General features: G+C 71.3%; 95 protein-coding genes and 1 riboswitch (2 of these 96 running past the window's edge). Of the genes, 37 read left to right on the forward strand and 58 right to left on the reverse strand.

Features of this window, described 5'->3' with window-relative positions:
* On the reverse strand, positions 1–573 hold the 5' portion of the coding sequence (gene hxlB, locus ASG45_RS06190) for a 6-phospho-3-hexuloisomerase (protein ID WP_055834264.1). 3 nt of this gene lie to the left of the window's left edge; only the first 573 of its 576 coding nucleotides appear in the window; the start codon lies at positions 571–573; its stop codon lies beyond the left edge, outside the window.
* A 101-nt stretch (positions 574–674) separates the two neighbouring features.
* Between hxlB and ASG45_RS06195 the strand changes: the two genes are divergently transcribed.
* Positions 675–1,514, forward strand: coding sequence for a helix-turn-helix transcriptional regulator (locus ASG45_RS06195; protein WP_055834267.1), 840 nt, complete (start codon positions 675–677; stop codon positions 1,512–1,514).
* Here ASG45_RS06195 and ASG45_RS06200 read toward each other — a convergent pair.
* The 6 genes from ASG45_RS06200 to ASG45_RS06225 all read right to left on the reverse strand — a co-directional run bounded on the left by ASG45_RS06200 (position 1,508) and on the right by ASG45_RS06225 (position 8,162).
* Positions 1,508–2,308, reverse strand: a complete 801-nt coding sequence (locus tag ASG45_RS06200) for an aldolase/citrate lyase family protein (protein WP_055834270.1) — start codon at positions 2,306–2,308, stop codon at positions 1,508–1,510. The genes ASG45_RS06195 and ASG45_RS06200 overlap by 7 nt on opposite strands.
* Entirely contained in the window at positions 2,293–3,078 is a 786-nt protein-coding gene (locus tag ASG45_RS06205) for a fumarylacetoacetate hydrolase family protein (protein WP_055834273.1), read from the reverse strand. Before ASG45_RS06205 ends, ASG45_RS06200 begins: the two co-directional genes overlap by 16 nt.
* 181 nt (positions 3,079–3,259) lie before the next feature.
* Entirely contained in the window at positions 3,260–4,420 is a 1,161-nt protein-coding gene (gene hpaD / locus ASG45_RS06210; RefSeq protein ID WP_055834276.1) for a 3,4-dihydroxyphenylacetate 2,3-dioxygenase, read from the reverse strand.
* 48 nt (positions 4,421–4,468) lie between these two features.
* Positions 4,469–5,965: a 5-carboxymethyl-2-hydroxymuconate semialdehyde dehydrogenase gene (gene hpaE, locus ASG45_RS06215; RefSeq protein ID WP_055834279.1), complete on the reverse strand. Its 1,497-nt coding sequence runs from the start codon at positions 5,963–5,965 to the stop codon at positions 4,469–4,471.
* 44 nt (positions 5,966–6,009) lie between these two features.
* Entirely contained in the window at positions 6,010–6,702 is a 693-nt protein-coding gene (locus tag ASG45_RS06220) for a GntR family transcriptional regulator (protein ID WP_055834282.1), read from the reverse strand.
* On the reverse strand, positions 6,699–8,162 hold the full coding sequence (locus tag ASG45_RS06225) for a fumarylacetoacetate hydrolase family protein (protein ID WP_055834285.1): 1,464 nt from the start codon (positions 8,160–8,162) through the stop codon (positions 6,699–6,701). The genes ASG45_RS06220 and ASG45_RS06225 overlap by 4 nt, the downstream gene beginning before the upstream one ends.
* Positions 8,163–8,280: 118 nt before the next feature.
* Between ASG45_RS06225 and ASG45_RS06230 the strand changes: the two genes are divergently transcribed.
* Positions 8,281–9,663 (forward strand): MFS transporter, encoded by a 1,383-nt coding sequence (locus ASG45_RS06230; protein WP_055834288.1) that lies wholly within the window; start codon positions 8,281–8,283, stop codon positions 9,661–9,663.
* 95 nt (positions 9,664–9,758) lie between these two features.
* Here the strand turns inward: ASG45_RS06230 and ASG45_RS06235 are convergent, their stop codons facing one another.
* From ASG45_RS06235 to ASG45_RS06260, 6 genes are all read right to left on the reverse strand, one after another.
* A complete protein-coding gene (locus ASG45_RS06235; RefSeq protein WP_156459390.1) occupies positions 9,759–10,274 on the reverse strand; it encodes a hypothetical protein in 516 nt (171 codons plus the stop codon).
* Positions 10,275–10,519: 245 nt separating this feature from the next.
* On the reverse strand, positions 10,520–11,104 hold the full coding sequence (locus ASG45_RS06240) for a hypothetical protein (protein ID WP_055834294.1): 585 nt from the start codon (positions 11,102–11,104) through the stop codon (positions 10,520–10,522).
* A complete protein-coding gene (locus ASG45_RS06245; RefSeq protein WP_055834297.1) occupies positions 11,101–11,334 on the reverse strand; it encodes a hypothetical protein in 234 nt (77 codons plus the stop codon). The genes ASG45_RS06240 and ASG45_RS06245 overlap by 4 nt, the downstream gene beginning before the upstream one ends.
* Positions 11,335–11,413: 79 nt before the next feature.
* Complete coding sequence (locus ASG45_RS06250) at positions 11,414–12,847, reverse strand: FAD-binding oxidoreductase (RefSeq protein WP_235561577.1); 1,434 nt, start codon at positions 12,845–12,847, stop codon at positions 11,414–11,416.
* Positions 12,844–14,496, reverse strand: coding sequence for a thiamine pyrophosphate-binding protein (locus tag ASG45_RS06255; RefSeq protein ID WP_055834300.1), 1,653 nt, complete (start codon positions 14,494–14,496; stop codon positions 12,844–12,846). The genes ASG45_RS06250 and ASG45_RS06255 overlap by 4 nt, the downstream gene beginning before the upstream one ends.
* A 212-nt stretch (positions 14,497–14,708) precedes the next feature.
* Positions 14,709–15,413 carry an IclR family transcriptional regulator gene (locus ASG45_RS06260; RefSeq protein WP_055834303.1) on the reverse strand — a complete coding sequence of 235 codons (705 nt, stop codon included), beginning with the start codon at positions 15,411–15,413 and terminating at the stop codon, positions 14,709–14,711.
* Positions 15,414–15,530: 117 nt separating this feature from the next.
* Between ASG45_RS06260 and ASG45_RS06265 the strand changes: the two genes are divergently transcribed.
* Together ASG45_RS06265 and ASG45_RS06270 are read left to right on the forward strand one after the other, a co-directional pair.
* Positions 15,531–17,390 carry an FAD-dependent monooxygenase gene (locus tag ASG45_RS06265; protein ID WP_055834305.1) on the forward strand — a complete coding sequence of 620 codons (1,860 nt, stop codon included), beginning with the start codon at positions 15,531–15,533 and terminating at the stop codon, positions 17,388–17,390.
* Positions 17,391–17,612: 222 nt separating this feature from the next.
* Positions 17,613–19,085 carry an NAD-dependent succinate-semialdehyde dehydrogenase gene (locus tag ASG45_RS06270; RefSeq protein ID WP_055834308.1) on the forward strand — a complete coding sequence of 491 codons (1,473 nt, stop codon included), beginning with the start codon at positions 17,613–17,615 and terminating at the stop codon, positions 19,083–19,085.
* A gap of 205 nt (positions 19,086–19,290) precedes the next feature.
* Here the strand turns inward: ASG45_RS06270 and ASG45_RS06275 are convergent, their stop codons facing one another.
* Positions 19,291–20,214 carry a helix-turn-helix domain-containing protein gene (locus tag ASG45_RS06275; RefSeq protein WP_082516486.1) on the reverse strand — a complete coding sequence of 308 codons (924 nt, stop codon included), beginning with the start codon at positions 20,212–20,214 and terminating at the stop codon, positions 19,291–19,293.
* Between the two features lie 213 nt (positions 20,215–20,427).
* On the opposite strand from ASG45_RS06275, the gene ASG45_RS06280 reads away from it, so the two are divergent.
* Positions 20,428–21,444 (forward strand): carbon-nitrogen hydrolase family protein, encoded by a 1,017-nt coding sequence (locus ASG45_RS06280; protein WP_082509287.1) that lies wholly within the window; start codon positions 20,428–20,430, stop codon positions 21,442–21,444.
* A 174-nt stretch (positions 21,445–21,618) separates the two neighbouring features.
* Here the strand turns inward: ASG45_RS06280 and ASG45_RS06285 are convergent, their stop codons facing one another.
* Positions 21,619–23,058 carry a helix-turn-helix transcriptional regulator gene (locus ASG45_RS06285; RefSeq protein WP_055834316.1) on the reverse strand — a complete coding sequence of 480 codons (1,440 nt, stop codon included), beginning with the start codon at positions 23,056–23,058 and terminating at the stop codon, positions 21,619–21,621.
* A 117-nt stretch (positions 23,059–23,175) separates the two neighbouring features.
* Between ASG45_RS06285 and ASG45_RS06290 the strand changes: the two genes are divergently transcribed.
* A complete protein-coding gene (locus ASG45_RS06290; RefSeq protein WP_055834318.1) occupies positions 23,176–25,059 on the forward strand; it encodes a phosphoenolpyruvate carboxykinase (GTP) in 1,884 nt (627 codons plus the stop codon).
* 288 nt (positions 25,060–25,347) lie between these two features.
* On the opposite strand, the gene ASG45_RS06300 is transcribed toward ASG45_RS06290, so the two are convergent.
* The 15 genes from ASG45_RS06300 to sdhC form a co-directional block, all read right to left on the reverse strand.
* Positions 25,348–27,228, reverse strand: a complete 1,881-nt coding sequence (locus ASG45_RS06300; RefSeq protein ID WP_055834324.1) for an ABC transporter ATP-binding protein — start codon at positions 27,226–27,228, stop codon at positions 25,348–25,350.
* A 238-nt stretch (positions 27,229–27,466) separates the two neighbouring features.
* The gene (locus tag ASG45_RS06305) at positions 27,467–28,918 is read right to left on the reverse strand and encodes an MFS transporter (protein WP_055834326.1); all 1,452 of its coding nucleotides are present in this window, start codon (positions 28,916–28,918) and stop codon (positions 27,467–27,469) included.
* Between the two features lie 325 nt (positions 28,919–29,243).
* Complete coding sequence (gene ribH, locus ASG45_RS06310) at positions 29,244–29,717, reverse strand: 6,7-dimethyl-8-ribityllumazine synthase (RefSeq protein ID WP_055834329.1); 474 nt, start codon at positions 29,715–29,717, stop codon at positions 29,244–29,246.
* Complete coding sequence (locus ASG45_RS06315) at positions 29,717–30,985, reverse strand: bifunctional 3,4-dihydroxy-2-butanone-4-phosphate synthase/GTP cyclohydrolase II (protein WP_055834333.1); 1,269 nt, start codon at positions 30,983–30,985, stop codon at positions 29,717–29,719. Before ASG45_RS06315 ends, ribH begins: the two co-directional genes overlap by 1 nt.
* Positions 30,982–31,638 (reverse strand): riboflavin synthase, encoded by a 657-nt coding sequence (locus ASG45_RS06320; protein ID WP_055834337.1) that lies wholly within the window; start codon positions 31,636–31,638, stop codon positions 30,982–30,984. Before ASG45_RS06320 ends, ASG45_RS06315 begins: the two co-directional genes overlap by 4 nt.
* Complete coding sequence (ribD, locus tag ASG45_RS06325; RefSeq protein WP_055834339.1) at positions 31,638–32,669, reverse strand: bifunctional diaminohydroxyphosphoribosylaminopyrimidine deaminase/5-amino-6-(5-phosphoribosylamino)uracil reductase RibD; 1,032 nt, start codon at positions 32,667–32,669, stop codon at positions 31,638–31,640. The genes ASG45_RS06320 and ribD overlap by 1 nt, the downstream gene beginning before the upstream one ends.
* A 56-nt stretch (positions 32,670–32,725) precedes the next feature.
* Positions 32,726–32,874, reverse strand: a riboswitch (FMN riboswitch).
* A gap of 85 nt (positions 32,875–32,959) precedes the next feature.
* Positions 32,960–33,823 (reverse strand): Fpg/Nei family DNA glycosylase, encoded by an 864-nt coding sequence (locus tag ASG45_RS06330; protein ID WP_055834342.1) that lies wholly within the window; start codon positions 33,821–33,823, stop codon positions 32,960–32,962.
* An 80-nt stretch (positions 33,824–33,903) separates the two neighbouring features.
* Complete coding sequence (locus ASG45_RS06335) at positions 33,904–34,653, reverse strand: S8 family serine peptidase (RefSeq protein ID WP_055834345.1); 750 nt, start codon at positions 34,651–34,653, stop codon at positions 33,904–33,906.
* Between the two features lie 41 nt (positions 34,654–34,694).
* Complete coding sequence (trpS, locus tag ASG45_RS06340; protein ID WP_082516487.1) at positions 34,695–35,699, reverse strand: tryptophan--tRNA ligase; 1,005 nt, start codon at positions 35,697–35,699, stop codon at positions 34,695–34,697.
* Between the two features lie 126 nt (positions 35,700–35,825).
* Positions 35,826–36,674 carry an exodeoxyribonuclease III gene (locus ASG45_RS06345; protein ID WP_055834352.1) on the reverse strand — a complete coding sequence of 283 codons (849 nt, stop codon included), beginning with the start codon at positions 36,672–36,674 and terminating at the stop codon, positions 35,826–35,828.
* Positions 36,675–36,754: 80 nt separating this feature from the next.
* Entirely contained in the window at positions 36,755–37,954 is a 1,200-nt protein-coding gene (locus ASG45_RS06350; RefSeq protein WP_082509291.1) for a YihY/virulence factor BrkB family protein, read from the reverse strand.
* A gap of 155 nt (positions 37,955–38,109) precedes the next feature.
* Entirely contained in the window at positions 38,110–38,895 is a 786-nt protein-coding gene (locus tag ASG45_RS06355; protein ID WP_055834355.1) for a succinate dehydrogenase iron-sulfur subunit, read from the reverse strand.
* Position 38,896: 1 nt separating this feature from the next.
* The gene (sdhA, locus tag ASG45_RS06360; RefSeq protein WP_055834358.1) at positions 38,897–40,726 is read right to left on the reverse strand and encodes a succinate dehydrogenase flavoprotein subunit; all 1,830 of its coding nucleotides are present in this window, start codon (positions 40,724–40,726) and stop codon (positions 38,897–38,899) included.
* A 46-nt stretch (positions 40,727–40,772) separates the two neighbouring features.
* On the reverse strand, positions 40,773–41,231 hold the full coding sequence (locus tag ASG45_RS06365) for a succinate dehydrogenase hydrophobic membrane anchor subunit (protein WP_055834361.1): 459 nt from the start codon (positions 41,229–41,231) through the stop codon (positions 40,773–40,775).
* A complete protein-coding gene (gene sdhC, locus ASG45_RS06370; RefSeq protein WP_082509292.1) occupies positions 41,231–41,665 on the reverse strand; it encodes a succinate dehydrogenase, cytochrome b556 subunit in 435 nt (144 codons plus the stop codon). Before sdhC ends, ASG45_RS06365 begins: the two co-directional genes overlap by 1 nt.
* A 243-nt stretch (positions 41,666–41,908) precedes the next feature.
* On the opposite strand from sdhC, the gene ASG45_RS06375 reads away from it, so the two are divergent.
* The 8 genes from ASG45_RS06375 (at position 41,909) to ASG45_RS06410 (ending at position 51,522) form a co-directional block, all read left to right on the forward strand.
* Positions 41,909–43,027: a mannose-1-phosphate guanylyltransferase gene (locus tag ASG45_RS06375; RefSeq protein ID WP_055834364.1), complete on the forward strand. Its 1,119-nt coding sequence runs from the start codon at positions 41,909–41,911 to the stop codon at positions 43,025–43,027.
* Between the two features lie 233 nt (positions 43,028–43,260).
* Positions 43,261–44,328 carry a BMP family lipoprotein gene (locus ASG45_RS06380; protein WP_055835885.1) on the forward strand — a complete coding sequence of 356 codons (1,068 nt, stop codon included), beginning with the start codon at positions 43,261–43,263 and terminating at the stop codon, positions 44,326–44,328.
* A 151-nt stretch (positions 44,329–44,479) separates the two neighbouring features.
* Positions 44,480–46,000 (forward strand): ABC transporter ATP-binding protein, encoded by a 1,521-nt coding sequence (locus ASG45_RS06385; RefSeq protein WP_055834367.1) that lies wholly within the window; start codon positions 44,480–44,482, stop codon positions 45,998–46,000.
* The gene (locus ASG45_RS06390; RefSeq protein WP_181015987.1) at positions 45,997–47,361 is read left to right on the forward strand and encodes an ABC transporter permease; all 1,365 of its coding nucleotides are present in this window, start codon (positions 45,997–45,999) and stop codon (positions 47,359–47,361) included. Before ASG45_RS06385 ends, ASG45_RS06390 begins: the two co-directional genes overlap by 4 nt.
* The gene (locus tag ASG45_RS06395; RefSeq protein ID WP_082509293.1) at positions 47,358–48,656 is read left to right on the forward strand and encodes an ABC transporter permease; all 1,299 of its coding nucleotides are present in this window, start codon (positions 47,358–47,360) and stop codon (positions 48,654–48,656) included. The genes ASG45_RS06390 and ASG45_RS06395 overlap by 4 nt, the downstream gene beginning before the upstream one ends.
* Positions 48,657–48,698: 42 nt before the next feature.
* Positions 48,699–49,100 (forward strand): cytidine deaminase, encoded by a 402-nt coding sequence (locus ASG45_RS06400; protein ID WP_055834370.1) that lies wholly within the window; start codon positions 48,699–48,701, stop codon positions 49,098–49,100.
* Positions 49,097–50,389: a thymidine phosphorylase gene (locus ASG45_RS06405; protein ID WP_055834373.1), complete on the forward strand. Its 1,293-nt coding sequence runs from the start codon at positions 49,097–49,099 to the stop codon at positions 50,387–50,389. Before ASG45_RS06400 ends, ASG45_RS06405 begins: the two co-directional genes overlap by 4 nt.
* A gap of 26 nt (positions 50,390–50,415) precedes the next feature.
* Positions 50,416–51,522 carry an adenosine deaminase gene (locus ASG45_RS06410; RefSeq protein ID WP_055834376.1) on the forward strand — a complete coding sequence of 369 codons (1,107 nt, stop codon included), beginning with the start codon at positions 50,416–50,418 and terminating at the stop codon, positions 51,520–51,522.
* On the opposite strand, the gene ASG45_RS06415 is transcribed toward ASG45_RS06410, so the two are convergent.
* The 10 genes from ASG45_RS06415 to ASG45_RS06465 form a co-directional block, all read right to left on the reverse strand.
* Positions 51,497–52,543: a class C sortase gene (locus tag ASG45_RS06415; RefSeq protein ID WP_156459391.1), complete on the reverse strand. Its 1,047-nt coding sequence runs from the start codon at positions 52,541–52,543 to the stop codon at positions 51,497–51,499. The two genes, ASG45_RS06410 and ASG45_RS06415, sit on opposite strands and share 26 nt — an antisense overlap.
* Positions 52,544–52,556: 13 nt before the next feature.
* Positions 52,557–54,152 (reverse strand): SpaH/EbpB family LPXTG-anchored major pilin, encoded by a 1,596-nt coding sequence (locus ASG45_RS06420; protein WP_235561579.1) that lies wholly within the window; start codon positions 54,150–54,152, stop codon positions 52,557–52,559.
* Positions 54,149–58,528 (reverse strand): DUF7933 domain-containing protein, encoded by a 4,380-nt coding sequence (locus ASG45_RS16715; RefSeq protein WP_082516488.1) that lies wholly within the window; start codon positions 58,526–58,528, stop codon positions 54,149–54,151. Before ASG45_RS16715 ends, ASG45_RS06420 begins: the two co-directional genes overlap by 4 nt.
* Positions 58,529–58,896: 368 nt before the next feature.
* Positions 58,897–59,679 carry an alpha/beta hydrolase gene (locus tag ASG45_RS06435; RefSeq protein WP_055834383.1) on the reverse strand — a complete coding sequence of 261 codons (783 nt, stop codon included), beginning with the start codon at positions 59,677–59,679 and terminating at the stop codon, positions 58,897–58,899.
* A gap of 42 nt (positions 59,680–59,721) precedes the next feature.
* Positions 59,722–60,873: a mannitol-1-phosphate 5-dehydrogenase gene (locus ASG45_RS06440; RefSeq protein ID WP_055834386.1), complete on the reverse strand. Its 1,152-nt coding sequence runs from the start codon at positions 60,871–60,873 to the stop codon at positions 59,722–59,724.
* Positions 60,870–61,310, reverse strand: a complete 441-nt coding sequence (locus ASG45_RS06445; protein WP_055834388.1) for a PTS sugar transporter subunit IIA — start codon at positions 61,308–61,310, stop codon at positions 60,870–60,872. Before ASG45_RS06445 ends, ASG45_RS06440 begins: the two co-directional genes overlap by 4 nt.
* Positions 61,311–61,413: 103 nt before the next feature.
* Complete coding sequence (locus ASG45_RS06450) at positions 61,414–63,072, reverse strand: PTS mannitol transporter subunit IICB (RefSeq protein ID WP_055834391.1); 1,659 nt, start codon at positions 63,070–63,072, stop codon at positions 61,414–61,416.
* 100 nt (positions 63,073–63,172) lie between these two features.
* Positions 63,173–64,870, reverse strand: a complete 1,698-nt coding sequence (gene ptsP, locus ASG45_RS06455; protein WP_055834394.1) for a phosphoenolpyruvate--protein phosphotransferase — start codon at positions 64,868–64,870, stop codon at positions 63,173–63,175.
* A 13-nt stretch (positions 64,871–64,883) separates the two neighbouring features.
* Entirely contained in the window at positions 64,884–65,159 is a 276-nt protein-coding gene (locus ASG45_RS06460) for an HPr family phosphocarrier protein (RefSeq protein ID WP_055834397.1), read from the reverse strand.
* Positions 65,160–65,179: 20 nt separating this feature from the next.
* Positions 65,180–65,506 carry a PTS sugar transporter subunit IIB gene (locus ASG45_RS06465; RefSeq protein WP_055834402.1) on the reverse strand — a complete coding sequence of 109 codons (327 nt, stop codon included), beginning with the start codon at positions 65,504–65,506 and terminating at the stop codon, positions 65,180–65,182.
* Between the two features lie 122 nt (positions 65,507–65,628).
* Here ASG45_RS06465 and ASG45_RS06470 point away from each other — a divergent pair, with 122 nt between their 5' ends.
* Positions 65,629–67,602: a BglG family transcription antiterminator gene (locus ASG45_RS06470; protein WP_235560532.1), complete on the forward strand. Its 1,974-nt coding sequence runs from the start codon at positions 65,629–65,631 to the stop codon at positions 67,600–67,602.
* A 92-nt stretch (positions 67,603–67,694) separates the two neighbouring features.
* On the opposite strand, the gene ASG45_RS06475 is transcribed toward ASG45_RS06470, so the two are convergent.
* The 3 genes from ASG45_RS06475 to ASG45_RS06485 form a co-directional block, all read right to left on the reverse strand.
* Positions 67,695–68,684, reverse strand: coding sequence for a hypothetical protein (locus ASG45_RS06475; protein ID WP_055834404.1), 990 nt, complete (start codon positions 68,682–68,684; stop codon positions 67,695–67,697).
* 210 nt (positions 68,685–68,894) lie between these two features.
* Positions 68,895–70,601, reverse strand: coding sequence for a phospho-sugar mutase (locus ASG45_RS06480; RefSeq protein WP_055834408.1), 1,707 nt, complete (start codon positions 70,599–70,601; stop codon positions 68,895–68,897).
* A complete protein-coding gene (locus ASG45_RS06485; protein WP_055834410.1) occupies positions 70,598–71,431 on the reverse strand; it encodes a purine-nucleoside phosphorylase in 834 nt (277 codons plus the stop codon). Before ASG45_RS06485 ends, ASG45_RS06480 begins: the two co-directional genes overlap by 4 nt.
* Positions 71,432–71,521: 90 nt before the next feature.
* Between ASG45_RS06485 and ASG45_RS06490 the strand changes: the two genes are divergently transcribed.
* Positions 71,522–72,982: an NAD(P)H-quinone dehydrogenase gene (locus ASG45_RS06490; RefSeq protein WP_055834414.1), complete on the forward strand. Its 1,461-nt coding sequence runs from the start codon at positions 71,522–71,524 to the stop codon at positions 72,980–72,982.
* A 289-nt stretch (positions 72,983–73,271) separates the two neighbouring features.
* Here ASG45_RS06490 and ASG45_RS06495 read toward each other — a convergent pair whose 3' ends face one another.
* Both ASG45_RS06495 and ASG45_RS06500 read right to left on the reverse strand, forming a co-directional pair.
* Positions 73,272–75,038, reverse strand: coding sequence for an ATP-binding protein (locus ASG45_RS06495; RefSeq protein ID WP_055834416.1), 1,767 nt, complete (start codon positions 75,036–75,038; stop codon positions 73,272–73,274).
* 77 nt (positions 75,039–75,115) lie between these two features.
* Positions 75,116–75,763: a Maf family protein gene (locus ASG45_RS06500; protein WP_055834419.1), complete on the reverse strand. Its 648-nt coding sequence runs from the start codon at positions 75,761–75,763 to the stop codon at positions 75,116–75,118.
* 152 nt (positions 75,764–75,915) lie between these two features.
* Between ASG45_RS06500 and ASG45_RS06505 the strand changes: the two genes are divergently transcribed.
* The 4 genes from ASG45_RS06505 to ASG45_RS06520 all read left to right on the forward strand — a co-directional run bounded on the left by ASG45_RS06505 (position 75,916) and on the right by ASG45_RS06520 (position 80,179).
* Positions 75,916–77,169: a class I SAM-dependent RNA methyltransferase gene (locus ASG45_RS06505; protein WP_055834421.1), complete on the forward strand. Its 1,254-nt coding sequence runs from the start codon at positions 75,916–75,918 to the stop codon at positions 77,167–77,169.
* Between the two features lie 61 nt (positions 77,170–77,230).
* On the forward strand, positions 77,231–77,899 hold the full coding sequence (locus ASG45_RS06510) for a response regulator transcription factor (protein WP_055834424.1): 669 nt from the start codon (positions 77,231–77,233) through the stop codon (positions 77,897–77,899).
* The gene (locus tag ASG45_RS06515; protein WP_055834427.1) at positions 77,892–79,148 is read left to right on the forward strand and encodes a sensor histidine kinase; all 1,257 of its coding nucleotides are present in this window, start codon (positions 77,892–77,894) and stop codon (positions 79,146–79,148) included. Before ASG45_RS06510 ends, ASG45_RS06515 begins: the two co-directional genes overlap by 8 nt.
* Entirely contained in the window at positions 79,145–80,179 is a 1,035-nt protein-coding gene (locus tag ASG45_RS06520) for a hypothetical protein (protein WP_082509295.1), read from the forward strand. Before ASG45_RS06515 ends, ASG45_RS06520 begins: the two co-directional genes overlap by 4 nt.
* A 241-nt stretch (positions 80,180–80,420) precedes the next feature.
* Here the strand turns inward: ASG45_RS06520 and ASG45_RS06525 are convergent, their stop codons facing one another.
* Both ASG45_RS06525 and ASG45_RS06530 read right to left on the reverse strand, forming a co-directional pair.
* Complete coding sequence (locus tag ASG45_RS06525; RefSeq protein WP_055834433.1) at positions 80,421–80,669, reverse strand: acyl-CoA carboxylase epsilon subunit; 249 nt, start codon at positions 80,667–80,669, stop codon at positions 80,421–80,423.
* Positions 80,666–82,255, reverse strand: coding sequence for an acyl-CoA carboxylase subunit beta (locus tag ASG45_RS06530; protein ID WP_191926318.1), 1,590 nt, complete (start codon positions 82,253–82,255; stop codon positions 80,666–80,668). Before ASG45_RS06530 ends, ASG45_RS06525 begins: the two co-directional genes overlap by 4 nt.
* Before the next feature lie 159 nt (positions 82,256–82,414).
* Between ASG45_RS06530 and ASG45_RS06535 the strand changes: the two genes are divergently transcribed.
* From ASG45_RS06535 to ASG45_RS06575, 9 genes are all read left to right on the forward strand, one after another.
* Positions 82,415–83,197, forward strand: coding sequence for a biotin--[acetyl-CoA-carboxylase] ligase (locus ASG45_RS06535; protein ID WP_055834439.1), 783 nt, complete (start codon positions 82,415–82,417; stop codon positions 83,195–83,197).
* 118 nt (positions 83,198–83,315) lie between these two features.
* On the forward strand, positions 83,316–83,870 hold the full coding sequence (locus tag ASG45_RS06540) for a PH domain-containing protein (protein WP_055834442.1): 555 nt from the start codon (positions 83,316–83,318) through the stop codon (positions 83,868–83,870).
* An 87-nt stretch (positions 83,871–83,957) separates the two neighbouring features.
* Positions 83,958–85,091 (forward strand): 5-(carboxyamino)imidazole ribonucleotide synthase, encoded by a 1,134-nt coding sequence (locus tag ASG45_RS06545; RefSeq protein ID WP_055834445.1) that lies wholly within the window; start codon positions 83,958–83,960, stop codon positions 85,089–85,091.
* A 104-nt stretch (positions 85,092–85,195) separates the two neighbouring features.
* Positions 85,196–85,663: a 5-(carboxyamino)imidazole ribonucleotide mutase gene (gene purE / locus ASG45_RS06550; protein ID WP_055835907.1), complete on the forward strand. Its 468-nt coding sequence runs from the start codon at positions 85,196–85,198 to the stop codon at positions 85,661–85,663.
* The gene (locus tag ASG45_RS06555; protein ID WP_055834448.1) at positions 85,660–87,126 is read left to right on the forward strand and encodes an LCP family glycopolymer transferase; all 1,467 of its coding nucleotides are present in this window, start codon (positions 85,660–85,662) and stop codon (positions 87,124–87,126) included. Before purE ends, ASG45_RS06555 begins: the two co-directional genes overlap by 4 nt.
* Entirely contained in the window at positions 87,123–88,226 is a 1,104-nt protein-coding gene (locus ASG45_RS06560) for a hypothetical protein (protein WP_055834450.1), read from the forward strand. Before ASG45_RS06555 ends, ASG45_RS06560 begins: the two co-directional genes overlap by 4 nt.
* Before the next feature lie 42 nt (positions 88,227–88,268).
* Positions 88,269–89,198: a glycosyltransferase family A protein gene (locus ASG45_RS06565; RefSeq protein WP_055834452.1), complete on the forward strand. Its 930-nt coding sequence runs from the start codon at positions 88,269–88,271 to the stop codon at positions 89,196–89,198.
* Positions 89,199–89,260: 62 nt separating this feature from the next.
* Positions 89,261–89,791, forward strand: coding sequence for a hypothetical protein (locus tag ASG45_RS06570; RefSeq protein WP_055834456.1), 531 nt, complete (start codon positions 89,261–89,263; stop codon positions 89,789–89,791).
* Positions 89,788–92,505 carry a hypothetical protein gene (locus ASG45_RS06575; protein ID WP_235561580.1) on the forward strand — a complete coding sequence of 906 codons (2,718 nt, stop codon included), beginning with the start codon at positions 89,788–89,790 and terminating at the stop codon, positions 92,503–92,505. Before ASG45_RS06570 ends, ASG45_RS06575 begins: the two co-directional genes overlap by 4 nt.
* Positions 92,506–92,643: 138 nt before the next feature.
* Here ASG45_RS06575 and ASG45_RS06580 read toward each other — a convergent pair whose 3' ends face one another.
* Positions 92,644–94,164, reverse strand: a complete 1,521-nt coding sequence (locus ASG45_RS06580) for a DUF2142 domain-containing protein (RefSeq protein ID WP_162242839.1) — start codon at positions 94,162–94,164, stop codon at positions 92,644–92,646.
* 130 nt (positions 94,165–94,294) lie between these two features.
* Here ASG45_RS06580 and ASG45_RS06585 point away from each other — a divergent pair, with 130 nt between their 5' ends.
* Both ASG45_RS06585 and ASG45_RS06590 read left to right on the forward strand, forming a co-directional pair.
* Positions 94,295–95,032: a glycosyltransferase family 2 protein gene (locus tag ASG45_RS06585; RefSeq protein WP_055834463.1), complete on the forward strand. Its 738-nt coding sequence runs from the start codon at positions 94,295–94,297 to the stop codon at positions 95,030–95,032.
* Positions 95,029–95,442 carry a DUF2304 domain-containing protein gene (locus ASG45_RS06590; RefSeq protein ID WP_055834466.1) on the forward strand — a complete coding sequence of 138 codons (414 nt, stop codon included), beginning with the start codon at positions 95,029–95,031 and terminating at the stop codon, positions 95,440–95,442. The genes ASG45_RS06585 and ASG45_RS06590 overlap by 4 nt, the downstream gene beginning before the upstream one ends.
* A 24-nt stretch (positions 95,443–95,466) precedes the next feature.
* Here ASG45_RS06590 and ASG45_RS06595 read toward each other — a convergent pair whose 3' ends face one another.
* From ASG45_RS06595 to rfbB, 3 genes are read right to left on the reverse strand one after another with little or no spacing between them, the layout of a single operon-like run.
* The gene (locus ASG45_RS06595) at positions 95,467–95,925 is read right to left on the reverse strand and encodes a GtrA family protein (protein ID WP_055834468.1); all 459 of its coding nucleotides are present in this window, start codon (positions 95,923–95,925) and stop codon (positions 95,467–95,469) included.
* Positions 95,922–97,343, reverse strand: coding sequence for a sugar nucleotide-binding protein (locus tag ASG45_RS06600; protein ID WP_055835912.1), 1,422 nt, complete (start codon positions 97,341–97,343; stop codon positions 95,922–95,924). The genes ASG45_RS06595 and ASG45_RS06600 overlap by 4 nt, the downstream gene beginning before the upstream one ends.
* 5 nt (positions 97,344–97,348) lie before the next feature.
* On the reverse strand, positions 97,349–98,347 hold the full coding sequence (rfbB, locus tag ASG45_RS06605) for a dTDP-glucose 4,6-dehydratase (protein ID WP_055834471.1): 999 nt from the start codon (positions 98,345–98,347) through the stop codon (positions 97,349–97,351).
* An 82-nt stretch (positions 98,348–98,429) separates the two neighbouring features.
* Between rfbB and rfbA the strand changes: the two genes are divergently transcribed.
* The 5 genes from rfbA (at position 98,430) to ASG45_RS06630 (ending at position 105,358) form a co-directional block, all read left to right on the forward strand.
* Positions 98,430–99,305, forward strand: a complete 876-nt coding sequence (gene rfbA, locus ASG45_RS06610; RefSeq protein ID WP_055834474.1) for a glucose-1-phosphate thymidylyltransferase RfbA — start codon at positions 98,430–98,432, stop codon at positions 99,303–99,305.
* A gap of 70 nt (positions 99,306–99,375) precedes the next feature.
* Positions 99,376–101,253 carry a rhamnan synthesis F family protein gene (locus ASG45_RS06615; RefSeq protein ID WP_162242840.1) on the forward strand — a complete coding sequence of 626 codons (1,878 nt, stop codon included), beginning with the start codon at positions 99,376–99,378 and terminating at the stop codon, positions 101,251–101,253.
* Positions 101,250–103,181, forward strand: coding sequence for a rhamnan synthesis F family protein (locus tag ASG45_RS06620; protein WP_055834482.1), 1,932 nt, complete (start codon positions 101,250–101,252; stop codon positions 103,179–103,181). The genes ASG45_RS06615 and ASG45_RS06620 overlap by 4 nt, the downstream gene beginning before the upstream one ends.
* A gap of 42 nt (positions 103,182–103,223) precedes the next feature.
* On the forward strand, positions 103,224–104,144 hold the full coding sequence (locus tag ASG45_RS06625; protein ID WP_055834485.1) for an ABC transporter permease: 921 nt from the start codon (positions 103,224–103,226) through the stop codon (positions 104,142–104,144).
* Between the two features lie 5 nt (positions 104,145–104,149).
* A complete protein-coding gene (locus ASG45_RS06630; protein ID WP_055835915.1) occupies positions 104,150–105,358 on the forward strand; it encodes an ABC transporter ATP-binding protein in 1,209 nt (402 codons plus the stop codon).
* A 25-nt stretch (positions 105,359–105,383) separates the two neighbouring features.
* Here the strand turns inward: ASG45_RS06630 and ASG45_RS06635 are convergent, their stop codons facing one another.
* Together ASG45_RS06635 and ASG45_RS06640 are read right to left on the reverse strand one after the other, a co-directional pair.
* Positions 105,384–107,672: a glycosyltransferase gene (locus ASG45_RS06635; protein ID WP_055834488.1), complete on the reverse strand. Its 2,289-nt coding sequence runs from the start codon at positions 107,670–107,672 to the stop codon at positions 105,384–105,386.
* A 42-nt stretch (positions 107,673–107,714) separates the two neighbouring features.
* A complete protein-coding gene (locus ASG45_RS06640; RefSeq protein WP_055834491.1) occupies positions 107,715–108,677 on the reverse strand; it encodes a glycosyltransferase family 2 protein in 963 nt (320 codons plus the stop codon).
* A 129-nt stretch (positions 108,678–108,806) separates the two neighbouring features.
* On the opposite strand from ASG45_RS06640, the gene ASG45_RS06645 reads away from it, so the two are divergent.
* A complete protein-coding gene (locus ASG45_RS06645) occupies positions 108,807–109,814 on the forward strand; it encodes a glycosyltransferase (protein WP_055834493.1) in 1,008 nt (335 codons plus the stop codon).
* Positions 109,815–109,850: 36 nt separating this feature from the next.
* Here the strand turns inward: ASG45_RS06645 and ASG45_RS06650 are convergent, their stop codons facing one another.
* The 5 genes in view from ASG45_RS06650 to ASG45_RS16150 are tightly spaced (at most 1 nt apart) and all read right to left on the reverse strand, a layout consistent with a single transcriptional unit that may run on beyond the window.
* Positions 109,851–111,083: a lipopolysaccharide biosynthesis protein gene (locus ASG45_RS06650; RefSeq protein WP_055834496.1), complete on the reverse strand. Its 1,233-nt coding sequence runs from the start codon at positions 111,081–111,083 to the stop codon at positions 109,851–109,853.
* Positions 111,080–112,207: a glycosyltransferase family 4 protein gene (locus ASG45_RS06655; RefSeq protein WP_055834499.1), complete on the reverse strand. Its 1,128-nt coding sequence runs from the start codon at positions 112,205–112,207 to the stop codon at positions 111,080–111,082. Before ASG45_RS06655 ends, ASG45_RS06650 begins: the two co-directional genes overlap by 4 nt.
* Entirely contained in the window at positions 112,207–113,403 is a 1,197-nt protein-coding gene (locus tag ASG45_RS06660) for a glycosyltransferase family 2 protein (protein ID WP_082516491.1), read from the reverse strand. Before ASG45_RS06660 ends, ASG45_RS06655 begins: the two co-directional genes overlap by 1 nt.
* Positions 113,400–114,596, reverse strand: a complete 1,197-nt coding sequence (locus ASG45_RS06665; RefSeq protein WP_055834502.1) for a glycosyltransferase family 4 protein — start codon at positions 114,594–114,596, stop codon at positions 113,400–113,402. The genes ASG45_RS06660 and ASG45_RS06665 overlap by 4 nt, the downstream gene beginning before the upstream one ends.
* Position 114,597: 1 nt before the next feature.
* On the reverse strand, positions 114,598–115,343 hold the final stretch of the coding sequence (locus ASG45_RS16150) for a DUF6541 family protein (protein ID WP_055834505.1). Its footprint extends 1,180 nt past the window's final position; only the last 746 of its 1,926 coding nucleotides appear in the window; its start codon lies off the right edge, out of view — the gene reads right to left on this strand; its stop codon occupies positions 114,598–114,600.

Below are 115,343 nucleotides of genomic sequence, written 5' to 3' on the forward strand. Positions count from 1 at the left end.
TTCGAGGTTCGCGTGGCGCGGCCAGAGGTCGTCGGCCGAGAGTCCCGAGCGCTGCCACAGCGCGTCGAAGATCGCATCGCCGATGAGCACGACGGCCTGCTCGAAGAGACCGCCCGCGTACTGCGTCGAGGCGGCTCCCGAGCGGTCGAGCTTGTCCGCGGCGGGAACCACGACGAGCGCGTCGGCGGCGCGGCCGAGCGGCGAATCGGCGGCCGTGGTGATCGCGACGATGCGCGCGCCGACCTCGGTCGCGGTGTCGGCCGCGCGGACGATCCCCGCCGTCGTGCCCGAGCCGCTCGCGGTCAGGAGCGCGTCGCCGGGGCCGATGGCCGGGGTGGTGGTCTCGCCGACGACGTGCACGTCGAGGCCGAGGTGCATGAGGCGCATCGCGGTCATGCGCAGCGCCAGGCCCGAGCGACCGGCGCCGAAGACGAAGACGCGGTCGGCGTCGGTCAGCACGTCGAGGACGCCGTCGAGACCGGCGGGCTCGGTGACGAGACGGTCGACGACCGCGGTCAGCTCGCCGGAGATCCGGGCGAGGGAGTCCGCGATGCGGGCGTCGGAAGAGGTCATGCCTCCATGCTCCGCCTCGCCGGGCGTGACCGTCGCCGGTCGATGGCACGGGTCTACCTACCCGAACGGGTAGGTGCCTGCCGGTGGGCTAGGTTAGGCGCGTGAGTGAGTCACCCGAACTGTCGTCGACCGCGTCGCGCGCGCTCGTCATCGAACACGAACGCATCGTCGCCGAACAGGCCGACCGTCACGCGGTGACCCTCGAGTCGATCCTGGCGATCCTGCGGTCGGCGCGGCTCGACGATCGCGCCGCCCGTGCCCTGGCCGTCGAGACCGCGGCCGCCGCCCTCGTCGTTCTGCGCACCTCGACCGACCAGCAGCGCAGCGCCCTGCTCGAACCCGTGACCGGCGCGTTCGCGCGGCTGCGCACCGACCTGCGCCCGCTCGTGCGACACGGCGACCTCGACGTGCAGTTCGTCGCGCCGCCCGCAACCGGACGCGCCCTGCCCGGCGAGGTCGCCCACGAGGCGCGGGCCATCGTGCGCAGCGCCGTGCTGGCCCTGCTCGACCGGGGGACGCCCCACCGCGTGCGCATCCAGTGGGACTGCGACGGACTCAACCTGCTGATCGGCATCCGCGACGACGGGGCGGGCACGCTCACCGCCCACGACGATTCGCTCGGACCGATCGTCGAGCGGGTGAGTGCCCTCAACGGGGCGTTCGACGTCGCGTCGACGCCCGGGTGGGGCTCCGAGCTGTCGGTCGTGCTGCCGCTGGATCCGCCGCCGCGGCCCGACTTCCTCGACGAGGCCGTCGACCTCAGCCCCCGCGAGAGCGAGGTGCTCAGCCTGGTCGTCGCGGGTTCGCGCAACCGCGCGATCGCCGAACGTCTGGGGATCAGCGAGAACACGGCGAAGTTCCACGTGTCGAACCTGCTGCGGAAGGCCGGCGTCTCCACGCGCGCGGAGCTGGCGGCGCTGGGGACGGCGCGCGCTCAGTAGCTCTCGCGCAGACCCCCGCGCGGGCTGACGAAGCGCGCGGCCAGGGCTTCCGACGCCCGCGCCAGCAGCGCCACGTCGGCCCCCACCGCGACGAAGTCGGCGCCCGCGTCGAGATAGGCCTCGGCCACCGCCGGGTCGAAGGCGTTCACGCCGACCGGGGTGCCGGCATCCCGCGCCGCGGCGAACACCGCGTGCACCGCCGCCACGACCTCGGGGTGCGACTGCTGCCCCAGGAGCCCCATCGACGCCGACAGGTCGGAGGGGCCGACGAAGACGGCATCCACCCCCTCGACGGCGGCGATCTCGGCCGCGGCGGCGACACCCGCGGTGGTCTCGATCTGCACCGTCAGCGACGCGTGCTCGGCGGCCTCGGCGAGGTAGCCGTCGATGCGGTTCCAGCGGGCGCTGCGGGCCAGGGCGCTGCCCACTCCGCGCACGCCCTGCGGCGGATACCGGGTCGCCGCAACGGCGGCCCGGGCCTCGTCGGCCGACGAGACCATCGGCACGATGAGGTTCTGCGCGCCCACGTCGAGGACGCGCTTGATGGTGACGACGTCGTTCGCGGGCACGCGCACCACGGGGGTGATCGGGTAGGCGGCGACGACCTGCAGTTGAACGAGCACCTGCTCGATCGAGGTCGCCGAGTGCTCCATGTCGATGAGCAGCCAGTCGAGGCCGGAGCCGGCGGCCACCTCGGCGACGACGGGATTGCCCGTGCAGAGCCACATGCCGGCGAGCGGACGATCGGATGCCGCCAACGCGGCCCGGAAGGTGGGGGTCAGACGAAGCGGCACGAGATCGTTCCCATCGGTCCGTAATCGCACAGCACGTCGTCGCCGCGCGACACCCACATCGGGCGCGTGAACGATCCTGCCAGGATGATCTCGCCGGCCTCCAGGCGCGCGCCGTGCTGGTGGAACTTGTTGGCGAGCCACGCGACGCCGGTCGCCGGGTGGCCGAGGACGCCGGCGGCGACCCCCGTCTCTTCGATCTCGCCGTTCCGGCTCAGCACGCCGGGGACCCAGCGCAGGTCGATCTCGTCGGGGCGTTTGTGCACGTCGCCGAGCACCATCGCGCCGTACGCGGCGTTGTCGCTGATCGTGTCGACGATCGTGCGGCCCTCGAGCTCGATGTGCGAGTTCAGCACCTCGAGCGCGGGCACGGCGTAGTCGATCGCGGCGAGGGCGTCCTCGAGCGTGCAGCCGGGGCCTTCGAGCGGCGCCTTCAGCACGAAGGCGAGCTCGACCTCGATGCGCACGTTCGAGAAGTGGTCGACGGGGATCTGCGCGCCGGAGTGGTGGACGGTGTCGTCGAACATCACGCCGTAGTCGGGCTCGGTGATGCCCGTCGCCTGCTGCATCGCTTTAGAGGTCAGGCCGATCTTGCGCCCCACGAGCGTGCGACCCGCGGCGATCTGCGTATCGCGCCAGCGGCCCTGGATCCGATACGAGTCGTCGACCGTGGCATCCGGGTACCTCGCCGTGATGCGCGGGATGACCGCGTGGGCGCGGTCGGCCTCGGCGAGCTCGGCCGCGATGGCGTCGATCTGTGCGTCGGTGAGCATGCTGTCTCCTGTCGATGGGGCACGGTCGGACGGTGCGTGTCCCATTTCGTGCGAGCTTCTGCCGCGATTTCCGCACGAAGTGGGACATGCCTGGCGGGGAGGCGTGGGGCGGGCGGTGCGTGTCCCACTTGGTGCAACGTTCGGCGGTGATTTCTGCACGAAGTGGGACATGCCCGGCGGGCTACAGCTGATTGCCGAGCTTGAACTCGGCGGAGGGGGTGGCGGATGCCGTGTCCTCGGGCGCGCGGGTGTAGCTGAAGCCGTCGGCGCCGATCGTCACGGCCATCTCGGACGAGTCCTCGCGGGCGCGGACCGGCTGCGGATGGCCGTCGAGGTCGAGCACGAGCGAGCCCTCGGTGTACCACGACGGCACGACGGGGTTCCCCCACCAGTCGCGGCGCTGGTTGTCGTGCACGTCCCACGTGATGACGGGGTTGTCGGGGTCGCCGGTGTAGTAGTCCTGCGTGTAGATCTCGACGCGGTGGCCGTCGGGGTCGCGCAGGTACAGGTAGAACGCGTTCGAGACGCCGTGGCGGCCGGGGCCGCGCTCGATGGCATCCGATCGGCGGAGGGCCCCGAGCTTGTCGCAGATGGCGAGGATGTTGTGCTTCTCGTGCGTCGCGAAGCACACGTGGTGCATGCGGGGGCCGTCGCCGCCGGTCATGGCGGTGTCGTGCACGGTGGGCTTGCGGCGCATCCAGGCGGCGTAGACGACACCCTCTTCGTCTTGGATGTCCTCGGTCACGCGGAAGCCGAGCGACTGCATGAAGTTCACCGCGCGGGGCACGTCGGGGGTGATCTGGTTGAAGTGGTCGAGGCGCACGAGCTCGCCGGGGGAGTGCAGGTCGTAGCGCCACGAGAGGCGTTCCTGGTGCTCGGTGTCGAAGAAGAACTCGTAGGGGAAGCCGAGCGGGTCGACGACCCGCACCGAGTCGCCGATGCCCTTCGTGAAGCCGCCGGGCTCCCGGCGCACGTCGCAGCCGAGCTCTTCGTAGAAGGCGACCGCCGCGTCGAGGTCGTCGGCCGAGCGCACGCGGTACGAGAACGCGGCGACCGCGGCGACCTCGCCCCGGCGCAGCACCAGGTTGTGGTGGATGAACTCCTCGGTCGAGCGCAGGTAGATCGCCTCGTCGTCTTCTTCGGTGACGTGCAGGCCCAGCACGTCGACGTAGAAGACCCGGGATGCCGCGAGGTCGGTCACCACGAGCTCCATGTAGGCGCACCGCAGGATGTCGGGCGCGGGGGAGGAGGGCGTGGGGATGGGGTTCTCGGAGACGATGGGGGCTTCCTGGGTCACCCAGAACCCCGAGGAGGTCTTCTGTTCTTCGGTGTGCTTTGCCATGGTGCGCGTCCTTGCGTATGACGAGTGGGGGATGGGGCGGGGGCGGGGTCAGTGCGCCTTGCCGAAGGTGGGGTTGTGGGCACCGCCGAGCGTGATGTGCACGGCCTGCTGGTCGGTGTAGAAGTCGATCGAGCGGTAGCCGCCCTCGTGTCCGAGGCCCGAGGCCTTCACCCCGCCGAAGGGGGTGCGGAGGTCGCGCACGTTGTTGCTGTTGAGCCACACCATGCCCGCCTCGACGTTCTGCGCGAACAGGTGCGCGCGCTTCAGGTCGTTCGTCCACACGTAGGCGGCCAGTCCGTAGCGGGTGTCGTTCGCGAGCGCGAGAGCTTCGGCATCGGTGTCGAAGGGCGTGATCGCCACGACCGGGCCGAAGATCTCCTCCTGGAAGATCCGCGCATCGGGGGCGACGTCGGCGAACACCGTGGGTCGCACGAAGTTGCCCTCGTCGAACCCCTCGGGGCGGCCGCCGCCGGCGACCAGACGCCCCTCGGTCTTGCCGAGCTCGACGTACGACATGACCTTGGCGTAGTGCTCGGGGTGCACCAGCGCCCCGACCTCGGTCGCGGGATCGTCGGGGTAGCCGACGCTCACCCGGTCGGCCTGCGCGGCGTAGCGCTCGACGAACTCGTCGTACACGGAGCGCTCGACGAGGATGCGGCTGCCCGCGGTGCAGCGCTCGCCGTTGAGCGAGAAGACGCCGAAGATCGTGGCGTCGATGGCGGCGTCGAGGTCGGCGTCGGCGAACACGATCGCCGGGCTCTTGCCGCCGAGCTCCATCGACAGGCCCTTGAGGGAGGGTGCGGCGTTGGCGAAGATCAGCTGCCCGGTGCTGCTCTCGCCGGTGAACGAGATGAGCGGCACGTCGGGGTGCTTCACGAGCGCGTCGCCGGCGTCTTCGCCGAGCCCGTTGACCAGGTTGAACACGCCCTCGGGAAGGCCCGCCTCCTCGAAGATCCCGGCCCACAGCGACGCCGACAGGGGCGTGAACTCCGCGGGCTTGAGCACCACGGTGTTGCCGGTCGCAAGCGCCGGTCCCAGCTTCCATGACTCGAGCATGAACGGGGTGTTCCACGGGGTGATGAGCCCCGCGACGCCGATCGGCTTGCGGTTGACGTAGTTGAGCTGGCGACCGGGCACCTTGAACGCGTCATCGGTCTGCGCCACGATCAGGTCGGCGAAGAAGCGGAAGTTCTCGGCCGCCCGCCGCGCCTGGCCGAGGGCCTGGGTGATGGGAAGGCCCGAGTCGAAGCTCTCGAGCTCGGCGAGGCGCTCGTCGCGCGACTCGACGAGGTCGGCGATGCGGTGCAGCACGCGCGAACGCTCGCGGGGCAGCATGCGCGGCCACGGGCCCTCGGTGAAGGCCGTGCGGGCGGCGGCGACGGCGAGGTCGATGTCGGCCTTCTTGCCGGCGGCGGCCGAGACGTAGGTCTGGTTCGTCACCGGGTCGAGCACGTCGAAGGTGTCGCCGTCGACCGAGTCGACGAAGGCGCCCCCGATGTAGTGCTGGATGCGCTCGGGCAGGTCGGCCGGGATGCGGCGGGTCATGGATGCTCCTTCGTTGGAGGGGCGGATGCCGGTGGCATCCGGAATCAGAAAGCGGGAAGGCCGAGCACCTGGTCGGGGTGCTCGTGGATCATGTACGCGTCGAGGGTGGCCGAGCGATGGCGCCGCGACGCCTTCTCGATCTCGGCGAGCGGGGCGCCGGTCTCGATGAGAACGAGGATGTTCTCGTGCTCGCGCACCGACTCGGCGGCGCGTCCGGGCACGAAACTGAACGTCGAGTCGCGCAGGTGCCCGAGCCGTGCCCACTCGGCCTGGACCAGCTCGAGCATGCGCGGGTTGGCGCACTTCTCGAACAGGATGGCGTGGAATTCCTGGTTCAACGCGGTGAAGGCGCGGGGATCGAAGTGCTCGAGCGTCTCGACCATGAGCTCGTTCACCTGCCGCGCGCGACGCACGTCGTCGGTGGTGAGCGCCCGGGCCGACAGGGCGGTCGCCGCCCCCTCGAGCAGGCTCAGCGCCTGCATGCTGAAGCGGTACGCGGTGTCGTCGACCATCGAGACGCGGGCGCCGACGTTGCGCTCGAACATCACCAGTCCCTCGGCCTCGAGCTGACGGATCGCCTCGCGCACCGGCACGACGCTCATGTCGAGCTCGCCGGCGATCGAGCCGAGGACCAGGCGGTAGCCGGGGGTGAACTCCTGCGACGCGATGCGCTGCTTGATCCACTGGTAGGCCTGCTGCGACTTGCTCTTCGTCGCCGGGGTCGTGACGTCTCTCATGAGCGCCCCTCGCTCTCGTAGCGCGCGCGCCATTCGGCGTTCATCGGGAAGAGCCCGTTCACGGGGTGACCGGATGCCACCTGCCGAGCGACCCACGCGTCTTCGGCCTCTTGCGCGAGGGCGGCGTCGACCACCTCTTCGGCGAGGGCGGGGGGCACGACGATGACGCCGTCGCCGTCGCCGACGAGGATGTCGCCGGGTTCGACGGTGGTGCCGCCGCAGCCGACGGCGACATCGGTCTCCCACGGCACGTGCCTCCGGCCGAGGACCGCGGGGTGGGTGCCGGCGGTGAACACGGGGATGCCGACCGCGGCCACGGCCTCGGCGTCGCGGACGCCGCCGTCGGTGACGATCGCGGCGGCCTTGCGGGCGTGCGCGCGGATCGCGAGGATGTCGCCGAGGGTGCCGGATCCGGTCTCTCCGCGCGCCTCGATGACGATGACCTCGCCCTCTTCCACCGCGTCGAACGCGCGCTTCTGGGCGTTCTGGCCGCCGCCGTGCGAGGCGAAGAGGTCTTCGCGGTGGGGGACGAAGCGCAGGGTGCGGGCCGTGCCCACGAACCGGCTGCCCGGGGTCAGCGCGTGGACGCCGTCGATCGTGACGTCGTTGAGGCCGCGCTTGCGCAGCTGTCCGCTGAGGGCCGCGACGGGAACGCGCGAGAGCTTGTCGCGGAGGGCCGCGGTGAGGACGGGGGCGGCGGGGACGAGCCCGGCGGCCTCGGCCGACCCCCACGCCTCGGTGCGCTGGGTGTCGTCCACCGCCGGCAGTGAGCCGAGGGCGGCGTCGAAGGCGCGGTCGCCCTGGACCACCGCGGTGCGGAGTCGGCCGCTCGACAGGGAGCCGGCATCCACCTGCACCTCGACGACCTGGCCCGGCGTGACCACCGACGAGCCCGCGGGGGTGCCGGTGAGGATGACGTCGCCCGTTTCGAGGGTGAAGTGCTGAGACAGGTCGGCGACGATCTGGGTGAGGGGGAAGAGCAGCCCCGCGGTCGAGTCGTCTTGCACGAGCTCGCCGTCGACCCAGGTGCGCAGGCGCAGGGCGGCGGGATCGACGTCGCGGGCGTCGATCAGCGCGGGGCCGAGGGGGGTGTAGCCGTCGCCGCCCTTGGAGCGGACATTCGACCCCTTGTCGTTCGCGCGCAGGTCGTACAGACCGAAGTCGTTCGCGGCGGTGACGGATGCCACGTGCGCCCACGCGGCATCCGGAGTCACCCATCGGGCGGGCTCGCCGATTACGAGCGCGATCTCGCCCTCGAAGGCGAGGAGTTCGGTGCCGGCGGGGCGCACCATCTCGGATCCGGAGGCCGCGAGCGAGCTCGACGGCTTGAAGAAGTACGACGGGGCGGCCGGGCGGCGGCCGCGCTGGTCAGCGCGGGAGACGTAGGAGAGGTGGACGGCCACGATCTTTCCCGGGCGGCCGCCGAGGGCGGTGAACCGGGGGTCAGCGGTGTCGTTCATGGAGCTCCCTTGCGTCGTATCCGAAATCGTATACGATGACGAACGCCCCAGCAACACCACGCCTCGTCACCGACGACGACGTCCCGGGGCCCGACGATGACGTCTCGAAGGAGTCCCCATGTCCCGCTCTCAGCCGCAGGGCTTCACGCCCACCGGTACGATCTCCACCACGAAGGACCGCCGCCGCGTGGTCTTCGCCACCGTTGTCGGCACCACCGTCGAGTGGTACGACTTCTTCCTCTACGCCTCGGCCGCGGGCCTGGTCTTCGGCCAGCTGTTCTTCGCGCCCGCCGGCCCCGGCATCGCGCAGATCCTGGCGTTCCTCACCGTGGGTCTGAGCTTCCTGTTCCGACCCCTCGGCGCCTTCCTCGCCGGTCACCTCGGCGACAAGTACGGCCGCCGCGTCGTGCTGATGCTGACCCTGATCATGATGGGCGCCTCGACCACGCTCATCGGCGTGCTGCCCACCTACGAGGTGATCGGCGTCGCCGCCCCCGTGCTGCTGATCCTGCTGCGCGTGCTGCAGGGCATCTCGGCCGGTGGCGAGTGGGGTGGCGCGGTGCTCATGGCCGTCGAGCACGCCCCCAAGACCAAGCGCAGCCTGTTCGGCGCCTCGCCGCAGCTCGGCGTGCCCCTCGGCCTGCTGCTCGCGAGCGGCATGCTCGGGCTGATGGCCCTGATCGCCCCCGGCGACGCCTTCTTCGCGTGGGGATGGCGCGTGCCGTTCCTGCTGTCGTTCGTGCTGATCCTCGTCGGCTACTACGTGCGCCGGAAGGTCGAGGAGAGCCCGGTGTTCGTCGAACTCGCCGAGCGCAAGGAGCAGACCCGCATGCCGATCGTGCAGCTGTTCCGCAAGCACTCGCTGCTCGTGCTCATCGCCGCGTTCGTCTTCGCCGGCAACAACGCCGTGGGCTACATGACCACCGGTGGGTACATTCAGCGCTACGCGACCAACCCCGACGGTCCCCTCGGTCTCGCGACCGCCGACGTGCTCGGCGCCGTGACCCTGTCGGCGGTGACCTGGCTCATCTTCACGTGGCTCGGCGGGTGGCTGGGCGACAAGATCGGCCGCCGCAACACGTACATCATCGGATGGATCTCGATGCTCGTGGCGATCGTGGCGCTGTTCCCGCTCGTCAACTCCGGCAGCATCGTGCTGCTGACGGTCGGCCTCATGCTGCTCACGGTCGGCCTCGGCCTGACCTACGGCCCCCAGGCCGCGCTGTACGCCGAGCTGTTCCCGGCATCCATCCGCTTCTCGGGCGTCTCGATCGCCTACGCTCTCGGCGCCATCCTCGGCGGAGCGTTCGCCCCGACCATCGCGACGGCACTCGTGGAGCAGACCGGAACGACCGTGTCGGTGACGGTGTACCTGGCGATCATGGCGGTGCTGGGCCTCGTCGCGACGCTGCTGCTGCGCGACCGCAGCGGCATCCCCCTCGGCCCCGACCACGAGGCCGAGCAGGAGGTCAGCCCGATCCGCGGGCTCTCGCGCGTCTGACCCGGTGAGAGAACGGCCCCGTCGCGCGCAGCCGCGGCGGGGCCGTTCGTCGTGCGGGTGCGAGGGAGCGGTCGCCGGATCGCGCGGGGTGCGGCTCACAGCAGCACCGCCAGGGCCATCAGCGCGGTCGATCCACCCATCGCGGCATGGTGCGCGCGATCCGCGCGTGATCCGCTCAGCGCCCGGTGCGCCGAAGCGACGACGTGCGCGACGGCGAGGGCCACGCAGAGCCAGGCCAGGGTCGCGGAGCCGACCGCCATCCCGCCGTGGGCATGGGCGGCGGCGGGGGCGGCGCCCGGGTCGCCGTGCGTGGTCGACGCGATCAGGGCGGCCATGACGACGAGCCCCGCGGGGGTGTGGATGCCGTGACCGCCGCGCCCCGCGCGCAGCCGGCGCCCCGCGCTCACGACGATCGCGACCCCGAGGAGGACGGCCGCCCAGAGGATGGGAGGGGCCGCGTGCAGGACGGCGGAATCGATCATCGCCGCGGTCATGAGCGCCGACGTGGCGACCCGCTCTCGACGCTCCGCCGGGGGACCCGACCGCGCGCAGCACGCAGCAATCCCCGAGCAGAGGAGGGCGGCGCCGTGCGTCAGGAGCTCCATCGTCATCGCGCGCCCTCGACCCGTGCGACCTCGACCTGTGCGCCCTCGACCCGTGCGACCCCGACCCGCGCGCCCGACGGCAGGACCGGGGTCCCGTGCCGTCGGATTCTGCGCATGACGCGAGCGTAGGAAGAGGGGCGCCCCCGCGACAGGGATGAGGATCGATCGTGCGCGCACAGCACATTCGCGTGCACGGGTGGGCGAGGGGTCGCGGCGTCAGCGACCGTCGACGCGTCGAGAGGGCATCTGCCTCACCCGGAAAAGGTCGAGGGAACCATGTACACCGAGTCGGATGGCATCCGTGAGACCAGGAGGCTCGGACACGCGCGCTCGTCGGCTCTGACGACGGAGGGTGGGGAGGAACCCGTGAAGGTCACGGTCACTCCGTAACAGGTGAAGTACGCCGAGGACTCCCACGGCAGCCGGGCTCGCCGGCCGGGGGGACCGGGGCGCTCTCCCGACGAGAGGAAGACCCGGAAGGCGACCGCGTTCGTGTGCTCCTCGATGTCATGGATGACCAGAGTGGGTCGGGAGAAGTCCAGGGCGTCCGCCCCCTCCGGGCTGCCATCCCATCGGTCGCCGTCGAGCGCGTCGAGAAGGGCCGTGACTGAGCCGGCCGTCGGTGAGTACAGAGCCCTGTCGAAGGGGTCCTCGACCGATGCCACCTGGCGCCAGAGGACGCCGTCCACGTCGGGGCCGTTCTCGTACTGGTGCCGAGCCCAGAGGTATGAGCCGGCCAAGACGACGGGGCCCATGATCAGGACACCGCACACCACCGTGATCCACCAGACGCGAGGCAACCTTCCCCTCGTCTCGAGGGTGCGCGGTTCGATCACGTGGGCACCCGGCGAATCAGCAGGCCCGCCGCGAGAACGACGATCCCCACGACGAAGACCAACGCCGCCACACCCATCGCGGCGGCGTCGTTCGGGAGCATCGAGCAGCCCCCGGAGGTGTCTTCGTAATCGCAACTCCGCCACGGCTGGAAGAAGTACAGCACCACCACGGCGCCGCTGATCATCGCGATCGCGGTGCCCGAGGCGATCAGGCGCGTTCTGGTCCCCATGCGTCACCACCGTACCGGCGGCCCGCGACGCCGGCGGGCCGGTCCGCCACGGGCGGTCGGCTCCGCGGGCGTCCGGTCGCTAGATCGCCCGCCCCGGTGTCAGGATGCCACGGGGATCCAGCGCGGCCTTGATCGCGCGCTGCACGTCGAGGGCCACGGCATCCTGCTGCCAGGGGAGCTCGTGACGCTTGACCGAGCCGATGCCGTGCTCGCCCGAGATGGTGCCGCCGAGCGAGAGCGCCAGGTGCGTGATGTCGTCGATCACCAGCTCCGCGGCGGCGTATTCGGCGGGGCTGTCTCCCGCCTCGACGGTCGGGTGCAGGTTGCCGTCGCCCGCGTGCGCGACGATCGCGATGCGCCGACCGTGCCGCTGTGCCAGTTCGCCGATTCCGCGGAACACCGTCGCCAGCTGCGAGACCGGCACGCCGACGTCGCACGACACCCGCAGCCCCTGCGCGGTGAGCGCCGGGTTGGCGAGGCGCCGGGCCTCGAGCAGGCTGTCGGAGTCGGAGACCTCGGTCTCGACGGCGCCGTGCGCGCGACAGATCGCGGTGATCGCCTCGGCGGTGTCGGGGGCGGTGAGCCCGACGGTCTGACCGACCAGCATGGCCGCGCCGGGGGAGGGGAGGCCGCTCGGGTGGAACGCCTCGATGATCTCGACGCTGCGCGCATCGATCAGCTCGAGCACCTCGGGGGCGGCGGGGCCCGACACGATCGCCGTGACCGCTCGGCCGGCGTCCTCGATGTCGTCGAAGCTCGCGCGGAAGGTGCGGGGCTGCCCCGGCGGCACGGGCTTGAGGCGCACGGTCGCCGCCGTGATCACGCCGAGCGTGCCCTCCGAGCCGCAGAACAGGCTCGTGAGGTCGTAGCCGGTGGTGTTCTTGCGGGTGCGGGCGCCGGTGCGCATGATCCGCCCGTCGGCGAGCACCACCTCGAGGGCGGCCACGACGTCGGTGGTCACGCCGTGGGCGACGCAGCGCAGGCCTCCGGCGTTGGTTGCGATGTTGCCGCCGATCGTCGACCACTGCGCGCTCGCCGGATCGGGCGGGAAGAAGAGGCCGTGCGCGTGGGTGGCGGCATCCAGGTCGGCCGTCACGACGCCCGCCTCGACGTCGGCGAGACGGTTGTCGGCGTCGATCGAGACGATCCGATCCATCGCCTCCAACGACACCACGAGCCCGCCCGCGTAGGCCACGGCCCCGCCGGAGAGCCCGGTGCCCGCGCCGCGGACGGAGACCCGGATGCCGCGGGCGTGCGCCCACGCCAGGGCGGTCGAGACGTCGCCGGTCGAAGTCGCCCGGACCACGGCGATCGGCAGGCCCTCGGGCTGTGCGCGCGAGCTGTCGACGGCGTACGCGGCGAGACTCGCGGGGTCGTCGAGCAGGCGCTCGCCGAGGTTGGCGCGCAGCTCGTCGAGGACGTCCCCCGATTCACCCGTGCCGCCGCTCGGCGCGTCGAGGCCGTCGCCGGGGTCGCCGGAGCCTCCCGGAGCGGCGAGCCCGACGATGCTCACGAGTTCACCCGGATGATCTCGCGCTGGTACGGCGCGATCACGGTGCCGCTGATGCGCAGGTCGAGCAGCAGGAACGGCCGCTCGGCGGGGTCGCGCCGGGTCCACTCCGCCAGCGCCTCGAGGTCGGCGACCTCGCGCACCACCACTCCCTCGGCGCCGAAGCCGCGCGCGACGGCCGCGAAGTCGACCTCGGGGATGAGCATCGGCTCGCGGGCGAGGCCCTTGAGGCCGTACAGGTTGATCTCGGCGCCGTAGGCGGCGTCGTTCCACACGACGGCGATGCCGTGGCCGGCGGCCGTGCGTACCGCGCTCTCGAGGTCGGCGATGGCCATGAGTCCGCCGCCGTCGCCGGTCGTCAGCACGACGGTGGTGTCGGGGCGGGCCGCGATCGCCCCGGCGACCGAGGGGAAGCCGAGGCCGATCGACTGGTACGCGGTGCCGATCATCATGACGCGGTCGGGTGAGGAGACGGGCCAGTACATGTTCGACCAGCCCAGGAAGTGCCCACCGTCCGACACCACGACGCGGTCCTCGGGGAGCAGCTCGCCGATCCGTGCGGCGGCGGAGCGCGGGTCGAGCCGGCCGTCGGGGGCCAGACCCTCGCCGCTCTCCTGCTCGCGCAGCGGCGCCACATCGATGCGGTCGCGCCACCCCGACGACACCGCGCCGCGGGAGCGCAGGCGGTTCCCGATCTCATCGGCCGCCAGCGCGGCATCCGCCCGCACGAACCCGCCCACCTGCGCGTGCGTCGCCGTCGGCGCCACGTCGACCTGGAACACCCGCGTGCCGGGGGCGAAGAGCTCGCCGAAGCGCATCGTGAACTGGTTCAGCCCCGCGCCGAAGACGACGGCCACGTCGGCCTCGCGCACGAGCTCCATCGCGCCCTCGGCGCCGAAGCCCCCCGTGACGCCGAGGTCGTGGGTGGTGTCGGGGAAGATGCCGCGGCCGAGGGCGGTGGATGCCGTGATCGCCCCGGTCAGCGCGGCGAGCCGACCGAGCGCGGGGCCGGCGTCGGCGAGCCAGGCTCCCCGTCCGGCCAGCAGGAAGGGGCGCGCGGCGCCGGCGAGGGCGTCGGCGATGCGGTCGAGCGCGGCGGAGGCCGCGGGTCCCTGCGGGGGCAGGGGGGCGGGGATCGTCACGGTGCCGGCATCCGTCAGCGGCCCCGCTTCGCGCATGACCACGTCGTACGGGATCGCCAGCACGACGGGGACGCGGTACGTCAGGGCGTGCTCGAGGGCGATGAGCACGGTGGCCGAGGCGTCGCGATCGCCGACGGTGTACGTGCGGACCCCGACCGCCGACGCGAGCGCGACCTGGTCGACACCCCAGGGGCGCGGGCCCGACGTGGGCTCGTCGCCGACGACGAGGAGCAGGGGGATGCGCGCCTGGGCCGACTCGGCCAGAGCGGTGAGGGTGTTGGTGAAGCCGGCGCCGTAGGTGGCGGTGGCGGCGGCGATGCGCCCCGAGGCGCGATAGTGCGCGTCGGCGGCGACCACTCCGCCGGCCTCGTGCCGCATCGCGGTGAAGGCCGCGTCGGTGTGGCGATGCAGGGCGTCGAGGAAGTACGCGTTGCCGTTGCCCATCACGCCGAAGACGTGGTCGAGGTGGCGGCCGAGGGTGTGGGCGACGTGCGCGGAGACGATGGGCATGACGAGCCTTTCGCGAAACAGGAACGGGAATGAGCCGTATGTGTCTCGCGCGGTTCTCGCGCTACGTGCCCTTTTTTCGAGCAGCGACGCACGACCTCGTGCGCCTGACGGGAGTGATCATATACGATCCGCGGGCGCGGGGCGACGGGACGGCCGCACCCGCCGCCCGGCCCGCTCGCTCGGCCACGCGCCGCCTTGGGTGTCGGGCCGGACTACAGCGCCGAGCGGATCGCGTCGGCCGCAGCCTCGAGTCGCCCCGCGATCGCCGCGTCGTCGAGGTCGGTCGCCACGTGCACGGCGGCGACGGCGGCGGGCTCGCGCCCCTGCACGGCGAGGGGCACCGCCACGGCGCGGAACGTGGGGATCACCTCGTCGTGACTCGTCGCCCAGCCGCGCTCCGCGGCGTCGGCGACCTCCGACGCGAGCCGCGCGTCGACGTCGTCGGGCCACCGGCGCGGGGAAAGCTGCGCGAGGATTGCCCGACCGGGGGCGCCCCGGGTGACCGGATGCCGCGACCCGGGCCGCTGCGCCACGGCGGTGACCGTGTGCCGGGGCTCGACGCTGACGAGGGTCACGCATTCGTCGTGGTCGAGCACGACGAGGAAGCACGTCATGCCCAGGTCGTTCGCCGCGGCGGTGAGTTCGGGCAGGGCCTCGGCCTGCAGGTCGGCGGCGACGCCCGCGGCGAGGGCCGCCAGGCCCGTTCCCAGGCGCACCGCGCCCGCGGCATCCCGAGAGACCAGCCCGTGGTCTTCGAGCGTGCGCAGCAGTCGGTACGTCACCGAGCGGTGCAGATCGACGCGTTCCGCGAGCTCGTCGATGGTGAGGGGTCGGCGAGCATCGGCGAGCTCTTCGAGCAGGCGGATGCCGCGACTCAGCGTCTGCGAGGCGGGGGAGGAGTCTTGCCGTGGGGGCATGGAGCGGCTAGCCTTTCGTTCGATAGCAGAACGCTGCGTTCGAATATAGAACACAGATGGATCTGCCCGCAAGCATCGCGAGGTCGCGGTGCCCCCGACACCGACGTCAGGAGTCTCATGCAGTTCCACCACCACGGTTACGTCTCGGGCGACCCGCGCGTGCAGAACGCCACCGGCACGGGCCTCGACCGCCCGGCGGAGCTCCCCGACGAGGTCGACGTGCTCATCGTCGGCTCGGGTCCCGCCGGCATGCTGCTCGCGGCCCAGATGTCGCAGTTCCCTCAGATCACGACGCGCCTCATCGAGAAGCGCGAGGGGCGCCTGCCGCTCGGCCAGGCCGACGGCATCCAACCCCGCAGCGTCGAGACGTTCCAGGCGTTCGGCTTCGCCGACCGCATCACCGCCGAGGCGTACAACATCGGCTGGATGAACTTCTGGGCCCCCGACCCCGAGAATCCCGACCAGATCGTGCGCACGACCCGCACCGAGGACTACGGCCTCAAGATCAGCGAGTTCCCCCACCTCATCGTCAACCAGGCGCGCGTGCTCGACTACTTCGCCGAGGCCGCCGCCCAGGGCCCCGCGCGCATCGCGCCCGACTACGGCGTGGAGTTCGTCGGCCTCACGGTCGGCGAGGGCGCGTACCCGGTCGAGGTCACGGTGCGAGACGCCACGGGGGAGCGCACCATCCACGCCAAGTACGTCGCCGGGTGCGACGGTGCCCGCAGTGGCGTGCGCCAGGCCATCGGCCGCCCGCACGTGGGCGCGGCGGCGAAGCACGCCTGGGGCGTCATGGACGTGCTGGTCGAGACCGACTTCCCCGACTGGCGCATCAAGTGCGCGATCAACGCCGCCGCGGGCAACATCCTGCACATCCCGCGCGAGGGCGGGTACCTCAGCCGCATGTACATCGACCTCGGCGAGGTCGCCGAAGACGACGACCACCGGGTGCGCCAGACGCCGATCGACGAGGTGATCGCGCGGGCGAACGCCATCCTGCACCCGTACACGATCGACGTGAAACAGGTCGCGTGGAGCAGTGTCTACGAGGTGGGGCACCGGGTGACCGACCGCTTCGTCGACGACGCCGAGAGCCCCCGCGTCTTCCTCACCGGCGACGCCTGTCACACGCACAGCGCCAAGGCCGGCCAGGGCATGAACGTCTCGATGCAGGACGGCTTCAACCTCGGATGGAAGCTCGGGCACGTGCTCACCGGCCTCGCCCCGGTGGAGCTGCTGCGCACCTACAACGACGAGCGGCACCCCGTCGCCCAGCAGCTGATCGACTTCGACCGGGAGTGGTCCTCGCTCATGGCGCGCAAGCCCGGCGAGATCACCGACCCCGACGAGCTCGCGACCTACTACCTGGCGACGGCGGAGTTCCCCTCCGGTTTCGGCACGCGCTACGCCCCCTCGCGGATCGTCGCGTCCGAGGCGGCCGCGCAGCTGGCATCCGGGTTCCCCGTCGGTCGGCGCTTCCACAGCGTCGAGGTCGTGCGGGTGTGCGACGGCAACGCCGTGCACCTCGGCCATCACGCGAAGGCCGACGGGCGCTGGCGGATCTACGCCTTCGCGGATGCCGACGGCTCGGCGCTGCGCGACTGGGCCGAGGCCGCGCGCCCGATCGTGGAGCGGTTCACGCCCGACGGCGCCGACCTCGACGCGGTGTTCGACGTGAAGGTCGTCTACCCCGGCCGCTGGGAGGACGTGACCGAGGTGCCCTCGCTGTTCCGCCCGCAGTCCGGGCCGCTGGGCCTGACCGACCTCGAGAAGGTGTTCGCCGCCGCGCCCTCGGCGTGGACGAGCGCCGACATCTTCGCCGAGCGGGGAATCGGGGCCGAGGGAGCCGTGGTGCTCGTGCGCCCCGACCAGTACGTGGCGCACGTACTGCCGCTGTCGGCGCCCGAGAGCCTGGAGCGGTTCCTCGAGCGGGCGCTCCTGTCGTCGGGCCCCGCGTCTGCACCCCCTCTCGCATAAACGCTGTTCCTGCGCGGAAACGCGTCGGCTGAGCGTTTCTGCGCACGAACGGCGTTTATGCGTGGCGGCCGACGCCCCGGCGGTGGTCGGCGGCCCACCGCCCGACGGCACCGAGCCTCCACCGCGGCCATGGCAACACCCCGTTTGTACACGACGTATATCGGCACCGCCCCGCGGGCTGAGCAGAATGGCGGGGAACCCCGCCCCGATCCAGGAGGACCCATGACCGATTCACGCGAGAGCGAGCTGCTGGCATCCGTACCCACCGGTCTGCTGATCGGCGGCGAATGGCGCGCGGCCACCGGCGGCGAGACCGTCGCCGTGAACGACCCCGCCACGGGCGAGGTCATCCGCGAGATCGCCGACGCCACCGTCGACGACGGGATCGCGGCGATGGATGCCGCGGCCGACGCCTTCCCGTCCTGGGCGGCGACCCCCGCGCGAGAGCGGGCCGAGATCCTGCGCCGCGCCTTCGACCTGCTGCAGGAGCGCAAGGAGGACATCGCGCTGCTGATGACGCTCGAGATGGGCAAGCCCCTCGCCGAGGCGCGCGGCGAGGTCGCCTACGGCGGGGAGTTCCTGCGCTGGTTCAGCGAGGTCACCGCGCACACGCAGGGCCGCTACGGCGCCAACCCCGAGGGCACCGGCCGCATGATCGTGTCGCAGCACCCCGTGGGCCCCTGCTACCTGATCACCCCCTGGAACTTCCCCCTCGCGATGGCGACCCGCAAGATCGCGCCCGCGCTCGCCGCCGGCTGCACGGTCGTCATCAAGCCGGCGACCCTCACGCCGCTCACGACGCTCTTCTTCGCGCAGATCCTGCAGGATGCCGGGCTGCCGGCGGGCGTGGTCAACGTGATCACCACGACGAACACCGGCCCGGTCTCGGAGCGCATCATCTCGGACCCGCGCCTGCGCAAGCTCTCGTTCACCGGCTCCACGCCCGTCGGAGTGAAGCTGCTGCAGCAGGCTGCTCCCGGTGTACTCCGCACCTCGATGGAACTCGGCGGCAACGCGCCCTTCGTCGTCTTCGACGACGCCGACCTCGACAAGGCGGTCGAGGGGGCGATGCTCGCGAAGTTCCGCAACATCGGTCAGGCGTGCACGGCCGCCAACCGCTTCATCGTGCAGCGCAGCGTGGTCGAGGAGTTCTCGCGCCGCGTGACCGAGCGCGTGCAGGGCCTCACGATCGGCCGCGGCACCGAGGAGGGCGTGCAGATCGGACCCCTGATCGACGACCGCGCCGTCGACAAGGCGCGCACCCTGGTGGGCGATGCCGTCGAGCGCGGCGCCACGGTCACCACGGGTGGGTCGCCCATCGACGGCCCCGGCACGTTCTTCGAGCCCACCGTGGTCACCGACGTAAAGCCGGGCAGCGACATCCTGCGCGAGGAGATCTTCGGCCCCGTGCTCGCGATCGTCCCCTTCGACGACGAGGACGACGCGGTGCGCATCGCCAACGACACCGAGTACGGCCTCGTCTCGTACGTCTTCACCGAGTCGCTCGCGCGCGGCCAGCGCATGATCGACCGCCTCGAGACCGGGATGATGGGCCTCAACGTCGGCGTCGTCTCCAACGCCGCCGCCCCCTTCGGCGGGTGGAAGCAGTCGGGCCTCGGCCGCGAGGGCGGCGACGAGGGCATCCACGAGTACCTGCAGACGAAGTACACGCTCACGGCGAACCCCTACGCCTGATCGGCCGAGCCGAGAACATCGGATGCCACGCCCCGGCGCCCCGCGAGGGCCGGGGTCGTGGCATCCGTCGTCCTGCCCCTCTCCGACGCGGGCCGAACTCCTGAGTTTCTGCCGGCGTCGGCCGGGCGGGCCAGTCGTGGGCGCGTTGTGAGGCGGGCGGGCGTCGATTTCTCAGGAGTTCGGCCCGGACCGCCGGGCGCGCGCGTCAGGCGCCGGCGGCGCGGACACCGGCGGCGCGGACGCCGTCGGCGCGGACGGAAGACGGCGTCTGTGCGAACTCGCGCTTGAATGCGCGGGTGAAGCTGTCGATGTCGAGGAAGCCGCTGCGACGCGCGGCCTCGCTCACGCTCGCGCCACCGGCCAACAGCGACCGGCTGCGTCGCAGGCGGCAGCTGCGGATGAACGCCGCCGGGGACTCGCCCTCGGTGGCGAACAGTTTCTGCAACGTGCGCACGGCGATGTGGAAGTTGGCGGCCACCCGTTCGGGCGTGAGATCGGGATCGGCCGAGTTCTCGTCGATCCAGAGTCGGATCCCCTCGGCCAGGAGCCGGGGGTCGGTTGCGGGCGTGCGGGTGTCGCGCCCGCGGACGACCGCGCGGAGGAGCCCGACGAGCGCCTCGCCGATCTCCTCCGCCTCATCGTCTCCGGGCTGCTCGATGGACGCGGCGAGCATCGTGAGGGAGCGCAGCTGCGCCGAGTCCGGCAGCTCCACGGCGGTCAGCCCCGCGAAGGTGTGCCCGGTGCGGGTGAGCGTGCGACGGGGGAGCTGCAGCACCACTTCGCTCATCGCCCCGGGGAACGACAGGGCATAGGGCGAAGCCGCGTCGTACATGACCGCCGATCCGCATCCGAGCTCGGCGGTGCGCTCGTGCTGACGGATCGATCCCCGCCCGCGGCGGTGCAACGAGATGAGGACGTCGTCGCGAGGCTGGCTGCGGATGAGGTCCTGATCGCGGAACACCGTCGATGCCTCGCTGACCACCCGGGTCACCCGCACGGCGGGTCCGAGCCTGACCTGCGAGAGGCTGGCGCGGAAGGCCGGTGCAGCCGTGTGCACCCGCAGGGGGACGAAGGCCCCGCTGCATGCGCGCGTCCACTCCGCGACGGAGGAGACGGCCACAGGCGACATGCGGGGATGATACGCCCGGGGCCGCCTCGCCCGCGCGCCGTCGGGTGCGGGCGCCGGGAATCGTGCGCGGATCGCCGGATGCCGCGACGCGCCCCGGCACCGGGGCGTGCAACGCCGGGCGGTGTGCGCGCGAAGCCGGGTGCGCGCGGGGCACCCGCTCCTAACGTGTGGGCACCGCGGGGTATCCGACCCCGCTCACCCGAAGGAGTCGTCATGCCCGACTACCGAAAGAGCTTCCGCGCCGCCGCCGTCCAGGCCGAACCCGTCTGGAACGACGTCGACGGGGGCATCGACAAACTGGAGTCCTACGCCCGCGACGCCCGGGCCGGCGGAGCCGACATCGTCGCGTTCCCCGAGGTGTGGATCCCCGGCTACCCGTGGTTCCTGTGGTTGGACTCCGTGGCGTGGCAGTCGCAGTTCGTCGTGCCGTACGCCGCCAACTCGATCGAGATCGGCAGTCCCGAGTGGCAGCGGCTCGAGGGCATCGCCCGTTCGGTGGGCATCTCGCTCGCGTTCGGCTTCAGCGAGCGCGCGGGCGGTTCGCTGTACATGGGGCAGGCGGTGATCGGCGCCGACGGCCGCACCCTCAACACCCGGCGCAAGCTCAAGCCGACGCACGTCGAGCGCACGCAGTTCGGCGACGGCGACGGCTCCGACGTCGTGGTGGTCGACACCCCCGTCGGCCGCGTCGGTTCGCTCAACTGCTGGGAGCACCTGCAGCCCCTGACCAAGTACGCGATGTTCTCGCAGGACGAGCAGTTGCACGTCGCCGCGTGGCCGAGCTTCTCGATCTTCGGCGGTGCCGTCAACGCCCTCGGACCCGAGGTGAACATCGGCGCATCGCGGCAGTACGCCGTCGAGGGGCAGACGTTCGTCCTCGCCCCCTGTGCCACGGTCGGTCCCGCGGCTCAGGAGCTGTTCGCCGACACCGACGCCAAGCGCGCCATGCTCCCGCTCGGCGGCGGCTACGCCCGCATCTTCGGTCCCGACGGCAGCTCGCTCGCCGACCCGCTCGCGCCCGACGAGGAGGGCATCCTCTTCGCCGACATCGACTACGCCGCCATCCTCGCCGCCAAGAACGCCGCCGACCCGGTGGGGCACTACTCCCGGCCCGACGTCTTCACCCTCCACCACCGCGACACGGGCCGGCTGCCCAAGGTCTCGGCATCCGGTCGCGACATCCCGCCCGCGGCGTCGGTCGAGGCCGACGACCTCGTCGGCGTGGAGTGAACACCTGAGCACCGGATGCCACGACCCCGGCGCCCCGTGAGGGCCCGAGGTCGTGGCATCCGCCGTCGGCCGGCGCCGATGCACGACTCCGGCAGAACCGACGACCCGGTCCTCGCGCGCACCGATCGCGCGCCGTTGCCGGAGTCGTGCCGACGGCCCGCGTGAAGACCCGCCTCAGCCGTCGGCGTGACGGTCCAGGAACGCGAAGACCTCGGCATCGTCGACGCCCGGGAACATGCCGCGGGGCAGCGGCGAGAACATGTACTGGTGCACCCGGGCGCTCGGCCAGGCCTTGCCCTGCCACCGCTCGGCGGCCTCGGCGTCGGGGCGACGGCAGCACGACTCGTCGGGGCAGCGTGAGACGCCGCGCGTGCTGGTCTCGCGTCCGCGGAACCATCGGGCGTCGTCGAACGGCACGCCCACGGTGATCGAGAAGTCGCCGGCCGAGGTGCTGCCGGTCTGGGTCGAGCACCAGAAGGTTCCGGCCGGGGTGTCGGTGTACTGGTAGTGCTCGGTGGTGCGGTTGTGCTCGTCGAAGGCCGAGCGCGCAGAGAACTTCTTGCACACGATCTGCCCCTCGACCGACCCGGTGACATCGGTGGGCAGGGGGAGGCCGTCGTTCTCGTACACGCGCGAGATCGCCCCGTCGCCGTCGACGCGCATGAAGTGCAGCCGAATGCCGAGGTGCGCCGTCATGAGGTTCGTCATGCGCATGGCCGCCGCCTCGTGGGTCACCCCGAACGCGTCGCGGAAGTCCTCGACGGCGAGGTTGCGGTCGCGCTTCGCCTGCGAGAGGAAGGCGACCGCGCTCGTCTCGGGCATCAGACAGCAAGCGGCGTAGTAGTTGATCTCGAGACGCTGCTGCAGGAAGTCGGCGTAATCGGTGGGGGGACGGTGCCCCAGCAGGCGGTGCGCCATCGCCTGCAGAGCCATCGAGCGCAGGCCGTGGCCGCCGGGGATCGAGGCCGGCGGCAGGTACACGCGGCCGTTCTCGAGGTCGGTGACCGAACGGGCCGAGTGCGGCAGGTCGCTGACGTAGATGAGCTCGAAGCCCAGCTGCTCGGCCATGATGCTGACCGTGCGGTGCGTGAGGGCGCCCGTGGTGTGTCCGGCGGCCTTGAGCTGCTTCTCGGCGAGGCGCTCGATCTCGGGCAGGTGGTTGTCGGTGGAGCGCATGCGCAGGCGCAGCTCGGTGTTGGCGCGCCGGGCCTCTTCGGGGCTCGCGATCGTCTCGCGCTCGCGGCGCTGGAGTTCCCGGTGCAGGCCGAGCACGGCCTCGATCGTGTCGTCGCTGGTGCCCTTGGTGACCTTCATCGGGGGGATGCCGAGCTGTCGGAAGAACGGACTGGTCTGCGCCCGGTCGAGCTCGATCTCGAGGGCGGCCCGCCGGTTCGGCGGCTCGTTCGACAGCAGCTCGGCGACGTCGGTCTCGGTCGCGCCCGCGATCTGCTGCAGCAGAGAGAGCTTGGGTTCGCGTTTGCCGTTCTCGATGAGACTCAGCTGGCTGCCGGCGACTCCGACCATCGCGCCGAGCTCGTCGAGCGTGTACCCCCGGGCGAGGCGGTGGTGCCGGATGCGATGCCCCAGGGTGGTGAGTTCGAACGACGATGCCATTCCTTGACCATATCGAAAGAATGCCGATTCTTGTTGCCGTTTTCGCCGGAAAGAACCCGCACGCACCCGCACCATGGAGGAAGACCACCGATTTCGCTCTCAACCGAGGAGAACGACATGGCACTCGCCGACATCTTCAGCTCCACCCCGCGCAACGCCGCGTCCCCCACCCGCGCCCCTCGTGCCGGTCACGGCGTGCGTCCGGCCGTCGAGGGCCCGGGTCTCGCCGCGCTGACCGCGTGGGTCGACCAGGTCGCCGCCCTCACGCAGCCCGACCGCATCCACTGGGTCGACGGCTCGGCCGCCGAGAACGACGCCCTGCTGCGCGAGATGGTCGACGAGGGCAAGCTCATCAAGCTCAACCCCGAGTGGCGTCCGGGTTCGTACCTGGCCCGCTCGCACCCCGGCGACGTCGCCCGTCTCGAGTCGCGCACCTACATCGCCTCCGAGAGTGAAGAGGATGCCGGGCCCACCAACAACTGGATCGCCCCGGCCGAGATCCGCGAGACGTTGAACGGCGTCTTCGAGGGTTCGATGCGCGGGCGCACGATGTACGTCGTGCCCTTCTCGATGGGCGCGGTCGGCGGCCCCCTCAGCCACATCGGCGTGCAGATCACCGACAGCGCCTACGCCGTGGCATCCATCGGTGTGATGACGCGCGTCGGCACGGCCGTCACCGAGCAGATCGCCGCCGGGGCACCGTGGGTCAAGACCGTGCACTCGGTCGGAGCGCCGCTCACCGCCGGTCAGGACGATGTCGCGTGGCCCTGCAACGACGAGAAGTACATCGTGCACTTCCCCGACACCCTCGAGGTGTGGTCGTTCGGCTCGGGCTACGGCGGGAACGCGATCCTGGCGAAGAAGTGCTTCGCCCTGCGCATCGCGTCGGTCATCGGCCGCGACGAGGGCTGGCTCGCCGAGCACATGCTGCTCATCCGCGTGATCGACCCGAAGGGCAAGGCGTACCACGTGGCCGCCGCTTTCCCCTCGGCCTGCGGCAAGACCAACCTCGCCATGCTCCGCCCCACCATCCCGGGCTGGCGCGTCGAGACCCTCGGCGACGACATCACCTGGATCCGTCCGGGAGAAGACGGGCGCCTCTGGGCCATCAACCCCGAGGCCGGCTTCTTCGGCGTCGCACCGGGCACGGGCGAGTCGACCAACGTCACCGCCATCGAGACGCTCTGGGGCAACACGATCTTCACCAACGTCGCGCTCCGCCCCGACGGCGACGTCTGGTGGGAGGGACTGACCGACGAGGCGCCCCCGCACCTCACCGACTGGGAGGGCAACCCCTGGACGCCCGCGTCGGGCCGACCCGCCGCGCACCCCAACTCGCGCTTCACCGTCGGCGCCGCGCAGTGCCCGCAGATCGCCGAGGACTGGGAGGCCCCCCAGGGCGTGCCGCTCGACGTCATCCTGTTCGGCGGCCGACGCGCCACGAACGTGCCGCTCGTGGTCGAGGCCACCGACTGGTCGCACGGTGTCTTCATCGGCTCGACGGTGTCGTCCGAGAAGACGGCCGCGCAGGAGGGCACGGTCGGCGAGCTGCGTCGCGACCCCTTCGCCATGCTCCCGTTCTGCGGCTACAACATGGGCGACTACTTCGGCCACTGGCTCTCCGTCGGCCAGAAGCTGCGTTTCGACCGCGCACCGCGCATCTTCCAGGTCAACTGGTTCCGCAAGGGCGACGACGGACGCTTCCTCTGGCCCGGCTTCGGAGACAACGCCCGCGTGATCGACTGGATCATCCGCCGCGTCGACGGTCAGGTCGATGCCGTCGAGAGCCCCATCGGTCGCCTTCCGCGCATCGAGGATCTGCAGCTGTCGGGTCTCGACCTGCCGGCCGCCGACCTCGACGAGCTGTTCTCGATCGACCGCGCTTCGTGGCTCGCCGAGGCCGACCTCACCGAGGAGTTCTACGACACGTTCGGCAGTCACCTTCCGGCCGCCCTGCGCGCCGAGCTCGCCGCACTCCGCTACCGCTTGCAGCGCGCCTGAACCTCTGCTCGTCCCGCGCCGCGAGACGAGCCCCGACTCCGATGCCCCTCCCGCTCTTGGCGCGCGCGAGGGGCACCGGCATGGGCGCATGCCACGTGCCGGGCATGCGGGTAGAGGCCCGGGTGTCGGCGCCGGCGGAGCGCTCGCGCACCGCGCACACCCGGGTAGAGGCCGGGTTCTCGGCACCGACGGAGAGCGCGCGCATCGCGCTGGCGTGCGGACGATAGTGATTCCTCCGGCCGCGCCACGGCGCGGAGGGCGACTCCGCTTCCGGCCGAGCCGCCGCCCTCACACGAGCAGCTGGTGCTTCGCCAGATCGCGGTAGAGCGGGGTGGATGCCACCAGCTCGCTGTGCGTGCCCTGTCCGACGACGCGGCCGTTCTCGAGCACCACGATCACGTCGCTGTCGACGACCGTCGACAGGCGGTGCGCGATGACCAGCAGCGTGCGGTCGGTGGCGACGGCGTCGATGGCCTCGCGCATGCGCTGCTCGTTGACGCCGTCGAGCGACGAGGTCGATTCGTCGAGCAGCAGCACCGGGGGAGCGGCCAGCAGCGCTCGCGCGATCGCGAGGCGCTGACGCTCGCCGCCCGAGAGCATGACGCCGTCTTCGCCGACGGGCGCGTCGACGCCCAGCGGGTTGCGCTCGAGCACGTCGCCGAGGTTCACGGCGTGCAGCACGCGCTCGCAGTCGGCGTCGGAGGCCGACGGCGAGGCGAGGCGCAGGTTGTCGGCGATGGTGCCGGCGAGCGTCGGGGCGTCCTGCTCGACGTAGCCGAAGCGGGCGCGCAGGGCGTCGCGTCCCAGGTCGCGGGCGTCCACGCCGTCGACGAGGATCGCTCCGCCGGTGGGGTCGTAGAAGCGCTCGACGAGCGAGAGGATCGTGCTCTTGCCGGCGCCCGACGGGCCCACCAGGGCGACGCGCGCCCCGCGGGGCACGGTGAACGACACGCCTCGCAGCACCTCGCGGTCGGTGTCCTCGACCTCGGTGCCGGCGTCGGCGGTGGCGGAGTCGAGGTGCACCTCGGCGAGCACCGAGCGCGCTTCTCTCGCCGCGGCCTCGCGGGCCTCGACGACGTGGTCGGGGTAGCGGAACCGCACGTCGCGGAACTCGATCGCCGCGGCATCCGTCACCGGCGACGCCCCGGCGGCGCGGTCGCCGTCGTCCTCCAGGGGCAGGTCGAGCACCTCTTGGATACGCCCGAGCGCCCCGAGCGCCTGATTGACCGACGTGATGGCCCCGATCGCCGAGGCGAGAGGTTGTACGAGCAGGAACAGGAAGATCACGAACGTCACGAGGGCTGCCACGTCGATGGCTCCGGATGCCACGCGGAACCCGCCGACGCCGAGCACGACGAGCAGCGACACCTGCAGGGCGATCCCCGCGACGGGCACGATGAGGGCCGACACCTTCGCGATGCGCACGCCCGCGGTGTAAGCCTCGGTGGCCGTCTCGGTGACGGTGGCGGTCTCGCGCTCGGTCGCGCCCGCCGCGCGGATGGTGCGGATCGACCCGACCGCGCGCTCGACGCCCGACGACAGCTCGCCGACCTTCTCTTGCTGCACCGCCGATGCCGCGCGGATGCGCGTGCTCAGCCCGACGACCACCGCGATCGAGGCGCCGATCACGACGACGATGAGTCCGAGCAGCAGCGGGTCGATGAAGGCCATGGCGATGACGGCGCCGACCAGGATGAGGGCGTTGCCCACGGCATCCGCGAGTCCCTGCGTGAGCACCGCGTACAGCAGCGTGGTGTCGGTACCCACGCGCGAGACGAGGTCGCCCGTGCGGCGCGCGTCGAACTCGCTGATCGGAAGGCGCAGGATGCGGGCGATCAGGCGCCGACGGCTCGAGTAGACCACGGCGGTGCCGGTGCGCTGCAGCAGGTAGTGCTGGTAGCCCGAGATGAGCGACGACAGCACCACGAAGCCGATGAGCAGCCAGACCAGCGCCCCGAGGGGCACGGTGTTCTGCACGCGTTGGATGACCTCGCCCACCAGCAGCGGCTGCACCAGGGTGGTAGCGGCGCCGAGCACGCTCAAGACGGCGACGACCACGAGGGTGCGCTTGTGCTCGAGAAGGAAGGGCAGCAGCTGCCGGAACGACGCGCGCGGGCCCTGGGGCACGCGGCGGCCGCGCCGACCGCGCGCGGGAGCGGGAACGGACATGCTCACCTCGGGAAGAAGAAAGGGATGCTTCGACCGTACCTCGCGCCACCGACACCGCTCGGCACCTGGTCTCGCCGGTGTACCAAACTCCTGAGATATCGGCCGCTCCCCCCGCGCACGGGTGCCTCCAGGTCCTGAGGAGTCAGGAACTCAGGAGTACGGCCCGCCCGGCCGCCCCGCAACGACGGATGCCACGAGGCCCAGGCCCCGTGGCATCCGTCGTACGAAGAACCGGCGATTACGGCGCGGTCGCTCCGGCGGCGATGTTGTCGTCGTAGTCGACGTCCTTGGTCTCGGGCGAGAGCACGAGCGCGATGAGCGTCAGCACACCCATGGCCGAGAGGTAGACGCCGACGAGCCACGGGTTTCCGTCGCCGGCCGCCCACAGGGCGACGGCCACGATCGGTGCCAGGGCCGCGCCGAGGATCGACGAGACGTTGTACGAGATCGCCGAGCCCGTGTACCGCACGTTCGTCGGGAACAGCTCGGGGAGCACGGCGCCCATCGGACCGAAGGTCGCGCCCATGAGCAGGAATCCGACGATGAGGAACGACTGCACGAGCACGCGGGTGAACGCGGGGTCGGCGTGCGGCACGAGGAAGAACGAGAACGTCAGGCCGAACACGATGATCGCGAGCGTGACGCCGATCAGCAGGCGCTTGCGTCCGATGCGGTCGGCGATCGGGCCCGACAGCATCGTGAAGATGCCGAAGAACACCACGCCGATGATCTGCATGATCACGAAGTCGGTGTAGCCGAAGCCCAACCCGGGAACGTAGGCGGCGGCATCGAACGGCGTGCCGGCCTTCTCGGCCGCGGCCTGCGCGCCCTCGAGGGTCGCCTTGGTGCCGTACGACAGCGTGAAGCTCGTCATCAGGTAGAACAGCACGTAGGTCGCCAGCATGATGAACGTGCCGAGGATGAGCTGCTTCCAGTTGCGGCGCAGCGCTTCGCCGAGCGGGAACTTCTTGATCGCGCCGGTCTTCTCGGCCTTGGCGAACGACTCGCTCTCGACGAGGCGCAGACGCACCCACAGGCCCACGATCACCATGACGGCCGAGAAGAGGAACGGCACGCGCCAGCCCCACGCGAGGAACTCGGCCGAGCGCTGCGCGGTGCCGTCGGGGTGCGGCAGGGCGAAGTTGATGAAGAGGAACACGCCGTTGGCGATGATGAAGCCGATCGGGGCGCCCAGCTGCGGGAAGGTGCCGAACAGCGCGCGCTTGCCCTTCGGGGCGTTCTCGGTCGCGACCAGCGCCGCACCCGACCACTCGCCGCCGAGGGCGAAGCCCTGCGCGAGGCGCATCACCAGCAGCAGGATGGCCGCCCACACGCCGATGTCGTTGAACGTGGGGAGCAGGCCGATGAGGAAGGTCGCGACACCCATCGTCAGCAGGGATGCCACGAGGGTGGCCTTGCGGCCGAACCGGTCGCCGAAGTGGCCGAACACCACCGCGCCGAGGGGACGCGCGACCATGGCCGCGCCGAAGACGCTGAACGACAGCAGGAGCGACGTGGTCTCGTTGCCGGTGGGGAAGAAGAGGATCGGGAAGACGAGCACCGCCGCGGTGGCATACGCGTAGAAGTCGTAGAACTCGATCGTCGTTCCGATGAGGCTCGCGGTGATGACGCGCGAGCGCGGGTTCGCCGGAGCCGAGGAGGAACGGGTGGAGGGGGAAGAGGTGGTCATGACAGCCTGACGGGAGGGTCGATCGTTCGCGTCCGAGGTGGGGCGCAGCGGTGGCGCGGAACGATCGCGGGGGTGTGCGAGATCGAGCGCGCGGCGGGGGCACCGGGAACGTCCCCGTGTGAGGGGCGTGAGGCGAACCAGTCTATGCGTGCGCTGAGCGTTCGTCGGGTTTCGCCTGGCAATGCGTGCCGCCTGTCGCGCGCTCCGAGCCAGATGACACCGTCACCGGCTCACACCGGGGCGCGGAATGTTCACCGGGGCGTCCGTCGACCGCCCCGGTGCACGTTTCGCGCCCCGAACCCGCGCCCGCCCGCCGCGCCGTGCGTCAGCCGCGCAGCTCCCGCAGAACCAGGGCGGTGCGGATCGCCGCGTCGGCGGCCTCCTCGCCCTTGTCCTCCTTCGAACCTTCGAGCCCGGCCCGATCCAGACCCTGCTGCTCGTCGTCGAGGGTCAGCACGCCGAATCCCACGGGCTTGCCCGCGTCGAGGGCGACGCGGGTGAGGCCGTCGGTCGCCGCCGACGACACGAACTCGAAGTGCGGCGTGCCGCCCCGGATGATCACGCCGAGGGCGACGACGGCGTCCGCGCCCCCCTCGAAGGCGGCCCGGGCGGCGACCGGCAGCTCGAAGGAGCCCGGAACCCGCACGACGCGGTACGTCGCACCGGTGGCATCCAGAACGCGCTTCGCGCCCGCGATCAGGCCGTTCGTGATGACCTCGTGCCAGGTGCCCGCGATGACGACGACGTTCAGGTCCGACGCGTCGATGCCGCCGGTCTCGGGTGCTCCACTGCCGGCCATCAGGCGCTCTCTTCCTTCATGTGCGCGAGGGCGTCGCGCAGGTCGTCCTCGGCGATGATGTGACCCATGCGATCCCGCTTGGTCTCGAGGTACTGGTGGTTGTTGGGACCGACGCCCACGAGCAGGGGGACCTGCTCGACGACGTCGAGGCCGAGGGCGCGCAACTGCGACACCTTGTCGGTGTTGTTCGTCAGCAGGCGCACCTTGTCGACACCGAGGTCGGTGAGGATGCCGGCGGCGGCGGCGTAATCGCGGGCGTCGGCGGGCAGGCCGAGCGCGAGGTTGGCGTCGACGGTGTCGAGGCCGCGCTCCTGCAGGTTGTACGCGCGCAGCTTGTTGATGAGGCCGATCCCGCGCCCCTCGTGGCCGCGCATGTAGATGACGATGCCGCCGTCGCGGTCGATCGTGTCGAGGGCGGCGTCGAGCTGCGGGCCGCACTCGCACTTCAGCGAACCGAAGGCTTCACCGGTCAGGCACTCGGAGTGCACCCGCACCAGCGGGGCCTGCTCGGTCAGGTCGCCCGAGACGACCGCGAGGTGGTCGGTCCCGGTGACGCGGTCCTTGTAGGCGAGGAAGCGGAACGTGCCGTGCGAGGTGGGCACGTTGGACTCCGCCCGCAAGCTCACCCGGCGCCGCGCGGGAGCCGTGACCGGCAGCGGGTCGGTCTCGTTCAGGTAGCCGATGAGCTGCTCGATGGTGATGACCGGGATGCCGTCGCGCTCGCCGAGCTCGAAGAGTCCGGGCAGGCGCATCATGCTGCCGTCTTCGGCGACGACCTCGGCGATCGCGCCGACCGGCTCGAGGCCCGCGAGGCGCATGAGGTCGACGGCGGCCTCGGTGTGACCGGCGCGCTCGCGCACACCGCCGTCGACGGCCCGCAGTGGCAGCACGTGCCCCGGGCGGATGACGCTGGTCGGCACCGACGCGGGGTCGGCGAGCACGTTGAGCGTGCGCGCGCGGTCCGAGGCGCTGATGCCGGTGGTCACGCCGGAGGCGGCGTCGACGCTCACGGTGTACGCGGTTCCCCGGGCGTCTTCGTTCACCGCCACCATGGGCGGCAGATCGAGGCGGTCGGCCCACTCGCCCGGCATGGGGGCGCAGACGTAGCCGCTCGACCAGCGGACGGTCCAGGCGAGGGCCTCGGGGGTCGCGAGCTGGGCCGACAGGATGACGTCGCCCTCGTTCTCGCGGTCCTCATCGTCGGCGACCAGGATCGGTCGGCCCTGACGCAGGGCCTCCAGGGCCTCGGGGATGGTGGACAGGCTCATGCGGAGCCCCTCTCGGTCGATGCGGCGGCAGCCGCGGGATTCTCGGTCGTACGGAAGGCGAGCATGCGCTGCACGTGGCGCGCGAGGATGTCGGTCTCGAGGTTGACGGGAGTGCCGGCCTCGGCGCGGCCCAGCGTCGTCGCCTCGAGCGTCTCGGGGATGAGCGAGACCTCGAGCCACGGGTCGGACTCCGCGGCGTCGCTGACCGCGCTCACGGTGAGCGAGACGCCGTCGATCGCGATGGAGCCCTTGTCGACGACCAGGGGGGCGAGGTGAGCCGGGATGCCGACCCGCACGACGCTCCACTGCGCACCCGGACGCACCTCGCGCACCACGCCGGTGCCGTCGATGTGGCCCTGCACGATGTGACCGCCCAGGCGCCCGTGTGCGGCGGTGGCGCGCTCGAGGTTGACGGCGAGACCGGGGGCGACGCCGGCCAGCGTCGACATGTCGAGCGTCTGCTTCATGACGTCGGCGGTGAACCAGTCGTCGCCCTGGTCGACGACGGTGAGGCACACGCCGCTGACCGAGATCGAGTCGCCGTGGCCGGCATCCGATACCGACAGCGGCGCGCGCAGCGTCAGCCGCACCCCGTCGCCCGAGGGCTCCACGGCGGTGACGGCGCCGATCTCTTCCACGATTCCGGTGAACATCAGGATTGTCCCTCTCGATCAGAGCTGGGGTGGGCGACGATCAGCAGGTCGTCGCCGAGGTTCTGGATGGATGCCACGCTCAGCCGACGGGCGTCGGCGATGGTCGGCACGCCCACGTCGCCGAGCGCGAGGCGCGATCCGCCGAGCAGCACGGGGGCGACGTAGACGAGCAGCTCGTCGGCGAGGCCCGCGCCGACGACCGCGCTCGCGAGCGTCGGACCGCCCTCGACGAACACCCGCTGAACGCCTCGCGCTCCGAGGTCGGCCATCACGGCGGTCACATCGTGGGTGGCGTAGAACAGGGGCTCCCGCGGGTGGCGGCGCACCGCGGCATCCGGGGCCGTGTCGCGTCGTCCGACGATCACGGGCGTGGGCTGCGCGTCGAGCAGCGAGCCGTCGTCGGCGCGGGCGGTGAGGGCGGGATCGTCGGCGTGCACGGTGCCGGTTCCGGCGACGATCGCGTCGGCGGCCGCGCGTCGCGCGTGCACGTCTCGCCGGGCGGCGGGGCCGGTGATCCACTGGCTCGTGCCGTCGTCGGCGGCGGCACGACCGTCGAGGCTCTGCGCCCACTTCACCGTGACGTGCGGGCGGCCGGTGCGCACGAGGGCGGTCCAGTCGTGCACGACGGACTCGGCGGCATCGCGCTCGATCCCGGACTCGACGTCGACGCCCGCCCGGCGCAGGCGATCGGCTCCGCCCGAGGCCGCGTCGGTGGGGTCGTCGAGGGCGTAGACGACACGGGTCACACCGGCCTCGATGAGGGCGAGCGCGCACGGACCGGTGCGACCGGTGTGATTGCACGGCTCGAGGGTCACCACGGCGGTCGCGCCGCGGGCCGCGCCCGGGGCGAGCTGCGAGAGCGCGTCGACCTCGGCGTGCGCGGTTCCCGCGCCACGGTGGAAGCCCTCCGCCAGCACCTCGCCGGCGGGGGAGAGGATCACGGCACCCACCTGGGGGTTCAGCCCGCGCGGGCCGCGCCGGGCGAGCTGCAGCGCTCGCCTCATGGCGTCGATCTCGACGGCGGATGCCATTCCCTTGTCCTTCCCGCGAAGTCGGGGCAGGGCCAGCGGGAAGGCGTGTCACGCCGTCCGTGCTGCCTCCTATCCGGACTAGCGACGGATACCCGTCGCATCACCGTCGGTCCCGGAATTCCACCGGATCGGCCCCACCACCGAGGTGGAGGGGTTCGCGGACTGTCACCGCCGGTTCGGATTCTCACCGACCCCGGAGCACGTTGTTGCTCTTCGAAGTCTAGTCAACGCATCGTTTCGAGGTTCATTCCCGAAACGCAGTGACACGCGACGGGGGCTCGTCCGCGCGTCTACTTGAGCAGCCGCGACAGGCGCCGGTCGGCGAGGAGCTTGCCGCCGGTCTGGCACGTGGCGCAGTACTCGAGCGAGTTGTCGGCGAAGAACACGCTGCGCACCTCGTCGCCGCAGACCGGGCATTCTTCGCCGCGTCGGCCGTGCACGCGCATGCCGCGTCGCTTCGCATCCTTCAGCTGGGCGGGCGGTTTGCCCCGAGCTTCGTAGATCGCCTCGGCCAGGGTCTCGGTCATCGCGGTGAAGAGGCGGTCGACCTCGTCGTCGGTGAGCGTCGCCGCCAGAGCATAAGGAGACATTCTCGCGGCGTGGAGGATCTCGTCGGAGTACGCGTTGCCGACGCCGGCGATGATCGACTGGTCGCGCAGCACGCCCTTGATCTGCGTGCGTCGCCCGGCGATCAGCGCGCCGAAGGCTGCGCGGTCGAAGCCCGCGCCGAGGGGGTCGGGGCCGAGCCGTGCGATGCCCGGAACCTCGTCGGGCGTGCGCACCGCGTACACGGCCAGTGACTTCTTGGTGCCGGCCTCGGTGAGATCGAACCCCGAGCCGTCGTCCAAGCCCAGGCGCAGCGCGATCGGCGTCTTGCCGGGCTTGATGATCGTCGTCGGCAGCGCGTCGTACCACCGCAGCCATCCGGCTTTGGCGAGATGGAACACGAGATGGAGCCCGGCATCGGTCGTGACGTCGAGGAACTTGCCGTGACGATCGACGGCGGTGACCGTGGACCCCACCAGCGCGGTGAGCGGGGGGTCGTAGGTCTTCAGCGCGTTGATCGCCGACACGGTGGCTTTGTCGACGCGCAGCCCCGTGATGCGTCCGCGCAGGAACTCGACGAGCCCTTCGACCTCTGGCATCTCCGGCATGGGGCCATCGTGTCACGCACCCCCGACATCGCGGGCGGGTCTTGCGCGCGGGCAGGACGCCGTGCGGCCGCTCCCCGCGGTCACCGGCGTCCGGTGACCGCCGCGTCGCTGCCGTCTCGCCGACGCGTGCGGGCGCGCACGACGACGAGTCCCGCGATCAGGCTCAGCACGCCGGTGCCGAGGGCGACGCCGTCGATCGACGTCCCGCTCTCGGCGAGCCGGCCCGGGGGAGACGCCGCGGCCGGCGCGGCGGTCGGGTCGGGTGCGGGCACGGCCGTCGGTGTGGGAACGGACGTCGGCACGGGCGTGGGCGTCGGCGTCGGCGCGGGCGGCAGGACGGCGGCGACCGTCGCGACCGCGTCGGTCAAGCCGGCCCCCGAGAAGCGCGACGCGTCGAGCGTCGACGGCCACGGCGAGGCGAACGCATCGGCGCGGGCACCGTCGACGAGCGCGGCGCGCAAGGCAGCCGGCGTCGTGCCGGGTGCCGCCTGCACAGCGAGAGCGGCGACGGCGGCGACCGTGGGAGCGGCGGCAGACGTGCCGAAGAAGAGGTTCTGCTCACCGTCCATCGGCAGACTCACGGGCAGGCCGTCGACTCCCGCGAGCGCGGGACCGGGCACCGTCGTCGCCGTCGGCACGCCGAACAGGGTGGTGGCCGGGCCGGCCGACGAATAGGTGCCGAGCGTGAGGTCGGAGGCGTTGACCGCGGCCACGGCCAACGTCGCGGGGTCGGCCTCGTGGCCGATCAGGCTCGCCCCGATGTCGTCGGTCTCGGTGGAGTGGAAATACTCCAGAGCGGCGACCGCGAGGAACCTCACGACGTTCGGCATCACGATGCTGACCGCCGGCGTGGCGGCTCGAACGGCCCGGCTCAGCCGCGGCGCAGCAGCCCGATCTTGTCGTACACGTCGGTGAGGGTCTTCTCGGCGACGGATGCCGCCCGCTCGGCGTTCGTGGCCAGCACGCGGTCGAGCTCGGCGGGGTCGGACAGCAGCTCGAGGGCGCGCTCACGCACCGGCTCGAACTCGTTCACCACGACCTCGGCGAGCCCCTTCTTGAAGTCGCCGTAGCCGCGACCGGAGTACTCGTCCTCGATCGAGGTGATCTCGCGACCGGTGAGGGCCGAGTAGATCACGAGGAGGTTCGAGACGCCGGGCTTCTCGTCACGGTCGAAGCGCACGGCTCCCTCGGAGTCGGTGACCGCGCGCATGATCTTCTTGGCGCTCACCTTCGGCTCGTCGAGCATCCACAGCACGCCCGCGTCGGACTCGGCCGACTTCGACATCTTCGAGGTCGGGTTCTGCAGGTCGAAGATGCGGGCGGTTTCGCGCTGGATCATCGGCTTCGGCATGGTGAACGTCTGGCCGAAGCGCTGGTTGAAGCGCTCAGCCAGATCGCGGGTGAGCTCGATGTGCTGCTTCTGGTCGTCGCCGACGGGAACGACGTCGGTCTGGTACAGCAGGATGTCGGCGGCCATGAGCACCGGGTAGGTGAAGAGGCCGACGTTCGTGGCATCCGTGCCGTAGCGGGCCGACTTGTCCTTGAACTGCGTCATGCGCCCGGCCTCGCCGAAACCGGTGAGGGTCGACAGCACCCACTGCAGCTCGGCGTGGGCGGGGACGTGCGACTGCACGTAGAGAGTCGAGCGCGAGGGCTCGATGCCGGCGGCGATGTACTGGGCCGCGGTGCGGCGGGTCTTCTCGCGGCGCTCGGCGGGGTCGCCGGGCTGCGTGAGCGCGTGCAGGTCGACGACCGAGAAGAACGCGTCGTATTCGTCCTGCAGTTCGCGCCACTGCAGCAGCGCACCGATGTAGTTGCCGATCTGGAGGCTGTCGGCGGAGGGCTGCATTCCGGAATAGAGGCGCTGCTGAGTCACCCCTCGATCCTAGGCGTCGGTGCGGGGAGCACCGTTCTCGGGACGGCGTCGGCGGCGGTCGATGCCCCGAGCGCCACGCGGCGACGACGCGACGGCATCCGGATGCCGGTGAGACCGGCGCCGGGCTCAGGCGCCGAGCGTGTAGTCGACGATCACCGGAGCGTGGTCGCTCCAGCGGGTGTCGTACGAGGCGGCGCGCTCCACGTGATAGCTCGTGACGCGCTCCGCGAGGGCCGGAGTGGCGACGTGGTAGTCGATGCGCCAGCCGCTGTCGGTGTCGAACGCCTTTCCGCGCATCGACCAGAACGTGTACGGGCCGTCGACCTCGCCGACGGCGCGTCGACCCACGTCGACCCAGCCGAGGCCCGCGCCGGTGGAACCGTCGACGCCCTCGACCTGCTCGCCGGCCGGTCCGAAGAACCGGTCGAAGTACGCGCGCTCACGCGGGAGGAAGCCGGCGTTCTTGCGGTTGCCGCGCCAGTTCTTGATGTCGAGCTCGCGATGGCCGACGTTGAGGTCACCCGTGACGAGAGCCAGCTCGCGCTCCGAAGCCAGATCGGCCAACCGCTGCTCCATGGCATCGAGGAACACCCACTTCGCGTCTTGCTTGGGGGTGTCGACCTCGCCGCTGTGCACGTACGCGCTGACGATGGTGACGGTTTCGCCGTCGATGTCGAAGTCGGTCTCGATCCAGCGGCCCGAGGCGTCGAGCGGCTCGGGCCCGAGGTGGGTGCGCGTCGCGATACCGGGCAGCCGACTGATGATCGCGACACCGGCGCGGCCCTTCTGCAGGGCCTCGTCGTTGACGATCTGCCAGCCGGGCAGCGCCTCGGCCAGCTGTTCGGCGGTCGCCCGCACCTCTTGAAGGGTGACGATGTCGGCGCCGGAGGCGTCGAGCCATTCGGTCATGCCCTTGCGGACGGCGGCACGGATGCCATTGACGTTGACGGAGACGATACGTACGGAACGAGCCACCCGTCGAGCCTAGCCGCGGGGTCCGACATCGCCGCGGGTCTCGACGCCGCGCCGGAAGGCCGCCACCTCGCCGCTCTGCGTCAGTCGGGGATCAGCGACATGCGGCGGGGCGCGGGAACGTCCGCCTCGGCCCGGGCGAGGGTCTTCTCGGCCGCGGACAGCGCCCGCTTCGCGCGCCAGCGCCACGGCCACCGGGTGAGTGCCAGGGTCTTCTCGGCCTCGCGCACGCCCACCTGCGCCGCGATCACGAGGGCCGCCTGCTCCATGGCGCGACGGTCCTCGGGCGAGCGCAACGGAACGTCGCGGTCGCCCGCCGCCACCGCGATCCACGCCGCCGAGACCAGGATGACGATCCCGATGAGGCGGAACCACAGAAGGAAGCCGATCAGGACCGCGAACGTGCCGAGCAGCGGGTTCGTGGGGGAGTACACGACGAGGAATCCCGCACCGACCTGCAGCAGCACCATGCCGGTCGCCCCGACCAGGGCTCCGGGCCAGGCGCGGCGCCACGTGAGGGTCGTGCCGGTGAGGAACCGGAACAGCGCGGCGAGGGCGACGGTGTTCACGGCGAACGCGACGAGCAGCGAGACGACCCGCGCGCCGACGGACCATCCGAGTGTCTCCCGGTCCCACCCGATGAACCCGAACACCAGGTCGACGGCACCGGTCGTGACTGAGCCGAGCAGGGCGCCCACGAGCAGCGCGAGCCCGAAGAGGATCGAGGCGACGAAGTCGCGGGCCTTGAGCAGCACGTAGTTGCGCATGTCGAAGGGAAGGCCGAACGTGTCGCGCACCGCGCGGCGCGTGAACGTGACGAAGCCGATGGCCGTCCAGACGACGACGACCACGGCGACGATGCCGGTGATCGTGAGAAGCCGTCCGCTCTCCTGGGCGACGGATTCGACCTGCTCGCGATCGACGAGGCCGTTCTTGCTGATGATGCCGGGGATGTAGCTGTTGATGATCCCGATGAGCCCGTCGATGGCGCTCTTGCTGCCGCCGAGCCAGATGCCCACCCCGGCGAAGGCGAGGTACAGCGCCGAGAAGACGGCGAAGATCCCCTGGTAGCTCATACCCGCGGCGAGCAGGAAGCCGTTGTGCTGCAGGAAGTGCCGCCACACCCGGATCGGGAACCAGCGCGCGATTCGGGCGGCGCGGGCGATGGGCTGATCGAGGCGGCTGCGCACGGCGCTCTGCGCGGCCTCGAGCCGATCGCGCAGCGACGTGTCATCCTCACGGACCGCGGGCAGCGGCCGCGGATCGGAGTGGGTCTCGGTCACCCGTCGAGCCTAATGAATGGATGCCGTGGCCTCGCCGCGCGCGGCGACGCACACCCACGACGGCCGCCTCCGACGACGCCCGGCCGCGTAACGGCCCGGGGGACGAACGCCGAACGGCGGGGCGCCGAAGCGCACCCGCCGTTCGAGGGGAGGGGTCAGCGACCGCCGCGGAGGACGGCCTGCTTGACCTCGGCGATGGCCTTGGTGACCTCGATGCCGCGGGGGCACGCCTCGGTGCAGTTGAAGGTGGTGCGGCAACGCCACACGCCCTCTTTGTCGTTCAGGATGTCGAGACGCACGTCGCCGGCGTCGTCGCGCGAGTCGAAGATGAAGCGGTGCGCGTTGACGATCGCGGCGGGGCCGAAGTACTGCCCGTCGGTCCAGAACACGGGGCACGACGAGGTGCACGCGGCGCACAGGATGCACTTGGTGGTGTCGTCGAAGACCTCGCGGTCGACGATCGACTGCACGCGCTCCTTGCCGGCCTCGGGCTTCGAGCTCGAGATCAGGAAGGGCTGCACCTCGCGGTAGGAGGCGAAGAACGGCTCCATGTCGACGATGAGGTCCTTCTCGAGGGGCAGGCCCTTGATCGCCTCGACGTAGATGGGCTGCGAGATGTCGAGATCCTTGATCAGCGTCTTGCAGGCCAGGCGGTTGCGGCCGTTGATGCGCATGGCATCCGATCCGCAGATGCCGTGCGCGCACGAACGGCGGAACGACAGCGAGCCGTCGGTCTCCCACTTGATCTTGTGCAGCGCGTCGAGCACGCGGTCGGTGGAGTAGAGCTCCACGTCGTAGTCGACCCAACGCGGCTCGTCGTCGACCTCGGGGTCGAAGCGACGGATGTTGAAGGTGACGAGGAACGACTGGATCCCGGTGTCCTCCGGGGTCTGCTCGACCTTGTCGGAGGTGTCGACGCTCTCGATGACGGTGGATGCCATCTCAGTACTTCCTCTCAAGCGGCGGGTAACGCAACTCGCCCGCCTCGTTCTTGGTGAACACCACGGGCTTCCAGCCCAGCTCGATGTGATCGGCCGGGTGCGACGAGTGGGGGTCGCCCGACAGGTACGCCATGGTGTGCTGCATGTACTTCTCGTCGTCGCGCGTGGGGAAGTCGTCGCGCATGTGACCGCCACGGCTCTCTTCGCGGTTCTGCGCCGAGTAGACGACGACCTCGGCAAGGTCGAGCAGGAAGCCCAGCTCGACCGCTTCGAGCAGGTCGGTGTTGAAGCGCTTGCCCTTGTCGTCGACGTGGATGTTCTTGTAGCGCTCGCGCAGGTCGGCGATCACGTCGAGCACCTTCGAGAGCGAGTCGTGGGTGCGGAACACCTGCGCGCCCTTGTCCATCTCGTCCTGCAGCGTCTTGCGCAAGACGGCGATGCGCTCGGTCCCGCTGTTGTTGCGAAGGCCCTCGATGAGTCCGCGCACCTCGGCGGCGGGGTCTTCGGGCAGGGGCACGAAGTCGGCCGTTTTGACGTACTCGACCGCGTTGCGTCCGGCGCGCTTGCCGAACACGTTGATGTCGAGCAGCGAGTTGGTGCCGAGGCGGTTCGAGCCGTGCACCGAGACGCAGGCGCACTCGCCGGCGGCGTAGAGGCCGGGCACGACGGTGTCGTTGTCGGCGAGCACCTCGGCCTTGATGTTGGTCGGGATGCCGCCCATCGCGTAGTGCGCGGTCGGCATGACGGGGACCGGCTCGACGACCGGGTCGACGCCCAGGTACGTGCGGGCGAACTCGGTGATGTCGGGGAGCTTGGTCTCGAGCACCTCGGCACCCAGGTGGGTGCAGTCCAGCAGCACGTAGTCGCGGTGGGGACCGGCGCCTCGGCCCTCCGAGACCTCCTGCACCATGCAGCGCGCGACGATGTCGCGGGGCGCGAGGTCCTTGATGGTCGGGGCGTAGCGCTCCATGAAGCGCTCACCGCTGGCGTTGCGCAGGATCGCTCCCTCGCCGCGGGCGCCCTCGGTGAGAAGGATGCCGAGACCGGCGAGGCCGGTCGGGTGGAACTGGAAGAACTCCATGTCCTCGAGCGGCAGGCCCTTGCGCCAGACGATGCCGACGCCGTCACCGGTGAGGGTGTGCGCGTTGGACGTGGTCTTGAAGATCTTGCCGAAACCGCCGGTGGCGAAGACGACGGCCTTGGACTGGAAGACGTGCAGCTCGCCGGTGGCCAGGTCGTAGGCGACGACGCCGGCGACCTGGGTCGCGCCCGCCGCGTCCTTGACCGTGATCAGGTCGAGCACGTAGAACTCGTTGAAGAAGTTGATGCCGAGCTTGACGCAGTTCTGGAACAGCGTCTGAAGGATCATGTGGCCGGTGCGGTCGGCGGCGTAGCAGGCGCGGCGCACGGGCGTCTTGCCGTGGTCGGCGGTGTGACCGCCGAAGCGCCGCTGGTCGATCTTGCCCTCGGGCGTGCGGTTGAACGGCAGGCCCATGTTCTCGAGGTCGATGACGGCGTCGATGGCCTCTTTGGCGAGGATCTCGGCGGCATCCTGGTCGACCAGGTAGTCGCCGCCCTTGATGGTGTCGAAGGTGTGCCACTCCCAGGAGTCCTCTTCGACGTTCGCCAGCGCCGCGGCCATGCCGCCCTGCGCTGCGCCCGTGTGGGAGCGGGTGGGGTAGAGCTTCGAGATGACCGCGGTCTTCGCACCGGGTCCGGCCTCGATCGCCGCGCGCATGCCTGCGCCGCCGGCGCCGACGATGATGACGTCGAACTGGTGGTAGTGGACACCGTCTTTGACTGTGGAGTCCGCGGTGGTCTGAGTGCTCACGTGTGCAATACCTCTGCTGTCGGTCGAAAGAAGGGATGCCGTCGGCTCACGCCGCCTGGCACACGTCCCACAGGGAGCTGCTCTCGGTCACGCCGAGGCAGGGGTCGAAGGTGAAGACCACGAGCGTGCCGAGCACGATCAGGAAGCCCGCTGACAGCCACAGCGACCACACGAGGATCTTGCGGACCGTGGCGTGGGTGACGTAGTCGTTGACGATCGTGCGCATGCCGTTGGCGCCGTGGATGAGGGCCAGCCACAGCATCAGGACGTCCCACCACTGCCAGAACGGCGAGGCGAGCTTGCCCGCGACGAACGCGAAGTCGATCTGGTGGATGCCGTCGCCCGTCATGAGGTTGACGAACAGGTGGCCGAAGATCAGGACGATCAGCAGCACGCCGGAGGCGCGCATGTAGAGCCAGCCCCACTTCTCGAGGTTGGCGCCCTTCTTGCGCACACTGGGGGTGCGCGGAGCGGGGATCGTGGCGGCTTCTTGGGCGACGGACATCAGTGGCTCCCGGTGACGGCGCTGAAGACGTTGATCAGGTGGCGCGGCGTGAAGCCGAGCATCGTGACGACCCAGAGGCCGAGCACGCCCCACCACAGCTGACGCTGGTGGCGCGTGGCCCAGGGCCAGAAGTCGACCAGGATGATGCGCAGGCCGTTGAAGGCGTGGTAGGCGATCGCACCGACGAGGGCGACCTCGCCGAGACCCATGATGGGGTTCTTGTACGTGCCGATCACCGCGTCGTACGCCTCGGGGGACACGCGGATGAGCGCCGTGTCGAGGATGTGCACGAGCAGGAAGAAGAAGATCGCCACACCGGTGATGCGGTGCAGAACCCACGACCACATGCCTTCGCGGCCGCGGTACAGCGTTCCGCGCGGCCTCTTCGAGGTGGTCGCTTTCACTGACGGCGTGGCACGTGCTGGTGCTGACACGGTCGTCCTCCCTGATCGAACACGAGGTGAGGCCGACACAGGCCTCGAGCGTCACACGGGCGCCATTGAATACTACGTCCGGGCTATGAACGGCGGGGATTAGGGGCGCCTAACACTCTCTCGATGTCGAGATATCTCCGGTGCTGCGCCGCGCGCCCGGGCGAGACGTGCGCCCACCTCACCCGGGTGGCGCTGCGCCCCGCTTCTCGGGAGCGCGGGCCCGCGACCGCTAGGGTCGGGGCCATGGCTGACCCCGCTATCGAAGACTTCTACGCCGTGATCCCCGCCGGAGGCATCGGCAGTCGCCTCTGGCCGCTCTCGCGCGCCGACGCACCCAAGTTCCTGCACGACCTCACCGGGTCGGGGCAGACGTTGCTGCGCGACACGTGGGACCGGCTCGCGCCGCTCGCCGGCGAGGACCGCATCGCCGTGGTGACGGGCCGCGCCCACCGCGCCGCCGTCGAGCGGGAGCTCCCGGGCGTGCCCGACCACAACGTGTTCCTCGAGTCGGAGCCCCGCGACTCGTCGGCCGCCATCGGCCTGGCCGCGGCGATCCTCGTGCGCCGCGAACCCGACGTCATCATCGGATCGTTCGCCGCCGACCACGTCATCCGCCAGACCCGGCAGTTCGAGTTCGCCGTGCGCCAGGCCGTCGCCGTCGCGCGCGAGGGGTACATCTGCACCATCGGCATCCAGCCCAGCGAGGCCTCGGTGGGCTTCGGCTACATCAAGCAGGCCGGTGAGCTCATCGTCGACGGCGCCCCCGAGGCCTACATGGTGGAGCGCTTCGTCGAGAAGCCCGACCTCGACACGGCGAAGCAGTACTTCGAAGACCGCGCGTACCTCTGGAACGCCGGCATGTTCATCACCCGCGCCGACGTGCTGCTGGCGGAGCTCGCCGTCAACGAGCCCGAACTGCACGCGTCGTTGATCGAACTCGCCGACGCCTGGGACGACCGCGATCGCCGGGGTCCCGCGGTCGACCGCCTGTGGCCGAGCCTGAAGAAGATCGCCATCGACTACTCGGTCGCCGAGCCGGCCGCCGAGAAGGGCCGCCTCGCCGTGATCCCCGGCCACTTCGACTGGGACGACGTGGGCGACTTCGCCAGCCTGTCCAAGCTCAACTCGCACGGTGGCCGCAACGAGCTCGCCATCCTCGGAGAAGACGCCCGCGTGCTCTCCGACGCCTCGAGCGGCATCGTCGTCTCGCAGACCAAGCGCGTGATCAGCCTCATCGGCGTGCGCGACATCGTCGTCGTCGACACCCCCGACGCCCTCCTGGTCACCACCAGCGAGAACGCGCAGCGGGTCAAGGGCGTCGTCGACGCCCTCAAGCTCACGGGCCGCGGTGACGTGCTCTGAAACCGGATGCCACTGCTCGTGGCATCCGGTTCCGGTCCCCGTTGCTCGTGTGGCGGTCGCGTGACGCGAGATTGCGTCTTTGTAACCATTGGCGCGCACGGCGGCTCCCGGTGCGTGGGCACGACGACACAGTAGGTAACGTGACGGGATCGTCCCCCGAACCCGTTGGGGGCATCCGTCTTGGAGGACCATTCGTGAAGACCACGAAGAAGGCCGTCGTCAGCGGTCTCGCCATGATCGGCGCTGCCGTGCTGCTCGCCGGTTGCGGCGCAGCGCCCGAGAGCAACGGCGCGTCGGGCGGTGCCGGTTCCGGCGCCAGCGACTACCTGCCCTGCATGGTGTCGGACGCCGGCGGCTTCGACGACAAGTCGTTCAACCAGCTCGGTAAAGAGGGCGTCGACGCGGCCGCCACCGAGCTCGGCTCGAAGACCCCCATCGAGGTCGAGTCGCAGGCCGAGACCGACTACGCGTCCAACCTGCAGAACCTGGTCGACCAGGGCTGCAACACGATCGTCACGGTCGGCTTCCTCCTCGCCCCCGCGGCGCTCGAGTCGGCGAAGGCCAACCCCGACCTGCAGTACGTCTCGATCGACGACACCGTCGACAGCGACTTCGACGGCCAGACCGACGCGCCCAACATCAAGCCCATCATCTTCGACACCGCGCAGGCGGCCTACCTCGCCGGTTACCTCGCGGCGGGCACCTCGAAGACCGGCGTCGTCGGCACCTTCGGTGGCCTCAACATCCCGACCGTGAGCATCTTCATGGACGGCTTCGCCCAGGGCGTCGACAAGTACAACACCGACAACGGCACCAGCGTCCGCGTCGTCGGCTGGGACCGCGCCGCCCAGGACGGCTCGTTCACCGGTGGCTTCGAGGCGAACGACACCGCTCGCCAGACCGCGCAGGCGATCATCGACCAGAACGTCGACGTGCTCCTGCCCGTCGGCGGCCCGATCTACCAGTCGGCTGCCGTCGCCATCCGCGACGCCGGTCGCGAGATCGCCCTGGTCGGCGTCGACGCCGACGTGTACGAGACCGACCCCACCGTCGGCGACCTGCTGCTGACCTCGATCCTCAAGGGCATCGACGTCGGTACGAAGGACGCCATCGTCGCCGCCGGCAACGGCTCGTTCGACGCGGCTCCGTTCGTCGGCACGCTCGAGAACGAGGGCGTGGGCATCGCGGACTACCACGACTGGTCCGACCGGGTCCCCGCTGACCTCACGACCAAGATCGACGACCTCAAGGCCCAGATCGTCGACGGTTCGATCACCGTCGAGTCGTACCTCGCCGGCTGAGATCACGTACTGTCTCGGGGAGGCCGGCGCATGCCGGCCTCCCCTCCCTTTATGGCCGCAGTGACGGCCGCCCCCTGCTCGGGTCGCGCGCGACGCGGCCCTCCTGTCGAACGCCTGCGTCGCGCGGCGTCGAGAACTTAGGATCGGGAACATGAAGCTCGAACTCCGCGGGATCACGAAAACCTTCGGGTCCCTCGTGGCGAACGACCACATCGACCTCACTGTCGAGGCCGGAGAGATCCACTGCCTGCTCGGTGAGAACGGTGCCGGCAAGTCCACCCTGATGAACGTCCTCTACGGCCTCTACCAGGCCGACGGCGGAGAGATCCTGCTCGACGACGCCGTCCAGCACTTCTCCGGCCCCGGCGACGCGATGCGCGCCGGCATCGGCATGGTGCACCAGCACTTCATGCTCGTCCCCGTCTTCACCGTGGCCGAGAACGTCATGCTCGGGCACGAGCCGACGAAAGCCGGCGGTCGCCTCGACATCGCGGCCGCGCGCGCCAAGGTGAAGGAGATCTCCGACCGCTTCGGGTTCGACGTCGATCCCGATGCTCTCGTCGACGACCTGCCGGTCGGCGTGCAGCAGCGCGTCGAGATCGTCAAGGCGCTCTCGCGCGACGCGAAGGTGCTCGTGTTCGATGAGCCCACCGCCGTGCTCACGCCGCAAGAGACCGACGAACTCATGTCGATCATGCGGCAGCTCAAGGCCGCGGGCACCTCGATCGTCTTCATCACCCACAAGCTGCGTGAGGTCCGCGAGGTCGCGGATCGCATCACCGTCATCCGCCTGGGCAAGGTGGTCGGCGAGGCCGAACCCACCGCCTCCAACGCCGAACTCGCCTCGCTCATGGTCGGCCGCGCGGTCGAGCTCACCGTGCAGAAGGACGCGCCCACCCTCGGCGAGGTCGGGCTGTCGGTGAAGGGCCTGACCGTGGTCGACGCGATCGGACAGGTCGTCGTGAACGACGTGAGCTTCGAGGTGCGCCGCGGCGAGGTCCTCGCCATCGCGGGCGTGCAGGGCAACGGCCAGACCGAGCTCACCGAGGCCCTCGTCGGGCTGCAGGACCGGGTCGAAGGCTCCATCACGCTCGACGGCAAAGACCTCGCCGGTTCGACCGTCCGCGCGGTGCTCGATGCCGGTGTCGGCTTCGTCCCCGAGGACCGCAAAGAAGACGGCCTCGTGGGCGAGTTCTCGATCGCCGAGAACCTCATGCTCGATCGTGCCGACGGAGCCCCCTTCGTCAAGGGGGGAGCGCTGCAGCTGTCGACGCTGGCGGGCTTCGCCCGCGAGAAGGTGGCGGAGTTCGATGTGCGCACGCCCTCGATCGAGACGCCCGTCGGAAAGCTGTCCGGCGGAAACCAGCAGAAGGTCGTCCTCGCCCGCGAGCTCAGCCGCGAACTGCGGCTGTTCGTGGCGGCACAGCCCACCCGCGGCGTCGACGTGGGCTCGATCGAGTTCATCCACAAGCGCATCATCGAGACGCGCGACACGGGCGTGCCGGTGATCGTCGTCTCCACCGAGCTCGACGAGGTGACCGCGCTCGCTGATCGGATCATGGTCATGTACCGCGGCCGCGTGGTCGGCATCGTGCCCGGCGACACCACCCGCGACGTGCTGGGCCTGATGATGGCCGGCGAAACACCCCAGAACGAAGGAGTCGCGGCGTGAGCGATCCGCATAGCCCGCACGACCCGAGTGCCACGCGCGCGGACCGCGCCGCCGAGGTCGCCGATCAGACCTCCGCCGGTGCTGCCCTCGAGGGCGCTGCCGAGGTCGACCCGGCCGCCGGCGCACGCGTGGTCGCCCCCGAGCCCGCCACCGAAGAGAACCGTTGGCGCCGCGCGTTGCGCGAGGTCGCCACCGGCAACGCCATCATCTCGGTCCTCGCCGTCATCCTCGCCCTCCTCGTCGGAGCGGTGATGATCGCGGCGACCGACGAGAACGTCCAGGCGTCCGCGGTCTACTTCTTCGCGCGCCCGGGCGACACCCTCGTCGCGATCTGGCAGTCCGTGTCGGGTGCCTACGCGTCGTTCTTCCAGGGTGCGATCTACAACTTCCGCCGCCCCGAGTTCGCGACCGGGATCCGTCCTCTGACCGAGACCCTGACCTTCGCGACGCCGCTCATCGCTGCGGGCCTCGGAGTGGCGCTTGCGTTCCGCGTCGGCATGTTCAACATCGGTGGTCGCGGACAGATGCTCGTCGCCGCGGCGGCCGGCGGCTACGTCGCGTTCGCCTTCGACCTCCCCTGGGGCCTGCACGCCCTCGTCGCGCTCGTCGCGGGCGTCGTGGCGGGTGCCCTGTGGGCAGGAATCGCGGGGCTCCTGAAGGCCCGCACCGGAGCGCACGAGGTGATCGTCACGATCATGCTCAATTACGTCGCGTTCTACCTCGTCTACTACCTGCTGCGCACCCCCGGCCTGCTGCAGGCTCCGGGATCGAGCAACCCCACCACGCCGGCGATGAAAGAGACCGCGGTCTTCCCCGACCTGTTCGGCCCCGCGTACAACCTGCACTTCGGGTTCCTCCTCTCCCTCGCCGCCGTCGTCCTGGTGTGGTGGATCCTCGAGCGCTCGTCGCTGGGCTTCCGTTTCCGCGCGGTCGGGCTCAACCCGAACGCCGCGCGCGTGGCCGGCATCAACGTCAAGTCGATGTACGTGGTCGCGATGCTGATCTCCGGCGGCCTCATCGGCCTCGCCGGCGTTGACCAGGTGCTCGGCACCGTGACGACGGGCTTCTCGAGCGGTATCGACGCCGGCATCGGGTTCGACGCCATCACGGTGGCCCTGCTGGGACGATCCACTCCGGTCGGCGTGCTGGTCGCCGGCATCCTGTTCGGCGCGTTCAAGGCCGGCGGCTTCGCCATGCAGGCCGCGAACGGTGTGCCGATCGACATCGTGCTCGTCGTGCAGTCCCTCATCGTGCTGTTCATCGCCGCACCCCCGCTCGTGCGCGCCATCTTCCGTCTGCCCGCGCCCGGTGCGCGCGCGTCGAAGACCCGCGCCGCCAAGAAGAAGGAGGCGGTCAAGTGAGCACCACCGCACAGCACCACGGGGTGTCACCACAGCCGGAGGCGCTCGACACGGCCGTCGTCCTCAGCTGGAAGGCGCCGATCGTCTACGGCGTCATCACCGTGCTCGCCGCGGTGCTCTTCGTCGTGGCCCGCCAGGACGGCGACGCGGTGTTCCGCATCTCGAGCCCGGGGGAGTTCCTGCAACTGCCCGAGGTGGTGCTCGGAGGGGTCGTCACCGGCGCCGTCTGCACCGTCCTGCTCGCGCTCGTCACCGTCGCCAGCGTCCTGCTGGTGCGCGCGCACCGCCGGCCGCCGCTGTGGCTGGCCGTCATCTTCGCGCTGGTCTTCATGGTCGGCTTCCTCACCTGGGCCGCCGCCGGAGCCACCACCTCGGTGATCCCGTTGACCGGCCTGCTCGCCGGTGGCCTCAGCCTGTCGGTCCCGCTGATCTTCGGGGCGATGGCCGGTGTCCTGAGCGAGCGCGTGGGCGTGGTGAACATCGCGATCGAGGGCCAGCTCCTCGCGGGGGCGTTCACCTCGGCGATCGTCGCCACCGCGACCGGAAACCCGTTCATCGGGCTGCTCGCGGCCGGCGTCTCGGGCGTGCTCGTGTCGTTCGTGCTCGCGGCGTTCGCGATCAAGTACTTCGTCGACCAGGTGATCGTCGGTGTCGTCTTGAACGTGCTCGTGGTGGGGCTGACGAGCTTCCTCTTCTCCCAGCTGCTCGCCCCGAACGCCGCGACGCTGAACGCGCCGCCCCGCTTCCCGCGCCTGCCGATCCCGTTCCTCGCCGACATCCCCCTTATCGGGCCCATGCTGTTCAACCAGACGATCATCGTGTACCTGATGTACGTCACGGTGGCGCTGGTGTACGTGGGCCTCTTCCACACGCGCTGGGGTCTGCGTCTGCGCGCGGTCGGCGAGCACCCGCAAGCCGCCGACACGGTGGGCATCAACATCGCCAAGACCCGCTTCTGGAACGTGGCGCTGGGCGGCGCGATCGCGGGCGTCGGTGGCGCGTTCTTCACGCTCGGTTCGGTCGGAGCCTTCAACAAAGAGATGACGGCCGGTGCCGGTTACATCGCTCTGGCGGCGGTCATCTTCGGCCAGTGGGACCCGATCCGCGCGACGCTCGCAGCCCTGCTGTTCGGCTTCGCCTCGAACCTGCAGAACACCCTCGGCGTCATCGGGTCGCCCGTGCCGAGCGAGTTCATGCTGATGCTGCCGTACGTCGTGACGATCTTCGCCGTCGCCGGTCTCGTCGGGAAGGTCCGCGGCCCCGCGGCCGCCGGCAAACCATATATCAAGGGCTGAACCCGCCCACTTCGCCTTCACGAGAGGACCCTGCACTTCACGATGACCGACATCGACTGGGATGAGTTGCGCTCCGCCGCGACCGACGCCATGCACCGCGCCTACGCGCCCTACTCCCGCTTCAAGGTGGGCGCCGCGGCGCTCGTCGCCGACGGCCGCATCGTCTCGGGATGCAACGTCGAGAACGCCTCGTACGGGGTGACGCTGTGCGCCGAGTGCGGGCTCGTCTCCGAACTGCACATGAGCGGTGGCGGCCAGCTCGTCGCGTTCGTGTGCGTCGACGGCGAGGGGCGCACGCTCATGCCGTGCGGTCGCTGCCGCCAGCTGCTGTTCGAGCACGCCATCCCCGGGATGCTGCTCGAGACCGTCAGCGGCATCCGCACGATCGACGAAGTGCTGCCCGACGCCTTCGGGCCCCGCGAGCTCGAGGAGGCGGCACGATGACCACCGTTCACCCGCACGACGCGGTCGAAGTCATCCGCACCAAGCGCGACGGCGGCACGATCTCGGAGTCGGCCCTGCGCTGGCTCATCGAGCACTACACCAAGGGTTACGTCTCCGACGCGCAGATGGCCTCGTTCGCCATGGCCGTGCTGCTGCGGGGGATGGAACGCGACGAGATCCGCGTGATGACCGATGCCATGATCGCCTCGGGCGAGCGCATGGACTTCTCGTCGCTCGGCAAGCCGACGGTCGACAAGCACTCCACCGGCGGGGTCGGCGACAAGATCACGCTCCCGCTGGCGCCCCTCGTGGCCGCGTTCGGCGTCGCCGTGCCGCAGCTCTCGGGTCGCGGCCTCGGGCACACCGGCGGCACGCTCGACAAGCTCGAGTCGATCCCCGGCTGGCGCGCAGCGCTGTCGAACGACGAGATCATGGCGCAGCTCGCCGACGTCGGCGCGGTCATCTGCGCCGCGGGCACCGGGCTCGCCCCGGCCGACAAGAAGCTCTACGCCCTCCGCGACGTCACCGGAACGGTCGAGGCGATCCCGCTGATCGCGTCGAGCATCATGTCGAAGAAGATCGCCGAGGGCACCGACTCGCTCGTGCTCGACGTGAAGTTCGGCTCCGGCGCCTTCATGCAGGACATCGACCGCGCACGCGAGCTGGCCCGCACCATGGTGGCCCTGGGCACCGATTCCGGCGTCAACACCACCGCGCTCCTCACCGACATGAACACCCCGCTCGGCCTCGCCATCGGCAACGCCAACGAGGTGCGCGAATCGGTCGAGGTGCTCGCCGGCGGTGGCCCCGCCGACGTCGTGGAGCTCACGGTCTCGCTCGCCCGCGAGATGCTGACGCTCGCCGGTCAGCCCGACGCCGACGTCGAGGCGGCGTTGAACGACGGCCGCGCGATGGACGTCTGGAAGCGCATGATCCGCGCGCAGGACGGTGATCCGGATGCCGCCCTGCCCACGCCGCGCGAGACCCACACGGTCGTCGCCGACCGCTCGGGCATCGTCACGCGCATCGAGGCGTTGCCGTTCGGAATCGGCGCCTGGCGCCTGGGCGCCGGTCGCGCCCGTGCCGAAGACGCGGTCGTGCACGCCGCGGGCATCGACCTGCACGTCGCCGTCGGCCAGCCGATCACGGCCGGTCAGCCCCTGTTCACGCTGTCGGCCGACGACGGGGCACGCTTCGAGCGGGCACTCGCCTCGGTCGATGGAGCGTGGGAGATCGGCGACACGACGCCTGCGGCATCCCCGCTCGTGCGCGAGCGCATCACCGCGTGATGGCATCCGACCGAAGGAGCAGCACCATGGCCACCGACGACGTCCGCATCGAGGGTGTGAAGGTGCAGAGCCTGCCCAAGGTGTCGCTGCACGATCACCTCGACGGGGGACTGCGCCCGCAGACCGTCCTCGAGCTGGCCGATGAGATCGACCTCGACCTCCCCGCCGACGACGCGAAGGGCCTCGAGGCCTGGTTCTCGGACCACATCGACGGCGGATCGCTCGAGGACTACCTCGAGAAGTTCTCGGCGACGGTCGGGGTGATGCAGACCCGCGAGGGTCTCGTGCGCACCGCGAAGGAGTTCGTCGAGGATCTCGCCGCCGACGGCGTCGTCTACGGCGAGGTGCGGTGGGCGCCGGAACAGCACCTCACCCGCGGTCTCAGCCTCGACGACGTCGTGGATGCGGTGCAGGAGGGCATCGAAGCGGGGGAAGACGCCGCCGACGCCCGCGGACAGGACATCCGCGTGGGTCAGCTGCTCACGGCGCTGCGCCACAACGACAATTCCCGCGACATCGCCGAACTCGCCGTCTCGTGGCGCGGTCGCGGCGTCGTCGGCTTCGACATCGCCGGCCCGGAAGACGGCTTCCTGCCGTCGCGTCACCGCGAGGCGTTCGACTATCTGGCCGAGCAGTTCTTCCCCACCACGGTGCACGCCGGTGAGGGGGCGGGTCTGGCATCCATTCGTTCCGCACTCATCGACGGACGCGCCCTGCGCCTCGGCCACGGTGTGCGCATCGCCAACGACCTCGACGTCGTCTCGCGCGAGGGCGAAGAGGTGCAGGTCACCTTCGGCGACCTGGCGCGCTGGGTGCGCGACCGCGAGATCACGCTCGAACTGTCGCCGACCTCGAACCTGCAGAGCGGCGCCGTGACGGCCTGGGGCGACACGATGGACGCCCACCCGTTCGACCTGCTGTACCAGCTCGACTTCTCGGTGACGGTGAATGTCGACAACCGCCTCATGAGCGCGACGACGCTCACCCGTGAGCTGGGGCTGCTGGCCCAGGCGTTCGACTACGACCTGGGTGACCTCGAGGCGTTCCAGCTCAACGCCGCCGCCGGCGCATTCCTGCCGGTGGAGGAACGCGAGGAGCTCATCGAGATCATCTCGGAGGGCTTCCAGCCCTGACCCGACCTCGGGCGCGCGTCGATGCCGGCGTGCGCCCGTCGTGGTTCCCAGGCTCGTTCCGAGGCGCCCGCGGGGGACGACCGGCCCCCCACACGTACGCGGCGGCGGCGAGCACGGACCCCGCGAGCACGAGGATCCACCACGGGAACGTGGGGATCTCGGGGCGGATTCCTGCGCCGTCGAGGGCGCCCTGCGGGGTCGGGATGACACGTTCACCCGTGACGAGGATGCGGTGGCTGTTCACGCCCAGCGGGGTGCACGTCACGAGGGTGACGAGATCGCGCCCCACCACGGGGACCAGCGACTCGGTGTCTTCGGGTTCGACCACGAGGGTCTGCACGACGCGGTACACCAGGACCTCGCCGAACACCTCGATCGTGACGGTGTCGTCGAGGGCGACCCGATCCAAGTGCGTGAACAGTTCCGCGGTGGCGAGCCCGCGATGCGCGGTGAGCACCGAATGGGTGGTCTCGCCGCCCACCGGCAGAGCGGTGCCCTCGAGGTGCCCCACGCCCTCGTAGAGGACCTGCTCGCTGGTGCCGTGGTACACCGGGAGGTCGACGTCGATCGAGGGGATCTTCACCCGTGCCATGAGCCCCGATTGATCGGAGCGAAGTTGCTCGGCGTAGTCGGTCTGCTGATCGGCGGAGTTCGCCAGCGGGAGCCGCTCGTTCGCGGCGATCTCGGCGCCGCCGTCGACGAGCCGCGTGTTGTACTCCCGTGCCGCGTCGAGTCGGTCGGCGAGCGTGTCGGCGCCGAGGTCGCGGATCTGATCCGAGTAGCCGTCGATGATCTGCGATTGGGCGTACTGGGCGAACCAGCCGGCGACGGTGGGGTACATCAGCAGGCAGACGCCCGCCAGCGCCCCCACCGCCAGAAGCAGCGAGACGATCGAGAGCCGCCAGCGCGGGCGTCGGCGGTCACGTCGCGCGGGTGGAGGGGAGTCCCGTGCATCGGGGCTCCCCTCCGGCGAGGGAGACGAGGCCGCGGCGCCCGGCCGCTGCGTCGTCCCCCCGCTCACCGATCGACCGTCCTCAGGCCGGAGCCTGGGCCGCGCGGGCACGCCGGCGAGCGACGACCAACGCCGAGCCCACCATGACCGTCAGCAGGGCCGCCCCGCCGACGCCGAACCAGAGGCCGCCGTCGCCACCCGTGATGGGCAGGGCGAACGCGGGCACCTGGTTGTGGGCGAACTCGAGGTAGTTGCGCACGGGAGCGGTGGTCGAGGTCGGGCCGGGCACCACGGCGGTCAGGATGCGGTCGGGCGACGGCAGCTGGTAGCCGGTGGGAGCCGTGATCTCGCGCACCCAGTAGTTGCCCGGTGTGATGATCGGGATGAGCACGTTGCCGTTGGCCAGGGTCAGCCAGTTCGTCTCGCCGTTGATCACGATCGGATTGGCGCCGTTGATGGCATCCTGCTCCGTGAGGAACACCTGGTACGTCGCGCCGGCGAGCGGGACGCGCGCGCCGTTCGAGGTCGTGTATGCCGACACCGTGAGCTGGCCGATCGGCGTGCTGCCGGTGACCGACTCGGTGCTGCCGTTGATGTTCGCCGTCGCGGTGTTGACGATGACGCCGCTGGCCGGGATGGAGGTGGCCCTGGTCAGCACGTTGAACGTCACGGTGCCGCCGGGGAGTCCGGCGAGGCGGGTGCGTCCGGCGGGCGTGAAGGTCATCGTGAGAGCACCGGCGGTGTTGGCGACGGTGTAGTCGGTGGTCTCGGTGAAGGTCTGCGCGACACCGGCGGCGTTGGTGACCACGACGTTCGACGGGGTGACCCCGGCCGGGACGGTGGCCGCCGTCAGGTAGGTCAGCTCGGACGGCAGGTTGTCGGTGAGCGTGAACACGTCGATGGCGTCACCGGCGGCGAGCGTCGGGATCGACGAGGCGACGGCCCAGCGGATCAGGTCGGGGTTGCGCTGCTCGACCGACCCGGCGGGTGCCGGAACGCGCGTCTTCGTCAGCTGCGTGACGGCGTTCTTGGGGTAGACGTGGACGTCGTAGATCCACTGGTTGGCCGGGGATCCGGCCGCGCCGGTCGGCGTGGGCAGCGTCACCAGGAACGGGGCGGCCGGGTTGGTGGCGGTGGCCGGCAGTTGCGTCTCGGTGATGAGGTAGACGCCGATGGGCAGTCCGTCCGGGTACAGCGCGGGGTCGGGGGCGAACGTCGCGAGACCGGCGGTGTTCGACAACGACGAGACGAAGCTGACCGTGTTGGGGCGCTGAGCGGCCTGCGCCGGCGTCAGCGTGGCGGCCTGGGACCACCCCGCGGAGGTGGTCAGGTCGACGCCCGACACGAGGGTGGCGGTGAACTGCGCGCCGGAGAGGGGGTCGGCGGGCGGGTTCGCCAGCTCCTGACCCGTCGACGTCGGGTTCAGCGGCGTCGACGGCCCCAGCGCGTGCTTGTGCAGCGTCAGGGTTCGGGTGACGGTGGAGTCGATGTTGCCCGGGAGTGTCACGGCCGATGCCGGTGCGACGGCACCGACGACGGTGAGGGCTCCGAGCGCGAGGACGATCAGAACGGCGCCTGCTCTCTTTCGGATGGACATGTGCGTGCCTTTCGGAAGGTGGTGAAGGGTGGGAATCGAGAAGTCGTGCAGTCGGCGGTGTCGCGCGACGGGAGAGGTCATAGCGGGAGGCTTCCTCCCTTGCGTCTGCGGTGGATCACGGCGCCCCCGACGGCCAGGGCGAGCAGGAGACCTCCGGAGAGGAGGAAGGTGTCGGCGCCGAGACCGCCCGTCATCGGCAGGGCGGGACCGGTCACGGGCGCGTTGACGAACCGGTACACGGCGCTCTGCCCCGCGGCGGGCGCGGTGATGCTCCGGCTCGCCACCGTGGTCCAGGTCGCTCCGTCGAGGCGCTCGAGGCGCAGCGTCTGGTACGCCAGGCGGGTTCCCGCGACCGTCGGCGCCTCCGACAGCGTGTAGCCGTGGCCCGGGCGCACCTCGAAGGTGCTCGCGGCGTTCCCGCCGACGGCGTCGTACGCCGCACCCACGCGACTCTGCGTCGGCAGGGACGCCCCGGCCAGCACCGCGGGGGTCGCTGTCACCGTCCACGTGGCCGGGACGAAGCCGGTGCTGGGGGCGAGCACGTCCTTCAGCACCGTCAGGGTCGCCGTCGCGTTGGTGACCGTGCAGGTGACCGCGGCTCCCGTTCGCAGAGTGACGTCCCCGGCCGTCGACACCGCGACGACGGTTCCCGTCGATTCGATGCAACGCCAGGCCCCCACCTGCAGATAGGTGGCGGTGGTCCCGGCTTCCGAGAGGCGGTACGCGCGGCCGGGGCTGACGGGCACGTTCGTCGTGGCGGCCGTTCCGGTGCGTCCGGTGGGGCCGGGCAGCGAACCGGTCGATGCGGCGGCGGTGAGCGTCCAGTCCGTCGCCGCGGCCGCGCCGAACGACACGGACTTCACCAGGGTGAGAGAGGTGACCGGCTGCGTGATGAGCGTGCACGCGACGATCGCGGACGGAGCGACGTTGGGCAGGGTGCCGCTGACCACGCCGCCCGCGGTGGTGAACGTGACGGCGACCGCCGTGCCGTTGACGGTGCACGCTCCGCTGACGAAAGTGAACCGGGTCTGCAACACCTCGGAGATCGTCAGCGTGGCGCGGGACGCCGCCGAGCCGAAGAGGACGCTCCACACGGCGTTGCCGGAGGGATCCGAGTTCTGGCGCGGTGCTTCGCTGGGGAGCGCGGTGGCGGTTCCTGCGGTGGCCGCGGCCGCGGTGCCCAGGCTCCACCCGGCGACCGGGGTGGTCTGCCCCGTGGCCGGATCGAGCACGCGTGCGGTGAGAGTCACCGTCGCGACGGGGCTGGGGGAGTTGAAGAACGTGCACACGACGCTCGCGCCGAAGCGCTCGGGCATGGTGACGTCGGCGCTCGCGGAGCTCGCGCTCGTGATCCGGATGCCGTCGCTCCAGCACTCCACGCGGATGGTATACGCCCCGATGGTCGAGGTCGAGCCCGCCGCCATGGTCTCGGAGACCGTCAGGGTCGTGCCCACCTGCACGGGGAACGGGCCGACCTGGGCCGATTGACGCCCGGTGGCGGCGCCCGTGGTGACGGCGGTGCCCACCGCGCCGCTGGCGTCGGACAGCGAGAGCTGGAACTGATCGGCGGCCGCGGCGCGTCCCACGACGTTCTTCTGCACGGTGACGCTTCCGGGACCGGTGCAGCTGGCCAGGTCGCTGGCGGCGATGTCGAGGCGCGGCGACCCGGCGATGCGCGTCCACGACGTGGGGTCGAACTCGTAGGCGCTGGTGCTGCTGGCGAGGTAGACGGTGCCGCGCGGCGAGAAGGCGAGTCCCGTGACGCTGCCGAAGGCCGGTGCCGGGGTGGGGTCGATGCCGACGAGCGCGCGGGTGTTGGAGGTGTTCACGGCGAGCGTGCCGCCGCTGGCCGCGGCCAGGGTCTCGGTCGTGACCGTGAAGATGGCGGCGCTGCTGGCGTTGTTGACGGTCGCCGCGCCCAGCACGTAGAGGTTGCCGCGGGAGTCGAAGGCCATGTCGCCGTTGCCGTTGGGGGCGGTGCCCGCCGAGAAGGAGCCGAGGTAGGCGAACCGCGACGCGGTCGGCGCCGACTCGGTGAAGCTCCACAGGTGGAACGCGCCGTTGGTGAACTTGCCGAAGAGGTACCGGCCGGTGGAGAGGTCGACGGCGCCGGTGACGATGCTGCCGGCGACGGCGGTGCCCCCGGGCCCGGCGGTCGTGTACGCGGTGCCCGCGAGGGTTTCGAAGCCTCCGCTCGGCGTCCACTTGAGGATCGACAGCACGTTCGCGCCGTCGGTGGAGCGGTTCAGGGCGTACGCGGTGGTTCCGCCCGCGGAGATGCCGAGCGAGTTCGCGGCCGCGACGTTCGGCCAGGTGCCGACGGTCGTCTGGCCTCCGCCGACGATGTCGCCCTGCACGAGTGCGCCCGTGACGGTCAGGCCGTAGAACAACCCGCTGTCGCAGGCCAGGCGCGTCTGCTGCAGGGTGTTCGTGAAGGTGCAGACGATCTCGGCGCCCGCGTCATCCGGCATCCTGATGGTCCCCGAGCGGGACGTGCCGGTGGCCACGACCGTGCCGTCGCGGGTGCAGTCGTACGAGGCGGCGTAGCCGAGTCCCGTTCCCGAGGTGGGCGATTCACTGATCGTGTAGGTGCCGCCGGGGTTCACGATCAGGCGCGAGATCTGCGCCGACTGCACGCCGGAGCTGTTGCCGGTCGTCGTCGTCGTGGCCAGTGTGGCCGCGGAGGTGCGGATCGAGAGGGTGAACTGATCGGTCGAGGCGCCGCGCGCGGGCAGGTTCTTGCGCAGGGTGAGGCGAGTGGCGGGGGTGACGGCGAGCGTCGTCGCCTCGGTGGCGATGAGCGGGGTGACGACGTTGCCGGGGCCGTTCGTGTACGTGCCCTCGACGGATGCCACGACGTTCACCGTGATCGTGCACGAGGTGTTCGCGCTTCCCGCGGGGAGGTCGCCGCCGACGGCGGCGATGCTCGAGCCCCCTGCGAGGGCGGTGACGACGAAGGCCGTACCGGTGACCTGCGTGCACGTGCCGCCGATCGCCGGTGTCGGGGCGACGGTGAGTCCGGCGGGAAGGGTGTTGGTGAACGACCAGTCGTTCTTCGCCGCGCCCTCGGAGGTGTTGGTGACGGTGTAGGTGAGCGTCGAGGTCGAGCCGACGGCGACGCTGGCGGGCGAGAACGACAGGTCGAGACGGGGGGTGGCATCGAGCACGCGCAGATTGTCGATGCCGAAAGCGCTGCCGGCGCCGGTCGTCGTGTTCGTCAGGCGCACCTGGGCGGCGGAGATCTGTGCGGGCGTGAGCAGCGCCGCCGCCGTGCCCGTGTAGGTCGTGGCGCGGGCGGAGGTGCTGATGGTGGGATCGAGGATGCCGCCGATCGAGCCGCCCGGGGCGAGCACGGGCGTCGAGGTGTAGAACACGGGGCCGGTCGCCGCGCACGGGTTCACGGCGGTGGGGAAGGCGCTGAGCAGCGTCGTCGTTCCCGAGAAGAGTCCCGCCGACAGCGCGGGCGTGTTCGCCGAGCACGCGGCGGCGGCGGCGTCGAACCGCACGGTGTAGTAGCGGGATGCGGTCGCGCTCACGCCGATGCCGGCGGTGCTCTGGGCGAGCGTCGTGCCCCCGGCGACGGTGGTGTAGGGGAGGGCCACCACGGCGTGGTTGCCGCGGGTCGCGTCGGTGGAGCCGCTGGCCGGGGTTCCGGCGGCGGTCGATCCGGCGACGCCCGCGCCGAGCTGGCCGAGGACGTCGGCCAGGCGACGGACTTCGCGGGCGGAGAGCGACGAGTTCGAGACGATGCCCTGGTTGGGGCAGACCTGCGCGTTCGGGTAGGGGGCGGCGTACGCCAGCACCACGCCGGTGCAGGTGGAGCCACTCGCCCAGCCGGTCGAGGCGGTGAAGCGACCGGTGGCGTAGCCGGTGATGGAGGTGAGCGTGGTCGGAGTCAGGCCCTGTTCGAAGCTCTCGGTCCACACCGTGGCGGGTGCCTCGGGGACCCCCGCCGCGAGGGCGTCGATGCGTGCGCTCGGCGGAGCGCGCTCCAGGGGCATGCCGGTGTCGGCGCCGTCGCTCCCCTCGGGGCCGGGGGTCGAGTCGGCGTCGCCGGGCGGGTCGGCCTCGTCGCCGGGTGAGGATTCGGCGGGCGGGTCGGGAGTTTCGCCGCCGTCCGGGGAGGGCGTCGACGGGACGTCGACGGTGTCGTCGTCGTCGTAGGGGACCGGTGAGGGAAGGGGGCGGTCGGCGCCGGGCGTGGGGGCTGCGATCGTCGCCGACGCGCTCGGGCTCGCCGCGGGCGACGGCGTGCGGGGGGCGTCGCTCGGGCTCGGCATCGGTGATGGGGCGACGGTCGACTCACTCGGGTTGCCCGTGGGGGACGGCGGAAGGGGGAGCGCGCTCGCCGGAGCGACACCCGACCCCACCAGCACCGCCATGACCGCCAGCGTCGCCGCCGCGGAAGCGACGAGGGCGCGCGGGCGGCGCGCGCCGGGGGGACGCGAGTGATGCATGGGCCTCTTGCGCGACGCTCAGCGCCGCGGGGTCGCGAATCACCGACCGGGGGTCGCGGCGATCCGGGGGGACGGGACGATCGGGGTCTCGTCCGCCTCATCTGCCTCGCGAGGACCCGTACGACCGATGCTACGAATCCGCTGAGCGGTCGGGAACAGACCGACTACGGGGTTACTACCGAGGCGACTACGGGGGTCGGTGAGGGGACGCGTCACCCGGCTGAGCCCGTGCGCGAGACGTCTTGCGCACGGGCTCAGCTCACGACGGGGTGATCGCGGGCCGGGGCACCGGACCGCCGCCCCGCCGAGGTCGGCCGTCGTCGCCCCGCGGGCCGCGCCCGTCCTGCGCCAAGCGGCGCGAGGTCAGCTCAGGGCCGAGGAAGGAAGCCGGCCAGCTGCTCGGCGATCACCCGATCGACGTCGGCGGGATCAGCCGTGGGCGTGCCATCGCCCGGCTGGGGGCCGTACGCGCCGAACGAGGCGTGCGATGCGCCGGGGATCTCGACGAACGTGGCGTTCGCGGGGAGCTCCTTCTCGGCATCCGCGATCTTCTGCGGGGTGCTCAGACCGTCTTCCGATCCCGAGAGGCTGAGGACCGGGAGTCCGGATGCCGTGAGATCGTTCGCGCAGTACGAGGCGAAGAGCACGAGTGCGTCGGCGTCGGGTGCCAGCTGACAGGCGCGGACACCGCCGAGGGAATGGCCGCCGACCGCCCAGGTCGACACCCCCGGGGCGAGGTCGGTGAAGATCGACAGCGGCCGCGGGTCGAAGAACGCGAGGTTCAGCCACGGCCGGGTGATGACGACGGTGATGCCGTCGTCGACGACGGTGTCGGCGAACGTGGCGATGTATCCCTCGGCCTCGACCTTGGCGCCCGGGATGAAGACCAGCCCCTGGCCCGTGCCGCCGGCGGTGGGCGAGAGCACGATCCCCGCGCCGTCGTCGGTGATCGTCAGCGCGGGGTCCGCCTCGGCCTCGGCGAGGGGGCCGGGCTCGGCGCCCATGACGCCGACCTGGGTGTAGATCAGGATCCCGGCGATCAGCAGCACCACGAGAGCACCGATGCCGCCGAGGATCCAGCGCAGGACACGACGACGCCGGCGGGGCGCTCGGGGCGCTCCGCCGGCGTCGGACGGGGTGGTGTCGGTCACCTCACGAGCGTAACGCTGCGTGTCGTGAGGAGACCGGGGTTGTCACGCGGCCAGGGCTGCCTGCCGTGCGGCGACGATCTCGACGATCCGGGCGTGCAGCGGGTGCTCGGGAGTGAGCCCCGTCACCTCTGCCGTGAAGGCCTCGGCGTCGAGCTCGCGCAGCAGACGCTGCAGGTCGACGGCCTGGGTGTCCTCGGTATCCGAGAAGTCGAGGGCGGCGGCCATGGCCGCGACCAGCGCGTCGACCGGGAGACCCCGCTCGATCGCCTCGGCGGCGGGCCCGACGAAGCGCTCGTGCCGCGAGAGCTTGCGCAGCGGCTGGCGACCCACCCGCCAGACGGTGTCGGGAAGCGCCGCGTTGCGGAAGCGGCGCAGGATCGTCGCGCGGTACTCGCCCTGCACGTCGGGGTCGAGCTCGTGCTTCTGGACCAGCAGGGCGCTGGTCTCTTCCAGCGCGTCCTCGACCCGTGCCGAGATCGCGGGGTCCGCCAGCGCGTCGGAGATGCGGTCGATGCCGGCGCGCGCCCCGAAGTAGGCCGTCGTGGCGTGGCCCGTGTTCACCGTGAAGAGCTTGCGCTCGATGTAGGGCTCGAGGTCGTCGACGAAGTGCGCACCGGGGATGTGCGGAGGGGTGTCGCCGAAGGGCCCGCGCTCGATCGCCCACTCGTAGAACGGCTCGACGGTGACGTCGACACCGCCCTGCGCCTGGGCGGGAACGATGCGGTCGACCGCCGTGTTGGCGAACACCGCGCGGGCGGCCAGGGCGTCCCACGACTCGCCGGCCAGCTCGACGATGTGCTCGCGCAGCTGGTCGGTCGCGCCGATCGCGTTCTCGCACGCCATGATCTGCAGCGGGGCGAGCGAGGGGTCGCGCAGCGCCAGCCCCGCGACGATGTGCGGGGCCACGAACTTCAGGATGGTGGGACCGACGGCGGTGGTGACCACGTCGGCCGTGGCGATCTCGTCGACGAGGGACTCGGCATCCACCGAGCTGTCGATGGCGCGGAAACCGGTGACCGTCTTGTCGACGCCGCCGTCTCCCACCTCGTGGACGGTGTACGACGAGGCGTCGTTGATGGCCGCGACCAGAGCCGCCGAGACGTCGGAGAAGACGAGCTCGTAGCCGCCCTCGTGCAGCAGCAGTCCGACGAAGCCGCGACCGATGTTGCCCGCGCCGAAGTGGACGGCCTTCATGCGTTGACGGACCCGGACAGGGCCTGGAAGAGCTCCTCGGGCGAGGAAGCCGCCTTCAGACGCGCGACGTCATCGTCCTCGGAGAAGAGGATGGCGATCTGCGACAGGATCTCGAGGTGCTCGTCGCCCTTGCCGGCGATGCCGATGACGAAGCTGACGGGCTCTCCGCCCCAGTCGACGCCGCCGTCGTAGCGCACGACCGACAGACCCGACTCGAGGATGGCCTGCTTGGTCTCGTTGGTGCCGTGGGGGATGGCGAGCTCGTTGCCCATGTAGGTCGAGACGGTCTCTTCGCGCTGCTGCATGGCGGCGAAGTACTCGCCCGTGACCGAGCCCGTGGCCTGCAGCAGGTCGGCCGCCTCTTTCATCGCCTCCTCGCGGGTGGCGCTCCCGGGGTGGATGCGGACGGATTCGATGCGGAGGACGTCGTGTGACATGGTTCTCGCCTTTCTCGTCGTGCTGTCCAGCCTCGCAAAGATCGGGCCGGACGGGAAGGCGGAGGGGCCGGCGCATGTGCTCCGGCCCCTCCGTGGTAGTGGATTACTTCGCGTCGTGCTGGGCGCGCACCATCTCCACGACCTCGTCGTACTTCGGCGAGTTCATGAAGTTGTCGACCGAGACGTGGATCGAGTCGGGCGACTGCGACTTGGCGCGGTCGGTGAGCTGGTTCTGCGTGATGACCAGGTCGGCCGAGCCGTCGAGGTTCGCGATCGCCTGGTTGGTGACCGTGATGCCGTCGATGCCCGCCTTCTTGATCTTGTTGCGCAGGACGCTCGCGCCCATCGCCGAGGAGCCCATACCCGCGTCGCAGGCGAACACGATGTTGTTCAGCTGCTTGGTCGCGAGGGCGCCGCCCTCGAGGCCGCCCAGGGCGCCCTCGACGTCGCGGTCCGCCGAGGCGTTGACGTCGTTCGAGGTGCGGGTGCGCAGGGCCCCGAGCGTCGAGGACTCCTTGCCCTTGTTGGCCTGGGTCTGGTCGATGGCGGCGGCGAACTTGTCGTCGCCCCCCTCGGCGGCCAGGTCGCGCTTGCGCGAGGCCCGCAGGATGACGCCCGCGACCAGGAAGGTCACGGCGGCGGCGATGATCACCGAGAGGTAGACCACGAGCACGTTCGCGATGCCGCCACCGGCGGCAGCGGCGGTCACGGCGATGATGCTGCCGGGAGCGGCCGGGAAGAGCAGGCCACCGCCGAAGATCATGTTCGTGGCGACACCGGCAGCGCCACCGGCGATCAGGGCGAGGATCGTCATCGGCTTCGCGAGGGCGTACGGGAAGTAGATCTCGTGGATGCCGCCGAAGAACTGGATGATGATCGCACCGGGAGCCGAAGCCTTCGCCGCGCCGACACCGAAGAAGGTGAACGCGAGCAGCAGGCCGAGGCCGGGGCCGGGGTTCGCCTCGATGAGGAACAGGATCGACTTGCCCGACTCCGCCGCCTGCTCGATGCCGAGCGGGGTGAAGACGCCGTGGTTGATGGCGTTGTTGAGGAACAGCACCTTCGCGGGCTCGACGATGATCGACAGCACCGGCAGCAGGTTGAACTGCACGAGGAAGGCGACGATGCCGCCGAGGAAGGCGCTGATGCCGAGGAACACCGGACCGAAGGCGAAGAAGCCGACGATCGCGAGGATCATGCCGAGGATGCCGGCCGAGAAGTTGTTCACGAGCATCTCGAAGCCGGGGCGGATCTTGCCGTCCCACAGCTTGTCCATCTGCTTGGTGACGTAGGCCGCGAGCGGGCCCATGATCATCGCGCCGAGGAACATCGGGATGTTGGTGCCGGCGATGACACCCATGACCGCGATCGTGGCGACCACGCCACCGCGCGCACCGTAGACGATGCGTCCACCGGTGTTGGCGATGAGCAGGGGCAGCAGGTAGGTGATCATGACGCTGACCAGGCCGACGTAGCCCTGGTAGGTGCCGGCGTCGCCCTCGGTGAGGGCGGTCATGGCGCCGGGCCAGCCGATCGTGGCGGCGTCACCGCCGCCGCCGAGGATCTCGGCGACCGGCTCCCAGTGCCAGCCGAACGGGCTGCGCGCCCCGAAGAAGCCGTCGGGGATGAAGAGCATGGTGATGAAGCCCCATGCGATGAAGGCCGCGATGTTCGGCATGATCATGCCGGAGAGGAACGTGCCGAATCGCTGTACCGCGACCCGTGCCCCTCCCGGCTTCTTGGTGGGTGACGTCGTCGTCATTGCTGTGTCTCCTTGGTGTGGTGCGCAGCGGGGGCCACGCAGTGGGGAAGCGGCTGGTGCCGCCGGTGTTCGAGGAAGCGACCGGGGTCGTTTCACGTGGTCAGGACGAGGCGGGAGCCGCTTCCCGGGCTGCCGAGACGGCCTGGGCCGCCTCTCGGGCGGAGGCCGCGTCATCGGCGGCCAGGGCGGCCTCGGCGATGCGGAGCGCATCGTCGAGAGTGTGGGTGAGCAGGGTGGCGCGCACGTCGGCGAGGGCGGTGGGGGCCATCGACAGCGTGGTGGCGCCGAGACCGACGAGCACGACGGCGAGCAGCGGGTCGGCCGCGGCCTCGCCGCAGATGCCCACGGGCTTGTCGTAGGTGCGTCCGGCGGCGCCGACCTCGCGGATGAGGCGCAGGACGGCCGGATGCCACGGGTCCTGGAACGACGCGACCGAGCCCAGCAGCCGGTCGGCGGCGAGGGTGTACTGCGTCAGGTCGTTGGTGCCGATCGAGGCGAAGTCGGCGATCTGCAGGATGCGGTCGGCCAGCAGCGCCGAGGAGGGGACCTCGACCATGACGCCGGTGGTCTTCAGGCCGTAGTCCTTGGCGAGCGCGGTGAAGTACCGGGTCTCTTCGACCGTGGAGACCATGGGGGCCATGACCCACAGGTCGGCGGGGCCCGCCTCGGTCTTGCGGGTCGCGGCATCCGCTTCGGCCAGGGCCGTGAGCTGCTCGCGCAGGATGTCCTCGCTCGCGCGCAGGGCGCGCAGGCCCCGAAGGCCCAGCGCCGGGTTCTCCTCGTGGGCGTCGTTGAGGAAGGGCAGGGGCTTGTCGGCGCCGGCGTCGAGCACGCGCACGACGACCTTCTTGCCGGGGAACGCCCCGAGCAGCTCGGTGTACGCGGCGCGCTGCTCCTCGACGGTGGGGGCGGAGCTGGAGCTCAGGAAGAGGAACTCGGTGCGGAACAGGCCCACGCCCTCGGCGCCCAGCTCGACGGCTTCGGCGGCTCCGCCGGGCTTTCCGAGGTTGGCCAGCAGGGGCACCTTGGTGCCGTCGGCGAGCGCGCCGTCGGTGATGGGGGCGGATGCCGCGGCGGCACGGGAGGCTGCGCGGGTGAGCGCGCGCGCCTTCTCGTCGTCGGTCGGGTCGAGGGTCACGACACCGGCGGCGGCGTCGACGATCACGGACTGGCCGTCGACGAGGTCTTTGGCGCCGGCCGCGCCGACGACGGCGACGATCGACTTCTCACGGGCGAGGATCGCCGTGTGCGAGGTGGGCCCGCCCTCGGTGGTGACCAGGGCCAGCACCTTGTCGAGGTCGAGCAGCGCGGTGTCGGCGGGGGCGAGGTCCTTGGCGACGAGCACGAACGGGTGGCCGGGGTCGGGGATGCCGGGGGCGGCGACGCCGCGGAGGCGGGCGATGACCCGCTGGGCGACGTCGTCGAGGTCGGCGGCGCGCTCGCCGAGGTAGCCGCCGAGGGCGACGAGCTGCTCGCGGAACGAGGCGAAAGCGTCGTGCACGGCGAACTCGCCGGTCTTGCCGGTCGCGAGACGGCTGTCGACCTCGGCCTCGAGGGTGGGGTCTTCGGCGATCATCGCCTGCGCTTCGAGCACGTCGCGGGCGGCGCCGCCGGCCTGCGCTCCTCGGGCTTCGAGCTCGCGGGCGACGGCCGCGATGGCCTCGCGCACGCGGGTGGTCTCGGCCTCGACCGACTGCGCGCTCTTCTCGTCCTTCGGGGCGGGCAGGGGCTCGGCCATGCGCGCCACGGGTCCCTGGGCGACGCCCAGTCCGATTCCGACTCCACGGAGTTCCGTCATGGTGCTGTTTCCTTTACTCGGTGTCGTGGTCGGTGGTCAGCAGTTCGCTGAGGCGGTCGATGACGGCCTCGGCGCTGTCGCCGTCGGCGGTGAGCGTGACGTAGTCGCCGTATTCGAGGCCCAGCGCGATGATGCCGAGGATGCTGGCGGCGTTGACCGCGGCGCCCGCGTCCTTGGCGATCGTCACGGGGATGCCGGAGTCCTTCGCGGCCTGGGCGAAGAGCTTCGCGGGGCGCGCGTGCAGCCCGTGCGTCGATCCGATGCGGACGGTGCGGGTGAGGTGGGGCATGGGGATCCTTTCCGTCGGTCTCAGATCGTGTCCGCGCCCGGGCGGGCGCGCAGGGCCTCTTCGACGAGCGCGAGCGTGCGGATGCCGCTGCGGTCGGTGAAGACGTCGTCGGGGAGCAGGGCGACCAGGACGTCCCGTGCGGCGGCGTCCTGTCGGATGCGCTCCAGGTCTGCGGCCAGGTGGGGTCCGACGAGCACGATGTCGGCCTGATCGAGGTCGATCGGCAACGAGCGGACGGTTCCCGCCGAGGCGGAGTAGGCGAGGCCCTTGTCTTGCGCAGCATGACGAACGCGTTGCGCGACGAACGTGCTCGACGCACCCGCTCCGCACACCACGAGGATCCTCATCGACCGGCCTTTCTTCCTCTCGATTGTCCGCACCGCGCTCCCAGCAGACAACCAGGTTCGTTTCCCACCCCCCGGAACATGGATGCCGCCCACCCGCGCCGGGGGAGGGGGTGCGTGGTTGGATGGAGGGAGCGCTGCCACACTCGGTGCGGCGCGGAGGACGGATCGTGACGACGAAAGCTCGCCAAGACCGCCTGCTGGCCCTGTTGCTGCGGGACGGGGAATGGTCGACCGCAGCGTCCTTGGCCGATGCGTTGGGTGTCACCCCGCGCAGCGTCCGGTCGTACGTGACGGCCGTCAACGCGCGCGTGGCGGGAGGCGCCGCCATCGAATCGGGCCCGCTCGGGTACCGCGCGGGAGCCGATGCGGCCGCCGCGCTGCGGGCGATCTCGGGATCGGATGCCGGAACCCCCCGCGACCGCCTCCACACCCTCGTGCGGCGCCTGCTCGACTCCGCCGACGGCATCGACGTCTACGCGACCGCCGACGCGCTGCACGTGAGCGCCGCGACCCTCGAAGCCGATCTGTCGCGCGTGCGCGGACTGCTCGGCGGCACCGAACTGACCCTGGAGCGCTCGGCATCCACCGCCCGCCTCCGCGGGACCGAGGTCGCCCAGCGCCGACTGCTCTCGAAGCTCGCGCACGACGAGATGGATGCCGGGCACTTCGACCTCGACGCCCTGCGGCGCACGCTCGGGGAGCGTTCGGTGGGTGCGCGCGCCTTCGGACCGTTCAAGGCCGAGCTGGTGTCGGAACTCGGATCCCTCGGGTACTACGTCAACGAGATCGGCATCGGCGACGTCGTCATGCACATCGCCATCGCCGCCGACCGCACCACCCGCGACCGCGCGCTGGGATCTCCCGGCGGCGATTCGTCGGACGCCGCCGCCGCCGTGGCGGCGCTGCTCGACCGGTTGACGCTCAAGCACATCGGCGTGCAACTGGGCTCCGGCGACCTGCGCCATCTCGCGACCCTCGTGCTCACGCGCATCGTCGCCCCCGGCTCGCCGGCCGTCGACGACGTGCGCTCGCGCCTCGACCCCGCGGTGGAGGTGGCCGTGCGGCGGGTCGTCGAGAACGCGGCATCCGAGTTCCTCGTCGACATCGCGCACGACGACTTCATCCTGCGCCTCGCGCTGCACGTGCAGAACCTGCTGCACCGCTCGCGCGAGCAGGCCTGGTCGCGCAACCCCCTGACCCGTTCGCTGAAGTCGACGTACCCGATGATCTTCGAGGTCGCCGTCTACATCGCCAAGGGACTGCAGGACGGCCTCGGCATTCCGATCCTCGACGACGAGATCGCCTACATCGCGATGCACGTGGGCGGGCGCCTCGAGCGCAGCCGTCGCGCCGACCAACTGCTGACGGCGACGATCGTGTGCCCCGGGTACTACGAGCTGCACGAGCTGCTGCGCTCCAGCGTCGACCGCTCGCTCGGTCAAGCCATCGAGGTCGTCGGTGTCGAGACGCGCATCGACCCGGCCTGGGACGCGATCGACACCGACCTGGTGCTCACCACGATCGACCCGCCGCGCCCCGGTGACCGCTTCGTGCGGATCCAGCCCTTCCTCACCGACGCCGACGTCGAGCGCGTGCAGGCCGCGGCAGGTCGCATCCGCCGCGGGCGTCGCCTGGCGCGGCTGCGCGCCGAGCTCGAGCGGTACTTCGCGCCCGGGGCGTTCGTGCGGGGCCTGGATGCCACCGACGGCGAGGCCGGCGTCATCCGGCGCCTCGGCGGGCTGCTGGTGGAGCAGGGGGTGATCGACGACGCCTACGTCGTGCGGGCCGTGGAGCGCGAGGCGATCTCGTCGACCGCGTTCACCGACGCCCTCGCCGTGCCGCACGCGATGGGCATGACCGCGACGCAGACGCGCATCGCGATCGGCATCGCCGACCCCTCGATCACCTGGGGAGAGGGCCGCGTGCAGGTCGTGGCGTTGGTGGCGTTCAGCGAGACCGACCGTGAGGCGTTCCAGACGGTGTTCGAGCAGTTCGTCGAGGTCTTCAGCGAGCGCGACAGTGTGCAGCGGATCGTGCGCAAGGCGACGAGCTTCCCCGCGTTCCTCGACGAGCTGGTCGCGGTGATCGACGGCTGACACATCGGCCCCTTCGGCCGCGCCGTGCCGCGCCGCCGTGCCGTGCCGCGCGGCGTCGCCTGGTGTGGGGCGGGTTCGGTGCAACGGGGCGGTCATTGCGCGCCCCGGTGCACCGATTGCGCCCCGCCGCGCGGAGGAGTGATGCCGAAGGCCGCGAGGCGGAGGCCGAGCGTGGCCGCGTCGCCGAGATCCTCCCAGCCCCACCGGACGACGTGGCGCCGCGTGGTCCCGCGGATCCAGTCCTCTCGGCGCTTCTCTTCTTCGATGACGCGCTGAGGGGTCTTGCCTTCGGCCGCCGCGATACCCCGGTACTTCACGCGACCGTCGAACTCGCCCCATGCGGCGACATCGTCGAGGCCGAAGTCGACCCAATACGTGTTGCCGTGCGGTCCGGGAACCCCGACTTGGAGGGACGGCGGTGCGAAGCCGAGGTCGTGCAGCCGCAGACGGCTCACGCTTTCACCGGGCAGCTGGGCGCGCCCGTCGGCGAACAGCAGCACCTTCTCGGCGGCGCGACGACCCCGGGGCGACGTGCGCGCCCAGCTCAACGCCTCTTCGCGGAGGCGCTCCGCGTCCTCGACGTCGTACCGGCCGGGTGAAGAGAACGCCCGAGCTCGCAGTGCCGCATCGGCGATGCTGACCGAGACCTCCCGCGTCTCCGCGCGCGCGACATCCGCCATCGTGCGTGCGAGAGGCGTGCAGTGCAGCCCCGCCACCTCCACCAGCTCCGTCCCCTCGGTGAGGGATCGATGGCGCACCACCCCCGCGCCGGAGCTCGGGCGCGATTCGGCCGTGAGGACGTGCAGACCACCGTCGTCTCGCAGGCAGGGCAGCCCCAGCAGAGCCGCGGCGGTGAGTCCGCAGAACACCGGCGGGGACCCGCTCGTGCGGGCCAGCGCACGAGCCTTCACGACGATCTTCTGTTCGCGGCTGAGCCCATCCACGTCGGCCGCCCGGGCGTACATCCCCGGGCGGATGGCGCGCAGGAACCCGACGTCGAGTTCACGCCGGACGCGGCGGGAGTGCCATCCGCGCTCGACAAGATCGGCACGTCGAAGAAGCGGCACGGCGTGGGGGTCCATCGACCCACTGTGTCTTCTTCGTGGGGCGGCTCTCGCACAGATCGGGCCGTCTGGGGACGGCGCCGCGAACCTGCCCGCGGGGGAGGAACCGTGCGGAGCTCGGGATAGGGGCGGGATCGGTGCAACGGGGCGATCATCGACCGCCCCGTTGCCCCGATCGCGCCCCGTTCGCGCCGCGCCGCCGCGCCGCCCGGCCCCGCGCCGCGCCGCTCAGCGCATCGACACCAACAACGCCTCCGCCCCCGCGCGCAGCGCGGCGAGGCGACGGGTCGCCTTCTTGGCCGACGTGCCGCGCACGTCGAGGTACAGCTTGAGCTTGGGCTCGGTGCCGCTGGGACGCACGATCAGGCGCGAGCCGTCGTCGAGCCACAGGCGCAGCACGTCGCCCGGCGGGAAGCCGTCGACGCCGTCGAGCAGGTCGTCGATGCGCGTCACCGCGGTCTCGCCGATCGCGGACGGCGGCTGGGCGCGGAGGGATGCCATGATCCCGCCGATCTCGCTCACGTCGCTGACGCGGATCGAGATCTGATCGCTCGCGAACGCGCCGAACGTGTCGCGGAACTCCTGCAGCAGGTCGGCGACGGTGCGGCCCTGGCCGCGGGCATCGGCCGCCATCTCGAGCAGCGCGACGGCGGCGGAGATGCCGTCCTTGTCGCGCACGGTGACGGGGTTCACGAGGTACCCCAGGGCCTCTTCGAAGCCGAACACGATGCCCGGTGCCCGCGAGATCCACTTGAAGCCGGTGAGCGTGGAGTGGAAGTCGAGTCCGTAGTGCTCGGCGACCGCCTGCAGGCCCGGCGACGACACGAGCGAACAGGCGAGGGATGCCGGGGCCCCCGCGTCCGCGTCCCGGGCGTCGTGCGCAGAGTCGTCGCGCGCGGACGCCGCGGCCCGCGCTGCGCGCCAGCCCAGCAGCAGCCCGATCTCGTTGCCGGTCAGGCGGCGCCAGCCGGCCTCGGCGTCGGAGTCGGGGATCGCGACGGCGAGGCGGTCGGCATCGGGGTCGTTCGCGATGACGAGCTCGGCGTCCGCCTCGCGCGCGGTCTCGAACGCGAGGTCCATCGCGCCCGGCTCCTCGGGGTTGGGGAACGCCACGGTCGGGAACCGCCCGTCGGGGTGGATCTGCGCCTCGACGACCGTGGGCTGCGGGTACCCCGCCTCGGCGAGCACGCGTGAGACGGTCTCCCACCCGACGCCGTGCATCGCGGTGTAGACCCACCGCAGTCCCGCGGCTCCCACGGGGGCGGGGGCGACGGTCGCGGTGGCCGCGACGTAGGCGTCGACGACCGACTCGGGGGCGTTGGCGTAGCCCACCGACCGGGGGAGCACCGTGACGTTGCCCTCGTCGGCGATCCGCTGGATGTGGGCGGCGATCTCGGCGTCGGCGGGCGACACGATCTGCGCCCCCTGGTCGACGCCGCCGAGGTACACCTTGTACCCGTTGTCGTCGGGCGGGTTGTGGCTGGCGGTCACCATGACGCCGGCGTCGGCGCCCAGGTGGCGCACCGCGAACGCGAGCACGGGGGTGGGCAGCATGCGGGGGAGCAGGATGGCGTTCAGCCCCGCTCCCGTGAAGATCTCGACCGAGTCGCGCGCGAAGACGTCGGAGTTGCGACGCCCGTCGTAGCCGACCACGACGGTCGGCGTTCCGGGGCGATGCTCGAGCAGGTACGCGGCGAATCCGGCCGCGGCCTGCGCGACGAGCACCCGGTTCATGCGGTTGGAGCCGGCGCCGAGGGTTCCGCGCAGGCCCGCCGTGCCGAACGCCAGGCGGGTCGAGAAGCGGTCGTCCAGATCGGCCTCGGCCTCGGCATCCCCCGTCTCCACCCGGGCGATGAGCTCCGACAGCTCGTCGCGGGTCACGGCATCCGGATCCTGCGCGAGCCACGCGCGGGCCGCGTCGAGGTACGCGCTCACAGCGCGCCGATCACGCGCGCGAGCAGCGCCGAGATCACGGGCTCGGCCTCGCGGCCGGCCTCGAGCACCTCGGCGTGGCTCAGCGGCGTCTGCTGGATGCCGGCGGCCAGGTTCGTGATGAGCGAGAAGCCCAGGATCTCCATCCCGGCCTGGCGCGCGGCGATCGCTTCGAGGGCCGTCGACATGCCGACGATGTGTCCGCCGATGGTCTTCGCCATCTGCACCTCGGCCGGGGTCTCGTAGTGCGGACCGCGGAACTGCGTGTAGACGCCCTCGTCGAGCGTGGGGTCGATCTCGCGCGCGATGGCGCGCAGCCGCGCCGAGTACAGGTCGGTGAGGTCGATGAAGGTCGCGCCCTCGAGCGGGGAGTCGGCGGTGAGGTTGATGTGGTCGCTGATGAGCACGGGCTGCCCGGGCGTCCACGTCTCGCGGATGCCGCCCGCGCCGTTGGTGAGGATCATCGTGGTCGCCCCCGTGGCGGCGGCCGTGCGCACGCTGTGGACGACCCGGCGTACGCCGTGACCCTCGTAGTAGTGCGTCCGCGCGCCGATGACCAGGACGTTCTTGCCGCCGGGGGTGCGGACGCTGCGGAGCGTGCCGACGTGCCCCTCGAGGGCGGGCTTCGAGAAACCGACGACCTCGGTGGCGGGGAACGACGCCGTCTCCTCGCCGATGAGCTCGGCGGCGCGTCCCCACCCCGACCCGAGGGTCACGGCGATGTCGTGGTGCTCGACCCCGGAGAGGCGGGCGATGTCGGCCGCTGCGGCCGTGGCGACCTCGAACGGGTCGACCGCCGGGTCATCGAGCGGGTGAGAAGTGCTGTTGGACATGCCTCCACTCTAGAAAGCGCGGAGCCCCGGGGGCCAGACGCGGGCACAACGGGTCGTTCGCGTGTCGCCGACGCAGACGACGCTGACACAATGGATGCCATGGTGCAGAGCTTCGAGCGCAAGCAGTCCGTCGCGATCGTCGGGGGCGGCCCCGGCGGCTACGAGGCGGCCCTGTCCGCCGCGCAGTTGGGCGCCGACGTGACCCTGGTGGAGCGCGCGGGCGTGGGCGGTTCGGCCGTCATCACCGACGTCGTCCCCTCGAAGACCCTCATCGCCACCGCCGATGCGGCCGTCGCGATCCGCGGGGCGAGCGACCTCGGCGTGCAGCTGTTCGCCCGCGACGACCGCGGCAAGCCCCTCACCCCCGAGGTGGCCATCAACCTCGCCGCCGTCAACCAGCGCCTGCTCTCGCTGGCCCGTCAGCAGTCCGATGACATGCGCAGCTCGCTCCTCGAGGCGGGCGTGCGCATCATCTCGGGTCACGGCCGGCTCGACGGCGGTTCCGCGGTGGTGGTCTCGACCGAGGCCGGCGGCACCGACTTCGACCGCATCGAGGCCGAGACGCTCGTCGTCTCGGTGGGCGCCTCGCCGCGCGAGCTCCCCTCGGCGCAGCCCGACGGTGAGCGCATCCTGACGTGGACGCAGCTGTACAACATGAAGTCCGTGCCCGCGCACCTCATCGTGGTGGGCTCGGGCGTCACGGGCGCCGAGTTCGCGTCGGCGTACATGAACCTCGGTGCCAAGGTCACGCTCGTCTCGAGCCGCGATCAGGTGCTGCCCGGTGAGGACCAGGATGCCGCGGCCGTGCTGGAGCGCGTGTTCCAGCGCGGCGGCATGACGCTGTTGGCGAAGGCGCGGGCCGAGTCGGTCGTCAACACCGGCGACGGCGTGCTCGTCACCCTCGCCGACGGACGCACGATCGAGGGCAGCCACTGTCTGATGGCGGTCGGCTCGATCCCCAACACCGCCGGCATCGGTCTCGAGCAGGCCGGTGTGCAGATGACTCCCGGGGGCAACATCCGCGTCAACCGCGTCGCGCGCACCTCGGTGCCGAACATCTACGCGGCCGGCGACTGCACGAACTTCGTGCCCCTGGCATCCGTCGCGTCGATGCAGGGGCGTCAGGCGATCTTCCACGCGCTCGGCGACATCGTCATCCCGCTCGAGACCCGCCGCATCACGGCCAACATCTTCACCGCCCCCGAGATCGCCACCGTCGGCTTCAGCGAGCAGGACGTGACCGAGGGACGCTTCAAGGGCGTCGTGAAGAAGCTTCCCCTCTCGGCCAACCCGCGCGCGAAGATGCAGGGCATCACCGACGGCTTCGTCAAGATCATCGCCCGGCAGGGCAGTGGAACGGTCATGGGCGGCGTCATCGTCGGGCCCAAGGCGTCGGAGCTGATCTACCCGCTGGCGATCGCCGTGGAGCGCCGCCTCACCGTCGACCAGGTCGCCCGCGTCTTCGCGGTGTACCCGTCCCTGACCTCGAGCATCACCGACGCCGCGCGCGCGATGCACATCGTCGACCGCGACGACCCCGGCGAGGACTGAGCCTTCCGGATGCCGCGCTCCGCGGCATCCGTCCCCCGCTGCGCGCCGCGCGCCCCGCCCGAGCCCGCGCTCGTGCCGCGCGCAGACACGCATAAACGCCGTTCCTGCGCATAAACGGGGTGCGTGAGCGTTTCTCCGCAGGATCAGCGTTCATGCGGGTGGGGGACCCTCGCGTCACTCGCTCGGCGTACGTCGCGGCGGGGCGCACCCCCGCGCACCAACCGACCCCGCGAGGAACGACGACGCCGCACCCCGAGAGGGATGCGGCGTCGAACGGATGCGGTGCGCGTCAGCTGATCAGCAGCAGCTGATGCCCGGCCGACACCGTGGTGCCGGCGGTGGCGTCGATGCCGGTGACGGTTCCGTCTTTGTGGGCCTGCAGGGGCTGCTCCATCTTCATCGCCTCGAGCACGACGACCAGGTCGCCCTTGACGACCTGCTGTCCCTCTTCGACGGCGACCTTGACGATCGTGGCCTGCATGGGCGACTTCACCGCGTCGCCCGTGGCGCCGGCGGCGGGCGAGGCGGCGTGCGAGCGTCGGGACGGCGGGGCCGCGGCCGGGCGGCCCACCTGCGGGGCGGCGGCCGAGATGCGGTCGGGCAGGCTCACCTCGAGGCGCTTGCCCGCGACCTCGACGACGACGGTGTGCCGGCCGGCGGCGGTGGCGGGGGCCTCGAGCTCGCCGTCCCACGCGGGGATGTCATTGTCGAACTCGGTCTCGATCCACCGCGTGAAGACGCCGAACGTGCCGTCCTCGGCGGTGAAGGCGGGGTCGCGGACCACCTTGCGGTGGAAGGGGAGCACGGTGGGCATGCCGGCGACCTCGAACTCGTCGAGCGCGCGGCGCGAACGCTCGAGCGCCTCGGCGCGGTCGCGGCCGGTCACGATGATCTTCGCCAGCAGCGAGTCGAACGCGCCCGAGACGCTGTCGCCCGCGGTCACGCCCGAGTCGAGGCGGATGCCGGGGCCGCCGAACGTCTTGAAGACGTGGATCGGACCGGGCTGGGGCAGGAACCCGCGGCCCGGGTCTTCTCCGTTGATGCGGAACTCGATCGAGTGGCCGACCGGGGCGGGGTCGTCGTAGCCGAGCTCCTCGCCCTCGGCGAGGCGGAACTGCTCGCGCACGAGGTCGAGGCCGGTGACCTCTTCCGAGACGGGGTGCTCGACCTGCAGGCGCGTGTTGACCTCGAGGAACGAGATGGTGCCGTCGGCGCCGATCAGGAACTCGCAGGTTCCGGCACCGACGTAGCCGACCTCGCGCAGGATCGCCTTGGATGCCGTGTAGAGGATCTCGTTCTGCGCGTCGGTGAGGAACGGCGCCGGCGCCTCTTCGACGAGCTTCTGGTGGCGACGCTGCAGCGAGCAGTCGCGCGTCGACACGACGACGACGTTGCCGCTCGCATCGGCCAGGCACTGGGTCTCGACGTGGCGCGGCTTGTCGAGGTACTTCTCGACGAAGCACTCGCCGCGGCCGAAGGCGGCGACGGCCTCGCGCGTGGCCGACTCGAACATCTCGGCCACTTCGTCGAGTTCGCGCGCCACCTTGAGCCCGCGTCCGCCGCCGCCGTACGCCGCCTTGATGGCGATGGGGAGCCCCACCTGCTCGGCGAAGGCGATGACCTCGTCGGCGCCCGAGACGGGACCGGGCGTGCCGGGGGCGAGCGGGGCGCCCACCTTCTCGGCGACGTGGCGGGCGGTGACCTTGTCGCCCAGGGCCTCGATGGCATCCGGCGACGGACCGATCCACACGAGCCCCGCCGCGATCACGGCGCGGGCGAAGTCGGCGTTCTCGGCGAGGAAGCCGTAGCCGGGGTGCACGGCGTCGGCGCCGGAGCGCCGGGCGATCGAGAGGATCTTGTCGATGGAGAGGTAGGTGTCGGCGCTGGTGGCGCCGTCGAGGGCGTAGGCCTCATCGGCGAGGCGGGTGTGCAGGGCGTCGCGGTCCTGGTCGGCGTAGACGGCGACGGACGCCTTGCCCGAATCCCGGGCGGCACGGATGATTCGGACGGCGATCTCGCCGCGGTTGGCGACAAGGACCTTGGCGATCTTCGGCATCCTCCCAGCCTAGCGAGGGGTCCCCCCTCCCTTTTGACCCTCCTCGACAAGAAACGCCGAAAAACGTGTGCGGGAGTCTACGAACGGTTCCACAGGTCCGTCCACGAGCCGCCGAGTTCGCGTACCAGTCGGCGCACGGTCGACAGTGACATCCCGACGACGGTCGACGGGTCGCCCTGCACCTCCCGGATGAACGCGCCCCCCAGGCTGTCGACGGTGAACGCCCCGGCCACCAACAGGGGTTCGCCGCTGGCGACGTAGGCCGCGATCTCGTCGTCGTCGATGTCGTCGGCGAAGGTGACCGAGGCCTCGGCGACGGCGGACGCCTCGGTGGGCGCGGCACCGGGGGAGAGGCGGAACACGCTGTGCCCCGAGTGCAGCACCCCGGTGCGTCCGCGCATCGCGCGCCAGCGCGCGGTCGCCGCCTCCGGCGTGTAGGGCTTGCCGAGGATCTCGTCGCCGAGCTCGAACATCGAGTCGCCCCCGATGACGAAGCCCTCGAAGTCCGGGTCGTCGGCCCACAGGCGCTGAGCGACGTCGGCGGCCTTGCGCCGCGCGAGCAGCAGCACGTGCTCGGCGGCGGGCAGGCGTCGCCCCTCGGCGGCTTCCACCTCGGCGATCACGGCCTCTTCGTCGACCTGCGGCGCGCGCGCCTCGGGTTCGATCCCCGCTTGGCGCAGCAGCATCAGTCGGGCGGGGGAAGTGGATGCCAGGCACACGCGCATGCGTCCACGCTACCCACGTGCGGGCGCACCGCCGGGCGGCACCCGACCCGTCGGGGCCGTCGCAACCGCCCCGCCGTTCGACAGGCTCCCGGTGCTCCGTCCGCGGCGCCGGCCCCGCGCGGTGTCCCGGCGGCATGTGACAGGCTCGGAGGATGCACGACGGCGACCTCATCGATCTCGACATCACCGGTATCGCGCACGGCGGCGTCTTCGTCGGGCGGCACGAGGGGCGCGTGGTGTTCGTCTCCGACACCCTGCCCGGCGAGCGCGTGCGCGCGCGCGTCACCGACACGCGCAAGAAGGCGTTCTGGCGTGCCGAGGCCGTCGAGGTGCTCGACGCCGCAGCCGACCGGCGACCGCACGTGTGGGCGGCGGCCGACATCGACGTCGATCCGGCAGAGCGTCCCGGCGGTGCGGAGTTCGGGCACATCGCCCTCGAGCACCAGCGCGCGCTGAAGGAGCGGGTCATCCGCGAGTCCCTGGAGCGCGTGGGTCGCCTCGACCTCCCGGTCGAGGTGCGTTCCGCCGGCGATGACGCCGACCCCGAGTCCGCCGACGGCACGGGATGGCGCACCCGCGTGAGCCTGCACGTCGACGAGAGCGGCCGCGTCGGCGCGTACGCCGCCCGTTCGCATCGCGTGATCGAGACGCCCGACCTGCCCCTCGCCACCGCCGAGGTCGCCCGCGCCGCCGCCGCCCTGCGGGGGAGTGAGCCGGGTCGCATCGATCTCGTCCAGCCGGCCGACGGCCGCGTCCGGGTGCTCGTGCGACCCGACGGCGTGAAATCGCGTCCCGCGCCCGAGGTCGTCGAGGAGCGCGTGGGGGATCGCGTGTTCCGCGTCGACGCCGGCGGCTTCTGGCAGGTGCATCGCCTCGCGGCGCGCACCCTCACCTCGCTGGTCTCCGAAGAGATCGCGGCCATCGGCGGCCTCGACCCCGAGGCGCTGCACCTCGACCTGTACGGCGGGGTCGGCCTGTTCGCCGCCACCCTCGGCGATCTCGGTGGCCCCTCGACGCGTGTCGTCAGCGTGGAGTCCGACCCGCGCGCCACCGAGCACGCGGGCGAGAACCTGGCCGAGTGGATCGGTGCGCGCGCCGAGACGGCTCGCGCCGACCGCTTCGTCGCCAAGCTCGCCGCCGACGCCTCGGAGCGCGAACGCGAGCGCCTCGGGCGCGGCGTGGTGCTGCTCGACCCGCCGCGCGCGGGGGCGGGCCGCGAGGTCGTCGAGGGCATCGCCGCCCTGGCCCCCTCGACGGTGGTCTACGTCGCGTGCGACCCGGTGGCCCTGGCCCGCGATCTGTCGACATTCGCCGACCTGGGGTATCGCGCCGATCGCGGAATCCGCGGCGTCGACCTGTTCCCCCACTCGCATCACGTCGAAGCGGTGGCCGTTCTTCGCCGATGACCCGCCGATCGGCGGGTCTGCAAGCCCTCGCACGGCACCTCCGCATGGATACGATGAACCAATGACGCGCGTCGCCCTCATCGATGATCACGAGTCGGTCCGGCTCGGACTCGAAGCCGCACTGACGCGCACCGAAGCCACCGATGTGGTCTTCTCCGGCGCGAACGTCTCGTCCTACCTCGCCTGGCGTCGCGCGTCGGCCACGTCGCCGGCCGATGTCGTCGTCCTCGACCTCACCCTCGGCGATGGCACGACGGTGTCCGAGAACGTCGACCGCGTCGTGCGCGACGGATCCAGCGTCATCATCCACAGCGTCGCCGATCGCGCCGCCGCGGTGCGCGAGGCGCTCGCCGCGGGAGCGGCCGGCATCGTGAGCAAGTCGTCTCCGACGCACGAGGTCCTGGGCGCCATCGCGGTGGTCGCCCGCGGCGAACTGCTCGACAACGTCGAGTGGGCCAGCGCGGTCGAGGGCGACCGCGAGTTCGCCGACGCTCAGCTGTCGGCGCGTGAGCGCGAGGTCCTGCGGCTGTACGCGGCCGGATTGCCGCTCAAAGCCGTCGCAGAGCGGCTCGGAGTGGCGTACTCGACCGCGAAAGAGAACATCACGCGCGTGCGGGTGAAGTACGTCGAGGTCGGACGCCCGGCGCCGACCAAGGTCGACCTGCTGCGGCGGGCCATGGAAGACGGCATCCTGCACGACGCGCCCGACGCCCCCGCGGGCCATGGGTGAGAACGACCGGTCGGTCCTGGACGAAGCGTGGGGACGCATCCCCCACACTCGTGAGGTCCAAGCCGACACGGGTTCCTTCACGCAGACCCGCATCGAGCGGGTCCTCACGATCATCGTGGGGCCGGCGTCCCTCGTCCTGGGGGCTCAGGCGTTCGTCGCCGCGTTCGTCCCGGGCGACGAGGCCGCGGGATGGCATCTGCCCCTCGTCATCGGCGTGTTCGTCCCGCTCGTCGCCATGATCGTGGCGTGCGCGGTGGGGCGTTTCGCCCGCACGTTCTCGGGGATCTTCGCCGTTCTCTTCCTGGTCGCGCTCGCGCTCTGGCCGGTGGCCACGGCCGGCGGCCCGACCCCCGTGCCCACCGAGAACCCGTGGATCTTCTACCTCGTCAACGTCGCCACGGTCGCCGCGGTCGTGGCCTTCCCGCTGCCGTTCCAGATCGCGTGGACGCTCGCCGCACCCCTGCTGTTCGGCGTCGTGCGGCTGGTGCAGGCCGGCGGGCGGCCCGAGTTCATCGTGCCGATCCTGCTCGACGTGTCGTTCGCGCTGATCCTCGGCAGCGTGCTGCTCACCCTGGCGTGGATGTACCGCTCGATCGCGGCCAACGTCGACCAGGCGCGCACGCTCGCGGTGTCGAGCTACGCGACCGCGGCGGCCACCGCCGCCAGCGAGCACGAGCGCATCGCGGTGGCGGCCCTGATGCACGACAGCGTGCTGGGGGCTCTGCTGGCCGCGGAGCGCGCCGGCACCCCGCGGGAGCGGACCCTCGCGGTCAGCATGGCGCGTGAGGCTCTCACGCGTCTGGCCAACGCCGAGAAGGACGCCCTCGAGGGCAGCGACGAGCCGGTCCCCGCCTCGAGGCTCGCCGACGACATCGAGATCGCCGCGCGCGACCTGGGTGTGGAGATCGAGGTGGCGCGCCGCGTCGAGGAGGGCACTCCCCGCGTGCCCGGACGCGTGGCCCGTGCGCTCGTGCTCGCGGCGATGCAGGCCGTCGCGAACGCCGTGCAGCACGCCGACGCGCAGGGGCTGACCGTCCAGCTCACCGGTGATGCCGCGCCCGGAGGCGTCGCCGTGCGCGTGCGCGACTCCGGAGGCGGATTCGTGCTCGACTCGATCCAGCCCGATCGTCTCGGCATCCGGGGCTCGATCATCGCCCGCCTGACGGCGGTCGGGGGACGCAGTGACATTGAGTCGGGTCCGACGGGCACCACCGTCACGCTCGAGTGGGAGAGCGGTGACCGCTGGTGACCGTCCGTTCCATCCTCTCGGGGATCGCCCTCGCATTCACCGCCTATCTCGCGGCGCGCGGTCTGCTGTGGACCGAGCCCGACACCGTCGAACGCGGGTGGCTGATCGTGGCCGCGCTCGTGTTGTACCTGCCGGTGACGTGGCTGTGGGTCTTCGCGATCGGCACGGGCACCCCCGAGCAGTCCGCCGAACCCCGGGTGGCGCGGCGCGTGCCCAACTGGGGCGTGGCGCTGGCGATGCTGGCGGCCGTCGTCGTCCCCAACGCGACCTTCTTCGCGGTGACCGAGGCGGGCCGGACGCAACCGTTCGTGACCTGGGTGATCGGCGCCATCGGCGCGTTGATGACCATCATCATGATCCGTCGGCGTCCGATCGTCGCGTGGGTCGGCATGGCGGTGCTCACCCTGTCGGCGTCGTTCTGGCTCGGACCCCTCGCCGCCTTCAGCCTGGGTCTCGTCGGCTCGCTGGTCTGGGTCGCCGCCGCCCAGCTCGTGATGATCGCTCTGGATCGCACGGCCCGCGACGCCGACCATCTCGCGGAGCTGCAGCAGGCCGCGTCGGCCTGGCAGGCTTCGCAGAGCGGCCGGCAGCGGGAACGTCGTATCCACGTGCAGCGGGCGTTGCAGGCGGCCGGCCCCGTGCTGGCCCGCACCATCGAGTCGGGGGGCAACCTCCGGCCGTCCGACAAGGCCGCCGCGCGCCGCGCCGAGGCCAGCCTCCGCGACGAGCTGCGCGGCACACGCCTGCTCGACGACGGCGTCCGCGCCGAGATCGACGCTGCGCGCCGGCGCGGGGCCGTGGTGAACCTCTTCGACGAGGGTGGGCTCGCGGGGCTCGGCGCGGCCGACCTCGACGACATCCGCACGGAACTGGCATCCGTCCTCAGCGATGCCGTCTCGGAGCGCCTGATCATCCGCACGTCGCCGCACCACGAGGTGGCGGTGACGGTCGTCGGGCGCTCCCGCGGCGAGGGCGGCTCCGGCGACGACGATGAGGTCGACCTCTGGCGGGAGATCCGCCGACCCCGCTGACAGCCGGGGCCGGGGGCTGAGGGGGGAACCGCCGACGCACGTGCACCGAGAAGACCGAGGGGTGAGGGGCGGCGTGATCGCCGACCCCTCACCCGGGCGGACAGTTACCCGAAAACTGCCCGCAAAGCCGGAACCGGCTCTCAGAGCGGTCCGACCGAACGCATGATGCGTTCCAGCTCCTCCAGTATTCGACAGTTGTCCCACCGTCGTCTGTAGGCATTTCGGGGGACACTTCCGAGGTTCAGGCGGTGAATCCGTTCCAGCCGGCGATGCGGTCGAGCGGCCGGCGCAGCCCGCGCGCCGAGAGCTCCCACCGCGAGCGCGTCGCGGTCTCGGGCACCGTGGCGTCGGCCACCTCGCGCAGGTAGGCCTCGCTGACCACGACGACCGCCGCAGCCAGCTCCTCTTCGGTGGGGGTGCCGCGGACGACCTCGGCAACGGCGCGCGGTGCGCCGGGGTCGATCCCGGCGTCGGTGCTCGGCCGGCTCACAGCGGGATGTTCCCGTGCTTCTTGGCGGGCAGGCTCGCGCGCTTGTTGCGCAGGGCCCGCAGGGCCTTGGCGATCGACACGCGCGTCTGCGCCGGTTCGATGATCCCGTCGAGCTCGCCGCGTTCGGCGGCGAGGAACGGCGATGCCACGTTGTACGTGTATTCGTTGGCCAGGCGCGTGCGCACGGCGGCGACGTCTTCGCCGGCCTCTTCGGCGCGCTTGATCTCGCCGCGGTACAGGATGTTGACCGCGCCCTGACCGCCCATGACGGCGATCTCGGCGGTGGGCCAGGCGAGGTTGATGTCGGCGCCGAGCTGCTTCGAGCCCATGACGATGTAGGCCCCGCCGTAGGCCTTGCGCAGGATCACCGTCACCAGCGGCACGGTGGCCTCGGCGTAGGCGTACAGCAGCTTCGCACCGCGGCGGATGACGCCGGTCCACTCCTGGTCGGTGCCGGGGAGGTAGCCGGGGACGTCGACGAGGGTGACGATGGGGATCGAGAACGCGTCGCAGAAGCGCACGAACCGGCTGGCCTTCTCGCCGGCGTCGATGTTGAGGGTGCCCGCCATCTGCGACGGCTGGTTGGCGATGATGCCGACCGTGCGTCCCTCGATGCGGCCGAAGCCGATCACGATGTTCGGGGCGAACAGCGGCTGCACCTCGAGGAAGTCGGCGCCGTCGACGAGCCCGGAGATGACCGTGTGGATGTCGTACGGCTGGTTGGGGGAGTCGGGGATGACCGTGTTGAGCGAGCGATCGGCATCGGTCGTCTCGAACTCGAACGGGGTGTCGTACACCGGGATCTCGGCGAGGTTGTTGTCGGGGAGGTAGCCGATGAGGCTCCGCGCGTAGTCGATCGCGTCGTCCTCGTCGTCGGCGAGGTAGTGCGCGACGCCCGAGCGGGTGTTGTGCGTGTGCGCGCCGCCGAGCTCTTCCATCCCGACGTCCTCGCCGGTGACGGTCTTGATCACGTCGGGACCGGTGACGAACATCTGGCTGGTCTTGTCGACCATGATGACGAAGTCGGTGAGGGCGGGGGAGTACACGGCCCCTCCGGCGGCGGGGCCCATGATGAGCGAGATCTGCGGGATGACGCCCGAGGCCGCGGTGTTCAGGCGGAAGATCTCGCCGTACTTGCCGAGGGCCACGACGCCCTCCTGGATGCGCGCTCCGCCGGAGTCCAGGATGCCGATGATCGGGATGCCGCTGCGCAGGGCCAGCTCCATCACCTTGATGATCTTGTCGCCGGCGACCTCGCCGAGCGACCCGCCGAAGGTCGAGAAGTCCTGCGCGTACACCGCGACGGTGCGGCCGTGGATGGTGCCGGTGCCGGTGACGACCGAGTCGCCGTAGGGGCGGGACTTGTCCATGCCGAAGGCGGTGGTGCGGTGGCGGACGTACTCGTCGAGTTCGACGAACGAGCCGGGGTCGACCAGCATCTCGAGGCGCTCGCGCGCGGTGAGCTTGCCCTTCGCGTGCTGCTTGTCGCGGGCGGCGGCTTCGGCGTCGACGACCGCCTCCTGGAACCTGGTGCGCAGGTCCGCGATCTTGCCGGCGGTGGTGAAGAGATCGGGCTGGTCGGTCACGCTTTCCACCCTAGCGACCGCGACGGCACCGGCGTTGGAGGGTACGCACAAGCGAAACCGCGGGGTGCTGTGGCATCCGTCCACCGCCGTCCCTGCCCGGTGACGCGCCGAGGCGCAAGACGGGTGCCCCGATCCGGCGGGATCCCTAGGGTGTGGTGCATGGCGATTCCCTCAGACGGTTACCCGCGCACCGCGGCCCGGAGCCCCCGTGTCCAGGTGGTCGAGACCACCGACTCCACGAACGCCGACGTCGTCGCCGCGGTCACGCACGATCCGGCCGGATGGCCCCATCTGTCGCTGCTGGTGACGGACGACCAGCGCGCGGGGCGCGGGCGGCTGGACCGGTCGTGGACGGCGCCGGCGGGGACCGCGCTCGCGGTGTCGCTGGTGGTCGACGCCTCGACGATCCCCCTCGCGCTGCGCGGCTGGGTGCCGCTCGCGGCGGGCGCCGCGATGACGCGGGCGATCCGTACCCAGCTGACCGGTCACGGGGGCACCGCCGAGCTCAAGTGGCCGAACGACGTCCTCGTCGACGGCGGCAAGATCTGCGGCATCCTGGCCGAGGCCGTGCCGGGGACCTTCGACACGGTCGTGGTCGGCGCGGGGATCAACACGCGCATGAGCCGTGCCGATCTGCCGGTGACCACGGCCACCTCGTTCGCCGCGATCGGTGCCGAGTGCGACGACGACCGGCTGCTCTCCGATTATGTCGAGCACTTCGACGAGCTGCTGTCGCACCTGTCGTCGGGAGGAGCCGAGCGCGTGCACCGCGACATCGAGAAGCTGTGCACGACGATCGGGCGCGAGGTCACGGTCTCGCTTCCCGACGGAACGAGCGTGCGGGGGCGCGCGTCGCGCCTCGACGGGGATGGTCGCCTGGTCGTCGAATCCGGAACGATCGAGACGATCGTCTCGGCCGGCGACGTCGTCCACGTGCGCTGACGGGCACGTGCGCCGACGGGCACGCGCGCCGACGGACGTGAGGGCGCACGGGCGATGACCCCGCCGCCGTTCCGCGTGTGCGACGGGTCTGACGCGGCTCACGCCGCACAATGAGAACGTGACCCAGCCGACCAGCTCGATCGGGCGCCCGCGCACGCCGGCGCCGGGCACCGCCGCGCCGGAACTGCGCATCGCGCGACTGCGGGCCCACGCGCGGCGTCTGACGTGGTCGGGCCTCGTCCTGATCGCGGTCGCGGGGGCGACGGCCTACTTCTACGACAACCTCCCGGCGCCGTACGAGAACTGGATGCTGCTGACGACGGCCGGGGCGCTCGTTCTGCTGCTCGTGGTCATCCCGTTCCTCGTCTGGCTCTCGCACACCTGGACCATCACGACGCGCCGGGTGATCGAACGCTCGGGACCGTTCGGGGCGAACCACCGCGAGATCTCGCACGTGCGGGGCTACGCGATCCAGATGCGGCGCGGCATCCTGCAGCGCCTGTGGGGCGCGGGCACCCTGTCGCTGTCGAACGGCGTGGAGCCGGCGCTGCGCATGAAGAACATCCCGAACGCGGTGCTCGTGCACGAGACCCTCGTCGACCAGGTCGAGGTCAACCAGATCCTGGCGCACCGCGATTCGCAGACGTTCGGCTCGGGCTCGGTCGACGTCTGACCCGAGCGGCGCCTCCCGGAGTGGGCGGCATCCGGCTCGCGCCCCCGTGACGGGCCCGACAGAATGGATGCCGACGGAAGGAGCGGCATGGTGCTGCGAGTCGGAGTGGTCGGTGGCGGACAGCTGGCGCGGATGATGATCGCGCCCGCCGTGGAGCTGGGGCTCGAGATCCGCGTTCTCGCCGAAGACGAGGGGATGTCCGCGGCGCTGGCGGCGACCGCCGTGGGCGACTACCGCGACGTCGACACCGTGCTGGCGTTCGCGCGCGACGTCGACGTGATCACCTTCGACCACGAGCACGTGCCGCAGGACGTCCTGGCCGCCCTCGTCGATGCCGGTGTCGCCGTGCACCCGGGTCCCGCCCCCCTGGGGGTGGCGCAGGACAAGCTCGTCATGCGTCGACGCATGGCCGAGCTCGGCCTCCCGCAGCCCGAGTGGGCGGCCGTCTCCGACGCCGCCGACCTGCAGTCCTTCCTCGACGACCACGGCGGTCGCGCGGTGGTGAAGACCCCGCGCGGCGGGTACGACGGCAAGGGCGTACGCGTCGTGTCGGCCGCGACCGAGGCCGACGACTGGTTCGCCGCCCTGGCCGAGGACGGCAACGGGGGCTCGCTCCTGGTCGAGGAACTCGTCGACTTCACCCGCGAGCTCGCGCAGCAGGTGGCGCGGCGTCCGTCGGGCGAGGTGCGCGCCTACCCGATCGTCGAGACCGTGCAGCGCGGCGGCGTCTGCGCCGAGGTGCTCGCCCCGGCCCCCCGCGCGGCCGACCGGGTGCAGCGCGTCGCCGCCGAGATCGGCGTCGCCGTGGCCGAAGGGCTGGGGGTCACGGGCATGCTCGCGGTCGAGCTGTTCGAGACCACCGACGAGCGCATCCTCATCAACGAGCTCGCGATGCGCCCGCACAACAGCGGGCACTGGACGCAGGACGGGGCGGTCACCAGCCAGTTCGAGCAGCACCTGCGCGCGGTTCTCGACCTGCCGCTGGGGTCCACGGATGCCATCGCCCCGTGGTCCGTCATGATCAACGTGCTCGGCGGTCCCGTGGACGGCACCCTCGAGGAGCGCTTCGCGCCGGCCATGGCCGCCCACCCGTCGGCGAAGATCCACACCTACGGCAAGGCTCCCCGGCCGGGTCGCAAGGTGGGGCACGTCACCGTCATCGGCGACGACCTCGACGATGTGGTCTACGAGGCGCGCGGCGCCGCGGCGTTCTTCGACTGAGCCCGCGCTCGCGCGCCGTTCCGGCTTCTTCCAGCGAGCCGCCCTACCCTGGACCGGTGACCCGGCCGCTGCATTCCTCCGAGACGCCCGTGGTCGGCGTCGTCATGGGCTCCGACTCCGACTGGCGCGTGATGAGCGACGCCTCTCAGATGCTCACCGAGTTCGGCATCCCCCACGAGGTGGAGGTCGTCTCGGCGCACCGCACCCCCGACAAGCTCATGCGCTACGGCCGCGAGGCCCGCGGCCGGGGGCTGCGCGCGATCATCGCGGGCGCCGGAGGCGCCGCGCACCTGCCGGGGATGCTCGCCTCGGTCACCGCCCTGCCGGTCATCGGCGTCCCGGTGCAGCTGGCGACCCTCGACGGCCTCGACTCCCTGCTGAGCATCGTGCAGATGCCCGCCGGCATCCCGGTGGCGACGGTCTCGATCAACGGGGCGAAGAACGCGGGGCTGCTCGCCGCGCGCATCCTGGGCACCTCCGACGACGCGGTGGCCGATCGGATCGAGTCGTACGCCCGCGACCTCGAGGCCCAGGTCGAAGAGAAGAACCGCCGCTTGAAGGACTCCCTGTGAGCGTGGCGGCCCCGCCGCGCCCCCGCCGGCAGGCGCCGCTCATCGAGTCGCGCCCGCTGCGCAACCCCGATGCCTCCGATCTCTCCGTGATGACCCGCCGCGGCTGGTGGCTCGTCGTGATGAACTTCCTCGTGCCGGGGTCGGCCCAAGTGCTCGCCGGTAACCGCCGCCTGGGGCGCATCGGCCTCGGCGCGACCCTCGCGATGTGGGCGATCCTCGTGCTCACCGCCGTCGGTGCGGCGCTCTGGCCGAGCGGATTCTTCGCCCTGGCGACGGGCTCGTTCATCCCCGAGTTCCTGTCGTGGTTTCGCCCGCTGCCGCTCACCCTCGTGCAGATCGCCCTGATGGCCTACGTCGTGCTGTGGGTCGTGCTCACGATCGACACCCTGCGTCTGGTGCGCCTGGTCAAGGTCGGGCCCGTGGCGAGGATCGGCATGACGATCGTCTCGGTCGGCCTGCTCGTGCTCTCGGGCTCGGGGGCGGCGTGGGCCGCGCAGACTGCGGGCGCCACGCGCGACGCGTTCGCCGACATCTTCTCGCAGTCGGCGCCCGTCGTGCCGCCGTCCGACGGGTACTACAACATCCTCCTCCTCGGCGCCGACTCCGGCGAGGGGCGCGACTCCATGCGCTTCGACAGCATCTCGGTGGTCTCGGTCAACGCCACCACCGGCGCGACGACCATCACCGGCATCCCGCGCGACATGCCGGGCTTCCCCTTCGCTCCGGGCCCGATGCAGGACGAGTACCCCAACGGCCACGAGGGCAAGTTCGACCCGACCTGCGGGTGGGGGAGCGGCATCAATCAGCTGCGCACCGAGGTCGAGGTGTGCCAGGACGGCAACGCGCTGTACCCGAACGCCGTGTCGCAGGGCTCCGAGCCCGGCATCGAGGCCACGAAAGACGCGGCGGAGGGCATCCTCGGCATCCAGATCCCGTACTACGTGCTCATCGACATGAAGGGCTTCGCCGACGTCATCGACGCGCTCGGCGGAATCGACATCACCGTCAACGAGCGCCTGCCCAAGGGCGGCCCCGCCTACGACGGGCAGCCCGTCGACGACTGGGCGTTCGGCTGGGTCGAAGCGGGCGCGCAGCACATGGACGGCGACACCGCCCAGTGGTTCGCCCGTTCGCGCTACACGACCAGCGACTTCGACCGCATGGGTCGCCAGCGGCAGCTGCAAGAGGCGATCCTCGCCCAGTTCACGCCGCAGAACGTGCTCTCGCACTTCCAGGAGGTCGCGAAGGCGGGAACGAACGTCGTCGAGACCGACCTTCCGCAGGGCCTCATCGCCCCCACGCTCGTCGACCTCGCGCTGAAGGCCAAGGGACAGCCCGTCGGCACGCTGGAGCTGACCCCCGAGGGCGGCGTCGACGAGTTCGACCCCGACTACGCCCAGGTGCAGCAGATGGTGCGCGACAGACTGCACCCGCCGACCGAGACGGAAAGCCCCACCCCATGACCGTCACCCTGCGCGTCGTCCTCGACCAACTCGTCTCGCCGACCTCGCGCGACCTCGCGGAGGCCTCGGCGTCTCTCACCCAGGCGCTCGTCGACACCGCCCCGCGCGGCTGCGACGTGGCGTCGATCGTCCCCGCGCCCGGGCTGCCCGACGACGTCGGCGTGACCGGGCTCACCTCCGAGACGCGCCTGGCCGTGCGCCGTCGCGAGCTCGCGACCTCGTGGCAGCTCGGGGTCGCCCCCGGGATCGGCAAGGGTCTCATCCACTCGCCGACCGCCCTCGCCCCCCTCGTGCGCCACGACCGCGTCAACGAGACGCACCAGATCGTGGTGACCCTGTGGGATCTGCGCGCCTGGGAGACGCCCGACGAGCTGCCCAAGGCCGAGATCCTCGCGAGCCGCGCCCTGCTCTCGCGCGTCGCCAAGCACGCCGACGCCGTCGTGGTTCCCACCCACGCGATGGCCGAGCGTCTCGCCGAGGTCGCCAAATCCAAGCTCGTGCAGAAGGTGCGCGTCATCGGCGGCGCCCCCGCCGCGGGCCTGCGCGTTCCCTCGGATGCCGTGGGACGCCTGCGCGCGCTCGATCTGCCCCTGTCGTTCCTCGCCGCCGCCGGAGGTGCCGCCGCCTCGGACGGACTCGCCGAGGTGTTCTCGGCCGTCGTCGCCTCGGGCTGGGAGGGCGACGTCGTGGTGTTGGACGTCCCCGAGGGGGAGGAACCGGCGATCGCCGACATCGCGGCGGCGGCGGGTCTCGCCGAGGCCCGCGTGCACGCGCGCGGCTCCCTCGACCGCTGGGACCGCGCGGCGGTGCTCTCGCACGCCGCGGCCTTCGTCACCGCGTGCGGACGCACCGATTGGCCGTGGCGCACGGTCGACGCGCTCGCCGTGGGCGTGCCGATCGTCGCCCTCGACACCCCGGTGCACCGCGAGGTGCTCGCCGACGCCGCGGTCTTCGCGGCCGCCGACGAGCTGGGCGCGGCCGTGGCACGGGCCATCGCAGAAGACGCCGACCGACTGCGGGTCCTCGCCGGCGACCGGGCGAAGGGCTTCGCCTGGGAGGCCTGCGCCGACCGGGTCTGGGCCCTGCACGCCGAGTTGTGACCGCAGCGGACGACAGCGCGACGGCCCCCTAAGCTCGGACGCATGCCTGCACCCGTCGGGATCGTCGTCCGCACCCGTCAGCGTCCCGGATTCCTCCGGCGGGCGTTGACCGACATCGCCGCCCAGACCGAGACCGAGTGGCGTCTCGTCGTCGTCAACGACGGGGGAGACCCCGCCGAGGTCGACGCGATCGTCGCCGCCGCGGAGCTCGGCGATCGCGTCGACGTCATCCACATCGCCCCGGGAGACGGAGGGCGGTGCGCGGCGGCGAACGCCGGCATCCGCTCCCTGCGCACCGACTACGTCGTGCTGCACGACGACGACGACCGGTGGCATCCGGAGTTCCTCGCCCGCACCGGTGCCTGGCTCGACGCGCACCCCGACCAGGCGGCCGTCTCGGCGGCGACCGAGATCGTCTACGAAGAGAACCGCGGCGGCGCGTGGGTCGAGGTCGGCCGGGCCCCCTTCTGGGCGGGCATGACGCGGATCTCACTCGGCGAGATGATGTCGGTCAACCGCGCGGTGCCCATCTCGTTCGTCTACCGCCGTGCGCTGCACGACGAGGTGGGTGGGTACGACGAGACCCTCGACGCCGTCGAGGACTGGGACTTCTACCTGCGCATCCTGCGCGGGCACGACATCGGCTTCCTCGGCGGGGAGCCCCTGGCCTTCTGGACGCAGCGCCCCGACTCCGTCGGGCTCGACGCCAACAGCATGTTCGGCCTGGCCGCCGAGCACGCCCGCGACGACGCCGTCGTGCGCGACCGCGCCCTCGCCGAGTGGGTGCAGCGGGAGGGGGCCGGTCTGCCGCTGTACATGTCGGCCCTGCAGGCCCAGTTGAGCGCTCAGCTCGACGGCGTCGCGGAGCGTCTGCGGGCCGAGATCCGCGACGATCTGCGGCGCGAGATCGACGCGCACCAGCCGGTTCTCTCGCGCCTGCGGGGGTGGCGCCGCCGCCTCGGGCGTCGGTAACGGCCGCTTACCGATTCCACGCAATATTCCCATCCGTCACTCAAGCCACGCATAATGAACGCGTGAAGCACGCTTTCGACGCCGCCCGCCCGTCTCGCTCGAGGCGCGCGCGTGTCGCGCTGCCCGGCCTCCTGCTCGTGGCGGGTGTGCTGACGCTTTCGGCCTGCGCCACCCCGGTGGCGGGGGCCAGCCCGTCGCCGACCGCGTCGGCCACGGCGTCTGCCTCGCCGACGCCGACGGCGTCGCCGTCCGAGACCGCGGCTCCCGAGCCGACCCCCACCGAGAGCGCCACCGCCGACGCCCCGTACAACGGTGAGGTGCTCGTCATCACGTCCGAGGTGCGCGACGGCAACCTCGAGGTCACCGCGATGGTCCCCGGGGTGTCGGAATCGGGGGGAACCTGCACGCTGACGCTCGACGACACGCAGGCGTCCGTATCGGTCTCCGCCAACGAGGGCAAAGACGTCACCTACTGCGGCGTGATGTCGATCGCCGTCGACACGACCTCCGCCGACGTCGCGTTCCACGTCGGCTACTCCTCGTCGAACCTGCGCGCGCAGTCCGAGACGGCCACGATCGAGCTCGCGCCGTGAGGCAGCGGTCGCGCCGCCGCAGCGTTGCGGCGGTCATCGCCACGTGGGCCTGCGCCATCGCGCTGCTGGCCGCGGTGCCCGTCACCCTCCCCGCGACGATCGCCCCGGTCGCGTCGGCCGCCGCGGCCGACGCCCGCGACTTCAACCCGGGCAACATCATCGACGACGCGGTCTTCTACGACGGCTCGGCGATGGGTGCCGGCGAGATCCAGAGCTTCCTCAACGGCAAGGTCACCACCTGCCGGTCGGGCTACACCTGCCTCAAGGACTACCGGCAGAACACCGACGACCGCCCCGCCGACAAGTACTGCAACGGGTACGCCGGCGCGGCCAACGAGAGCGCCGCGACCATCATCGACAAGGTCGCGCGCTCGTGCGGGATCAGCCAGAAGGCGCTGCTCGTCCTGCTGCAGAAGGAGCAGGGCCTGGTCACCTCGACCGCCCCATCGGCCTGGAACTACTCCGCGGCCACCGGCCAGGGCTGCCCCGACACCGCGCCGTGCGACGCGTCGACCCAGGGCTTCTTCTACCAGGTCTACTACGGCGCCCGGCAGTTCGAGGTGTACCGCATGAACCCCAGCTGGTGGGGCTACCAGGCGGGCCGCTGGAACAACATCCTCTACAACCCCAGCGCGAGCTGCGGCACGCAGCGGGTCTTCATCGAGAACCAGGCCACCGCGGGGCTCTACATCTACACCCCGTACGTGCCCAACCAGGCGGCGTTGAACAATCTCTACGGCGAGGGCGACGGCTGCTCGGCCTACGGAAACCGCAACTTCTGGCGTACCTACTCCGACTGGTTCGGCTCGACGCAGGCCGGCGGCCGCCCCTTCGGCAACCTCGACGCCATCGAGGCGTACCCCGGCGGCATCCGTGTGCGGGGGTGGGCGATCGATCCCGACACCTCCGACCCGATCCAGGTGCACGCGTACCTCGCGGGCGACGCCACCGCGCTCACCGCCGACGGCGACCGACCCGATGTGGGCTCGGCCTATCCCGGCAGCGGCAGTAGGCACGGCTTCGATTCGCGCATCCCCGTGACCCAGGGGGGCAGTGGGCAGGTGTGCGTCTACGCCATCAACACCGCCCGCGGGTCGAACGTGACCCTCGGATGCCGCGACATGCCGTTCTACACCGGGTCACCGGTGGGCGCGGTCGACGCGGTCAAGGTCTCGTCGGGCTCGGTCACGGTCTCGGGATGGGCCATCGACCCCGACACGGCCTCGTCGATCGACGTGCACGCGTACGTCGACGGAGTCGGGACGGCGCTCCGCGCCTCCGGCTCGCGCACCGACCTCGCCACGCACTACCCCGTGCACGGCACGAAGCACGGCTACAGCGCGACGCTGAAGGTCCCGCTCGACGCGAAGCAGATCTGTCTGTACGGGATCAACACGGGTCGCGGCGACAACACGACCCTCGGCTGTCGCAGCATCATGACGCCCGCCTCGCGCGACATCGGTCGCGCGCCGATCGGCAGCCTCGACGCCGTCGACGTGGCGGGCACGTCGGCCCGCGTGTCGGGCTGGGCGATCGACCCCGACACCAAGAAGTCCATCCCGGTGCACATCTACGTCGCCGGAGCCGGTCGGGCCATCACCGCCGACGACTCCCGTCGCGACGTCGGTGGGGCCTACCCCGCGTACGGCAACGCCCACGGCTTCTCCGAGGTCGTCGACCTGGTGCCCGGCAAGAGCACTGTCTGCGTCTACGCCATCAACACCTCGGGCGCCAACACCACCCTCGGATGCCGCGACGTCACCGCGGCCGATCAGGGGCGCGCGCCCATCGGGAACTTCGAGTCGGTCTCGGTCTCGGGGCGCAGCGCCACCGTGACCGGCTGGGCACTCGACCCCGACACCGTGCGTCCCATCGCGGTGCGCATCTCGGTCGACGGCAAGGTGACCCGCCTCACCGCCCAGGCCAACCGCCCCGACGTGGCCGGCGCCTATCCCGTGTACGGAGCGGCCCACGGGTTCTCGCGCGCGGTGGACATCCCCATCGGCCCCTCGAAGATCTGCGTCACCGCCGTCAACACGAGTGGGCCCGACACCGACCTCGGATGCCGTTCGATCACCACGCGCGACGAGGGGCGCACCCCGATCGGCAGCGTCGACGAGGTGAGCGTCTCGGGCACGACCGCCACGGTACGCGGGTGGGCGATCGATCCCGACACCGCGCGTCCCATCGCCGTCCACGTGTACGTCGGGGGTTCCGCCACGGCGCTCACCGCCGACCGGAGCCGGCCCGACGTGGGCGCGGCGTATCCGCCCTACGGTTCGGCGCACGGGTATCAGACGAACGTGCCGATCCCGGTCGGCACCTCGCGCGTGTGCATCTACGCGATCAACACCGCCGGTGCCAACCCCCTGCTGGGCTGCCGCACCGTGACCGGCATGGCCGGTGCCCCGGTGGGCCGTCTCGATGCGGCCAGCGGAGGGACCGGCACGGTGTCGGTGCGGGGCTGGGCGTTCGACCCCGACGTGAAGGGTCCCGTGACCGTGCGGGTCGCCATCGACGGCACGACGCGCGAGGTCCGGGCAGACAAGAACCGGCCCGACGTGGGGGCGGCCTTCCCGGCCGCCGGCTCGGCGCACGGTTTCGAACAGCGGCTGACGGCCTCGAAGGGCAATCGGCGGGTGTGCGCGAGCGTCGTCGACGACAAGGGCGGCACCCCCGTGTCGCTGGGATGCACCTCGGTCACGGTCCGCTGAGGCAGGGCGAGCCGAACCGCTGAACGGGCCCGTCGATCGTCGCTGCGATCGACGAGCCCGTTCAGCGTTTCGCCGGCTCGGTCGGCGTGTGTCCGGCATCGCCTCGTCGGCGTATCGCCGACCCCGCGGGGTCGAGCGTCAGCCTCGAGTGCCGCTCACCGCGTCGGGGAGTGCGGACACGTGCTCGCTCTCGTCGGCGCCGCGGACGATGAGCGCGCGGGTGAGCACGGCCAGCCCGCCGAAGAAGGCGATGCCGAGCAGGGGTACGGCCAGCGGGGGCGACCACTGCCACGCGGCGAGGAAGTCCGCGGTCTCACCGGCGAGGTAGCGGTGGGCCGTGCGGACGGTCGTGACGGTCACCCCGAGCACGAGGAACGCGGGGAGCAGCCACCGCAGCATCGCCACGAGCCGGTTCACGCCCGCGTCGAACGGAACGCGGTCGGGCCCGGAATCGACGGCGAGGGCCGCGATGACCAGCAGGGCGGCGACCAGCGGCATCGTGTAACGCCCCTGCCAGCCGTATCCCGACCACTGCAGGCCCGACAGGACGCCCGGGATGAGGGTCGCCGAGGCGAAGGCGAGCAGGATCGCCCACCGCGCCCGCCGGGAGGCGAGACCGAAGCAGAGCACGACGACACCGCCGAGCAGCAGGATCCACGACGTGGACAGGATGTTCGGGCTGCGCAGATCGAGCCAGCCGAGGTTGCCGTACATCTGGGTGACCTGCTCGTGGTAGTTCGAGTAGAACACCGAGATCCCCGCGAGCCCGTCGCCGAGGGTCGCCGGTTTCTGCACGCCCACGTAGTTCGTTCCGTGCAGGACGACCCACGCGACGCTGAACCCGGTGACCACGGCGATGCCGCCCGCCACGATCCAGGCCCGTCGATCGGTCAGCAGTCGGCGTGTGCGAGCCACCCCGGCCAACAGCAGCAGAGCCACGGCGGTGACGGCGAGGAACAGCGGCGAGAGTCCGCGCGAGACCACGAGCACGCACGAAGCGGCGAGCAGAAGGGTGTGCTCCTCGCGCCAGCGGGTGGTTCTCGGACCGCAGGCCACGGCGAAGCCGGCGACCGTGGCGGCGAAGAGCGTGGCGATCTCCCAGGCGCTGGGGTTCAGCACCATGCCGACGTAGAGCGTCATCGGGGTGAGCAGCAGCGAGGCCGCGAGCAACGGCAGAGGGGTGCGCGCGGTGCGTCCGAGCAGCGACAGCCCCCACGCGAGGAAGAGGGCCGTGACGAGCGCCGCGAGACCGCGGGCCAGGTACAGGCCGTATTCGGTGGGGACGAGCAGGGTGCCCAGGCCCGTCCAGAGGTAGAAGACCGGGTTGTAGAGCCCGGCGTTGGTCTGTGCCAGCACCTCGGCGGTCGAGGTGATGCGCAGCGGGCCCTGGCAGGCCGCGGTCACGTCGGGCTGGAAGGCGATGCAGCCGGCGAGCAGATCCATGTTCGCGAACCGCGCCGGCAGGGTGGGCTCGAGCATTCCCGCCTGTCCCCGCACGACGGCTGCGGCGTACACGTAGTGCGCCGCCTCATCGGCCCCCGAGGCGATCGGCAGGAAGACCGCGCCGGACAGCAGCATCGCCAGCAGGGCGACGAAGATGACCGCGATGTGGGGCACACGGTGCCGGGGGAGTGACAGACGGAGGGGGAACGAAGGCATCGGGTGGATCTCTCTGGGGCCGACGTTCACCGGCATGGTGAAGGCGGCGACGGCCGGTGCGATCTTACAAGCCGTCTCCTCCACACCCCCTCGGCGTCCGTCAGGCGACGGCGGACCCGCTGGTACGATGATGCCGATGTCTGCGGCACGATCGAGCACTCTGGTCATCGTTCCCGCCTGGAACGAGGGCGAGAGCGTCGGTCCCACCGTGCGGGAGATCCGCGCTCAGCCCGAGGGGTGGGACATCCTCGTCGTCGACGACGGGTCCCACGACGACACGGCGCAGCGAGCCCGCGAGGCGGGGGCGACGATCCTCTCGCTGCCCTTCAACCTCGGTGTGGGCGGAGCCATGCGTGCCGGCTTCCGCTACGCGCAGCGCCACGGGTACACGCGGGCCATCCAGGTCGACGCCGACGGCCAGCACAACCCGCGCGACATCGCCGCGGTGCTCGACGGTCTCGAGTCCGCCGACATCTCGATCGGGGCGCGGTTCGCCGACGTCGGCGACTACGCCGCCCGAGGACCGCGCTGGTGGGCCATGCGCATGCTCGCAACGGTGCTCTCGCGCATCGCCGGCACGCGCCTCACCGACGTCACGAGCGGCTTCCGCGCCGCCAACGTCCGCGCGATCGACCAGTACGTCGTCTACTACCCGGCCGAGTACCTCGGCGACACGGTGGACTCCCTCGTCAACGCGCTGCACGCCGGTCTCACCGTCGTGCAGGTGCCCGTGGCGATGCGTCCGCGTGCCGCGGGGCGACCGAGCCAGAACCCGTTCGGCGCCGCCGTGTACCTGCTGCGATCGGTGTTCGCCCTGTCGCTCGCGATGATGCGGGGTTCCGCCACCAAGACCGGAGTGAGCGCATGATCGTCATCGCGGGAATCGCGTTCGCCGTCGTGGTGCTGACGATCATCGTCGTCCTGCTGCTGCGTAGACAGCTCCGCGAGAAGTACGCCACGCTGTGGCTGCTGATCGGTTTGGCCCTGCTGGTGATCTCGATCTTCCCGGGGCTCCTGGTTCAGCTCACCCACCTTCTGGGCGTGGAGGTTCCCGCCAATCTGATCTTCGCGATCTCGATCGTTCTGTTGGTGGGCGTGGCGCTGCACCTGTCGTGGGAGCTGTCGCAGGCCGAAGAAGAGATCCGTGTGCTCGCCGAAGATGCCGCGATCAACCGGGCCGACATCGAGGCCCTGACACGGCGCCTCGACGCGCTCGAGGGCGCCGGGTCCGTTCCGGGCCCCGCTCAGCCGTCCACCGAGGGTCCCGACCGCCCCTGACGCGGTGCGCGGGCCAGCCGCGACTCACGGCGTGGGCGACTCCGACGGGCGCGCCGGAAAGATCCAGTACCGGTAGGCGAAGTAGTTCCAGACGGTGGTCGAGCCCACCGCCACGATCTTGCCGACCACCCAGGGCAAGCCCAGGGCCGCGATGCCCGCGACGATGCCGGTCGTGGCGACGGTGTTGAAGGCGACGAGCGAGGTGTATTTCAGGGCGCTGGATGCCATGCCGGCGTCGGACGAGAAGGTGAAGGTCCGCTGCAGTACGAAGGTGACGGCGAAGCTGAGCAGGAAGGCCGTGGGGGTCGCGATGACCAGGGCCACCCCGAACACGTCGTGCAGCAGCGCCAGCAGGCCCACGTCGATGAGGAACGCCCCTCCTCCCACGACGAGGTAACGCACCGCGCTGTGCGACCAGACGCGGCGCACGGCGCGGGCGAGGGGACCGGAGTGGACCGGTCCCCGGCGCCCGCGGTCGCTCACGGGCGTTCGAGGTACTCGCGCAGTCGCACGCCGGCGTCGCCGAGCGGGACACCGGCGGCCTCGGTCGCTCGCGCGTCGAGCACGCTGTTCAGCGGACGGGGCGCCACCGGCCCCTGAGCGCCGGCGAAGTACTCGTCGGTGCTCACACCGCTGACGCGCGCGGGGTCGTGACCGGTCAGCTCGAACACCCGGCGGGCGATGTCGAACCAGGTGGTCGGTTCGCCCTGGCCCGTGACGTTGTAGACGCCGGCGGGGGCGCGCGTGTCGAGCAGGGCGCGGATCGCGGCGGCGATGTCGACGGTGAACGTCAGGCGTCCCACCTGGTCGTCGACCACGCGCGGATCGATACCGCGTTCGGCGAGGGAGGCCATGGTGCGCACGAAGTTGTTGCCCTCGCCGATCACCCAGCTGGTGCGCAGGATGTAGTGGCGGGGGACCGCCGACACGAGGGCGTCGCCCGCGGCCTTCGTCTGGCCGTAGACGCCGAGCGGTGAGACGACGTCGTCGGTCGCGTAGGCGCCTTCCTTCGTCCCGTCGAAGACGTAGTCGCTCGAGACGTGCACGAGGGTGATGTCGTTGGCGGTGGCGATCCGGGCGAGCGCGGCCACCGCGGTGACGTTCGCGGCCCACGCCTCGGTGCGCCCCTCCGGCGTCTCGGCCACGTCGACCTTGGTGTACGCGGCCGCGTTGATGATCGTGCCGTAGTCGCGCCAGCGGCGCGCGGTGTCGAGCTCGGGCGAGGTGAGGTCGAGCTCGGCGCGCGAGGCGTACTCGATCCACGGGTGGTCGCCGAACTCCGCGCGCAGAGCGAGTCCGAGCTGACCGTTCGCCCCGGTCACGAGGATCTTCTGCGGGGGCATGGGCACCACGTCGGCGAGGCGCGGGTGCCGGATGTCCTTGGCGCTGATCTCGACCTCGTCGAGGGGGATGGGCCACGCGATCGCCGCGGTCTCGTCGGCGAGGTTGAGGAAGGTGTACGTGGCGTCGGGCGACCAGTGGTCGTTGACGAGGTACGTGTACGCGGTGTCGGGTTCGAGCGTCTGGTACGAGTTGCCGACGCCGCGCGGCACGAAGATCGCCGTCGACGGGTCGAGCTCGGTGGTGAACACGGCGCCGAAGCTGTCGCCCTCGCGCAGATCGACCCAGGCGCCGAAGATCCGGCCGGTGGCGACCGAGACATACTTGTCCCACGGCTCGGCGTGGATGCCACGGGTCGTGCCGACGGCATCGTTGAACGAGATGTTGTTCTGCACCGGGCCGAAGTCCGGCAGCTCGATCCCGGCGGCCGTCATCTTCTCGCGCTGCCAGTTCTCTTTGAACCAGCCGCGGGCGTCGCCGTGGACCGGCAGATCGAGCACGACGAGCCCCGGGATGGGGGTCTCGCGCACCGACAGGGACTTGCCGAACTCGATGGACACCGTGGTCACTGTCCCTTGCTGGCGTAGAAGGCTTCGACGCCGTCCTTGGTGGGCGCCCACCAGGCTTCGTTGTCGCGGTACCAGTCGACCGTGGCGGCGAGCCCCGACTCGAAGTCGCCGTAGGTGGGCTTCCAGCCGAGCTCGGTGCGAAGCTTGGTCGAGTCGATCGCGTAGCGCAGGTCGTGTCCGGGCCGGTCGGTGACGAGGTCGTAGGCGTCGGTGGGCTGGCCCGCGAGCTGCAGGATCAGTTCGACGACGCTCTTGTTGTCCTTCTCGCCGTCGGCGCCGATGAGGTACGTCTCGCCGAGCTCGCCCTTGTCGAGGATCGTCAGCACGGCGGACGAGTGGTCGTCGGCGTGGATCCAGTCGCGCACGTTCTCGCCCGTGCCGTACAGCTTCGGGCGAATTCCGCGGAGCACGTTGGTGATCTGACGGGGGATGAACTTCTCGACGTGCTGGTACGGGCCGTAGTTGTTCGAGCAGTTGCTGATGGTCGCGCGCACGCCGAACGAGCGCACCCAGGCGCGCACGAGCAGGTCGGAACCGGCCTTCGTCGAGGAGTACGGCGACGACGGGTTGTACGGCGTGTTCTCGGTGAAGCGCGCGGGGTCGTCGAGCTCGAGGTCGCCGTACACCTCGTCGGTCGAGATGTGGTGGAAGCGCACGTCGTGACGACGCGCCGCCTCGAGCAGCGTGTAGGTGCCGATGATGTTGGTGTCGAGGAAGGGGCGCGGGTCGTGCAGCGAGTTGTCGTTGTGCGACTCCGCGGCGTAGTGCACCACGGCGTCGGCCTCGGCGACGAGCGGGTCGACCACGGCGGCGTCGGCGATGTCGCCCACGACCAGGCGCACGCGGTCGGCGGGCAGCCCCTCGAGAGAGGCGCGGTTGCCCGCGTAGGTGAGCTTGTCGAGCACGGTCACCGTGTGGTCGGTGTGCGCGATGACGTGGTGCACGAAGTTGGAACCGATGAAACCGGCGCCACCGGTCACGAGAAGACGACTCATACCGACAGGTTACCGGGGCGCCCGGGCCGATCGCGGGGCACCCGGATTGGCAGGCGCCTCCGGATGGGGGAAACTGGACCTCATGCGCGGAATCATTCTGGCGGGCGGCACGGGCTCCCGACTGCACCCCATCACTCAGGGCATCTCGAAGCAGCTCGTACCGGTCTACGACAAGCCGATGATCTACTACCCCCTGTCGACCCTCATCCTGGCCGGGATCCGCGACATCCTCATCATCACGACGCCGCAGGACTCCGAGCAGTTCCAGCGGCTGCTGGGCGACGGTTCGCGCTTCGGGATCTCGCTCACCTATCGGGTGCAGCCCTCGCCGGACGGTCTCGCGCAGGCCTTCATCCTGGGCGAGGAGCACATCGGCTCCGACTCGGTCGCCCTCGTGCTCGGCGACAACATCTTCTACGGCCAGGGCATGGGAACGCGCCTGCGCCAGTACAGCGACCTCGACGGCGGTGTCGTCTTCGGGTATCGCGTGGCCGACCCCACGGCCTACGGCGTCGTCGAGTTCGACGCCGAGGGGCGCGTCGTCTCGCTCGAAGAGAAGCCCGAGCACCCCAAGAGCAACTACGCGGTCCCGGGTCTGTACTTCTACGACAACGACGTGATCGAGATCGCCCGTGCCCTCACGCCGTCGCCGCGCGGCGAGCTCGAGATCACCGACGTCAACCGCACCTACCTCGAGCAGGGGCGCCTGAGCGTCGAGCTGCTCCCGCGCGGCACCGCGTGGCTCGACACCGGCACCTTCGACTCGCTCAGCGAGGCGACGGAATTCATCCGCACGGTCGAGAAGCGTCAGGGGCTGTCGATCGGCTGCCCCGAAGAGGTGGCGTGGCGCATGGGCTTCCTGTCCGACGACGAGCTGCGCGAGCGCGCCGAGCCGCTGGTGAAGAGCGGCTACGGCCGCTATCTGCTCAGCGCTCTCGAACATGGCGCCGAGCGCTGAGCCGGAGCGGACGACACCTCTGACCGAGGAGACGTCCGCTTCCGCGCGTCCGGGTTCCGCGGGGCGCGCCGTGATCTACGCCGTGCGCGCGGCAGGCCGGATCGAAGAGACCAGCGTGCTCGCCCTCGAGGCGTTGCGCCGCGTGTCGACCGCGGTCGTCCTCGTGCACCCCGGGCCCCTGGCATCCGAGGTCCGCGCCCGCCTCGACGATCTGATCGACGACGTCATCGAGACCGACGGCGAGGAGTTCGACTCGGAGGCGTACGCCCCCGCGATGGAGCGTCTGCGCCGCCGGTGGCCTGCGATCGACGAGATCGTGCTCACCGGGGACTCGTGGTTCGGTCCCGTGGCCGACCTGGCTCCGTTGTTCGCGCGCATGGCCGACAGCGCCGCCGACGTCTGGGACGTTCTGCCGGCGGCTCCGCCGCGCGAGGCCTTCCCGGGCGAGGGGTTCCCCGCCGTCGTCGATCGGCCCTGGTTCTTCACCGTGGTCCGCCGCGCGCTGTTCGAGAGCGCCGCGTGGCACCGGTGGTGGGGGCCGACGTCGGCCGCCGGTGAGCGGGAGCGCTCGCTCGTCGCGGAGATGACCGCGGCGGGCTTCGCCCACGAGCGGGCCTTCGACACCACCCGCTTCCACGCGCACGACCCCGGGCTGTTCGCCCCCGAGGACCTGCTCGACGTCGACGTGCCCTTCGTCGACCGCGCGGTGTTCACCAGCTACCCGCCGTTCCTCGATCGCTTCGCGATCATCGGCAGCGAGATCGCCGCGATGATGGGCGAGCGCGGGTACCCGCTCGACGTGCTGCGCTCGAGCCTCGCGACGTGCGTGGCTCCGAAGGCGCTGAACACCACGCTGGGGCTGCTCTCGGTGCTGTCCGACGAAGCGGTCGAGCCCGAGGCGGGATCGTCGTTGTCGATCGCCGCGGTCGTGCACGTGAGCGACGTCGACGAGATCGACGAGGTCCTGCGCCGCCTGCAGTTCCTCCCGTCGGGCGCCTCCGTGTTCATCACGACGACCGAGGGCGTCACGGCGGCCCGCCTGGAGCGCCTGCTCGAAGCGTGGGCGACGACCAACGCGCACACCTACGAGCTGCGCGTGACCCCCCAGAGCCCCGGCCGCGACATGGCGGACTACTTCGTCGGATGCCGCGACGTCATCCAGTCCGACCAGTACGACCTGGTCGTGAAGCTGCACATGCGCCGCGCGCCCTGGAAGACGATGAATCGGCTGCGGTACTTCCGCCGGTACCAGTTCGACAACCTGCTCAGCAGCCCCGGCTACGTGCGCAACCTGTTGTCGCTGTTCGAGAAGGAAGAGCGTCTCGGCGTCGTCTTCCCCCCGATGATCCACGTCGGCTACGCGACGATGGGGCGCGGGTGGGCTCTGCTCGAACCCCACGCCGAACGGCTGAGCAAGCGCCTCGGCATCCGCGTGCCGCTCGACGCCGTCTCGCCGCTGGCGCCGTACGGGGGCATGTGGGTCGGGCGTCCCGCGGCCTTCCGCGTGCTGACGCAGCGCCGGTGGACCTTCGCCGACTACGGCTGGAAGGGCGAGCGGCGCTTCGGTCACCTCGCCCACCTTCAGGAGCGCCTGGTGAGCGCCGCGGCCGGGCAGGCCGGGTACTACTGCCGCACCGTGCTGAACTACGCGCACGCCGAGATCGGCTACACCGCGCTCGAGTACAAGGTCGACCAGATGTTCTCGACCACCCGCGGGTGGCCGGTCGAGCAGATCGGGTTCCTGCATCGGGCCGGCTACACCGGATACGGCGGGACCGTCGCCCTGGTGCGCATGTACGTGCGCACGAATCATCCGCGGGTGGCGGACGCCTTCCGTCCCGCGTACCGCGTGGCGCTGCGGGCCCACCGTGTGCTGTCGGCGGGTCGCCGTGTCGCCTCGCGTCTGCGCAGCGAACGGGGCGAGAAGGAGCGAGAGGTGTCGTCGTGAAGACCGCAGAGCTGATCGGAGACTGGACGCGTCCGGCCGACACGTTCCCGCCCGATGGCAAGCGGCTGCTCATCTACGTCGTCTTCGACCGTCGCGGCGAGGTGGGCGACTTCGTGCTGTACGCCCTCGAGCACATGCGCGCGTTCTGCGACGAGATCGTGGTGGTCTCGAACGGTCCGCTGACCGACCAGGGCCGCGCGCGACTCGAGACGGTCGGCGATCTGGTGCTCGAGCGTCCCAACGAGGGCTACGACATCTGGGGCTACAAGCACGGTCTGGACGCCGTCGGGGAGCGGGTGGCGTCGTTCGACGAGCTGCTGCTCGTCAACGACACCTGGTTCGGTCCCATCCGGCCGTTCGGCCCGATCTTCGAGCGCATGAACGCGCACCCCCTGCACTTCTGGGGCATGACGGACCACCTGCGGGTGGAACCGCACCCGTTCACGCAGGACGAGGACTACCTGCCGTACCACCTGCAGTCGTACTGGGTGGCCGTGCGTCGGAACATGTTCACCTCTCCCGAGTGGGACGCTTACTGGCGCGACCTCCCGGCGATGACGACGTACTCCGACGCGGTCACCAAGCACGAGGGCATCTTCACCCAGCACTTCACCCAGCAGGGTTTCTCGGGCGAGGTCGCGTTCCCGACGCTGACCGACAAGATCGAGAACCACGCGGTGCTCTACGCCGAGCAGCTCATCGACGCCGGGTGCCCGACGCTGAAGCGACGGCCGTTCTTCCAGTGGCCGGTCTTCCTCGACCGCGTCGCGGTGGTCGGCAAGTGGACCCTCGAGGCCGTGGAGCGCAACGGCTACCCGGTCGAGCTCATCTTCGACGACCTCGCGCGCAACGTCGAGCCGCGCGTGCTGAACGCCGACGCCGCGCTCCTGCGCGTGCTCTCGCCCACCGACGACGGCTACGACCCGTCGAAGCCGATGCGCACGGCCGTGTTCGCGCACATCTTCTACGTCGAGATGACCGACGAGATCCTCGATCGCGCGGGTTACCTGCCCGGCGACGTCGACCTCATCGTGACGACGCCCGAGCGCGAGCGCGCCGACGAGATCGAGCGCATCATCGCCGCGCGGGGGTTCCCCGGGCGCGTCGAGGTGCGGGTGGTCGCGTCGAACAACGGCCGCGACCAGGCGGCGTTCCTCATCGGATGCCGCGACGTGCTGCTGTCGGACCGGTACGACCTGGTGGTCAAGATCCACTCGAAGAAGACGCCGCAGGACGGCGCGAACATGGGGCGTCACTTCCGTCGCCACCAGTTCGAGAACCTGCTCGGCGGCCCCCACGAGGCAGCGACCATCGTGTCGCTCTTCCAGCAGCAGCCGGGGCTCGGACTCGCGTTCCCGCCCACCGTGCACCTCGGACACCCGACCATGGGGCACGGATGGTGGGCGAACCGGCCCGGAGTGGCCGAGTTGTGCGCTGAACTCGGCATCCGGGTTCCGCTCGACGAGGTCTCGCCCCTCGCGCCCTTCGGGTCGATGTTCTTCGCACGCCCGCAGGCGTTGCGCCTGCTTCTGGAGCGGGAGTGGACCTACGACGAGTTCGGCGGCGCCGAGGCCTACGTCGACGGGGGACTCGCGCACATCCTCGAGCGGATGCCGGTCTACGCGGCCGGCGAGCTCGGGTACCACTCGATGACCATCGCCACCCCCGAGTACCTCTCGAAGAGCTATACCGCCTTCGACTACAACCTCGACCACATGTCGGCCACGATGCCCGAGGACACGCAGCACCAGGTGCAGTTCCTCCGACGCGCGGGCTACATCGGGTGGGGACGATTCCGTGACTTCGTCGACATGTGGGTCCGGCTGCACCGTCCCTCGGCCGCCGACCGCATCGATCGGGCATTCACCTCCACCGAGCGTGTCCGCGGTGGCCTCTGGCGCGCCCGGCAGCGACTGCGTCGTCGGTGAGTTCAGACCCCGTGCAGAAACCCACCAGTAGAATCGGTCCCCATGTCCAGTTCCTCATCCTCCGCGGATAACGCGCGCTTCGCACGCCTCGCGGAGATGCCGATGCGCTCCGTCGGCGTCACCCCCGGCTTGGGGTTCGCATCGCTCTGGACGACGCTGCGCGACATCTTCGCGCGCCGCGAGATGCTCGACCTCCTCGTCAAGCGCGACATCAAGGCGCGCTACAAGGATTCCGCGCTCGGATTCGTGTGGGCGCTCATCCGCCCCCTCATCCTGCTGGGCATCTACTTCGTCGTGCTGGGCCAGTTCTTGGGCGCGGCGCGCGGCATCCCGGACTTCGCCATCTTCATCTTCACCGGCCTGACGGCGATGAGCCTGTTCCAGGAGATCGCCGTGGGCGGCACCGGATCGATCATCGCCAACGGCGGTGTCGTGAAGAAGGTGTACATGCCGCGCGAGATCTTCCCGCTCGCGGCGACCGGGTCGGCCCTGTTCAACTTCCTCATCCAGCTCGGCGTGCTGCTGGTCGCGACGCTGATCGCCGGCAAGCCGCCTCTGCACTGGCAGATCGTCTACGCGGTCCCCTCGCTGCTGCTCATACTCGTCTACGGTCTGGCCTTCTCGCTCTTCTTCTCGGCGGTGAACGTCTACCTCCGCGACGTGCAGTACCTGGTCGAGGTCGTGACGATGCTCCTCATGTGGCTCTCGCCGGTGCTGTACGCCTGGCATCTCGCGAGTCAGATCATCACGAGCCCGACGCTGCTGGAGATCTACACGAACAACCCGCTGACCCTCGCCGTGCTCGGATTCCAACGGGCGTTCTGGCTCGGCGGAGACGGTCTGGACCAGCCCGCCCACCTCGTGCTGCGCATGGCCATCGCACTTCTCATCGGTCTCGTTCTGCTCGTGCTCAGCCACCGTGTCTTCGTGCGCCTTCAGGGCAACTTCGCCCAGGAACTGTGATCGATATGTCGTTTGACGTGACCCCCGCCCTGGCGCGCCCCGAGGTCGTCGTGCTCACCGACGTGTCGAAGCGGTTCGTCGTGCGCAAGGACACCTCCATCAAGGAGCGCCTCGTCACGCTCGGCCGCGCCGGCCGTCGCCACCGCCAGGACTTCTGGGCGCTCAGCGACGTGAGCCTCGACATCCGCGCGGGTAACACCATCGGTCTGATCGGGCACAACGGCTCGGGCAAGAGCACGCTGCTGAAGGTCATCGGCGGGATCATCCAGCCGACCTCCGGCGACGTGAAGCAGCGCGGACGCGTGGCGGCTCTGATCGAGCTGGGCGCCGGGTTCCACCCCGACCTCACCGGTCGCGAGAACGTCTACCTGAACGCCTCGGTGCTCGGGCTCAGCCGGGAAGAGACCCGGGCGAGCTTCGACGACATCCTCGACTTCTCGGGCGTCGGCGACTTCATCGACACCCAGGTCAAGTTCTACTCGTCGGGGATGTTCGTGCGCCTCGCGTTCGCGATCGCCGTGCACACCGACCCCGACATCCTGCTCGTCGACGAGGTGCTCGCCGTGGGTGACGAGCAGTTCCAGCGCAAGTGCCTGGACAAGATCAAGGAGTTCCAGCGCCAGGGACGCACGATCATCATCGTGTCGCACGCCCTCGACCAGATCGAGGAGCTGTGCGATCGGGTGATCCTCATGGACAAGGGCCGGGTCGCGTTCGACGGTCTCGCCGAAGCCGCCGTGGAGCGCTTCCGCGAGCTGCTCGAAGAGGGGTCCGGCAAGGTGTCCGCGCGCCCCGAGCAGGTGCTGCGGGCGGCGGAGATCGTCGCGGTCGACGTGCGCGCGGCCGACGGCACCCGGTCCAACGACTTCCAGACGGGCGATTCCTTCCGTGTCGGTGTGACCGTGCGCGGCCTGCGCACGCTCGACGAGTGGGCGCTCGGCTTCAGCATCGACACCTCGTCGGGTCTGCTGGCCCTGGCGTCGAACACCAGCATGCTGGGCACCTCGCTGCCGCCGCTGCACGAGGGCGAGACGACGACCGTCGAGATCGACGTCGACAGCGCCCGCTTCAACCCGGGCAGCTACTGGGTCAACGCGAACCTGCACGGCATCAGCGAGTCGACCTCGCACGCCCTCATGCAGGGCGCGGAGTTCACGGTGCACGGCCGGTCGGACTCGCTGGGGTCGGTCCCCGCCGAGGTGCGCTTCCGCTGAGCTCCCGCCGACCCGCACCCGCGGGTCAGCGTCGCGGCTGCGCCTCCGAGGCGCGCACGGCGGCGTCGAGCAGGGTGCGCGCCCGGGCGTCGAACGAGTGCTCGGCGCGCACGCGCGCGCCGGCCGCGGCCAGCGCCTCGGCGTCGGGGAAGACGGCATCCAGGTTTCCCGAGAGCATGCGGATGAGCTCGGGCACCTCGTCGTAGGTGGCGACGGCGCCGCCGAACAGCTCCTCGATCCCCTCGACCCGGTCGCTGATGGCCCGGCCGCCCGCGGCGACCACGTCGAAGAGGCGGTTGCCGATGAACCCCCGCTGCTGCATGGCGGGCCAGTGGTCGTTCAGCACCACGCCGGCGCTCTCGTACAGTCCCGGCAGGTCGTCGTTCGAGACGCCGGTGGCGCGGATGTGCGAGGCCGGGATCCAGCCGCGCCAATCGGGACCGATGACGGTGACGGGGATGCCGGCGCGGATGGGCTCGACGATCGAGGGGCGCAGGATGCCACGCGCCGTGCCCACGAAGAGGATGTCGCCGCCGCGCTCGCGCCCCTCGGGGCGGAAGCGCGTCGCATCGGTGCACTGCAGCAGGGGCGTGATGGCGACGCCGAGCTCGGCGCCGGTGGCGGCGGCCCAGGGGGCGGAGGCCGCGAAGACCCGGTCGAAGCCCGCGACGTCCGTCGCGGTGATCTCGTCGGGGTGGCTGATGACCCACAGCAGGGAGACGCCGAAGGGGGAGGCCTCGAGGGGCTCGGGGCCCCGCAGGGCGACCGTGACGTCGTCGAGGTGCCGCGTGGAGCGCGTGCGAGCGGCGTAGGAGTCGATCACGACCTCCTGCCCCAGCCGGCGGAGCGCCCCGGCCAGGGCGCGGGCGAAGTGCGTGTCGCCCCATCCCTCGGCCCGGACGCCGACCGGCGTCGCGGTCCGCAGCGCCCAGCGCAGCACGGGGACCTCAGTGCCGTCGGCGAGCTCGATCGTGCGCCCGGGGCGCCGCACCCGGGGGAGCGGACCGGAGAGCGTGCGCTCCCACCCCGCGCGGCGGAGGAGGTCGTCGGCACCGGCGAGGGGCCGCGGCGCCTCGGCAGACGCCGCGTCGCGGCCGGCGGATCCGGGAGTGCGGGAACCGGCATCCGGGGTCTGCGCGGTGGGGTCGGCGACGCGCGAGCGCGTGCGCGTCTCGATGTCGAGGGCGACGAGCGCGCGCGTGCCGAGGCGTCCCGCGGCATCCGAGCCCCGCAGCGCGGTGTCGATGTCGGCGCGACGGACGGCGACGGTGAGGCCCGCCAGGGCCGGGACCTCGAGCATCGTCGCGGGGGAGAGGGCGGTGAGATCCTCGACGGGGTGCCCGGCCAGGAACCGCCCCTCGGAGGTCGCTCCGACCGCGGCGATCGTGCCGTCGCCGTCGCGCCAGACCGGGGCGACGGCCGTTCCCGACGGCTCCGCGGCGACGCGCGCTGTCAGGACGACCGCGTCGGCGGCGGTCAGCGTCTCGTTGGGGCCGCGCAGCACCAGCACCTCGGCGGTCGAGGTCTGCACGAGTTCGTCGAGGGCGCGCGCGGCGTCGTCATGCCTCCGCCGACTGATACGGACGCGCGGGTGCGACGCGGCCATGATCGAGGCGAGCGTCCAGTCCTCGGGGCGGTCGTCGAGCACGGCGATCGCCACTCCCTGACCGTCGACGTCGGCGAAGCGCACGGCCTCGGCGATCGACTCGTCGAAATCCCACTCCTCGGGGCCGAGGGCGAGCAGCAGCTCGCGGGACAGGGGAGTGCGACCCGCCGTCGCGGCGACCTCTCCGCCGACGCGCGCGCGCGACGCCGCCGCGATGATCGTGCGCGACAGCTCGGACCACGTCGCGACGGCGGGTTCCGCCGCGGGGCCGTAGGGCAGGGAGTGAGCCTCGCGCCGGCGCCAGGCGTGTCCGACCGGTCCTCCCGGGGCGTCCCACGCGTCGGGATGACGGGTGCCGTACGCGACGGCATCCCACAGGGGGCTCACCTGCAGACCTCGCGGGTCGGCGACGAGATAGGCGTACAGCGCGGGAACGCGCCACGCCTCGGGGAGGTGGTCGCCGACCGCGGTGTCGACGAACAGCGGAGACAGGCGCAGGCCGTCGCGGTATCCGCCGTTCACGTAGCGGCGCACGGCGGCGGCCTCGGAGAGCGGCGAACCCGTCTGCGCGCGGACGTAGTCGAGGTCGACGATGCCCGCCCGCCGGATGACGCGCGCCCACCAGACGCGGTCGAGGCGCGCGACCAGGGGGCGCAGGGGAGCGAGGTCGCGCGCGGCGCGCACGCGCGAGCGGAGAGCGGACAGCATGCGTCCGATTTTACGGAGCGACCGGCGATGCGGCCGACGGGGTCAGGCGCGCCCGGCCCAGTAGCCGTCGCCGCGCATGCGCAGCGAGGTGCGCAGATCGATCGTCGCGTCGACGGCGTCGAGCGGCAGGGGGAGTCGGGGCGCCCGCGCACCGCGGCGCCATCCCTCGATGCGGCCGCGCAGCGACACCAGGTCGCGCCGCAGCACGAGGCGCGCGACCGACACCACCGCTTCGACGGCGACGGCACGCAGTCCCCACCGCGAACGCAGCACGCCGTACTTGCGCAGCAGGTAGCCGCGGGCGAACCCCGACAACCGGCGCTGGCGCTCCGACTCGGTGCCCGCGCTCGCCCCGCCGAGGTGCGTGCCCACCGGCTCGGTGATCGCGACGCAGCCCCAGCGCGCCGCGCGCAGGCGGAAGGCCAGGTCGAGCTCCTCGCCGTACATGAAGATGTTCGTGTCGAACGTGCCCACCTCGTCGAGCGCGGCGCGGCGGTAGACCGCGACCGCGCCGTACGGACCGAGCACGGGCGGGACGCTCGCGTGCACCGCCGCGAGGGGCGCGCCGTGGAAGCGCACGAAGCCGGCGCCGGTGACGTCGGCGACGATGCCGTACGAGTCGACGGAGCCGTCGGGGGCGAGCAGCAGGGTCGCGGCGCTGCCGATGCGGGATGCCGAGTCGTCGGGCAGCGCGGTGATCGCCGCAGCGACCGCACCGGGCTCGAGCACGACGTCGCTGTTGACGAGCATGACCAGCCGCGCGTCTCCCGCCTCCATGCCCACGTTGCACGTGCGGGCGAAGCCGAGGTTGACCTCGTTGCGCAGCAGCGTGACCTCGGGGAAGGCCTTCTCGATGCGGTCGGCGGTGTCGTCGGGCGAGCGGTCGTCGACGACGATGACGCGTGCCGCGACGCTCTGGTCCAGCGCCGCGCGCACGCACGTGCGCACGAAGTCCCAGCCCCCGTACACGGGGATCACGATGTCGATCTCGGGATCGGCACTCATGCGCGACCGGCCTTTCGTTCGGACACCGGCACCCGGAGGGCAGCACGGGGGATGAGCCCCCAGTGTACGACCGCACCCGTGGTCGACCCGGGTCGGTACGATGGGACCGCCTCCCCGGCGCACCCGCCCATGACCCCCACCGACCCCGCCGCCGCCCCGACCGAGGGGTACATCGTGCTGGCGGCGTACCGGCCCCCGGCGGAGTTGTTCGCCCGACAGCTGCGCTCGCTCCAGGCGCAGACGCTCGGCGCGTTCCGCTGCCTCGTGGTCGCCGACGGCGGCTCCGACGCGGTGCGCGCGCAGCTGGTCGACGCCGTCGGCGACGACGACAGGTTCGAGGTCATCGGGTTCGAGGAGCGCGTCGGCTTCTACCGCAACTTCGAACGCGGACTGGCCGCCGTGCCCGCCGACGCCGCGTGGGTCGCCCTGAGCGACCAGGACGACGTCTGGATGCCGGACAAGCTCGCCACCCTCGTGCCGGCGCTGCAGGGCGCGGCGCTCGTCAGCGGGCAGGCGCGGGTGGTGACGTATCCGGAGGGCGTGGTGGTCACGGCATCCACGGCGCGGCGCGAGGTGGACGCGGCCTCGCTGGTGCTGGAGAACCAGTTCTCGGGCGCTTTGTGCGTTCTGCGCCGCTCGCTGCTCGACGTGGCCCTGCCCTTCCCCGCCCTCCCCGGACCCGCGCAGGTGCACGATCACTGGCTGGCCGTGTGCGCCGCCGCGACCGACGGCACCCGCGTGGTCGACCGGGTCGTGCAGGACTACGTGCAGCACACCGCCAACGTGCTCGGCGAGGCCGATGCCGCGCGCCTCGGCTGGCGCGAGACGCTGAGACGGCGCCGCGCGGCGCTCGCTGCCGAGGGCGGAGGCCCGCGCGCCCTCGCCCGCTCGCTCTACGTCGTCAACGCCGGCTGGGCCGAAGCCATGACCGACGCTCTGCGCGCTCGGGTCGACACCCCCGTCGCGCGCGCGCTCGCCGCCGCCTTCGGCCGCCGCCGGCGGGCCGGGGCGACGGTGCGCGCCGTTCTCGGGGCCGTCCGTCGCTCGGAGGCGACCCCGCGCACCGCCGTCGTTCATCTGCTCGGGGCGGCGCTCTGGAGCGTCACGGGCGGTCGGCGCGGGAACGCAGCGCGCTGAGCCGCCGCGGTCGGTGCGTCTGCCCGGGCCGTGCCCTCAGCCGCGGGTGAGGAGCCTGCGCTGCGCGCGGATCTCGCGGGTCGCGGCGATGCCGACGACCGTGAGCACCACGACCTCCGACACGGCCAGACCCCAGACGATCGCGGTCGCGCCGAGGGTCGCGCCGAGCACGAACATGGCCGGAAGGCCGACGCTCGCCGAAGCGACGATCGCCAGCAGCACGACGCGGTTGCGGCCCGCGGGCACCAGGACGTTGCGGATGAGCGGCGTCGTCAGCGAGATGATCAGGTACGTCACGCCGTAGGCGGGGAACATGGATGCCGGAGGGGCCACCGCCTCACCGAGGAACGCCGCCGTGAGCCAGGGTCCGAGCAGCACGAGCACCAGCAGGCCGATCACGCCGACCACGAGGTGCAGCGCGAGCGCGACGAGGTGGCGGCGGGTGCGGCCGGCCTCCCACGAGGCTTCGAGCACCCATTTCTGCAGGGTGTTGCCCACGATGAGGATGGCCGTGAGGCCGACCCGGTACAGCTTGTCGGCCGAGGTGAGCTCGGCCGCGGCCTGCGTGCCCACGACCCCCTGCGCGATCGGCACCGGCGCGGTGGTGTAGCTGCCGCCGAGGCCGTCGGCGCTGGCGAGGGGCAGGTTCTCGCGGAAGCTGCGCCCGATGCCGCCGACGTGGAACGGGGGGACGACGCGGCCGTACATGTGCACGTGCAGCGCGGCGAGACCGACGAGTACGCCCGCGATCATCATGAGCGGATACGCCACCAGCTGACCGGTGAGCTGCATGATCGCGGCGCTCGCGGCCGTGAACACGGCCATGGGGATCGCCTCGAACCACAACACCATCCGCGCCCGGCCGGTGCCGACGGCGTACCACGACATCGTCAGGCCGGTGAGCCCCGTCGCGAGCACCACGAGAGCGGCCACCCCGCCGAACGCCCCGCCGACGAGGGCCGCGGCGATCGCGGCCGTCACGCCGCCGACGACGGCGAAGACGGCCAGACGCGACCAGAAGCTGTGCGCGTAGACGTCGCGACGCGCCTCGTCGTGCTCGGCCATCGCGATCCGGGCGCCACCGGCGACGTTCCAGCCGTAGCTCGAGATCATCGCCAACAGGCTGCCGAGCGCCTGACCCGTTCCGATCGCCGCCCATCCCTCGGCGCCCTGGATGCGCGCCGCGATCGGCAGCACCAGCAGCGGCACGACCGCGACGATCATCGGGGCGGTGCCGAAGCCGATCAGGCGCGCGAGCAGGACCTTCACCGTCGTCGCTCCCCGCGCGTGCGATCCAGCACCTCGGCCGTGGCGTCGGCCGCGTCGTCCCACGTGAAGCGCGACGCCCAGCGCTGTGCGTCGGCCCGCGTGGCGGCATCCGGCGGCGCCGCCAGCGCGGAGGTGATCGCGGCGCCGAAGGCGGCGGCATCCGTCGCATCGGCGTACCGGGCGGCGTCGCCGCCGACCTCGCGCAGCACGGGCACGTCGTGGGCGAGCACGGCGACGCCGCGCCGCAGCGCATCGACCACCGGCAGCCCGAAGCCCTCGACCAGCGAGGGGCACGCGTACAGGTCGGCGACCTGGAACAGCGCCTCGAGCTGGTCGTCGCTCACCCACCCGGGCAGCACCACGTCGCTCTCGAGGCCGAGTCGCCGCACGTCTTCGGCGAGCGGGTCGGGCAGGCGGCTGCCCGCGACGACCACGACGGGGCGCACGGCCGGGTCGATGGTGGCGCAGGCGGCGAGCAGACCGGGGAAGTTCTTGTGGGGCATGCGGTTGCCCACGCTCAGCACGATCGGCCGGTCAGCGGGCAGGCCGAGCGGAGCCAGGATGCCGGCGGGATCGGCGACCGGACGCGGTGCGGTGCTGCCGTTGTGCACGACGCGGATGCGCGTGGCGTCGACGTCGAGATGCGCCGAGATGCTGGCCGCCGCCGCGTGCGAGACCGTGAGGACGCGGTCGGCGGTGCGGGCCGACCGGCGCATGAGCGTGGAGGTCACCGCGCGCTGCGCCCGCTGGGCCAGGCCGCCCGGCACTTCGTCGTAGATGGCGTCGTGCACGGTCACCACGCGCGGGACGCCGCGGAACACCGGCCCGAAATTCGCCGGCGCCCACACGAGGTCGGCGCGACCGCGACGGGCGACGGGGCCGGTGACGGCGACGGCGCCCAGCGCCCACGTGGCGGGGTCGGCGCCCACCCACGGCACCGTCTGCACGTGCCCCGGGAAGAACGACGACACGCGCTCGGCGCCGGCGCGGCCCGTCAGGGCGGCGAAGCGCACGTGCGGCAGGCGCTCCGCCAGGCGCGGCAGAAGCTCGCGCACGTACGTCTCGGTGCCTCCGCGCGACCCGGTGAAGCCGAGCAGATCGACGAGGATGCGTCGGTCGGCCATCAGCTCTCGATGACGGCTTCGGGGCGCTGCTCGCGCCGGGGCGTGGTGAGCACGCCCGAGAAGAAGCTCATCATCACCGTCTGGAAGCCCAGGACGATCGTCAGGGCGCTGGGCACGGCGATGCGCACCGCCTGGGCGGCGTTCTGCGTGCCGAAGTCGAGGCTGCCCCACAGCGAGACCTGCACGATGGCGATCACGATGCCGAGCAGGAACAGGCCGACGCCGATGAGGAGGCCGCGCTCGGCGGACCACCTCGCCACGATCCGCCGATACCGCTCACTGGTGGGGAGGAAGCCCTCTTGCGTGGCGTAGAGCTTGGTCAGCCAGAAGAACAGCAGGGATTGGAACCCCGTCACGCACAGCGCGCTCGCGTAGACCATGGTCGTCACGTCGAACCCGACCCCGGCGATCTCGATGCCGCCGAACGACAGCACGCCGACGGTGATGGCCCCCAGGAAGAACGCCACCAGGCCCGGGTAGACGAAGAGCCAGCGCGGGGCGAACAGCAGCAGGAAGCGCAGGTGGCGCCAGCCGTCGTGCCAGCTGCGCAGGTGGGGAGGACGCGAACGCCCGTCCTTCTTCAGCGTGGTGGGCACCTCTTCGATGCGGTATCGCGCGAGCGACGCGCGCACCACCATCTCGGAGGCGAACTCCATCCCCGTGGTCTGCAAATCGAGCTCGCGGATGCGCGCGCGGTTGAAGCCGCGCAGGCCGCAGTGGAAGTCGCGGATGCCCGGTCGGAAGAACAGCTGCCCGATGAACGACAGGACCGGGTTGCCGAGGTACTTGTGCAGCGGCGGCATGGCGCCCGGGGCGATGCCGCCGAGGAACCGGTTGCCCATCACCAGGTCGGCTCCGGCGCGCAGGCGCTCGACGAACGGCTCGAGGTTCTCGAAGTCGTAGCTGTCGTCGGCGTCGGCCATGATGACGTACTGCCCGCGCGCGGTCTCGATGCCGTTGATGAGGGCCGCACCGTAGCCGCGCCGCGGCGCGTGCGAGACGCGGGCGCCCAGGCGCTCGGCGAGGGCCTGCGAGCCGTCGGTGCTGCCGTTGTCGGAGATCAGCACCTCGCCCCGGATGCCGCTGCGGGCGAGGAAGCCCTGCGCCTTGCGAATGCAGACCTCCAGCGTCTCGGCCTCGTTGAGGCACGGCATGAGGATCGTCAGCTCGACGTCCGTCGAGTCGGGAGTGGTCACGGGGTGTCTTCTTTCGTCTTCACCGCGGCGGGGGTCGGCAGCGGCAGTGCCGAGAGGATCCCTTCCACGGTGCGGCGGATGGTGCGGGTGCCCACGGCGGTGTCGTACCAGGCGCGCGAGGTGCGGCGCAGGTCGTCACCCCCGTCGGCGACGGCCCGGATCGCCCGGGCGAGGTCGTCGGGTCGGGTGGAGGGGGCGACGACGCCGTTGACGCCGTCGTCGATGAGTTCGGTGGCGGCGTTTCCCTCGTCGGCCACGAGCACGACGGGCGTGCCGTGGGCGTTGGCCTCGACGACGACGAGCCCGTACCCCTCGCGACGCGACGGGTTCGCCAGGCACAGGGCGCCGTGCAGGAGCGTGTCGAGCTCGGCATCCGAGACGAAGCCGGGGAAGTCGGTCCACTCGTCGCCCCCGACGCGGCGCACCTCGGCGCGGACGGCGTCGGAGCTGGGTCCGGTGCCCAGCACGACCAGGCGCAGGTCGGGGATTCCCGCGCGGGCGGCGGCGACGGCGGCGGGCAGGGCCTCGACGCGCTTGTCGGGGATGTGACGACCGACGTACAGCACGTAGGGCGGCGTGGTCGCGGGGGAGGGGGCCGCCACGTCGACGGCGCCGTCGATGAGGCCCGGGCTCACCACGGGCGGGCGGCGGAGCCCTTCGCGCCGGAGGCGCGTGGCGCTGAGCTGCGAGTGACAGGTCGCGAGGGGCGTGATCGCGATCGCCGCGCGCTGCAGCACCCACGCGATCGTGCCGGTGACGGCGCCGGAGTACTCGACCCACTGGCGGCGGTGCCACACCTCGAGGTAGTCGACCACCAGGCGCGTGCCGGAGCCGAGCAGCGCCAGGCGCGCGGCGAAGACGTTGAAGATCGGCAGCCCGCTCACGATGACGGCGGCGTAGCGCCGGCGTCGACGCACGAGGGCGCGGAAGAGTGCGGCGGCGTAGCGCAGGGCCGCCGGGATGCGGCGCACGCCGTCGGCGGAGTACAGCGACAGGCGGCCGGTGACGGGACGGATGCGGAAGCGCTCCTCGACGGGGGTCGCGCCCTCCCACTGCACGGCGGTGAGGTAGTCGACCTCGAGGCCCCGCCGCCCCAGCTCGTCGGCGAAGGCGCGGTACTGCCGCTCGCCCCCGCCCGTGGAGTACGGGAAGAGGCAGTCGTAGGCGACGGCGACCGTCGAGGAACGGGACACCTCAGCAGCCCTCGATGCGGAACAGGCGTGCGGCGGGTCCCTGCTGGTCGACGAGCACGAGGTGCTCCGACGGGGTGAGTCCGTACAGGCCCTGGCGGTCGAGTCCGACGCCGGGGTTGTTCCACACGTTCTGCGCACCGAAGTCGAGGACGTAGTCGACGCCGAGGCGATCGACCGCCTCGCACACCCGGGGGTCGCTGTCGATGTCGCGCAGGGCGTTGTTGATCAGCTCCTCGTCGGGCCCGAACGCGCCGAAGACGTGCTTGCGCAGCACCTCGCGCTCGCCGATCGCGTAGGCGAGCGACGTGCCGGTCCAGGGGCTGCCCGCGATGACCGCGTCGGCGGGGGTGGTCTCGGGAAGGCGCTCGAGCAGGGCCTCTTCGTCGGCCGTGAGCAGGGGCGAACCCGCGTCGAGCGCGTAGGCGCCGCGGGCGTCCTGCACCGCGCGGACGATGTTGGGGCTCACCCCGACCGAGAAGACGACGACGGCAGCGACCGCGGCGATGGCCACGCGCAGGCCGCGTGCCGCGCGGGCGCGCTGGAGCGATCGCGCCGCGAGGTCGACCAGCGTGATCGCGCCGAGCACCGCGACGGGGATCCCCGCGGCGGGGAGCAGTGCGGCCAAGCGGAAGGAGTCGTTGTACCAGGGGTTGGTGAGCAGCTCGCGCACCGGATTGCCCGCGGCGGTGCCCGACACCAGCACGAACAGCACGGTGGCGACCACCATGGGGCCGGCGATCACCAGGC

Origin of the sequence: Microbacterium sp. Leaf436, from assembly GCF_001424715.1 — a bacterium.
Lineage (GTDB): Bacteria > Actinomycetota > Actinomycetes > Actinomycetales > Microbacteriaceae > Microbacterium.

What these genes read in the sequence shown, in the direction of transcription:
- ASG45_RS06205 (WP_055834273.1), bottom strand. Translation starts at nt 3,078, where the DNA reads ATGCTCACCGACGCACAGATCGACGCCATCGCGGCCGAGCTCGCCGAG.
- hpaD (WP_055834276.1), bottom strand. Translation starts at nt 4,420, where the DNA reads ATGGCAAAGCACACCGAAGAACAGAAGACCTCCTCGGGGTTCTGGGTG.
- hpaE (WP_055834279.1), bottom strand. Translation starts at nt 5,965, where the DNA reads ATGACCCGCCGCATCCCGGCCGACCTGCCCGAGCGCATCCAGCACTAC.
- ASG45_RS06220 (WP_055834282.1), bottom strand. Translation starts at nt 6,702, where the DNA reads ATGAGAGACGTCACGACCCCGGCGACGAAGAGCAAGTCGCAGCAGGCC.
- ASG45_RS06225 (WP_055834285.1), bottom strand. Translation starts at nt 8,162, where the DNA reads ATGAACGACACCGCTGACCCCCGGTTCACCGCCCTCGGCGGCCGCCCG.
- ASG45_RS06230 (WP_055834288.1), top strand. Translation starts at nt 8,281, where the DNA reads ATGTCCCGCTCTCAGCCGCAGGGCTTCACGCCCACCGGTACGATCTCC.
- ASG45_RS06235 (WP_156459390.1), bottom strand. Translation starts at nt 10,274, where the DNA reads ATGACGATGGAGCTCCTGACGCACGGCGCCGCCCTCCTCTGCTCGGGG.
- ASG45_RS06245 (WP_055834297.1), bottom strand. Translation starts at nt 11,334, where the DNA reads ATGGGGACCAGAACGCGCCTGATCGCCTCGGGCACCGCGATCGCGATG.
- ASG45_RS06255 (WP_055834300.1), bottom strand. Translation starts at nt 14,496, where the DNA reads ATGCCCATCGTCTCCGCGCACGTCGCCCACACCCTCGGCCGCCACCTC.
- ASG45_RS06260 (WP_055834303.1), bottom strand. Translation starts at nt 15,413, where the DNA reads ATGCCCCCACGGCAAGACTCCTCCCCCGCCTCGCAGACGCTGAGTCGC.
- ASG45_RS06265 (WP_055834305.1), top strand. Translation starts at nt 15,531, where the DNA reads ATGCAGTTCCACCACCACGGTTACGTCTCGGGCGACCCGCGCGTGCAG.
- ASG45_RS06270 (WP_055834308.1), top strand. Translation starts at nt 17,613, where the DNA reads ATGACCGATTCACGCGAGAGCGAGCTGCTGGCATCCGTACCCACCGGT.
- ASG45_RS06275 (WP_082516486.1), bottom strand. Translation starts at nt 20,214, where the DNA reads ATGTCGCCTGTGGCCGTCTCCTCCGTCGCGGAGTGGACGCGCGCATGC.
- ASG45_RS06280 (WP_082509287.1), top strand. Translation starts at nt 20,428, where the DNA reads ATGCCCGACTACCGAAAGAGCTTCCGCGCCGCCGCCGTCCAGGCCGAA.
- ASG45_RS06285 (WP_055834316.1), bottom strand. Translation starts at nt 23,058, where the DNA reads ATGGCATCGTCGTTCGAACTCACCACCCTGGGGCATCGCATCCGGCAC.
- ASG45_RS06290 (WP_055834318.1), top strand. Translation starts at nt 23,176, where the DNA reads ATGGCACTCGCCGACATCTTCAGCTCCACCCCGCGCAACGCCGCGTCC.
- ASG45_RS06300 (WP_055834324.1), bottom strand. Translation starts at nt 27,228, where the DNA reads ATGTCCGTTCCCGCTCCCGCGCGCGGTCGGCGCGGCCGCCGCGTGCCC.
- ASG45_RS06305 (WP_055834326.1), bottom strand. Translation starts at nt 28,918, where the DNA reads ATGACCACCTCTTCCCCCTCCACCCGTTCCTCCTCGGCTCCGGCGAAC.
- ribH (WP_055834329.1), bottom strand. Translation starts at nt 29,717, where the DNA reads ATGGCCGGCAGTGGAGCACCCGAGACCGGCGGCATCGACGCGTCGGAC.
- ASG45_RS06315 (WP_055834333.1), bottom strand. Translation starts at nt 30,985, where the DNA reads ATGAGCCTGTCCACCATCCCCGAGGCCCTGGAGGCCCTGCGTCAGGGC.
- ASG45_RS06320 (WP_055834337.1), bottom strand. Translation starts at nt 31,638, where the DNA reads ATGTTCACCGGAATCGTGGAAGAGATCGGCGCCGTCACCGCCGTGGAG.
- ribD (WP_055834339.1), bottom strand. Translation starts at nt 32,669, where the DNA reads ATGGCATCCGCCGTCGAGATCGACGCCATGAGGCGAGCGCTGCAGCTC.
- ASG45_RS06330 (WP_055834342.1), bottom strand. Translation starts at nt 33,823, where the DNA reads ATGCCGGAGATGCCAGAGGTCGAAGGGCTCGTCGAGTTCCTGCGCGGA.
- ASG45_RS06335 (WP_055834345.1), bottom strand. Translation starts at nt 34,653, where the DNA reads ATGCCGAACGTCGTGAGGTTCCTCGCGGTCGCCGCTCTGGAGTATTTC.
- ASG45_RS06355 (WP_055834355.1), bottom strand. Translation starts at nt 38,895, where the DNA reads ATGGCATCCACCGTCATCGAGAGCGTCGACACCTCCGACAAGGTCGAG.
- ASG45_RS06365 (WP_055834361.1), bottom strand. Translation starts at nt 41,231, where the DNA reads ATGTCCGTCGCCCAAGAAGCCGCCACGATCCCCGCTCCGCGCACCCCC.
- ASG45_RS06375 (WP_055834364.1), top strand. Translation starts at nt 41,909, where the DNA reads ATGGCTGACCCCGCTATCGAAGACTTCTACGCCGTGATCCCCGCCGGA.
- ASG45_RS06380 (WP_055835885.1), top strand. Translation starts at nt 43,261, where the DNA reads ATGATCGGCGCTGCCGTGCTGCTCGCCGGTTGCGGCGCAGCGCCCGAG.
- ASG45_RS06385 (WP_055834367.1), top strand. Translation starts at nt 44,480, where the DNA reads ATGAAGCTCGAACTCCGCGGGATCACGAAAACCTTCGGGTCCCTCGTG.
- ASG45_RS06400 (WP_055834370.1), top strand. Translation starts at nt 48,699, where the DNA reads ATGACCGACATCGACTGGGATGAGTTGCGCTCCGCCGCGACCGACGCC.
- ASG45_RS06405 (WP_055834373.1), top strand. Translation starts at nt 49,097, where the DNA reads ATGACCACCGTTCACCCGCACGACGCGGTCGAAGTCATCCGCACCAAG.
- ASG45_RS06410 (WP_055834376.1), top strand. Translation starts at nt 50,416, where the DNA reads ATGGCCACCGACGACGTCCGCATCGAGGGTGTGAAGGTGCAGAGCCTG.
- ASG45_RS06420 (WP_235561579.1), bottom strand. Translation starts at nt 54,152, where the DNA reads ATGACCTCTCCCGTCGCGCGACACCGCCGACTGCACGACTTCTCGATT.
- ASG45_RS16715 (WP_082516488.1), bottom strand. Translation starts at nt 58,528, where the DNA reads ATGCATCACTCGCGTCCCCCCGGCGCGCGCCGCCCGCGCGCCCTCGTC.
- ASG45_RS06440 (WP_055834386.1), bottom strand. Translation starts at nt 60,873, where the DNA reads ATGAAGGCCGTCCACTTCGGCGCGGGCAACATCGGTCGCGGCTTCGTC.
- ASG45_RS06445 (WP_055834388.1), bottom strand. Translation starts at nt 61,310, where the DNA reads ATGTCACACGACGTCCTCCGCATCGAATCCGTCCGCATCCACCCCGGG.
- ASG45_RS06450 (WP_055834391.1), bottom strand. Translation starts at nt 63,072, where the DNA reads ATGACGACGACGTCACCCACCAAGAAGCCGGGAGGGGCACGGGTCGCG.
- ptsP (WP_055834394.1), bottom strand. Translation starts at nt 64,870, where the DNA reads ATGACGGAACTCCGTGGAGTCGGAATCGGACTGGGCGTCGCCCAGGGA.
- ASG45_RS06460 (WP_055834397.1), bottom strand. Translation starts at nt 65,159, where the DNA reads ATGCCCCACCTCACCCGCACCGTCCGCATCGGATCGACGCACGGGCTG.
- ASG45_RS06465 (WP_055834402.1), bottom strand. Translation starts at nt 65,506, where the DNA reads ATGAGGATCCTCGTGGTGTGCGGAGCGGGTGCGTCGAGCACGTTCGTC.
- ASG45_RS06470 (WP_235560532.1), top strand. Translation starts at nt 65,629, where the DNA reads ATGGAGGGAGCGCTGCCACACTCGGTGCGGCGCGGAGGACGGATCGTG.
- ASG45_RS06475 (WP_055834404.1), bottom strand. Translation starts at nt 68,684, where the DNA reads ATGGACCCCCACGCCGTGCCGCTTCTTCGACGTGCCGATCTTGTCGAG.
- ASG45_RS06485 (WP_055834410.1), bottom strand. Translation starts at nt 71,431, where the DNA reads ATGTCCAACAGCACTTCTCACCCGCTCGATGACCCGGCGGTCGACCCG.
- ASG45_RS06490 (WP_055834414.1), top strand. Translation starts at nt 71,522, where the DNA reads ATGGATGCCATGGTGCAGAGCTTCGAGCGCAAGCAGTCCGTCGCGATC.
- ASG45_RS06495 (WP_055834416.1), bottom strand. Translation starts at nt 75,038, where the DNA reads ATGCCGAAGATCGCCAAGGTCCTTGTCGCCAACCGCGGCGAGATCGCC.
- ASG45_RS06500 (WP_055834419.1), bottom strand. Translation starts at nt 75,763, where the DNA reads ATGCGCGTGTGCCTGGCATCCACTTCCCCCGCCCGACTGATGCTGCTG.
- ASG45_RS06505 (WP_055834421.1), top strand. Translation starts at nt 75,916, where the DNA reads ATGCACGACGGCGACCTCATCGATCTCGACATCACCGGTATCGCGCAC.
- ASG45_RS06510 (WP_055834424.1), top strand. Translation starts at nt 77,231, where the DNA reads ATGACGCGCGTCGCCCTCATCGATGATCACGAGTCGGTCCGGCTCGGA.
- ASG45_RS06515 (WP_055834427.1), top strand. Translation starts at nt 77,892, where the DNA reads ATGGGTGAGAACGACCGGTCGGTCCTGGACGAAGCGTGGGGACGCATC.
- ASG45_RS06535 (WP_055834439.1), top strand. Translation starts at nt 82,415, where the DNA reads ATGGCGATTCCCTCAGACGGTTACCCGCGCACCGCGGCCCGGAGCCCC.
- ASG45_RS06545 (WP_055834445.1), top strand. Translation starts at nt 83,958, where the DNA reads ATGGTGCTGCGAGTCGGAGTGGTCGGTGGCGGACAGCTGGCGCGGATG.
- purE (WP_055835907.1), top strand. Translation starts at nt 85,196, where the DNA reads ATGGGCTCCGACTCCGACTGGCGCGTGATGAGCGACGCCTCTCAGATG.
- ASG45_RS06560 (WP_055834450.1), top strand. Translation starts at nt 87,123, where the DNA reads ATGACCGTCACCCTGCGCGTCGTCCTCGACCAACTCGTCTCGCCGACC.
- ASG45_RS06565 (WP_055834452.1), top strand. Translation starts at nt 88,269, where the DNA reads ATGCCTGCACCCGTCGGGATCGTCGTCCGCACCCGTCAGCGTCCCGGA.
- ASG45_RS06580 (WP_162242839.1), bottom strand. Translation starts at nt 94,164, where the DNA reads ATGCCTTCGTTCCCCCTCCGTCTGTCACTCCCCCGGCACCGTGTGCCC.
- ASG45_RS06585 (WP_055834463.1), top strand. Translation starts at nt 94,295, where the DNA reads ATGCCGATGTCTGCGGCACGATCGAGCACTCTGGTCATCGTTCCCGCC.
- ASG45_RS06590 (WP_055834466.1), top strand. Translation starts at nt 95,029, where the DNA reads ATGATCGTCATCGCGGGAATCGCGTTCGCCGTCGTGGTGCTGACGATC.
- rfbB (WP_055834471.1), bottom strand. Translation starts at nt 98,347, where the DNA reads ATGAGTCGTCTTCTCGTGACCGGTGGCGCCGGTTTCATCGGTTCCAAC.
- rfbA (WP_055834474.1), top strand. Translation starts at nt 98,430, where the DNA reads ATGCGCGGAATCATTCTGGCGGGCGGCACGGGCTCCCGACTGCACCCC.
- ASG45_RS06625 (WP_055834485.1), top strand. Translation starts at nt 103,224, where the DNA reads ATGTCCAGTTCCTCATCCTCCGCGGATAACGCGCGCTTCGCACGCCTC.
- ASG45_RS06630 (WP_055835915.1), top strand. Translation starts at nt 104,150, where the DNA reads ATGTCGTTTGACGTGACCCCCGCCCTGGCGCGCCCCGAGGTCGTCGTG.
- ASG45_RS06635 (WP_055834488.1), bottom strand. Translation starts at nt 107,672, where the DNA reads ATGCTGTCCGCTCTCCGCTCGCGCGTGCGCGCCGCGCGCGACCTCGCT.
- ASG45_RS06640 (WP_055834491.1), bottom strand. Translation starts at nt 108,677, where the DNA reads ATGAGTGCCGATCCCGAGATCGACATCGTGATCCCCGTGTACGGGGGC.
- ASG45_RS06645 (WP_055834493.1), top strand. Translation starts at nt 108,807, where the DNA reads ATGACCCCCACCGACCCCGCCGCCGCCCCGACCGAGGGGTACATCGTG.
- ASG45_RS06655 (WP_055834499.1), bottom strand. Translation starts at nt 112,207, where the DNA reads ATGGCCGACCGACGCATCCTCGTCGATCTGCTCGGCTTCACCGGGTCG.